The sequence below is a fragment of the Enterobacter sp. R4-368 genome, from assembly GCF_000410515.1.
GTDB lineage: Bacteria > Pseudomonadota > Gammaproteobacteria > Enterobacterales > Enterobacteriaceae > Kosakonia.
This window is the reverse complement of sequence record NC_021500.1, coordinates 2189486-2304828: the sequence shown is the minus strand read 5'-3', so window position 1 is coordinate 2304828 and position 115343 is coordinate 2189486. Positions and strand designations below refer to the sequence as shown.

Genomic DNA, 115343 nt, shown 5'->3' with positions numbered 1-115343 from the left:
CGTGGCATATTTCGGTGCGGTACGCTCGGCTTCTTTCAGCGCGTTGTTATATGCGGCGGTACATTCCGCGCTTTTCCCCGGGTTCGCCGATGAGCAATCATCCGCGTTTTGATACAGGGAAACTGTCTCGTCACTTTTTTCACAACCCGCCAGCATAAAAACGGCGGTAACCGCCAGCGCGACAGGCGTCAGATGGCGCGCGCTCCAGCTTTTGCGGAACGTCGCGTGTTGGATGTTTTTTGTCCGTTTCATTGTAATATTCCTGGACCCCAAAGGCATGAGTAAACGCTCAGGATAGAGGATGAGGGAGGGAAGTTAAAGCAAGGAGGGGAGGCCTTTACGTTGCCTTACGTAAAAACGGGGGCTGGATGCCCCCGTTGTCGAAAAGTACTGCTTAACGTTTCACGCTGGTGCGTGCGGCGGCAGGTTGCGCGTTGCCGTTGAAGTTATCAACGCTGGCTGCCTGCTGCGCATTTTCAGGCGCGACGCTTTCCGGCGAGGTATCGACCGGTTTACCCAGCGTGCTGTTCAGCGCCAGCAGATCCTGCTCGTTCAACGAACCCAGCGCGGCTTTGATGTTCAACTGGTTGATCAGGTAATTGTAACGTGCGCTTGAGAGCTGTTGCTTGGCGTTATACAGCGTGGTGGTCGCGTCCAGCACATCGACGATAGTGCGCGTACCCACGGAGTAACCCGCTTCCATCGCATCCAGAGAGCTCTGGGCAGAAACCACTGCCTGTTTGTAGGCGTTGATGCTGCTGATGGAGGCATTCACGTTGTTAAAGGAGGAGCGCACGGTCTGCACCACGTTGCGGTGCGCGCTTTCCAGTTGCTCGCTTGCGCCAACAAAGTTGTACTGCGCCTGTTTGACCTGCGAACTCACCTGGCCACCCTGATACAGCGGCAGGGAGAAGCTCAGACCCACTTTATTCTGGCCGGCGTCAACATCCGGGTTTTGCGCGCTTTTGGAGCCGCTGTAAGAGGTGTTAGAAACACCTGTTGAGGCGGTTAAATTCAGCGTTGGCAAATGACCATCCTGCGCCTGGCGAATTTGCTCGCGCGCCAGATCCTGGCTCAGACGCGCCTGCAACAGCGTCAGGTTACGGTTTTCCGCTTCCTTCAGCAGCGCATTAACGGCTTGCGGTTTATCGGTCTTGAAGTTGTCGACGTTCAGCGAGGCCAGTTGCGGGTAGTAATTCCCGGTGACCTGACGCAGCGCTTCCACCATGTTGTCGAGGTTGTTGCGCGCGGTCACTTCGTTCGCCAGAACGGTATCGTACTGCGAGCGGGCGTTTTGCACGTCGGTGATGGCGACCAGGCCAACGTTAAAGCGTTGGGTCGTTTGATCCAACTGGCGGTAGATAGACTGTTTCTGTGCTTCGGTGTAGGAAAGCGTATCAATGGCGCTCAATACATTGAAATAGGCGGTGGCCGTATTCAAAATCAACGTTTGCTGATCGGTCTGCCAGGTGACGTCCTGAATACCGGCGGTTTTTTCCTGCAGCGTCAGGGCGCGCCATTTTGACATATCAAAAATGGTTTGCGTTAACTGCAGAGAAGCGCTGGTGACATTCGAATTGACACCTTTGCTGTCACGGTAGCCATTGGAATAGTCATAATCTGCACCCAAACCAAGCTGAGGCAGTAACGGGCTACGCGCTTCGTTAATCTTTTCAAAAGCAGCATCGCGGTCAGCGGCGGATTTACGCAGATCCGGGTTGCTCAAACGCGCCTGCTGATAAACCTGTAACAGGTTTTCTGCCTGGCTCATGGCGCTGAAGCCGGTCAGGCTCAGGCCGATAAGGAGGGGGAGCAATTTCTTCATTTGCATTCCTTGTTGTGAAGCAGTATTAGCGCTGGTCTAAATTAGAAAAAATAATCGCCGATTCTACCAGATAGTGGCACCGCTTCAGCTTGGCGTAACGTGCCATCGGCGTAAATATGCATCAATCTATCACATAGCACTTGAAACGATAGCTATACAGGCTTGAAATCAACTGTTTTGTCATTATTTCAAAAGAGACGCCGCCCATGAGTAAGCCAGTAACATCCGCAGTGACTTTCACAAAAAACGATGTAGAAATTATTGCACGGGAAACACTCTATAGCGGTTTTTTTTCGCTCGATCTATACCGCTTTCGCCACCGTTTATTCAATGGCGAAATGAGCGGTGAAGTCCGCCGTGAAATTTTTGAACGCGGTCATGCCGCAGTCTTGCTACCCTTTGACCCAGTGCGCGACGAAGTTGTGCTGATCGAACAGATCCGCATTGCGGCGTTTGATACCAGCGAAACCCCATGGTTACTCGAAATGGTGGCCGGCATGATTGAAGAGGGCGAAAGCGATGAAGATGTTGTGCGTCGCGAAGCCATCGAAGAGGCCGGTCTGCACGTTGGTCGTGTGAAAAGAATGTTGAGTTATTTGGCAAGCCCTGGCGGCACCAGCGAGCGTTCCGCCGTGTTGGTGGGCGAAGTGGATGCCACGCAGGCCTCGGGTATTCATGGCCTGGTGGATGAAAACGAAGATATTCGTGTTCATGTGGTGAGCCGGGAACAGGCTTACCAGTGGGTAGAAGAGGGGAAAATCGACAACGCAGCGTCTGTCATTGCCCTGCAATGGCTGCAACTGCATCATGAGAGCTTACGAAACGAGTGGAAAAAATGAAGCGTTATACACCTGACTTCCCAGAAATGATGCGCCTGTGCGAAACCAATTTCGCCCAGCTGCGCCGCTTGCTGCCGCGTAATGACGCAGCGGGCGAAACGGTGAGCTATCAGGTGACCAACGCGCAGTACCGGTTAACGATAGTCGAGTCCACCCGCTACACTACGCTTGTGGAAATTGAACAGACCGCGCCATCAATTAGTTACTGGAGCTTGCCGTCAATGACGGTGCGCCTTTATCACGATGCGATGGTGGCTGAAGTGTGTTCGAGTCAGCAGATCTTTCGTTTCAAAGCGCGTTATGATTATCCGAATAAAAAGTTGCATCAACGCGACGAAAAGCATCAAATTAACCAGTTTTTGGCCGATTGGCTGCGTTACTGTTTAGCACATGGAGCAATGGCGATTCCGGTTTGTTAGCGTCGTGAAACCTAAGGACACCATTTGGAAAGCCTGTTAAACCTCTCTCTGGCGGGTGAGCCCAGAGTGAGGGTATTACAAATAACTGATTCTCACCTGTTTGCCGAAAAGCATGAAACGTTGTTAGGGGTGAATACCTGGGAAAGCTATCAGGCGGTACTGGAGGCTATCCGCTCTCAGCAGCGTGAATGCGATCTTATTGTCGCCACCGGCGACCTGGCACAGGACCATACCGCTGCGGCTTATCAGCTTTTCGCTGATGGCATCGCAAGCTTTGACGCGCCTTGTGTTTGGCTGCCGGGTAACCACGATTTCCAGCCCGCCATGTACAGCACGCTGCAGGATGCGGGGATCTCGCCAGCGAAACGCGTTTTTGTCGGCGAGCACTGGCAAATTCTGCTGCTGGACAGCCAGGTGTTTGGCGTACCGCACGGTGAATTGAGCGAGTTCCAGCTTGACTGGCTGGAGAAGAAACTCACCGACAGCCCGCAGCGCCACACTTTATTGCTGCTCCATCATCATCCACTCCCTTCCGGCTGCAGTTGGCTCGATCAACACAGCCTGCGTAACGCGGGTGAACTGGATAACGTGCTACAGCGTTTTCCGCAGGTGCGGTATCTGTTGTGCGGGCATATTCACCAGGAGCTGGATCTCGACTGGAACGGCCGCCGTCTGCTGGCGACGCCATCGACCTGCGTCCAGTTTAAACCGCACTGCGCCAACTTTACGCTTGATACCATCGCGCCCGGCTGGCGCTGGCTGGATCTCTACCCGGACGGAACGTTGCACACAGAAGTTTGCCGTCTGGAAAGCACCCAGTTCAGGCCGGATACCGCTTCAGAAGGTTACTGATGTCCACGCTCCTTTATCTGCACGGGTTTAACAGCTCGCCGCGTTCCGCCAAGGCGACGCTGCTTTCGCAATGGCTGGCGCAGCATCACCCGGAGATCAACGTGATTGTGCCGCAACTGCCACCTTATCCCGCTGCGGCGGCAGAATTGCTGGAATCACTGGTGCTGGCGCAGGGCGGAAAACAGCTCGGTATCGTCGGCTCTTCGCTCGGCGGCTATTACGCCACCTGGCTTTCGCAATGTTTCATGTTGCCTGCGGTGGTGGTGAATCCCGCGGTGCGACCATTTGAATTGCTGGCAGATTATCTTGGCAATAACGAGAACCCCTACACAGGGCAGCAATATGTGCTAGAGTCTCGCCATATTTACGAGCTCAAAGTGATGCAAGTTGACCCGCTCGAAGCGCCGGATTTAATCTGGCTGCTACAACAAACCGGGGACGAAGTGCTGGATTACCGCCAGGCGGTGGCATATTACGATGCCTGCCGTCAGACAGTGGAAGAGGGCGGAAACCATGCCTTTGTGGGCTTTGAGAATCATTTCACACAGATTATCGATTTCCTTGGGCTGCATTGAGCCATCAGGGAAACGATGCGGTCACTATCTACGAACAAACCATGACGCAATCCTACAACGCTGATGCCATAGAGGTACTCACCGGGCTTGAGCCGGTTCGCCGCCGTCCGGGGATGTACACCGATACCACGCGCCCTAACCATCTGGGCCAGGAAGTTATTGATAACAGCGTCGATGAAGCGCTGGCGGGCCACGCTAAGCGCGTGGACGTGATCCTGCACGCCGATCAGTCGCTGGAAGTTATCGATGACGGGCGCGGTATGCCGGTGGATATCCACCCGGAAGAGGGCGTTCCGGCCGTTGAGCTGATCCTCTGTCGTCTGCACGCGGGCGGTAAATTTTCCAATAAAAACTACCAGTTCTCTGGTGGCTTGCACGGCGTCGGCATCTCGGTGGTTAACGCCTTGTCCCGCCGCGTGGAAGTGACCGTCAAGCGTGACGGCCAGGTCTACAGCATCGCGTTTGAAAACGGTGAAAAAGTGCAGGATCTGCAAGTGATCGGCACCTGCGGTAAACGCAATACCGGCACCAGCGTGCATTTCTGGCCGGACGAATCCTTCTTTGATAGCCCGCGTTTTTCCGTGTCCCGTTTGACCCATCTGCTGAAAGCCAAAGCCGTGCTTTGCCCGGGCGTTGAGATCACCTTTAAAGATGAGGTGAACAACGCCGAGCAGCGCTGGTGCTACCAGGATGGCCTGAACGATTATCTGTGCGAAGCGGTAAATGGCCTGCCGACGCTGCCGGAGAAACCGTTTATCGGCAATTTCTCTGCTGAAACGGAAGCGGTGGATTGGGCGCTGCTGTGGCTGCCGGAAGGCGGCGAGCTGCTGACGGAAAGCTACGTCAACCTGATCCCCACCATGCAGGGCGGCACGCACGTTAACGGTCTGCGTCAGGGATTGCTGGACGCGATGCGCGAGTTTTGCGAATACCGCAATATTCTGCCGCGTGGCGTGAAGTTGTCGGCGGAAGATATCTGGGATCGCTGCGCTTATGTGCTGTCAGTGAAGATGCAGGATCCGCAATTCGCCGGGCAGACCAAAGAGCGATTATCTTCCCGTCAGTGCGCCGCGTTTGTTTCTGGCGTGGTGAAAGACGCATTCAGCCTGTGGTTGAACCAGAATATTCAAACGGCGGAACTGCTGGCGGAGATGGCGATCTCCAGCGCCCAGCGTCGTATGCGCGCCGCCAAAAAAGTGGTGCGTAAAAAGCTGACCAGCGGCCCGGCGTTGCCTGGCAAGCTGGCGGATTGCACCGCGCAGGATCTGAACCGCACCGAACTGTTCCTCGTGGAAGGTGACTCGGCGGGCGGCTCCGCCAAACAGGCGCGCGATCGTGAATACCAGGCGATCATGCCGCTGAAAGGTAAAATCCTGAACACCTGGGAAGTCTCTTCGGATGAAGTGTTGGCCTCGCAGGAGGTGCACGACATTTCGGTGGCGATCGGCATCGATCCAGACAGCGACGATCTGAGCCAGTTGCGTTACGGCAAGATCTGTATTCTCGCGGATGCGGACTCCGATGGTCTGCACATCGCTACTTTGCTGTGCGCATTGTTCGTGAAGCACTTCCGCTCCGTGGTGAAAAACGGCCACGTCTACGTGGCGCTGCCGCCGTTGTACCGTATCGACCTTGGCAAAGAGGTTTATTACGCGCTCACGGAAGAAGAAAAAACCGGTGTGCTGGAGCAGTTAAAACGCAAAAAGGGCAAACCGAACGTGCAGCGCTTTAAAGGGCTGGGCGAAATGAACCCGATGCAGTTGCGCGAAACTACGCTTGATCCGAATACCCGTCGCCTGGTGCAATTGGTCATTAACGACGAAGACGAGCAGCAGACCAACGCGATGATGGATATGTTGCTGGCGAAGAAGCGTTCAGAAGATCGCCGCAACTGGCTGCAGGAAAAAGGCGATATGGCGGACATTGAAGCCTGATCCCGTCTGGAAGGCTTGCCCGGCTCGCGAATGCGCGGGTCGGGTAAGTCAGTTAAGTTTGCAACGCAGCCACTTTCACCATCAGTTCAGTTTGGGATAGTTGCTCTTCTCGTCGCGATAGATATTCACCAACGCATGACCGCCGTCCGGGCTGGCGTGGCGCAACCCATCTGGCAGTGCAGTTTTCAACTGCGACAGTTTCATTAACGCTTGCTGAATACGTTGAGGCAAGAAGTCGTTGAACTGATTTACCGCTTCGTTAACCCCCCTCGTTACGCCGACAGTCAGCCCGATTTTTCCGGTATTGCAGCGGCGTTTCGCCAATGCCTTTCTTAAACGCGCTGATAAAGTAAGTCACATCGGAAAACCCCACTTCGCTGGCGATATGATGAATGGCCAGCGCGCTATGTAGTAGCAAGTCGCACGCTTTGCGCAAGCGCAAGGTGTTCAGATACTGGTGGATAGGTTCGCCGGTCTCAAAATGGAAACGGCGCGAGACATAGCTGCGGGATTTTCCTAACTCCTGCGCCAGCTGCGCAAGACTGAATTTCTGCCGGTAATTCTCCTCCAGCCAGAACATCACCAGCGTGGCAATGCCGTTGCGTTCATCCGGCAATTTCTGCTTATCTTCTGGCAACATACTCAACAGATTAAGCAACAAACAGGCGACCTGTTCGCCATTCAGACTGTGGTTTTCGGCAAGCCTGGCGTAGCTGCTAAACAGGTGGTCGATATGCGGGTAAATAGCCGCGACATCCATCACCACCGCCGCGCCACCGCGTAAAGCGAGATGCTGCAAACGCTGGTGATTGTGTGGGAACGCGCGCAGGTTTTGCAGCACGGCATGGTGATCAACGTGAATAATGGTGCGCCGATAAATGGCCTGCGCTTGCTCATCCACCATCACTTTATGGATGGTGAAAGGCGGAAAGAAAAAGAGCCGCCCAGGGCGCATGGTGTACTGGCGGTTATCAACCATCACCACGCCAAAACCCTCTTCAACGTACAGCACCTCCAGACACTGGTGCCAGTGGTGATAACGCACGGTATTGGCGAACAGGCGGCTAAACGACACCACCGCATCGTTTAACGTGATCAATTCAAGACGTTCGTTCTGCAATGGTGTCGTCATAGTGCAACCCATCTCAATTTTTAACCCGCAGGGTCCATTTATAAACCACCGTTTTAAATTTTTTCAACAGCGGGTTCAGGCAAAGCGTGCCGATGTGACAAAGCTAACATTTCCGGCAGTTGTTCATTCACTATCCTTCAGCCACACCATGAAGGAGAGAACGCTATGCAGGCGGCGGAAGTGAAAACATCAAATCCATTGTCATCCCGCGACGATGTGGTCGGCGCGCTGAAGCAGATGCTGGCGGCGCTGGATAAACAGTTTCCTGAAGGAGCGTCGCATTTCTCGCTGGGAGCCACCAGCGCGCATTACAGCGATGCGATTGCTGAAATGGAAGGGCTGTCCCGTGCGTTGTGGGGGCTGTTTCCGTTAATGGCCAGCGGCGACGCAGAACCGTTCAGCCACAAATATCTGGCAGCGATCAAACGCGGTGTCGATCCACACAGCGCGGGCTACTGGGGCGCAACGGAACCCTACGATCAGCGGCTGGTGGAGATGGCGGCTTATGGTCTGGGGCTGGCGCTGTTGGGCGGTAAATTCACAACGTTGATGAGCGAAGCTGATGTCCGCAATCTGCACCAGTGGCTGAACCAAATCACCGACGCGCAGATGCCCGACAGCAACTGGAATTTTTTCGCCATCATGGTGCAGCTCGGTTTTAAACGCGCCGGATTACCCTGGGATGCCGCAGCCATCGAACGTCGCTTTCGCATGATGGATGCTTACTACCTGGGTGACGGTTGGTATTCCGATGGCCCGGGTCGACCAAAAGATTACTACATCTCGATGGCATTCCATTTTTACGGGCTGATTTACGCCACGCTGAACGCGGAAGACGATGCAGCGCGCGCGGCGACACTCCGCGAGCGGGCAACGCTTTTTGCTGAAGATTTTATCTATATGTCAGCGGCGGGGGGCGAATCCGTGCCTTTTGGCCGCAGCCTGACGTACCGTTTCGCAATGGTCGCTTTCTGGAGCGCGGTTGCCTTTTCCGGGCTGGCGGTGTTTTCTCCTGGCGTGGTGAAAGGGATTATCCTGCGCCATTTGCGCTGGTGGTTACAGCAGCCGATTTTCGATCGCGACGGTATTTTAACGCTCGGTTTCGCCTACCCGAACCTGGCGATGTGTGAAGACTACAATTCGCCGGGCTCACCATACTGGGCGCTGAAAGTTTTCCTGATTCTGGCGCTGCCGCAATCAGACGATTTCTGGCAAGCACCAGAACTGCCGCTACCTGCGCTAAACACGCAGCGCACGATGGCGCCTGCCGGACAGATTATTGTCCACAGCGATCGCTCGCGGCATGTCTGGATGCTCACTGCCGGCCAACTGGAGCTGAACAATTACGTCAATACCGAGGCGAAATACACTAAGTTTGCCTACTCAAGCCGTTTTGGTTTCACCATTGAACGCGGGCGCTACGGAATTAAACACGCCGCTTGCGACTCAATGCTTTTGCTCAGCGACGGGGATAACTATTTTCGTGGTCGCCGCGAGTGTGACGACGTCGTTGTGACAGAACAGGCGATTTTCTCGCGCTGGTCGCCATGGTCAGACGTGCATATCGCAAGCTGGCTTATACCGTGCGGCGACTGGCATCTGCGCGTGCATCGCATTGATTCCGCCCGTCATTTACAAAGCGTGGAGGGTGGATTTGCGGTGCTGAAAGCGCCGCATCGCAACGAGCAGGGCGGTAGCCTGGTGTGCGCGGAAAATGGTGTCAGCGGCATCTTCGAATTACTTCCCACCGCGCCGCGTGAAGCCGACAGCGTAGTCACACCGCCCAACAGTAGCATTATGTTTTCTCCTTGCGCGTCAATCCCGCTGCTGCGTGGAAATATTGCGCCGGGCAGGCAGTGGCTGGCCTGTGCAGTTCAGGCGGCTATTACCGAGCAGGCTTTTGATTTTGTCTTACCGCAGTTGAATATCGAAGAACAGGCGCTGGTGATTAAAAAGCCGGGGCAGAAAAATAATATTGTTATTGCCTTTTAATTCCTGGCTACGGCCGGGCTATAAACTCTGAACCCTACATGCTTTCGTCGAGGATAGTATGGAAAAGATCGCGATAAATAATAAAGCCGAATATTACAAAATCAGTAGCTTTATCTTTCTCTATTTTTTTACCTGGTCGGCAAGTATCGGCTTACTGGCTATCTGGCTAGGGCAAAAAGCCAATCTTAGCGGCACGTTTATTGGTACGGTATTTGCCATTAACGGGATCTTTTCCGTTATTTTAAAACCGATTTACGGTTACATTCTGGATAAAATCGGCATGAGCAAATATTTGCTCTATTTTGTAGTGCTGATGTCGGCATTAATGGCACCCTTTTTTATCTACGTTTACCAGCCGTTATTAATTTCAAATACCCTGCTGGGCATTATTGTTGGCGCTATCTATTTAAGTTTTGCCTGGTATGCGGGCGTCGCCGCCTGTGAATCTTATACCGACCGCTACAGCCGCTTAAACGGTATGGAGTTTGGTCAAATCAGGATGTGGGGCTCGCTCGGTTGGGCGGTGGCATCCTCGTTCTCCGGCCTGCTGTTTAACCTCTCACCGGCGTATAACTTCATCATGGGATCGGTCGCGTCGCTTATCATGCTGGCGGTGCTGCTGAGCCTGAAAGTCAACGTTAACGCCGCCAACGCCAGCGAGGTGCTGACCAAAGAGAAAATCGCCCCGGCGGATGTCTACGCTCTGCTGCGTAACCGCAAATTCTGGGCATTCTGTCTCTATGTCGCCGGTGTGGCGTGGATGATGTTTATCGCCGAGCAGCAGTTCTCCCGCTATTTCGTCACCTTCTTTGATGATGTTCATCAGGGCAACGCCGTGTTTGGTTATCTGGGTACGGTGCAATCCGGCATGGAATTCGTCATGTATATGGTGATCCCGCTGTTTGTGAATTTCATCGGCGCGAAACGCGGATTATTGATTGTCGGGCTGGTGGTGGGTGCGCGGTTGATTATTTCCGGACTGTGCGAATCGCATCTGCTTATTTCAGTATTAAAACCGTTATACGGTCTTGAGATTTGTCTGCTGCTGGTGTCAGTCTTTAAATATATTGCTGAGCATTTCGATAAACGCGTTAATGCCACCATGTATTTATTAGGCTACCAGGCAATGTTATATGTCGGTAATGTCGTGGTCTCTTCCCCAGCCGGTATTTTGTATGACCGCATCGGTTTTGAAAATACCTATATTATTATGGGCTGCGTGGCACTGACCTTCACATTAATTTCGCTGTTTACGTTATCGGCCTGCCAAAGTAAATGGCGTCAGCATCGCGCACTGGATATCGCGGGAAATAACTAGCGCGTTAACGGCTATTTTAAATTACGCACCAAAAAGGAACCGAAATATGTTAAGTAAAATCGTTGAGGAAACGTTACGCGATTATCCCGGCGCACCTGTGGATGCGCAGGTCTTTAAAGATGAACTTGATTCGGCGCGTAGCCATACCCTTGAACTGATTCGCCGTCATTTAACGGAATTCGGTGAACGCTTTCCCGCCGAAACCTGCGTGCAGGGTTATTACCCGTTAACCGACAATGTTGAGTGGACTACCAGTTTCTGGACCGGGCAGCTTTGGCTGGCGTGGGAAATGAGTGGTGATGAGCAGTTCCGCGCGCTGGCAGAGCGCCATGTGCGCTCGTTCGGCCTGCGCATTGCCGGGCGCAGCGACACCAACACCCACGATCTCGGTTTCTTATATACGCTTTCGTGCGTGGCAAGCTGGCGGCTGACCGGCAATCGAGATGCGCGCGGTTTCGCCCTGCTGGCGGCAGAAGCGCTGCTGGAACGCTTCCACCACAAAGCGCAGATCATCCAGGCGTGGGGCGATCTGCGCGATCCCGAACAAGCCGGACGGATGATCATCGACTGCAATATGAACCTGCCGTTGCTCTACTGGGCAACTGAACAGACCGGGGATCGGCGCTTTGCCGATGCGGCGCAAGCCCATGTGCGGCAGGCGGCGAAATACCTGATTCGCGAAGATGCCTCCACGTTTCATACGTACTATATGGATATCAACACCGGTGCGCCGCGTTACGGCAATACGCAGCAGGGCTACGCGGATGATTCCTGCTGGTCGCGCGGGCAGGCGTGGGGGATTTACGGTTTTCTGCTGAGCTTTATCTACACCGGCGATCAAACGATGGTAGCGCTGTCGAAACGGCTGGCGAACTACTTTCTAAACCGTTTACCGGAAGATGCGGTGTGCCACTGGGATCTGGCGCTGGTCGGCACCGACGCGCTGCGCGATTCGTCATCGGCGGCGATTGCTGTCTGCGGGCTACTGGAGCTGGTTAAGCATCTGCCCGTTACCGATCCGGACAGAGAACGCTACCAGCAATGGGCAATGCGCATAATGTCATCGCTTAATAAGCACTATCTGGCGGGGAAAAACGAACCGACTAACGGGCTGCTGAAACATTCCGTATATCATCTGGCGAGCAATAAGGGCGTTGATGAGTGTAGTAGCTGGGGGGATTACTTCTATGTGGAAGCGCTGATGCGTTTTTCGCAGAGCTGGAAACTCTACTGGTAAAAGCAGTGTCCCTCTCTTTAAACGGAGAGGGACAAACGCTTAGAGACCCGCTTCCAGGATGCGGATATGCGTCTCAAGCACGTCGCCTTTTACCGCTTCGCTCCACGCTTTCATATGCGGTGTTTGCAGGTGCGCTTCAAGATGCGCCACGCTTTCCCACTGTTCCACCATCATGATCGAGTCCGGCGCGGTCGCCTGGAAACTCACATTTGCGACGTGATCGACCAACGGCGCGTAGCCGTGGCAACCCGCTTCCTGCAACACGACCGGCACAATCTTCGCGAACTCATCGAGTACCGCCTGGCGGTGATGCTGTCCTGGACGGGTACGGATTTCTGCAATTACTGTCAACATGATTAACCTACTCCCTATAAGTCCAGCTTCACAGTTAAGCAAAAATCTCACCGAGATGCTTGCGATATTCTGCGATATAGCGCGGCACATCCGGCATTTTAATCACGTCGTTAACGATAAAAGTCGGCAGCGCTTCCATGCCAAGGAACTGGTTCGCTTTATGGAATGGCAGATAAACCCCGTCAACCCCGACGCCGTGGAAGAACTGCTCTTTATCCGTAAATGCTTCCATTGGCGCGTTCCAGGTCAGCGACAGCATATAGGTTTTGCCCTGAATCAAACCGCCGGAACCGTATTTTTTCGAAGCGTCAGAACGCGTGCGACCGTCGCTGGCATACAGCGAACCGTGGCCTTCAGTAAACACATCGTCCATATATTTCTTAACGGTCCACGGCGCGCCCATCCACCAGCCTGGCATTTGCCAGATAATGGTGTCGGCCCACAGGAAGTTTTCCACTTCCGCTTTGATGTCGTAATCGCCGTCGGTACGTACGGTTTTAACATCATGCCCGGCGTCGCGCAGAAAACTTTCCGCGACCTCGGTCAGGGTGTCATTGAGTTGACCGTTAGAGTGCGCGAATTTCTTCGCACCGTTGATAATTAAGATATTGCTCATTAGTAATCCTTGGTTAAATGCGTTTGACCACGATTTTAACCGTATCAACGGTGCGGAAAAATTGGCAAAACGTGCAAAGACTTTTGCTTGAGCCGCAATAAACGCCGCTACCAGCTCACGTGCGCGATAAAACCGCCTTGCGGATGATTGCCAAACGTGACGCGCAGGTGATGCAGGCGGGCAATGCGTTGCACAATTGATAACCCCAGCCCACTGCCGGTTTGCGTTTGTCCCGGCGGGCGATAAAAACGCTCGCCAATGCGCGCCAGCGCTTCATCGTCAATACCGGGGCCATTATCGCTAACGCTAAAGGCGGTGTCGTCCAGCGTTACATCGACCACGCTGCCTGGCGGGCTGTAGCGAAGAGCATTATCCAGCAGATTACGCACCAGCAGGCTAAGCAAAAGCGGTTGCGCCTGGCGGCTGACAGCAGGGGCATTGAGATGCAGGCGTATATCGATACCTGCTTGCTGCGCTGTCGGGTAAATCTCCATTACCGCCGACTGCAGTAGCTCCGCCAGAGAAACCGTTTGCAGATCGTCGAGATCATCAAGCGAGTCGAGCCGCGAAAGGGTGAGTAATTGATCCACCAGACGCGTGGCGCGATCGATACCCACGTGCAACTGGGCAAGGGCTTTTTGCTGTGCGGCGGGATCGTCATCGGAAAGCTGTGCGACCTCGGTTTGCACTTTCAGCGCCGCCAGCGGGCTGCGTAACTCATGCGCGGCATCAGACGTAAAGCGGCGTTCACGCTGCATCATTCTGTGCGTGCGGTCAAAGAGTTGGTTCAGCGCATCCACCAACGGGCGCACTTCATTGGGAACGCCCTCGTTACTGAGCGGATCGGCACGATCCGGCGCCCGTGAGCGCAGCGCCTGCGCCAGTTTTTTCAGCGGCCGCAATTCCAGGCTCAGCAATACGATTAACAGCACCAGCATCAGAGGCAGGGCGATAAGCCACGGAGTAAGCTGCGAGGTGATGATCTCTAGCGCCATCTCGTGGCGATAATCCCACTCCTGGCCGACCACCACACGGAATTTCCCGTTCGGCGCAGTAAGCCACAGAAAACGCCATTGATCGTCGTCATCACGTAGCTGTCCGTTCTCAAACCCTTCCCTTCGGTAGTTATAGGGGATCGCTTTGCCGTTTTCGCCATCGTTCAGCAGCATGTTGCCGTCAGTCGAGTAGATAGCGAAAGCCAGCGCGTCATCATCCAGATGGCCGTGTTTGATCTTCTTTTTACCGAGCGACGGCGCGGCGTTTTTCAGCGGCTCAAACTCCATCACGCTCAGCCGTTTGGCAAATAGCGTTTGCTGGGTATCAAACAGTTTGTCGAGTTTATCGCGGGTTTGTTGCCAGGCAACGAGACTGGCGCTGAGCCAGGCGACCATCGAGAGCAGTAAAAAGAGCATCGTCAGGCGCAGGCGTAAACTCAGCGGGCGGGTCAGTTTCATGCGTCTCCCAGGGTATAACCGATGCCATGAACGGTGCGGATAAACGCCGTACCGAGCTTGCGGCGTAAATGGTGTACATGCACTTCCACCGCGTTGCTGGTGACCTCGTCGTCCCAGGTATAGAGTTTCTCTTCGATTAATTTACGCGGCAGCACGCGCCCGGCATTACGCAGCAGCAGTTCCAGCAGGGCGAACTCTTTCGGTTTTAGCGCCAGCGTTTCGCCGTCAAGCGTGGCGACCAGATTACCGGGATCGAGCGTGACGTTGCCATGGCGCAGCACGCTGTGCGTCTGCCCGTGGCGGCGGCGAATAAGCACTTCGAGCCTTGCCGCCACTTCAACCAGCGCGAACGGTTTGCACAGATAATCATCTGCGCCCAGCCGCAGTCCTTCAACGCGCTGGTCGATGGCATCGCGTGCGGTGAGGATTAACACTGGTTCCACGCGCTTTTGCTCGCGCCAGTCGCGCAGAATATCCAGCCCGTCGATGCCGGGCAGCGTTAAGTCGAGGATCACTGCATCATAAGGCGCGCTAAACAGGGCGGCCTTGCCTTGTTTGCCATCGGTAAACCAGTCGACGCTGAAGCCTTTTTTGCCCAGCCCGGCTTTTAAACCGTCACCGATGAGCGTGTCATCTTCCACCAGTAAAATGCGCATTTTGCCTCCTTTCACTCCGTGTTATTGGCAGTAAAACCGCTGCTGGTCGACAATGTACAGCGGAAAATAATCTTTTTTCCCGTTAAGAAGTCGTTAAGGAGTGACGGGTTAAATGGACGTTAACCATCGTAAGGGAGATAAAACATGAAAAAGATTGCTGCACTTGTCGCTGTTCTCACACTCTGTTCCGCACCCGTTTTCGCGGCGAATACGGGCGGTTTCACCGGGCCGGGCGCAACCTCGCAGAGCGGCGGTTTTACCGGGCCGAACGGCAGCAAAGCCACTGTTGAAAGCGCGAAATCACTGCGCGACGACGCCTGGGTGACGCTGCGCGGTAATATTGTCGAGCGCATCTCTGATGATACCTACCTGTTTAAAGATTCGACTGGCACCATCAATATCGATATCAACCACAAGCGCTGGAACGGCGTGACCGTTGGGCCACAAGATACGGTAGAGATCCAGGGCGAAGTCGATAAAGACTGGAATTCGGTAGAAATAGATGTCAAAGAGATCCGCAAAGTCACTCAGTAAGCGCTAAACGCGCGTGAAAAAATCGCTCATCGCTATGACTCCTCGCCGCAGATAAGGTAGTATCTGCGGCAATATTGCCGCCGCACAGGCGGGCGCATACGTTGAGGAATCACGATTAATGAGCGATATGGCAGAGCGCCTTGCGCTGCATGAATTTACGGAAAACGCATACCTGAACTACTCCATGTACGTCATCATGGATCGTGCGTTGCCGTTTATCGGTGATGGCCTGAAACCCGTTCAGCGTCGCATCGTTTACGCAATGTCAGAACTGGGGCTGAACGCCAGCGCGAAGTTCAAAAAATCCGCCCGTACCGTGGGTGACGTGCTGGGTAAATACCATCCGCACGGCGACAGCGCCTGCTATGAAGCGATGGTGCTGATGGCGCAGCCGTTCTCCTACCGTTACCCGCTGGTCGATGGCCAGGGCAACTGGGGGGCGCCGGACGATCCGAAGTCCTTCGCGGCGATGCGTTACACCGAATCCCGTCTCTCCAAATACGCCGAGCTGCTGCTGAGCGAACTGGGACAAGGCACCGTTGACTGGGTGCCGAACTTCGACGGCACGATGCAGGAGCCGAAAATGCTGCCTGCCCGCCTGCCGAATATCCTGCTCAACGGTACCACCGGTATTGCCGTGGGGATGGCGACGGATATTCCGCCGCATAACCTGCGTGAAGTAGCCAACGCGGCGATTACCCTGATCGAACAACCGAAAACCACGCTCGATGAGCTGCTGGATATCGTGCAGGGCCCGGACTACCCAACCGAAGCGGAAATCATCACCTCCCGCGCTGAGATTCGCAAAATCTACCAGAACGGTCGCGGTTCGGTGCGTATGCGCGCGGTGTGGAAAAAAGAGGATGGCGCAGTGGTCATTACTGCGCTGCCGCACCAGGTTTCCGGCGCGCGCGTACTGGAGCAGATCGCCAGCCAGATGCGCAATAAAAAGCTGCCGATGGTCGACGATCTGCGTGACGAATCGGATCATGAAAACCCGACGCGTCTGGTGATTGTGCCGCGCTCCAACCGCGTGGATATGGAACAGGTGATGAACCACCTGTTCGCCACCACCGATCTGGAAAAAAGCTACCGCATCAACCTGAACATGATCGGCCTGGATGGCCGCCCGGCGGTGAAAAACCTGCTGGAGATCCTCACCGAGTGGCTGGCGTTTCGCCGTGATACCGTGCGCCGCCGCCTGAATCACCGGCTGGATAAAGTGCTCAAGCGCCTGCATATCCTCGAAGGTTTGCTGGTGGCGTTTCTCAATATCGACGAAGTGATCGAAATCATCCGTACGGAAGATGAGCCGAAACCGGCGCTGATGTCGCGCTTTGGTCTCAGCGAAACGCAGGCGGAAGCGATCCTTGAGTTAAAACTGCGCCACCTCGCCAAACTGGAAGAGATGAAGATCCGCGGCGAGCAGGACGATCTTGCAAAAGAGCGCGATCAATTGCAGGCGATCCTGGCCTCTGAGCGCAAGATGAACAACCTGCTGAAAAAAGAGCTGCAAGCCGATGCCGACGCATTTGGCGACGATCGTCGTTCACCGCTGCACGAGCGCGAAGAAGCGAAAGCGATGAACGAGCACGATATGCAACCGTCTGAACCGGTGACCATTGTGCTGTCGCAAATGGGCTGGGTGCGCAGCGCCAAAGGCCACGACATTGACGCGCAGGGGCTGAGCTACAAAGCGGGCGATAGCTGGAAGTCTTCTGTGAAAGGCAAGAGCAACCAGCCGGTGGTGTTTATTGATACCACCGGGCGCAGCTACGCCATCGACCCGATTACGCTGCCTTCCGCACGCGGCCAGGGCGAGCCGTTAACCGGTAAGCTGACGCTGCCGCCGGGGGCGACCGTTGAGCATATGATGATGAGCAACGAGGACCAAAAACTGCTGATGGCGTCCGATGCGGGTTATGGCTTCGTTTGTACCTTCAACGACTTAGTGGCGCGTAACCGTGCCGGTAAGACGCTGATCAGCCTGCCGGAAAACGCCAAAGTGATGCCGCCGCTGGAGATCGAGAACGACAGCGACATGCTGCTGGCGATTACTGCGGCGGGCCGCATGTTGATGTTCCCGGTCAACGAGCTGCCGCAGTTGTCGAAAGGTAAAGGCAACAAGATTATCGGTATCCCTTCCGCTGATGCGGCGACAGGGGCAGATAATCTTGCGCATCTCTATTTGCTGCCGCCACAAAGCACGCTGACCATCCACGTGGGCAAACGTAAAATCAAACTGCGTCCGGAAGAGCTGCAAAAAGTGCAGGGCGAGCGCGGACGTCGCGGTACGCTGATGCGCGGCCTGCAAAAAATTGATCGCGTCGAGATTGACGCGCCTTCCCGCCCGGGTGCGGGCGACAGCGAAGAGTAATCTTCGCCGCCAGGCTCCCCACCTTCCCGGTGGGGAGATCTTTCTGAGAAAATTTCCCGTAAAAGCGTTGTTAATTCGTGCATTGCGATTAACAATACGTTTTTTTAAAGGCCGCACACCCTACTGCGGCCTTTAAAAAAATAGCCCAGGCCCGTTGCGGGTCGACGGCGACACAGCCAGTTTCAGCGTGATGGCGCTGGCGTGTATATAATGCTCAAAGGTATGGGCTTCAGAGGTTTGTTATGCTATTCATTTTTCGCGTCATTATTGTCGTCATCTACTCCATTCTGGTGTGCGTATTCGGCTCTCTCTATTGTTTATTCAGTCCGCGTAATCCTAAACACGTTGCTACCTTCGGCCATATGTTCGGTCGCCTTGCGCCGGTCTTTGGTCTGAAAGTCGAAACCCGTCTGCCGGCAGGCGCGGAAAAGTTTGGCAACGCTATCTATATTGCTAACCACCAGAGCAACTACGATATGGTGACCGCCTCCAGTATTGTGCTGCCGCCAACGGTCACTGTCGGTAAGAAAAGCCTGCTCTGGGTGCCGTTCTTCGGGCAGCTTTACTGGCTGACTGGCAACCTGCTCATCGATCGCGATAACCGCGCAAAAGCGCACGGCACCATTGCCGAAGTGGTGAAACAGATCCAGAAACGCAATATTTCCATCTGGATGTTCCCGGAAGGCACCCGCAGCCGCGGTCGCGGTTTACTGCCGTTTAAAACCGGCGCGTTTCATGCGGCGATTGCCGCCGGTGTTCCAATCATTCCGGTGTGTGTTTCCAACAACGCAAACAAAGTTAACCTTAACCGCCTGCGCAACGGGCTGGTGATTGTCGAGATGCTGCCGCCGGTTGATGTTTCGCAATTTGGTAAAGATCAGGTACGCCAGCTGGCGACGCACTGTCGCGAACTGATGGCGGCAAAAATTGCAGAGCTCGATAAAGAAGTTGCAGAACGCGAAGCAACCGGCCGGGTTTAACCTGTTTTATTTCGCAACACCGGAGGAGCGAAAACCTCCGGCGCATTGAGTCAGTTTTACACGGAGCAAATATGTCACTCAGTCGGCGTCAGTTTCTTCAGGCATCCGGGGTTGCGCTTTGTGCAGGCGCGGTGCCGCTGAGGGCAAATGCTGCCGGGCCGCAACCGCCGTTACCCATTCCTCCGCTGCTGGAATCCCGGCGCGGTCAGCCGCTGTTTATGACCTTACAACGCGCGCACTGGTCTTTTGCCACCGGCACGCGGGCGCAGGTTTCCGGCATTAACGGGCGTTATCTCGGGCCGACGATCCGCGTCTGGAACGGCGATGACGTTAAGCTGATTTATAGCAACCGGCTGGCGGAAAACGTGGCAATGACCGTGAGCGGTTTGCAGGTGCCAGGCCCGCTTATCGGCGGCGCGGCGCGTATGATGACCGCCAATAACGACTGGGCGCCGGTACTGCCGATCCGCCAGAGCGCGGGGACGCTGTGGTATCACGCCAATACGCCGAACCGTACCGCGCTGCAGGTGTATAACGGCCTGGCCGGAATGTGGCTGGTCGAAGATGAGATCAGCAAATCACTACCGATTCCTAAGCACTACGGCGTGGATGATTTCCCGGTCATTATTCAGGACAAACGGCTGGATAATTTCGGCACGCCGGAATACAGCGAGCCGGGCAGCGGTGGATTTGTCGGTGATACGCTGATGGTCAACGGTGCGCAAAGCCCGTATGTCGAAGTCTCTCGCGGCTGGGTGCGTCTGCGTCTGTTAAATGCCTCAAACTCCCGCCGTTATCAATTGCAAATGAGCGATGGTCGAGCACTGCATGTGATCGCCGGCGATCAGGGTTTTTTACCCGCGCCTGTTTCGGTTAAACAGCTTTCGCTGGCACCGGGTGAGCGGCGCGAAGTGCTGGTGGATATGACCAATGGCGATGAAGTGTCGATCACCTGCGGTGAAGCGGCGAGCATTATGGACCGCCTGCGCGGCTTCTTTGAGCCGTCGAGCATTTTGATCTCCACGCTGGTATTGACGCTGCGACCGACCGGCCTGCTGCCGCTGGTCACCGACACGCTGCCGATGCGCCTGTTGCCGTCCGACATTCAGGCCGGTACGCCAACCCGCAACCGCGACATTACCCTGGGCAGCGATCCGGGCATTAACGGCCAGCTGTGGGATACGCAGCGTATCGATATTACCGCCCAGCAGGGCACCTGGGAGCGCTGGACGGTGCGTGCGGAGATGCCGCAGTCGTTCCATATTGAAGGCGTCATGTTCCTGGTGCGTAACGTGAATGGCGCGATGCCTTTCCCGGAAGATCGGGGCTGGAAAGATACGGTCTGGATTGATGGGCAGGTTGAGTTGCTGGTGTGGTTTGGTCAGCCTTCGTGGCCGCACTTCCCGTTCCAGTATCACAGCCAGACGCTGGAAATGGCCGATCGCGGTTCGATGGGGCAACTGCTGGTGAACCCCGCGCCATAACTGAGCAGGCCTGGTGGCTGCGCGCTTATCAGGCCTTGACAAAATCCTCCTTCATTTCATGCAAGTTTACGGCGTATAATCGCCGCCCTTTGATGATTTTTTTACCACCTTTGGAAGCAAGATGAGCGCAATATCCCTGATCCAACCGGATCGTGACCTTTTCTCATGGCCCCAGTACTGGGCGGCCTGCTTCGGCCCCGCGCCGTTTTTGCCAATGTCGCGCGAAGAGATGGATCAACTTGGCTGGGATAGCTGCGACATCATTCTGGTGACGGGGGATGCTTACGTCGACCACCCGAGTTTCGGCATGGCGATTTGCGGCCGTATGCTGGAAGCGCAGGGCTTTCGCGTTGGCATCATCGCCCAGCCGGACTGGAACAGCAAAGACGACTTTATGCGCCTCGGTAAACCGAACCTGTTCTTCGGCGTGACCGCTGGCAACATGGACTCGATGATCAACCGCTACACCGCCGATCGTAAGCTGCGCCATGACGACGCTTACACGCCGGATAACGTCGCCGGTAAACGTCCGGATCGCGCGACGCTGGTTTATACCCAGCGCTGTAAAGAAGCGTGGAAAGATGTGCCGGTGATCCTCGGCGGCATCGAGGCCAGCCTGCGCCGTACCGCGCATTACGATTACTGGTCCGATACCGTGCGTCGATCGGTGCTGATCGATGCCAAAGCTGACATGCTGATGTTTGGTAACGGCGAGCGCCCGCTGGTGGAAGTGGCGCATCGCCTCGCTGCCGGTGAACCGATCGGTGAAATCCGCGACGTGCGTAACACCGCGATCATCGTCAAAGAAGCGCTGCCGGGCTGGAGCGGCGTTGATTCCACGCGCCTTGATACGCCGGGCAAAATCGATCCGATCCCACATCCGTACGGCGACGATCTGCCGTGTGCCGATAACAAACCGGTAGAACCGAAAGGGCAGGAAGCAAAACGTGTTACCGTTCAGCCGCCGCGCCCGAAACCGTGGGAAAAAACCTACGTGCTGCTGCCTTCTTTTGAGAAGGTGAAAGCCGATAAAGTGCTCTACGCGCACGCGTCACGCATTCTGCACCACGAAACGAACCCTGGCTGCGCCCGTGCGCTGATGCAAAAGCACGGCGACCGTTACATCTGGATCAACCCGCCAGCGATTCCGCTCTCAACCGAAGAGATGGACAGCGTTTTTGCGCTGCCTTATAAGCGCGTGCCGCATCCGGCATACGGTAACAGCCGTATCCCGGCTTACGAGATGATCCGCTTCTCGATTAACATCATGCGCGGCTGCTTTGGGGGGTGTTCTTTCTGTTCGATCACCGAGCATGAAGGGCGCATTATCCAGAGCCGTTCCGAAGATTCCATCATCAACGAAATCGAAGCGATTCGCGACACGGTGCCCGGTTTTACCGGCGTTATCTCCGATCTTGGCGGGCCAACCGCCAACATGTATATGCTGCGCTGTAAATCACCGCGCGCCGAGCAGACGTGCCGTCGTCTCTCCTGCGTTTACCCGGATATCTGCCCGCACATGGACACGAACCACCAGCCGACGATCGATCTCTATCGTCGTGCCCGCGATCTGAAAGGCATCAAGAAGATCCTCATCGCTTCCGGTGTGCGTTACGATCTGGCGGTGGAAGATCCGCGCTATGTGAAAGAGCTGGCGACGCATCACGTTGGTGGTTATCTGAAGATTGCCCCGGAGCATACCGAAGAGGGGCCGCTGTCGAAGATGATGAAACCGGGAATGGGCAGCTACGATCGCTTTAAACAGCTGTTCGACACCTATTCTAAAGAGGCGGGTAAAGAGCAGTATCTGATCCCGTACTTTATCTCTGCGCACCCCGGCACGCGCGATGAAGATATGGTGAACCTGGCGCTGTGGCTCAAGCGTCATCGCTTCCGCTTAGACCAGGTGCAGAACTTCTATCCGTCGCCGCTGGCTAACTCGACGACCATGTATTACACCGGGAAAAACCCGCTGTCGAAGATCGATTACAAGAGCGAAGAAGTGGTGGTGCCGAAAGGGGATAAACAGCGCCGTCTGCATAAAGCGCTGCTGCGTTATCACGATCCGGCCAACTGGCCGCTGCTGCGCCAGGCACTGGAAGCGATGGGTAAAAAGCACCTGATTGGTTCGCGCCGTGAATGCCTGGTGCCGGCGCCTACGCTTGATGAAATGCGCGAAGCGCGTCGCCAGAATCGCCAGTCGCGCCCGGCACTAACCAAGCACACGCCGATTGTGCATCAGCGCAGCAACGGCAAAAACACTGGCGCTGCGCCAGCGAAGAAAAAAGCCTCCCGCGTGCGCTAAGCATATAAAAATCCCGGCGAGATGCCGGGATTTTTATTTTCTTTAAACAAAAAGGCCACAACGACAGCGTTATGGCCTTTTAGAAAAACTTAACCCCCAAACTGATCCGGGTCCGGTCCCAGCCGTTTACCGGCATCCAGTTTGGCGATCTCCGCCAGCTCGTCTTTATCCAGGCGGAAATCCCAGACGTTAAAGTTCTCGGCGATACGTGCAGGTGTAACCGATTTCGGGATCACCACCAGGCCGTTATCAAGATGCCAGCGGATCACCACCTGAGCAGGCGTTTTGCCGTATTTATCCGCCAGATCGCGAATAATTTTCTGATCAAATACCCCTTCGCCGCCCTGCGCCAGCGGGCTCCAGGACTCGGTCTGGATTTTATGCGTCGCGTTCCAGGCATGCAGTTGCCGCTGCTGCATTAACGGGTGCAGTTCGATCTGGTTGATAACCGGGATCACGCTGGTTTCATCAATGATCTTTTGCAGATGGTGGATCTCGAAATTACACACGCCGATACTTTTTACCAGCCCCTGTTTTTGCAGCTCGATCATGCCTTGCCAGGCCTCAACGTAATGATCGATAGCCGGAACAGGCCAGTGCATCAGATACAGATCGACGTAATCCAGTTGCAGCTTTTTCAGGCTGGTTTTCAGCGCTTCGGCGGGATGTTTTTGATCGTCATTCCACAGCTTGGTGGTGATAAACAACTCCTCACGCGGCACCCCTGCATTGGCTAAGGCTTTGCCAACGCCCTCTTCATTCTTATAGGCGGCGGCGGTATCAATGGAGCGATATCCCACCTCCAGCGCCTTTTGGATGGCGGTTATCACTTCCTCGTTGCTCGCTTTCCACACGCCAAGACCCAGTTGCGGCATCAGGTTGCCGTCAGAAAGCTTAATCACGGTTGGATGTGTCATGCATTTCTCCTTTGAATAAGCTTACCGGGACGCGCCCGGTAAGGTGATGTGCATTAAGTGTGGTCGAAAAAACCAAAAACGGAAGGCGGGGCAAGGAGACCTTAACGTGCCGCTTCGTAAATACGACGGCTCACATCCAGCGTGATATCCTGGCGTTCGCCCAGTTTCGTCATGCCGTGCTCTTCCAGTTTCGCCACCAGCGCCGGAATGGAACTGCCGTCCAGACCATAACCGGAAAGGCGGGTCGGAACGCCCATCTGCTCGAAGAAGTTGCGCGTGGCTTCGATAGCTGCGTCAATGCGCTCGTTATCGGAACCTTCTTTGATGTTCCAGACGCGCTCTGCGTATTGCAGCAGTTTTTCGCGTTTGGTATCGCGCTTCTCATTCCACAGCGCAGGCAGAACCACCGCCAGCGTCTGGGCGTGGTCAAGACCATGCATCGCGGTCAGTTCATGACCCAGCATATGCGTAGCCCAATCCTGCGGCACGCCAGCGCCAATCAGGCCGTTCAGCGCTTGTGTCGCCGCCCACATCACGTTGGCACGCACGTCGTAGTTTTCCGGCTCCTGCAGCGCTTTCGGGCCTTCTTCAATCAGCGTCAGCAGAATGCCTTCGGCGAAGCGATCCTGGATTTTGCCATCAACCGGATAAGTGACGTACTGCTCAACGGTATGAACAAAGGCGTCGACCACGCCGTTCGCCACCTGGCGCGGCGGCAGGGTATAGGTGTAGACCGGATCCAGTACCGCGAAGACCGGCTGAACGAACGGGGAGTGGAACGCCTGTTTGTCGCCGGTCGCTTTACGTGACACCACTGCGCCCGCGTTGGACTCGGAGCCGGTTGCCGGCAGCGTCAGCACGGAACCCATCGGGATGGCGGTTTTAATTTCGCCGCCGCGCGTTTGCAGGATATGCCATGGATCAACGCCCTCGGCATAGTGAGCCGCTGCGGCGATAAATTTGGTGCCGTCCAGCACGGAACCACCGCCGACCGCCAGCAGAAAGGTGATGTTTTCGTCTTTAACGACCTGTACCGCTTTCATCAGCGTTTCGTAAGTCGGGTTCGGTTCGATGCCGCTGAATTCGCGCACATCCAGCCCTTGCAGCGCGCTGTAAACCTGGTCGAGCACGCCGTTTTTCTTCACGCTGCCGCCACCGTAGGTGAGCAGCACGCGTGCGCCAGTCGGGATTTGCTCACGCAGATTGGCAATGGCACCTTTGCCGAACAGGATGCGGGTCGGGGTATGCAGATTAAAATTGTTCATTGCTCGTTCCCTTCTTATTGAGGTGAAAAAAAGTGCGGCGGTGTTTTGCCCAATGGCGATTATTGTGGGCGCGGGCACGCGCGCTCTCAATGCACATTCCTGCCGATGTCTTGCCTGTTTCTCCTTGTGGCTGGAGAAAAAGCCCAAAAATTTGCACACTGTACGGGTCGAAATAGTCTACCGGAGTGGCGAGAAATGAAGCGTGAAGAGATTTGCCTGCAGCTCACTGAAAAGATTAAGCGATTGAAAGTGAATGAAAATAGGCTCAATGCACTGCTGCCGGACATCCGCTTGCTGTACGGTACTCAGCCGGGAACCCGTACGCCGGTGATGTATCAGCCGGGCATCGTTTTTCTCTTTTCCGGTCACAAAATTGGTTATATCAATGAAAGGGTCTTTCGTTATGACACCAATGAATATTTACTGCTGACCGTACCGTTACCGTTTGAGTGTGAAACCTTCGCCACGCCGGAAGTGCCGCTGGCGGGGATCCGTTTGAATGTCGATATCCTGCAACTGCAGGAACTGTTGATGGATATTGGCGAAGATGAACATTTTCGCCCGGATGTGGCGGCAAGCGGCATTAACTCGGCAGTGCTTTCAGAAGAGATCCTCTGTGCCGCTGAGCGTTTGCTGGATGTGATGGAGCGTCCGCTGGATGCGCGTATCCTTGGCAAACAGATTATCCGCGAAATGCTCTACCACGTGCTAACCGGGCCGCGCGGCGGGGCGCTGCTGGCGTTAGTTAGCCGCCAGACCCATTTCAGCCTGATAAGTCGTGTGCTCAAACGCATTGAAAGTCAGTACACGGAAAACCTCAGCGTTGACCAACTGGCGGCGGAAGCCAATATGAGCGTCTCGGCGTTTCACCATAACTTTAAATCGGTGACCAGCACGTCGCCGCTGCAATACCTGAAAACCTACCGCCTGCACAAAGCGCGCATGTTAATGGTGCATGATGGTATGAAAGCCGGGGCGGCGGCCATGCGCGTTGGCTATGAAAGCCCGTCGCAATTCAGCCGTGAGTTTAAGCGTTATTTTGGCCTGACGCCGGGAGAAGATGTGGCGAGAATTCGCATGATGCAGGGAATGTAAAACGTCCCCTCTTCATGCCGAAGAGGGGAACACGTTACGCGTTGCAGTACTTTTTCTTCAGCACTACCGTGACGGCGCCAACCAGGCCGACCACCAGCAGGAATACCGGCAGCAGCATCAGGAATGTCATGACCTGATCTTCATGGCGCTTCACAAATGGGATCATGCTGATGGCGTAGCCCAGCGAGGTCACCGCGCCGACCCACAGCAGCCCGCTCAGCCAGTTAAATAACTGGAAACGGCGGTTAGAGAGGCCGGAGATGCCCGCCATCGTCGGCAGCAGAGTGCGGATAAAGGCCAGGAAACGCCCCGCCAGCAGTGCCAGCAGACCGTGACGGTCAAACATATAGGTCGCCCGCTCGTGATATTTCACCGGTAACTGCGATAGCCAGCTTTTCACCACGCGCGTATTACCAAGCCATTTGCCCTGGATATAGCTCAGCCAACAGCCGAGACTGGCGGCGGAAGTGAGGATGGCTAACGTCGCGACGAAATCCATGCAGCCGCGCGCAATCAGCGCACCAGCCAGCAGCAGCAAACTGTCACCGGGTAAAAACGAAGCAGGAAGCAGGCCGTTTTCTAAAAAGAGGGTGGCAAACATTACTAAATAAACAACACCCACAACATGTGGATTTGCCAGCGCAGCAAAGTCGTGATGCCAGAGCGCAGCAATAATATCTTGAATAACAGCCATGGACTTTCCCGTGGAACCGCGTAGAGGAGGGTATTGTACTCCAGTTCGCCTGAAACACCTTGATCGGGGGCGCAAGAAACGAGAATTTTCTGAATACTTACGCCCGTAAGCCAGGTTTACACGATGCGCTGGAAGCCCGCCACTAAATCCTCAATCAGATCGTCAACATTCTCTAAACCAATGTGCACTCGGATTAATGTGCCGGTGAAATCCACTTCGCCGTCCGGGCGAATCGCCGCCAGTTGCTCCGGCTGATTGGCGAGTATCAACGACTCGTAACCGCCCCACGAATACGCCATGCTGAACAGCGAGAAGTGGTCGAGGTAGTTCGCTAACTCTTCATTGTTCAGACGTTTATTGAGCACAAACGAAAACAAGCCGCTGCTGCCGCTAAAATCCCGCTTCCAGTACTCGTGGCCTTTACTGCCGGGAAGCGCCGGGTGATTCACGCGCGCCACCTGCGGATGTGCCGCCAGCCATTCGGCAATTTTCAGGCTGCTTTCGTGGTGCTGACGCAGACGAACGCCCAGCGTACGCAGGCCACGGCTGGTCATATACGCCGTGTCGGCATCCACCATTTGCCCCATCAAATAGGCGTTTTCGCGCAGTTGTTCCCAACAACGGGCATTGGACACCGCCGTACCAATCATGCCGTCGGAGTGGCCAATCAGGTATTTGGTCGCTGCCTGAATGGAGATATCAATATCGAATTCCAGCGCCCTGAACAGCACGCCCGCCGCCCAGGTATTGTCGATCATAATGATGGCGTCTGGCGCAACGCTTCGCACCGCCTGCACAATCGCCGGAACATCGTGGACTTCCATGGTGATTGAGCCGGGAGATTCCAGGAACACCACTTTGGTGTTCGGCTGAATCAGCCGCACGATGCTGGAGCCGATCATCGGGTCGAACCAACTGGTGGTGACACCCAGTTTGGTGAGAATTTTGGTGCAAAAATCCTGGCTGGGTTCATAAGCGGTGTTGGTCATCAACACATGATCGCCTTGTTCAACAAACGCCAGAATGGTGTTTGCCACCGCCGCCGCGCCGCAGGGGAAAAGCGCGCAGCCCGCGCCGCCTTCCAGTTCGCACATCGCGTCTTGCAGCGAAAAGTGCGTGAGCGTGCCGCGACGCCCGTAAAACAGCTCGCCGTTGGCACGGTTACGCGTCGCGTGTTTTTTGGCTTCAACGGTGTCGAATACCAGTGAAGAGGCGCGCTGGATGACGCTATTCACCGACCCTTGCGTGTATTTTTTGCTGCGCCCTGCGTTAACCAGAGCGGTATCAAGATGCTTTGCTGTCATTCTCGCTCAACCTGTTTTTATACGTCTGGATGTCCAGACTACCATGATTGTTGGCGGATGCCTCGCAGTGTTATGCCGGTGAGTGAATTTTTTCCAGAAAATGTTCAATGGTGTCTGTTTACTGCTTAAGCGCAAAGAAAATGACTTTTAATTCAGGCACTCTGCAAATACTAATGAGAACTACTATCAATTCGACGACTTTTTGATATCATGGCGCACAGATTTTGTGATTTGCGTCTCGGAGATACACTGTGGGTAATAATTTGATGCAGACGGATCTATCCGTGTGGGGCATGTACCAGCATGCCGACATCGTTGTGAAGGTGGTGATGATCGGCCTGATTCTGGCGTCTGTCGTCACGTGGGCGCTTTTCTTCAGCAAAAGCGTCGAGATGATTTCGCACAAGCGCCGCCTCAAGCGTGAGCAGCAGCAGTTGGCTGAAGCCCGCTCTCTGGATCAGGCGAGTGAAATTGCTTCCGCTTTCCACGCCCGCAGCCTGAGCACAATGTTAATCAACGAAGCCCAGAACGAACTGGAGTTATCCGCCGGCAGCGAAGATAACGAAGGCATTAAAGAGCGCACCGGTTTTCGTCTGGAACGTCGCGTTGCCGCCACCGGTCGCCATATGGGGCGCGGGAATGGCTATCTGGCAACGATTGGCGCGATCTCGCCGTTTATTGGTCTGTTTGGTACCGTCTGGGGCATCATGAACAGCTTCATCGGCATTGCGCAGACGCAAACCACCAACCTGGCGGTTGTCGCGCCGGGCATCGCGGAAGCGCTGCTGGCAACGGCTATCGGCCTGGTTGCAGCTATCCCGGCGGTGGTGATTTACAACATTTTCGCCCGTATGATCGGCAGTTATAAAGCGATCCTTGGCGATGTTGCCGCGCAGGTTCTGCTGCTGCAAAGCCGCGATCTGGATCTGGCCGCCAGCAACGCCCAGCCGGTTCGCACCGCGCAAAAATTACGAGTAGGTTGATTCGTCATGGCAATGCGTCTTAATGAAAACCTGGACGATAACGGCGAAATGCACGAAATCAACGTCACGCCGTTTATCGACGTGATGTTAGTGCTGCTGATTATCTTTATGGTGGCCGCGCCGCTTGCCACGGTTGATGTAAAAGTTAACCTGCCGGCATCGACCAGCCAGCCGCAACCGCGCCCGGAAAAACCTGTTTACCTGTCGGTAAAAGCAGATAACACCATGTTTATTGGTAACGATCAGGTTACCGATGAAACGATGGTTAACGCGCTGAATACGCTAACCAAAGGTAAAAAAGACACCACCATCTTCTTCCGCGCGGATAAAACTGTGGATTACGAAACAATGATGAAGGTGATGGATACGCTGCATCAGGCGGGATATCTGAAGATCGGTCTGGTGGGCGAGGAAGTCGCGAAAGCGAAGTAATGCCTAACACAACAAAAAAGCTGGCGGATGCCAGCTTTTTTTATGCCTGTTATCCAAGGTGCTCGCCGCCCGTCACGCCATGCACTTCGGCGGTAACGTAGCTTGATTCCTGGCTCGCCAGATAGACATAAATCGGTGCCAGTTCCGCAGGCTGGCCGGCACGCTTCATTGGCGTTTGCTGGCCAAACTGCGGCAGTTTCTCCTGCGGCTGACCCCCGGCAATTTGCAGCGCTGTCCAGATTGGCCCCGGGGCTACGATGTTAACCCGAATCCCTTTTTCCGCGACCTGCTTCGCCAGTCCCCGGCTGTAATTGAGGATTGCCGCCTTGGTTGAGGCGTAATCCAGCAAATGCGTGCTCGGTTGATACGCCTGAATAGACGAGGTGGTGATGATGCTCCCGCCCGGTGGCAGCAGCGGTACGGCTTCCTGGGTGATCCAGAACAGCGCAAAAACGTTAACGGTGTAGGTTTGGGTAAATTGCTCCGTTGTCAGGTTGGCAATCTCTTCCACGGCAGTCTGTTTGCCTGCCACCAGCGCCAGGATATCCAGCCCGCCAAGCTGCTCTTTTGCCTTGTGCGGCAAAGAGCGGGCAAAAGACTCATCGGTCAGGTCACCGGGAATTAACACCGCTTTGCGCCCGGCGGCTTCGATTTGCGCCTTCACCTGCTGCGCGTCTTCCTCTTCCGCAGGCAAATAGTTGATGGCGACATCTGCGCCTTCGCGCGCATAGGCAATAGCCGCCGCGCGACCAATGCCCGAATCGCCGCCGGTCACCAGCGCTTTGCGATCTTTTAGCCGCCCGCTACCAACGTAGCTGTTCTCGCCGCAGTCGGGAACGGGATCCATCTTCGACTGTACGCCTGGCGTTGGTTGCCGCTGTTTCGGGTATTCGCCAGTGTAATACTGCGTGGTGGGATCCTGCATTTTCGTCTGGTTATTCGCCATTACGTACCCTCCATATCGGTTGTTGAGTACTTAAGGGTAGAAGCCTGAGCTGAAAATGCAGACTAATTCAGGATTATCTTGAGGCAAAGGTGTACAAGCGAGGGAAAGGTAAAGGGCTATTTTGTGTTGGCGGATCGCTTTGCCGCCGCTTCTTCTTCCAGTGCCACGGTCGTTACATTCGAGGTGCGGAATTCGCCATCGCTTAGTTTGCGACTCAGGCGTAACGTCGCGGTTTCGCGGCTCAGAATGTACTGATAGTTCGCCTCCAGGCGACCCATGATTTTGTCCCGCAACTCCGGTTTTTGCGCGATGATGGCGTCGATCACCGCACCATAAATCTCTTCTTTCACCTGCAGCGGATAAATTTCGCGACGGTTCTGCCATTTCAGGCGCACCAGCGCCGCAGGAATAGAAACCAGTTCACGCGCGATTCGCTGAATAGTCTCGTTTTTACTTAATATCAGGGCTTCTTTATTTTGCTTTAAGATAAATTCATCGCTTTTTTTCTCTTCCAAAGCTAAATAAACGTTATTATTATCGACCTCGTTCACGTTATTCATCCCCGAACTTATAAAACATTGGCGTATCTTTTTCTCGGGTAATGAGGTTAAGCCAAATCTCATTACCTGCTTCATTTATTTGCTGAGTTTTATCCGCAATTATTTGGCTTAATGTTTGGGCATCTATCTCGCCTTCCGCTTGTAAATCATTAAGTAAACGCGCGAAGGTCTCGATTTTTACCACACGCAATAGCCGCTCTTTTATATGGCGGTCGCGTTCTTCCAGCAGCATATTTCTCGACTGCCCGGTACGGTTGGCATTCGCTAATATATCGTTAGCATGTTCAGCGAGTGTTCTTTTACCCTGAGTTAAATTAGGCTCTTTTCCTTCTTCTCCAGGCTTGGTTTCAACGGCAGAAATGTGAAATCGTGCCGGGACAAGATTCTCGGGAAGCATTTCCAATGTCCTTTAATATCAACAGGGAAGAGGGTGTTCAGGCGTGAGGTTCGTTGACAATATCATGGCGCACTTTTAAAATCAAAAAAAAGGAGCCTGCTCATGAACAGTATTTTTTATTCTGTTATTGCTTTATTGCTGCTGACGGGCGGCGTTCTTTTATTGATGCGTGAGTACAATAAAAAAGCTCCCCTTAGTGAAATTGACAATCCGCCTTTACCACCGCAACCGTTGTCAAAAGAGGAGGGGGAAGATCATTTCTCCGCGTTAATGAATGCGATTACTCCAGTGTGGTACTGGCGCGTTAATCATGAATATATAGATTTTCTTCATGCGACAATTAAGCGCATGAATATGGCGGAATTAAATAGTACGCCTGGGTTATTTGAAGCGCAGCGTCGCTGCAGCGATCTCAATTCAGCGGTGTATAAGTATTACGACAATATAAAAAAGCGCTGCGTAAATGGTGAAAAAGTACCGCATTCGGATCTGGATGTGCTCAACCTGCGCCAGTGTTTTCGTGAATTCAGTATGGAAGCGTATCCCGCGCTGGTCGTGCTGGTATGGCCAGAGAACCAACGTCCCTGGGTCAATCCCGAAGAGGTGTAGCGCCGTGTTGCTTTTGTGTTGCAAATTGTTTGCCTGGCTGGGATATACTGAACGCCGGTTTAGCAATCTGAAGAGACTTTACGCAACATGGAACGCTTTCTGGAAAACGCAATGTACGCTTCGCGCTGGTTGCTCGCCCCGGTTTACTTCGGCCTCTCCCTCGCCCTGCTTGCGCTGACGGTAAAATTCTTCCAGGAGATTTTTCACGTCCTGCCCAATATCTTCAATCTGGCGGAAGCGGATTTGATCCTGACACTGCTGTCGCTGGTGGATATGACGCTGGTGGGTGGTTTGCTGGTGATGGTGATGTTTTCCGGCTATGAAAATTTCGTTTCGCAGCTCGATATCGCCGAGCATAAAGAGAAGTTGAACTGGCTTGGCAAAATGGACGCCACATCGCTGAAAAACAAAGTGGCGGCGTCGATTGTTGCCATTTCGTCGATTCATCTGCTGCGCGTGTTTATGGATGCTAAAAATGTCCCGGATAACAAACTGATGTGGTATGTGATTATCCACCTGACGTTTGTACTTTCCGCTTTTGTGATGGGCTACCTGGACCGATTAACCCGCCACCAACACTGAGTTCATTGCCGGGCCGCGTTCTGCCGCCCGGCATTACCGTTTTACTTATCTGAAGAAGCCTGCCACAGATTCAGCTCGCCATCAGCAACGTGCTTGTCGATTTGCGCTAACTCTTCGCGACTAAAACTCAGATTGTTCAACGCCAGAACGTTCTCTTCCAGCTGTTCCGGACGGCTTGCGCCAATCAGCACCGACGTGACCCGCGCATCTTTTAACAGCCAGCTCAGCGCCATTTGCGCCATCGACTGACCACGGCGCTGCGCCATGTCATTGAGTAAGCGCAAGCTGTTGAGGTTGCTCTCTGTCAGCATTTTCTCCGTCAGACCACGCACTTTTTTGCCTTCACGCTGCATACGTGACCCTTCCGGAATGCCGTTCAGGTATTTGCCGGTCAGCAGCCCTTGTGCCAGCGGGGTAAAGGCGATGCAACCCACGCCATTATCTTCCAGCGTATCCAGCAGGCCGGTTTTATCCACCCAGCGGTTCAGCAGGTTGTAAGAGGGCTGATGGATAAGCAGCGGGATTTTCCACTCGCGCAGCAGGGCTGCCATTTGTTGTGTACGTTCAGCGGAATAGGAAGAGATGCCGACATACAGCGCTTTACCGCTCTGTACCGCCTGCGCCAGCGCAGATGCCGTCTCTTCCATGGGCGTTTTTTCATCAACCCGATGCGAATAAAAGATATCGACGTACTCAACGCCCATCCGCTTCAGGCTCTGGTCGAGGCTGGCGAGCAGATACTTACGTGAACCGCCGGAACCGTACGGACCTGGCCACATATCGTAACCGGCTTTGGTGGAGATGATGATTTCGTCGCGGTATGCGGCAAAATCCTCACGCAGCAAGCGGCCAAAATTTTCCTCCGCGCTGCCGGCTGGCGGCCCGTAGTTATTGGCTAAATCAAAGTGGGTAATGCCGAGGGAAAATGCTTTTCGCAGTAAGGCGCGCTGTGAGTCCAGGGCGTGCCCGTGACCAAAACAGTGCCACAAACCGAGCGAAAGCGCGGGCAGTTGCAGGCCGCTTTTGCCGCAATATCGGTACTGCATCTGTTCGTAGCGATTCGGGTTGGCGAAGCCAGGCATGATGTCTCCTTTCTTTTTAATCTTATCGATGAAAATTCGAAACAATGTTTCTATCTTACGTCTGTTTTCTGTACATCAAAAGGTGAGGTTGTGTCTGGATGTTTTTTGAGCGAAAAGCGGAGCGCTATGCTTTGCTTAGAGAGGCATACAAAGACGGAGATAAACGATGACGCGGTTAACGGCGAAAGATTTTCCGCAGGAGTTGCTCGATTACTACGACTACTACGCACACGGCAAGATCAATAAGCGAGAGTTTTTACAGCTGGCGGGCAAATATGCGGTGGGTGGCATGACGGCGCTGGCGCTGTTCAACCTGTTGAAACCGAACTACGCGCTGGCAACGCAGGTGGAATTTACCGATCCGGACATTCATCCTGAATACATTACTTATCCGTCGCCAAACGGGCATGGCGATGTGCGTGGCTACCTGGTCAAACCGACAAAAACGCAGGGCAACGTGCCGGCAGTGGTGGTGGTACATGAAAATCGCGGGCTGAACCCGTATATCGAAGATGTGGCTCGCCGCGTCGCCAAAGCAGGCTACATTGCGCTGGCTCCGGACGGTTTAAGTTCTGTGGGCGGCTATCCCGGTAACGATGATGAAGGTCGCGCATTGCAGCAGAAAGTTGACCCGACAAAGCTGATGAATGATTTTTTTGCCGCCATTGAGTTTATGCAAAAGCATCCGCAGGCGACGGGCAAAGTGGGGATCACCGGTTTTTGCTATGGCGGCGGCGTGTCAAACGCAGCGGCGGTGGCTTACCCCGAACTGGCGTGCGCGGTGCCTTTTTATGGCCGACAGCCTCCAGCGGCGGATGTGGCGAAAATCAACGCGCCGCTATTGCTGCATTACGCGGCGCTGGACAAGAACATCAACGACGGCTGGCCTGCTTATGAGCAGGCGTTAAAGGCCCATCGAAAAGTTTATGAAGCGTGGGTTTATCCCGGCGTTAACCACGGTTTTCACAACGATTCGACGCCCCGATACGATAAAGCCGCTGCCGAATTGGCCTGGCAACGCACCCTCGATTGGTTCAAAAGGTATCTCACCTAGCGGCTACTGCACTGGCAGGGATGCCGGAAAACATAAAAAAGATGAATATGTCGTATTGGGTTTATTTATCAGTGTTAGTTAACGGCATAAGCCATGCTTACCAGGTTTTTACGTCGTAAATGCAGAAGAACCGATAATTAACGCAATGCCTTTGCTTTTCTGGCTTTTGCTGGCAGGCAAAATCGCGTCTTTAATTTACGTTAGGCTCCCGTTCTTTCTGCGAAAATTCCTGGGAAAGCGGCTAAAAAATCGGCGCGACATAAATCGTTGCGGGCTATTCATAATATTTATCAATGTATACAAAAATAACCTTCTGTGGAGGTTTTGTCCCAACGGCTAACGCAGGGCATGGCAAAGTGCGTAAGGTGCCGTACCTTTACAGAGCGCGATATGACTGGGTTTTACCCTTTCACCCTGCACCGTTAGCTGCCTGACTATCGGGTTGTGTTGCGTAAAAAAACATCTTTTTTAACATCACTTCACAGGTGTTTAAAGGTTGCTTAACTCTTATTTTTTTGACTTTTCTGGCCAATGATTAGGGATATTTATCGGTGTTTTTCAAACGGCGATAATAACTAATATCGCTCTGTTTAATCGTTTTTTTAATATCGTCATCCGCTGATGAATTTATTTGTTGATTGTGATTTTTAATTTCCTGGCACAGCGTTTTAATAATTGAATGTTTCCGCGTTTGTGATATTTATGGTTCTTTTGATAATAGATTAATCAAAGGGAATACCTTTTATTATTAGCTGGTTATGCGATTTTTTATAAGCGGATTGCAATGCTGTTAACAAAATTCATGCTGAAGTAAAGTTAGCAGAATAAGCGTTTTAGCGGCGACTCAAGCGGCAGAAGAAGGAGAAAAGGTCAACGCTGTTCTCATACAAAAATTTTTAGCCAGACATTTAATATTTTCCGCACCTTGCCGATAAATGGAGATAACTCTCGCCCGCAGGCGAGAAAGCACCATTACCGCAAGGACAATATTATGAATATGCTTCGTAACTTTACTATACGAGCCGTGATGCTGGTGATCCTCGGGATCTTCGGCGTGCTGTGGTCTGGCGTCGGCTTATATAGTGTTTTTTCTCTGTCAAAAGTCGCTGATGGCAATGACGTTGATCGCCAGCTGGTGACGCAAATGACCCTTCTTAGCCAGGGTAATGATCAGTACTTCCGATTTGTTACTCGTCTTAGCCGTGTGATGGAAGCCAAAGCTGCGGGTGGCTCGCCAGATATGGCACCGGTGCAACAGGCGCTGGATACCATGTCGCGTAAATTGACGGAGTTTAAAGCCGTATCGCCAGGCCCGATGGATCCCAAAGTATCTGAACAAGTGATTGCCGCCTGGCAGGCGCTGCTGGATCAAGGGGTAACTCCGCAGATGCAGCTGGCGCAGCAAGGTACGCCAGACGCATACCGCCAGCAGGCTAATAATGTTACGCCGGGTTTGAGCCGCAGCTTTGGTACGGCGACAGAAAGTTTTAATAAAGCGGCCAGCAGCAGCCTCGATGAAACACGCGTGATGGTCGATGCGCGCACCAGCACCACGCGCGTCGCGATTATTACTGCGATGGTGATTGGCTTGCTGATCCTGCTGTTCACCGACCGCTATCTGGTCGCCATGCTGGTGAAACCGCTGAACCGTATTCGCGCGCACTTCCGTTTGATGGCGCAGGGCGATCTCAGCCAGCCGCTGGAAGATATGGGGCGCAACTGCGTGGGGCAGGTGATCCCGCTGCTGTTAGCAATGCAGGATAGCCTGCGCGAAGCGGTGAGCAGCATCCGCCACGGCAGCGAGAATATCTGGCGTGGCGCGTCCGAGATCTCTACCGGTAATAACGATCTCTCTTCCCGCACGGAAGAGCAGGCCGCCGCACTGGAACAAACCGCTGCCAGCATGGAAGAGCTGACCTCAACGGTAAAACTGAACGCGGATAACGCCAACCAGGCAAGCGAACTGGCAGAAGTGGCGTCGACCACCGCCAGCAAAGGCGGCGCGCTGGTAAAAGAAGTGATCAGCACGATGGATGGCATCTCCGACAGCTCGAAGAAAATCGCCGAAATCACCAACGTGATTAACAGCATCGCCTTCCAGACCAACATTCTTGCGCTTAACGCCGCCGTGGAAGCCGCGCGTGCGGGTGAGCAAGGTCGTGGTTTCGCAGTGGTTGCGGGTGAGGTGCGTAACCTCGCCAGCCGCAGTGCCGGCGCAGCGAAAGAGATCGAAACGCTGATCGCGGATTCCGTTTCCCGCGTGGAGAAAGGCGCGAAACTGGTCAATGACACCGGCACCACCATGGAAAGCATTCTGCGTTCTGTGAGAGAGGTGACCACCATTATGAAAGAGATCGCTTCTGCGACGGATGAACAGAGCAAAGGCATCTCTCAGGTGGGCGTGGCGATTACCCAGATGGACAGCGTAACGCAGCAGAACGCCGCGCTGGTGGAAGAGATTTCAGCCGCCGCCGCCGCGCTGGAGCGCCAGACCGAAGAGTTGCAGCGTTCCGTTCAGCAGTTCCGCCTTTCCAGTGACGAGCAGCAGAAACCTGCGGCCACCGCGCTGGTAAAACCGGATTTATCACGCGGAGGATCGCGTAAAGCATCAACCTCTTCGGATGAGTGGGTCGCGTTTTAATCAGCGCTATCGCCGCCACGGAAGATCGTTATATAATTTTTTATATAGCGTTTGTGGGGGTGATAACGATGGACAACCATTTTGGTAAAGGCTTGATGGCCGGGCTGAATGCGGCGCAGGCGGACAGCGCCAGTAACGTGGCGCATTTCTGCCCGGACTATAAGCGTGGTTTTGTACTCGGGTTTTCGCATCGTATGTTTGAAAAAACCGGCGACCGTCAACTCAGCGCGTGGGAAGCAGGCATTCTTACGCGTCGCTACGGGCTGGATAAGGACATGGTGATGGATTTCTTTCGCGAGAGTCACTCCAGCACTGTGATCCGATTTTTTATGGCGGGTTACCGTCTCGAAATCTAAAAATAAGCTTTGCTCAAAATGTAGTTCTCTTTTGTGAAGGTCACTTTTGTCGAGGGTGACTTTCATTTTTTTTGCCGTTTTGTGCCCCTAAGCCCCTCATTTTTCTGTGACTACTGCAACACTCTCCGCCTTTTTGCATAATACCCTTGTTTTTTATGTGATTATTTGTCGGGGCGATCGCAGCATTCATCTGCCCAATGGGTGGAGAATAATCCTAGTCCAGGCTAAGGGATAACAATAAATGGCAGGAGAGAACCAACAATTTGCGTCTCATGGCGTGAGCCGTCGTGATTTTATGAAACTGTGTGCTGCACTGGCGGCGACCATGGGGTTAAGCGGTAAAGCCGCTGCCGAAATGGCCGAAGCCGTCAGTCACCCTCAGCGTCCACCCGTTATCTGGATTGGCGCGCAGGAGTGCACAGGCTGTACTGAATCACTGCTTCGCGCGACGCACCCCACCGTAGAAAACCTTGTGCTGGAAACCATTTCGCTGGAATACCACGAAGTGCTTTCTGCCGCGTTTGGTCACCAGGTTGAAGAGAATAAACACCGGGCGCTGGAGCAGTATAAAGGCCAGTACGTGTTGGTGGTCGATGGCTCGATTCCGATGAAAGACGGCGGGGTTTACTGCATGGTCGCCGGCGAACCGATTGTCGATCATATTCGAAAAGCGGCAGAAAACGCGGCGGCGATTATCGCTATTGGCTCCTGCGCCGCCTGGGGCGGCGTGGCGGCGGCGGGCGTTAACCCGACCGGTGCAGTCAGCCTGCAAGAGGTGCTACCTGGCAAAACGGTAATCAACATTCCCGGCTGTCCGCCGAACCCACAAAACTTCCTTGCCACGGTGGCGCATATCATCACCTTCGGCAAACCTCCGGCGCTTGACGCCAAAAACCGTCCCCGTTTTGCCTACGGACGCTTAATTCACGAGCACTGCGAACGTCGACCGCATTTTGACGCCGGGCGCTTTGCGAAAGCGTACGGCGATCAGGGGCATCGCGAAGGCTGGTGCTTGTACCACTTAGGTTGCAAAGGCCCGGAAACCTGGGGCAACTGCTCAACGTTGCAGTTTTGCGATGTGGGCGGTGTCTGGCCCGTTGCCATTGGTCACCCGTGCTACGGCTGTAACGAAGAAGGGGTTGGCTTTCACAAAGGCATCTCCCAGCTTGCGCATGTGGATAACCCTACGCCGCGCGCCGCGAAACCAGACGTCAACCTGAAAGAGGGCGGCACCGTGTCGGCAAGCGCAGTCGGTTTGCTGGGTGGCGTCGTCGGCCTGGTGGCGGGTGTCGGTGTGATGACCGTGCGTGAACTGGGCCGCCAGCAGAAGAAAAACGACACGGATTCACAGGGAGACTAGCCGTGAACAGACGTGATTTTCTCAAAGTGGCGTCCGGCGGGGCGCTGCTGGTGGGGGGATCGTCCGCGAGTTTTGCCGCCGCGCAAAACCGCCCGCCGATCCCCGGCGCGCTGGGGATGTTGTACGACTCCACGCTCTGTGTCGGTTGTCAGGCCTGTGTGACGCGTTGCCAGGAAATTAACACGCCGCAGCGTAACCCACAGGGCGAGCAAACCTGGTCGAATAACGACAAACTTTCGCCTTATACCAATAACATTATTCAGGTCTGGCACAGCGGCAGCGGGGAGAACAAAGACCAGCTGCGCGACGGTTATGCCTATATCAAAAAGCAGTGCATGCACTGCGTGGATGCCAACTGTGTTTCCGTCTGCCCGGTGCAGGCGCTGAAAAAGGACGCCAAAACCGGCATCGTTCACTACGACGCCAGCGTCTGTACCGGCTGCCGCTACTGCATGGTCGCCTGTCCGTTCGATGTGCCGAAGTATGACTACAACAACCCCTTCGGCGCGCTGCATAAGTGCGAGCTCTGCAACCAGAAAGACGTGGCGCGGCTGGATAACGGCGAGCTGCCCGGGTGTGTGGAAGTGTGCCCGGCGGGCGCGGTGATTTTCGGCACGCGCGAAGAACTGCTCGCCGAAGCCAAAAAACGTCTCGCGATGAAACCCGGCTCTGAGTACCGCTACCCGCGCCAGACATTGAACACCAACGACACCTACGTGCATAACGTGCCCAGCTACTACCCGCATCTGTACGGCGAGAAAGAGGGCGGCGGCACGCAGGTGCTGGTGCTGACCGGGGTTCCTTATCAGGAACTGGGGTTGCCGGAGCTGGACGACCTGGCAACCGGCGCACGCTCTGAGCATGTTCAACATACGGTCTACAAAGGCATGATGTTGCCGCTCGCCGTGCTGGTTGGGCTGACCGCACTGGTACGCCGCAATACGCGGGACAACCATGACGGAGGCGATCATGAGTCATGATCCACAAGCGATGGGCGGCAAACTGCTGAGTAAACCGGTGCTGCTGTTCGCCCCGCTGATCGTGCTGTGCGCGATCTTTATCCTCAAGCGTTTGATCTTCGGGCTCGGATCGGTCTCGGATCTGAACGGTGGTTATCCGTGGGGGATCTGGATCGCGTTTGATTTGCTGATCGGCACCGGCTTTGCCTGTGGCGGCTGGGCGTTGGCGTGGGCGGTGTATGTCTTTAACCGGGGCGATTATCACCCGCTGGTGCGCCCGGCGCTGTTGTGCAGCCTGTTCGGTTATTCGCTGGGCGGCTTGTCCATCACCATCGATGTCGGACGTTACTGGAATCTGCCTTACTTCTATATTCCCGGCCATTTCAACGTCAATTCAGTGCTGTTTGAAACCGCGGTCTGTATGACGATTTACATCGGCGTGATGGCGCTGGAGTTCGCCCCGGCGCTGCTGGAAAGGCTCGGCTGGAAGGTTTCGCTGCGCCGTCTCAATAAAGTGATGTTTTTCATTATCGCACTTGGCGCGCTGCTGCCGACCATGCACCAGTCGTCGATGGGCTCGTTGATGATTGCCGCCGGATATAAGGTTTACCCGCTGTGGCAGAGCTATGAAATGCTGCCGGTTTTCTCGCTGCTGACCGCGTTTATTATGGGTTTCTCGATTGTCATTTTCGAAGGCTCATTAATGCAGGCCAGCCTGCGCGGCAACGGGCCGGATGAAAAACGCCTGTTTAGCAAACTGATTAACATCCTGAGCGTGCTGTTAGCGCTGTTCCTGGTGCTGCGGTTGGGAGAGATCACGTGGCGTGACAAATGGCATTACGCCTTTGCCGGTGATTTTTACAGCCTGATGTTCTGGCTGGAAATGGCATTGCTGGCCTTGCCGCTGCTGATCCTGCGCGCGCCGCGTTTGCGCCGTGATTCCCGCTTTTTGTTCCTTGGCGCGTTGAGCATGCTGCTCGGCTGTGCGCTGTGGCGGCTCTCTTATTCGCTGTTGGCCTTTAATCCTGGCAACGGCTACCACTACTTCCCGACAGCGGAAGAGTTATTGATTTCCATCGGTTTTGTGGCAATTGAAGTCTGTGCGTACATCTTACTGATACGTCTGTTGCCGATTATTCCTCCGTTAAAAACATCTGCGCGACATGAGGCGAGTAAAGCATGAGTCAACGTATCACCATTGATCCGGTTACCCGTATTGAGGGTCATTTACGCATTGATTGCGAAATTGAAAACGGCGTTGTATCAAAGGCCTGGTCGTCAGGAACCATGTGGCGCGGGATGGAAGAGATTGTCAAAAACCGCGACCCTCGCGACGCATGGATCATCATGCAGCGCATTTGCGGCGTTTGTACAACGATCCATGCCATTGCCTCGGTGCGGGCGGTAGAAAGCGCGCTGGAGGTGAAGGTGCCGCGCAACGCCCAGTACATCCGCAACATCATTCTGGCCGCCCACTCGATTCACGATCATATCGTCCATTTCTATCAGCTTTCGGCGCTCGATTGGGTCGATATCACCAGCGCGCTGAATGCCGATCCGGCGAAAGCCGCCGCGCTGTTACAGGGGCTTTCCGACTGGCCGCTTAACAGTGAAAACGACTTCAAAGCGGTGCAGGAGAAGATCAAAGCGCTGGTCGCCAGCGGCCAACTGGGCATTTTTGCCAACGGCTACTGGGGCCACCCGGCAATGAAGTTGCCGCCGGAAGTAAACCTGATTGCCGTCGCGCACTACCTGCAAGCGCTGGAGTGTCAGCGCGACGCTAACCGCATTGTCGCGCTGCTCGGCGGTAAATCGCCGCACATTCAGAACCTGGCGGTGGGTGGGGTTGCCAACCCGATCAATCTTGATGGCATCGAAGTGCTGAACCTTGAACGCCTGATGTATCTCAAGTCGTTTATCGACAAGCTGGAAGGGTTTATCGAGCAGGTTTATAAAGTCGACACGGCGGTGATTGCGGCGTTTTACCCGGAATGGCTCACGCTCGGTAAAGGCGCGGTGAACTACCTGAGCACGCCGGAATTCCCCACCGATGCCAACAACGGCAGCTTCCTGTTTGCTGGTGGCTACATTGAAAATGCCGATCTTGCGACCTACCGTGAAATCAACACCCACACCGATCCTTTCCTGATTAAAGGCATTCAGGAGAGCGCGAAACATGCCTGGTATAAAGACGAGGCGCCGCAGGAGCCGTGGCAGGGCACCACGCTGCCGCAGTACACCGGCTGGCAGGAAGAGGGCAAATACTCCTGGGTTAAATCGCCCACCTTTTACGGCAAAACGGTCGAAGTGGGGCCGCTCGCCAATATGCTCTGCAAGCTGGCAGCGAAACACCCGGCAACGACGGAGAAATTGCACGATATCACCGCCATTTACCAGAAACTCACCGGTAAAACGGTGGCGGTGGAGCAACTGCACTCCACGCTGGGGCGCATTATCGGCCGTACGGTTCATGCCTGCGAGTTACATCAGGTCTTGCAGCAGCAGTATCAGGCACTGATAGACAATATCGGCAAAGGCGATGTGCAAACTATCGCCCATACGGAAATCCCGACCAGCGGCGAGTTTAAAGGTGTCGGCTTCCTTGAAGCGCCGCGCGGCATGCTCTCCCACTGGATCGTTATCAAAGACGGCAAAATCGATAACTACCAGGCGGTAGTGCCGTCAACCTGGAACGCCGGTCCGCGCAACTTCAACGACGCCGCCGGGCCATACGAGCTGTCACTGGTGGGAACGCCAATTGCCGATCCGCAAAAACCGCTGGAAGTGGTGCGCACCGTTCACTCGTTCGATCCGTGTATGTCGTGCGCGGTACATGTGGTGGATGCCGACGGCAACGATGTTGTCGCGGTGAAGGTGCTGTGATGTCAATTTTAGTATTAGGCGTGGGCAACATTTTGCTCACCGATGAAGCGATAGGCGTGCGGGTGGTGGAAGCGCTTGAGCAGCGTTACCACCTGCCCGCGCATGTCGAGGTGCTGGACGGCGGCACGGCGGGCATGGAGCTGCTTGAGGCGATGGCTAACCGCGAACATCTGATCATCGCCGATGCGGTGGTCAGCCGCAAAAGCGAGCCGGGTACAGTCATTTGCCTGCGCGATGACGACGTGCCAACGCTGTTCAGCAATAAAATTTCGCCGCACCAGTTGGGGCTATCGGATGTGCTGTCGGCGCTGCGTTTCACCGGCGAGTTTCCGAAAAAACTGACGCTGATTGGCGTTATTCCGTCTTCTCTGGAGCCGCATATCGGCATGACACCGGTGGTGACGGCGAGCCTGGACACCGCGCTCCAGGCCGTGCTGGCGGCGCTGCGTGAATCCGGCGTGGAGCCTGTTTTACGGGAGACCGAACATGCAGGATGAGGTGATGGGGTTTGACGTTTCGCCGCACCGCGAAGTGCAGGCGGCTTTTATGGCGATAGCCGAGCAGGAGATGCAGGGTCTGCCATTTGTCCATGCAACCATGCCGGTGTATGTCACGCCGTTCACCCGCTTTGAAGAACAGTGGCTGGGTTGTGTGTTGACGCCGTGGATGCTGAGTCTGCAAATCTACCCCGGCCCGCAGCAGTGCTGGCCTCGCCGCCCGGTGAGCCAGCGGCTGGGGCTGCGATTGCCCTATGGCGAAATGACCTTTACCGTCGGCGAATTACCCGCATTGGGGCAATACCTGAGCTGCTCGCTGATGTCGCCGCTCGATCGGGGATTGTCTGTTGATGCTGGCATCGCGCTTGCCGATAACTGCCTGAAAATGGCGCTTTCGTTGCCGGTCACCGATGCCGCGCTAAGCCGTCGCGCGTTACTGCAAGGGCTACGGGACAAAGCGCATGCATGAGTTATCCCTGTGCCAGAACGCGGTGGAGATCATTGAACAGCAGGCACGGCAAAACGGCGCGCAGCGCGTGACGGGCGTATGGCTGGAAGTGGGGGCGCTGGCTTGTGTGGAAGAGAGCGCGTTGCGGTTTGGTTTTGATATCGCCTGCCGCGAAACGCTGGCGCAGGGTTGCACATTGCATATCCTCCATAAACCGGCGCAGGCCTGGTGCTGGAATTGCAGCCAGACAGTGGAAGCCGAGCGGCACGATGAATGCCCGCTCTGCCACTGCCCGACGCTGCATATTGAGCGCAGCGACGGCGTGCAGATCAAAAGTATCGAAGTGGAGTAAAGCAACGATGTGTATAGGCGTACCGGGGCAGGTGGTGGCCGTTGGCGACGATTTTCATCAACTGGCGCAGGTGGATGTGTGCGGCGTGCGCCGCGACGTCAATATCGCGCTGGTGTGCGAGGATTCACCGCGTGAATTGCTGGGACAATGGGTGCTGGTGCATGTCGGTTTCGCGATGAGCGTGATTGATGAACACGAAGCGCTGGCAACACTGGAAGCGTTGCGCAACATGGAGATCGAAGCGTTTGCCCCTCAGCGCTGAAGCGCGTCGATGTTCGCGTCGGTCACCATCTGCGTGACCTGCGCCAGATTGCCGATCTTCGCTTCGCTGGCGCGATAGAATTTACTCTTATCAATCAACAGCAATGATTGCTGCGCCCGGCGTAACAGCTGGGCTTTGAACGCCGCATTGTGGCGGGTGGAATCCCACATATCGCCGCGCGCATCCACGCCTTCGCAGGAGAAGATAAACAGATCAATCTCCAGCGATTTCAGAAGGCTTGCGAGAGCCGGGTTCACATAGCAGCGCTCCGTGCGCGCCAGACGGCCACCCGAGCAGATAAGTTCAATCTGTTCGCGGCGCGCCATCTCCTGACACACCGGCAGACTGTTAGTCAGCACCGTCAACGGGATATCCGGTAACTGCCGCGCCAGATGAAAACAGGTAGAGCTGGCATCCAGCGCCAGCGTCATCCCGGCTTCTATCCAGTTCAGTGCGTGGCGGGCGATGTCGGCTTTATCCGCGTAATGGCTTTTTAGCCGGGCGCGAAACGGCTCCCCGTCATCATGCGACGCTGCGTGCAATGTGCGCGCCAGACCGTGGCGACGCACAATTTTCCCCGCCGTTTGCAGCGCGTTGAGATCGCGGCGAATGGTTTCAATACTGACATTCAGCTGCGCCGCCAGCGCCTGGGTTGTGATGCTGTGCTGGCTGGTGAGAAGCTGCAGAATCGCTTGCTGGCGCGCGTGCTTCATGGCGTTTCCTCATGCCGTGGCGAGAGCGAAATCAGTATTTTGCCGATAGCCGCGCCGTTTTTACCGGTGTGCTTAATGTGATACATCGCGCGATCGGCACGCATCAGCGCATTAACGAAATCATCCCCGGCTTGCACTTCATCAATGCCTATCGATGCGCCTACCGACGCCTCGCCATTATCCAGCTCGAAGGGGCTGAGAATGGCACGCAAACAGCTATGCGCTGTACTGTTAATCAGCAGGCTGTTGAGCGCAAAGGGCAGCAACAGAACAAATTCATCGCCGCCAAGCCGCCCGATGACGGTTCCCTCCGGGCAGGCAGTACGCAGGCGCTGGCTGAGCTGGATCAGCAACTCATCGCCGCTGCGGTGACCAAACGTATCGTTTACCGCTTTGAAATCATCGAGATCGATAAATGCCACACACAGCGGCCCGGCAAGATTGAGTTCAGCGAAGTGTTGCAACAGCGCGTGGCGGTTCGCGAGGCCGGTCAGCGGATCGTGGTTTGCAAGCAGAGCCAGTTGCTCTTCGTACTGCTTCTCTTTGGTCATATCAATGTGCGTGCCGGTCACTTTCAGCGGCGCGCCGCTGGCGTCCCGGTCGGTGACGCGACCGCGATCGAGCACCCAGGTCACGGTGCCATTTTTATGCTGCATGCGGTGCAACGCTTCGTAAAACGGGGTTTTGCCGTGCAAATGGTCATAAAACGCATCCAGCACCCGTTGCCGGTCATCTTCATGCAGGTGTTCGCGCCAGACATCAAAATGGGCGCTCAGTGCTTTGGGTTGATAGCCAAGCATTGCTCCCCAGCGGCGGTTAAAGATGATGAGCTTGCCGCTTGGCACATCCAGTTGCCACAAACAGAGTCCGGTGCCGTCGAGCGCGGCGCTGAGTTTATTGCGCGCATCGCGCGCGATCCGCACCAGCCGGGCGTTGTGCTTCTTCAGATTCTGGATCTGCTGTTTTAGCGCGTTTTCAGACATTTGGCGGGCTACGGGTAAATAAAAGGCATTCTTACTAGTTATTTCTGTTATGTAAATATGGTGTGAAAAAAAGAGCAGAAGGTGTGGAGAAAGGCGGGAGAAACCGGGCGGAATGCCGCCCGGTGGGCAAGATCAGGCGTTGCGTTTATCTTCAGTTTGCGTGTCGAAATCGCTGGCGTCGTGGCGCTCGTGCAGTTGCTCACTCGGCTCGCCGAAGGTGCGGTTAACCATACGCCCACGTTTCACCGCCGGGCGCTCTGCAATCGCTTTCGCCCAGCGCTGGACGTTTTGGTAGCTGCCCGCGTCGAGGAATTCCGCCGCGTTATAGACATTGCCCAGCACCACGTTGCCGTACCACGGCCAGATGGCCATATCGGCGATGGTGTACTCATCCCCGGCTACAAATGTGTGCTGTGCCAGTTGCTTATCCAGCACGTCCAGTTGGCGTTTGGCTTCCATGGTAAAGCGGTTGATCGCGTACTCGATCTTCACCGGCGCATAGTTATAGAAGTGGCCAAAACCGCCGCCGAGGAAAGGTGCGGAACCTTGCAGCCAGAACAGCCAGTTCAGCGTTTCAGTGCGTTTTGCCGGATCTTTTGGCAGGAAGTGCCCGAATTTTTCCGCCAGATAGAGCAGGATCGCGCCGGATTCGAACACCCGCGTCGGCGGTGTGGTGCTGTGGTCGCGCAGCGCCGGGATTTTGGAGTTCGGGTTAACCTCGACAAAACCGCTGGAGAACTGATCGCCTTCACCGATGCGAATCAACCACGCGTCGTACTCTGCGGCACTGACGCCTTTCGCCAGTAACTCTTCCAGCATGATGGTCACTTTCTGGCCGTTCGGCGTACCGAGCGAATAGAGCTGTAACGGGTGTTTGCCGACCGGCAATGTTTTGTCATGCGTTGGGCCGGAAACCGGGCGGTTGATATTGGCAAACGCGCCGCCGCCGGATTTATCCCACGTCCAGACTTTGGGGGGCTGATAGTTGTCTGACATTTTGGCCTGCCTTTTCGTTGATGTGTTGAAGAAGTTAAGCGCCTGCAAAGCAGTGTAGCAGTCGCCTCAGGCGAGAATACGCTGCGCCCAGACGTTGATATCGTCGCCGCTACCGAGGTCGGCCTGCACCAGCCCGTTAACCATAAAGGTTGGCGAAACATGAATGCCATTCTGGCGCGCGTATTTGCTGTGCCATTTGATCTCGGTTTGCAGTTCCGGGCGGGCAAAAGCCTCTGCCAGCTTCACCCCGCTGTACTGTTCGATGCGTTCAATAATTTGCTGGGGCGTGGCGTGCATATTCGGGCCGCTGCAGTGGTCGGTAAATTCAAACTCTTCGCGATGATCGGCAACCGCTTGCAACACTTTACGCGCGGCGTTTTTGCCGTCCGCAAGCGTCGATGCCGCGAGGATGCAGCGGATAATCACACCGGAAAACAGGTGCCACGGCTGTGATTGCAGGCGGATTTTTACCGTGACGTTATCCTCGCCGACCTGTTGAAGCAGCGCGTCCAGTTTGTTAAACGCGCGTACAGAAAAAGGGCAAGTAGGTTCGATAAATACCTCGAACGTGCGTGGGCCGTGACCCCAACTGAGCGGGGCGGCATGTAGCGGTTGTTGGCTCATTTTTCACTCCTGATATTTTATATTTTTTCGCGTTTCAAAGAGTAGCAGCATGCCGCAGGCAGGGGAAAGTCGCTTTGCCGCCGATGCGGTTAAGCAGTAAAACGGTCGCGTTATTTTGCCGATGCGGGCGTTAAAACGTTGCGCGCTGACATGGACATTCGTTTGTTAAAATTTAGTGATAAAAATGGGCGGCGCTTCCGCTTTTAATTATATGCCCTGACTTAACGTATATTTTTTAATATCCAACTGATTTAAGTAAAATTATTGTTTTATTAAATATCGCGTGCTTATTTAATTTTTGTATGTAAATCATCCAGCTTCAGCGCTATTTGTTATTAATCTGTTTCTTTTGCCTGTCGATAATCGTTATGAGGATCTTTTTTTCGGCTCAGGCAGAGTCATTTGGCGGAATATCTGGTCATTGATAGCGGAGATAATGATGCAGGAGATTCAGGCGATTCAGGCAAGCCCGCACCTTGCCACAACAAAAGAAAACACAAACCATAAATCGGCGGCTCATACGGATAACGGCGCGGCAAATAGCGCTTCGCATGATGAGAGCACCAAAGTGACGCTCTCCAGCCGCGCAGAAAAGCACAAACACAGCAACGAGATAAAAGCCGAGCAGCAGGTTCAGGAAAAGAAAAAGGTGGAAAATCATGAAATTGATTATTCACTGGCGATGACCGGTATTCCGCAATTCGGCGGACGACTGGTGACCATCGTTAAATATCCGGACGGCAGAACGGAAATGGTTGATGCGTTTTCGGGTAAAAAAGTAACGCAACAAGAGTTAGCCACCGCGCAGTTACAGAAAGAGAAACGCGTGGCTGAACAACACGAACAGGACGCGAAAGCGGCCGTGCAGCACGAGCAGATATCGGCGGGCGAATCTGAACCGACGGATATGCAATAAAAATCTCCCGTAAAATCTGTCTTATTTCAGGGGCATTAACGTTAGCGGTAGTAATCCGGTATCTATATCTGGATCTTATATTTAGCGGTTGTTGATTCAATATATCTTATATTACGCATTCGCTGACCGGAAAATAGAATAGCCTCAGTCATCTATTTGGCTTAAGGCAAAAACAGCACGATATATTTTCAGCAGAATAATGGCTGAGGATATCGGCTTGTTTGCGTTTTATTGGGCATGAATAAAACGCAATGTGCCGCCTGAAATACAGGCGGCACATCTCATCAGAACAGAACGGAATAATTCAGGCCAAACGTACGGCCGCGGCCTTTATAGGTATATAAACCCGCTGCGCCGTAGGTTGGGCTGTATAAACCCGGTGCGCGTTGTCCCCACGCGGTGGTGTAATCTTCGTCCAGCAGGTTTTCAACGCTAAAACTCAACTTACCGACGGGCAGAAGGTAGCTGCCGAGCAGGTCAACGGTGTTGTACCCGTCAATATGTTTCCCATCGGCGTCAGAAAGATCAAAGGTCTGCGTGCTTTGCAGGCGTAACGTCCAGTCGCCTGGCGCCCAGTTGACCCACGCGCTCATTTTCGACGGGCTGGCGCTATCCACGGTCAGTTTCTGCCACTTGCCATCGACGCGGGTTTGCGACTTGATGGCGTTAAAGTTTGCGCCGGTGCTCCACTCGCTGTTGCTAAAGAAGTAATCGACCTGACCTTCCACACCGTAAATACGACGCTGATCATCTTCAATATTGATGGTCATGTCGCTTTTGTTGATGTTGATGGTTTTATCCGAAAGCGAGTAGTACGCGGCGATCTGCGTACGCAGGCTATCGCCGGTGAAGCGCCAGCCCAGCTCGTAGGCATTCACTTTAATGCCGTCCAGCTTCGAATCGTTCACGTTGACGCTGTTAACCAGACGGTAGTGGCCGTTTTCCAGCTTGTAGGTGCCGGAACCGTAATATTTCGCCAGGTCCGGGATTTCAAAGCCTTGCGAGAAGTTAAACCACACCTGCTGGCGTTCGCTCAGATGACCGAGGATGCCGGCGTTGAACAGCAGATTGTTGTAATCCGTTTTGCCGCCTGGCACCGCGTCTGCCGAGGTCGCCTTGCCGGTGGCGATGGCTTGCTGCTGCGCGTAGCCCACAAAGTCGTCGACTCTGTTTTCCGTGTACTGGTAGCGCACGCCACCGCTCAGGGTGATGGCCGCAATGTCATAGCTGCTTTGCAGGAACGGCGCGAGGTTCGTGATGCTGTAGCCGGGATAGCGCCCGACGTTATAAGCGTTATCCAGTTTCATCCCACCGCTGGCGGCGGCGTTGCTGAGATTGAAAAATTGTTGGTTGGCATCGAAGGTTTCATGTTCGGCGTCCACGCCCCAGGTCAATGTCAGATCTTCCAGCGGTTTGCTGTTGAGAGTGAGTTTGCCGCCGTAGAAATCGGTTTTTTGCTGCGATGCGCCAATGCTGGTCACCGAGCCGCCGGAAAGCGTCGGGAAGGGATAATAGGTCAGGCTTTCGTCACGGTAGTAAATCTGCGCCAGTAAATCCTGGCCCCAGAAATCGCTGTTGGCGTATTGCAGGTTAATTAAGTGGCGTTCGGTGCCGGGGATGCGGTCGGAATCAAGATTGCTTTTGTTGTAAGCGTTGCCGGAGCCGCGCACCGCCGAGAAGTTTTCGCCAAGGAAAAGGCCGTGCTTACCGTCAGACTGGCTTTTGTAATACTGCGTGGTGAGCTGTAACTGCTGATGATCGTCGATATTCAGCGTGCCGGTACCCATTACATCCAGGCGGTCTGAGTACTGCAAACCGGTTTGCGTGTTATCAATGATCACTTCATTGCCTTTGCCGTCGTACCAGCCGCCATAGCGCTGGTACGCCACCGAGAGGCGACCCGACGCGTTATCGTTACCGCCGCTGACCGCAGCCGCGATGTTCTCGTCGTGATCGTTATGGCTGTTAAAACCGCTTTTCGTGCCGGTCTGGAACTCAACCTCGGTTTCTGGCTGGCCTTTCTTGGTGACGATATTGATTAAACCACCGGTACTGCCGCCGCCGTACAGCGATGTTGCGCCGGAAATCACTTCGATGCGCGCAATGTTAAACGGATCGATAGCATCGAGCTGGCGGCTGTCGCTGCGGGACGAGTTCAGACGTACACCGTCGACCATCACCATCATTGAACGGCCGCGCAAATTCATACCGTAATTGGTGCGTCCCTGGCTGCTGACGTCCATCCCGGGAATTAGCTGCGCCAGCACCTCTTTTAACTCTTTTCCGCCCTGAACCTGCTGCTCAATCTCAGCCTGTTCAATGACCCAGGTGGTTTGCGCCATATCCGTAACGCTGTGGTTTGCGCGGCTGGCGGCAACCACCAGTGTCTCTTCTTTTTGACCTTCCGCCGAGGCGTGAGCGGAAAACATCATCAATAAACAAGGATTTAATGCCCAAAGATAACGAGATTTCATTGTTATGGTGATCCTGATTTAACAGAAGTACGGCGGCGCTGATCCTCCCGGCCGCAAGCAATATCGCTATTTGTTGATAGCGATTATCAAGATGATATGAATTATCGTTACCAAGTAAACGCTTTATGTAAAAAAATGTTGGAATAACCCGGTGATTTCCATGATATTTTTAGGGTTTTTGAACGTGAATCTGAACAGACAAAGGGCGGGGAGGGCACCGGGTTCGATAACGATACCGCCCGGTATAATAAGGTTGCTGGTATTTATTGCTTGATGCGTTTACGGCAAGTGAAAAGGTATTTTACCGTGGGTTAGCGCTTCGTTTTGTTATGCTTTTCTTTAAAATCCGCAATCGCCTGATTGATGTTATCTGTTTCGATGGCGTCCACTTTTTCGCCTTCGAAAAAGATTTCATAGTGGCCTGAAACATATTTAAAGGTAAATATCTTACCCTGATAACGCACGCGCTTTTCTTTTACAGACAATCCCCTGCTGCGCATAGCCACTTTTGCCATTGTATCTATCTTTTTATTTTTCATAATAATTTGTCTTACCTGTGCAGGTTGTTTTGCGATGTTTGGTATTAAACCCACTCAATCTGATGTTAATTTGTTATTCATGGAAAAGATAGCCACGGTTGTCTGATTCGCTGGATTGATAATATGTGAAACATTTAACCTGATGTTAAGGTTGTCTTAATCTTCTGCGTATCCTGCAATTGTGAATTAGTGGATTAATTCATTTTTTAATTTTTGATGATATTTAATTTCAAACTCATTCTTCTGATAATAGTTTTGATTCTCATTTCATTTCCGCTACGATTAAAATCCACCCCGGCTCGTATGTGCTGACTGTTACACATAATTTAAAAGGAATGATGATGAAGAACCGCTTTTTGCCGCTCTGTTCACTTGCACTGGTCATCTCTTCAGTTTTTGCTGCTCCCGCGGCGCTCGCCGCCGATAACGACGACGGTATCGTGGTCTATAACGCGCAGCACGAAAACCTGACCAAATCCTGGGTCGACGAATTCACCAAAGAAACCGGCATCAAAGTCACGTTGCGTAACGGCGGCGACACGGAGCTGGGCAATCAACTGGTGCAGGAAGGCAACGTTTCGCCAGCGGATGTGTTTCTGACGGAAAACTCCCCGGCGATGACGCTGGTCGACAACGCCGGGCTTTTTGCGCCGCTCAATGCGGATACGCTGAAACAAGTTCCGGCGCAGTTCCGTCCGGCGCATGGTCGCTGGATTGGTATTGCCGCGCGCAGCACCGTTTTTGTCTATAACCCGGCGAAACTCTCCGCCTCGCAATTACCTGCGTCGATCATGGATTTAGCCAAACCGGAATGGAAAGGCCGCTGGGCGGCGTCGCCTTCAGGCGCTGATTTCCAGGCCATTGTCAGCGCGATGCTGACCCTGAAAGGTGAAAAAGCCACGCTCGACTGGCTGAAAGCGATGAAAACCAACTTTATGCCTTACAAAGGCAACAGCACGGTGATGAAAGCGGTCAATGCCGGACAAATCGACGGCGGCGTGATTTATCACTACTACTACTTTGTCGATCAGGCGAAAACCGGCGAGAACAGCAAAAACACTCAGCTTCACTACTTTAAACATCAGGATCCTGGCGCGTTCGTCAGCATCTCTGGCGGCGGCGTTTTAGCGTCCAGCAAACACCAGGAACAGGCGCAGGCGTTTATCAAATGGATAACCGGCAAGCAGGGCCAGGAGATGCTGCGTACCAACAATGCGTTTGAATACGCAGTAGGGGAAGGCGCGGCATCTAACGAAAAACTGGTTCCGCTGGCGCAATTAGACGCACCGAAAGTGGAACCCTCTGCGCTTAACAGCAAAAAAGTCAGCGAGTTAATGACCGAAGCCGGTCTTTTGTAATCACGCAGGAAAGAGTGCCTGATGTCCAGTTTAAGTCTCCCGGCGGCTAGCAATGCGGCCAGCCATGCCGCCCGGCACCGCCCTTCGCGGGTGCTGGTGGTATTTGCCCTTTTTGTCGCGGCACTGGCCTTACTGCCCGTTGGTTTTGTCATCGGTGTCGGTATTGATACCGGCTGGGCGACGGTGCAGGCGCTCATTTTTCGCCCGCGTGTGGGTGAATTGCTCGTCAACACCTTCTGGCTCATTGCACTTGCTGTACCCGCCAGCGTCGCGCTTGGCACGTCGCTGGCGTGGCTCACTGAACGAACGTCGCTGCCCGGCCGGCGCATATGGGCCGTGCTGGCGGTTGCGCCACTGGCGATCCCAGCGTTTGTACAAAGCTATGCCTGGGTGAGCGTTTTGCCAGGGTTTAATGGATTACCCGCGGCGGTGTTTATCGCCGTGCTGGCCTATTTTCCGTTTATTTATATGCCGGTCGCGGCGGTGTTGCGCCGCCTCGATCCCAGCCTTGAGGATGTTGCGGCATCGCTTGGCACCCCGCCGTGGCGGATCTTTTTTCGCGTGATCTTGCCCCAGCTCCGGCTGGCGCTTTGTGGCGGTGCGCTGCTGGTCGCGCTGCACTTGCTGGCGGAATATGGCCTGTTTGTGATGATCCGCTTCGATACCTTCACCACCGCGATTTACGATCAGTTTCAGTCAACGTTCAGCGGCCCGGCTGCAAATATGCTCGCCGGTGTGCTGGCGCTCTGCTGCCTGGCGTTGCTGCTACTGGAGACGGCGGCGCGCGGCAAAGCGCGCTATGCGCGGGTGGGCTCTGGGTCAGCGCGCAAGCAACAACGCCGCGCGCTTGGGCGCTGGGGCTGCGGGCTGGGGTTATTGCTGGCGGCGTGCACGGTGGCGCTGTCGTTCGGTACGCCGATTGCTGTGCTCGGCCGCTGGTTGTGGCTCGGCGGGTTTGATAACTGGCACCGCGCGGATCTCTGGCTTTCACTGCGCCAGACTCTTTTTCTGGCCGTTTGCGGGGCGCTGATCACCACCGCGTTCGCCATTCCGACGGCGTGGCTCTCGGTGCGCCATCCGCGCCGCGTATTTCGCTTTCTCGAAGGCTGTAATTACATCACCAGCGCATTGCCCGGCATTGTGGTGGCGCTGGCGCTGGTTACCGTGACCATTCATTACGCGCGCCCAATTTACCAGACCGAAGTAACGCTGTTTCTCGCCTGGCTGTTGATGTTTATGCCCAGAGCGTTAATCAACTTACGCGCCGGGATTGCGCAAGCGCCGGTCGAGCTGGAACAGGTGGCGCAAAGCCTTGGCACCTCGCCTGGCAGAGCGCTGGTGAGTGTTACGCTGCGGCTGGCTGCACCGGGTGCTTCCACCGCGGCGGCATTAGTCTTTCTGGGTGTGAGCACGGAACTGACCGCCACGCTGCTGCTTTCCCCGCTTGGTACGCGCACGCTGGCGACAGGGTTCTGGGCGCTGACCAGCGAGATCGACTACGTGGCGGCGGCACCTTATGCGTTGCTGATGATTTTGATCTCCTTGCCGTTGACCGGCCTGCTGTATAAGCAATCACAAAAACTTTCGGGTCTTTAAGATGTTAGAACTGGCAACAATTTCGAAAAGCTTTGCCGCTGCGCGCGTGCTGGATGACGTCAATCTGGTGATTCCTGCGGGTAGCCGCACGGCGATTGTCGGCCCGTCCGGGTCGGGGAAAACCACGCTGTTGCGTTTGATCGCCGGGTTTGAAATGCCGGACAGCGGGCGTATCGAGTTGCAGGGAAAAACCTTGTTTGGCGATGGCCAGTTTGTCCCGGCTCACCAACGCAACATTGGCTTTGTGCCGCAAGAAGGCGCGCTGTTTCCGCACCTTCGCGTCGGCGAAAACATTGCCTGGGGGCTTAAAGGTTCGCGCCACGAGAAGCAACGCCGTGTCGATGAGTTAATGGCGATGGTGTCGCTGGACAGCAAGCTGGCGGCGCGCTGGCCGCATGAGATCTCCGGTGGTCAGCAGCAACGTGTGGCGCTGGCCAGAGCGCTGGCGCAGAAACCGGCGCTGATGTTGCTCGACGAACCGTTTTCGGCGCTGGACACTGGCCTGCGCGCCGCCACGCGTAAAGCCACGGCGGATTTGCTGACTGAAGCCGGTGTTGCATCCATTCTGGTTACTCACGATCAGAAAGAAGCACTCTCCTTCGCCAGCCAGATTGTGGTGATCCGCCACGGCCGCTTTGCGCAGGTGGGATCGCCGTTCGCGGTCTATTCGCAACCGGTTGATGAGGAGACGGCGCTGTTTTTGGGTGATGCGCTGATTCTATCTGCTGATGTGGCACAAGGGCGTGCGCACTGTCTGCTTGGCGATGTGGCGGTGGATAACCCGGCGCTTTCTGGCGCTCATCGCATTATGTTGCGCCCGGAACAGGTGAGTGTGGTGCCGTGCGATGAGCATCAAACCTACCCGCAGGCACAAATTATCGATATGGATTTTGCCGGATACCTTTCGTCATTGACGCTGCTGTTTTCGCAAACCGGCGAACGCCTGACATTACAAGCCATCACCCGCCCGGACTGGCGACCTGGCATGAAAGTGAATCTGCAGGTTAACGGTAGCGCCCGCGTATTCCCCCGCTGAATGTGATGCCCGGTTAACGCCGGGTTTGTTTATCAATTGTCATATTCTTGAGACCGATCTCAAAACGATGTTTTCACATGTGTAAAACTTCGTTTCGTTTTGTATAGCCATAAAAATAAAAGCCTTTGTTGACCCGTAATGCCTGATGGCGTTCACTCTTGGCCACATTTTCCAGAAACAGAAACGCGCGATTACACCGGTGCAGCCTGCCGGGAGAACCTGTTTCAGGAGAATGATCCATGCAATACCCTCTGGGACTTAGTGTGCTGTTTTGTTGCCTGCCAGCAATGGCGAATGCGGCAACGATACTTGAAGGCGCGGTTTTCGCCGACGCGCCGCTGGCGGGCGCTCCGGTAACGGTGACCGACAGTTCAGGCAAGCGCCTTACCACCAAAACGCGCAGCGATGGACGCTATTCGCTGGCGGTTGATGCCCTCACACCACCGTTAACCCTTTCCACCACCCAGAGCACGGGCGGCGCTGAGTCGTGTTTGCGAAGCGATGAACCGCGGGCGCGCTGCATGGCCTCGCTACGGATTACGCTGCAAAAAGAGCGTCGTAATACCGCTAATATCACCCCCTTTACCGACAGGCTGGTCTCCGAAGTGGCCGGTCAGTTGGGCTATATCGGCCCACAGCAGTGGGTTGAACGCGGTGATAACAGCAAGCTGAATGCCGGTTTGCTGGCCGGGCCGCTGGCTAACTTTCGGCATGGCATGGCCGACGCGTTGCGTTTATCTGGCCTGAATGCGCAAACCGCCGATCCGGTGCAGACGCCCATTCGCACCGGCAACGGTATGGCGCGGATTTTGTCGGTGATTAACCACAATCGCAACTATGACAACAACAGCGGCGAGGCGGGCGCGGCAGTGCTGACCGACAGCGCCTTTCGTCCGATTGTCGGTTTACAGAACAGCGGGCCGTGGGAACCGTTAGATTTGCCGCGTGCGCTACGCGACCGGCAGGCTATCAGTAGCGCGAAAACGCGTATTTTGCTGGTCAGTGACTCCACCGCCGCTACCTATGAAGTCGCCCGTTTACCGCGCATGGGCTGGGGGCAAGTTTTCCAGCACGTGTTTCGCGCCGACAGCGGCGTTGTGGTGCTTAACGGTGCGCGTTCCGGGCGCTCCAGCCGCGATTTCTACAACGAAGGCTGGTACCAGCAAATGGCGCGTGATTTGCGCCCTGGCGACTATGTCTTTATCGCCCATGGTCATAACGATCAAAATTGCGATGGCGATAAAGCGGTGCGCGGCGCGGCCGACGTGAAAAACCTCTGCACCTATCCCAATGATGCCAGCGGCAATCCGCAGTTTCCACCGGGGGAACCATTGTTGTCGTTCCAGCACTCGCTGGAGCGCTATATCACGCTGGCGCGTGCAGCGGGCGCGACGCCGGTGCTGTTGACACCAACCACGCGGGTAAAAAACCGCGCCGGGAAAACGGCTTTTCAGCAGGGTGCCGACGATGTGGTGGTCAGCAGTCATTACACGGTGAAAAAGCCGGGTTACCGCTTTGCCGGAAACTACATCGACACCATCAAACAGACCGCCCAACGCAACCACGTGCCGCTTATTGATCTGGAAAAAGCGACCATCGATTTCGCCAATGCTCACGCCAGCGACTGGATGGATTACTGGCTGGCTGTGGATGTGAACGACCCGCGCTACCCCTGGTATAAAACGCAAACTTCCGGAATTCGCAGCAATCCTGATACCACCCATTTCCAGCAACAAGGTGCAGAAGCTGTCGCATCGATGGTAGCTGATCTAATCCGGACCACACCTGAATTGACCTCGCTTGCTGACAAACTAAAACCCTAAGGAGAGACCGATGAAAACACTGCACTGTTCACTGCACTATTCCGCGCTGTTGCTGGCGTGTATCAGCGTTTCCGCTCAGGCGAGCGAGTGGAACGCCATTGTCTCCACCGCGCCGCAAGCCGGTGAGTTCGCCACCATCAGCCAGGCGCTGGCCGCCGCGCCTGACAGCGGTACGCCGTGGCGGATCCTGGTCAAAGAGGGGCGCTGGAATGAACGGCTGGTGATTGAAAAACCGGTCACGCTGGTGGGGCAATCCAGAGAGCAAACGCAGATTGAGGCAAATACGCCCGCCGGTGCATTAGGCAGTGACGGACAGAAGCTCGGCACCGGGCGCACCAGCACGGTGGAAGTGCGTGCCTCTGGCGTAACCATTGAGAACCTGACCATTCGCAATAGCTTTGATTTCCCGGCCAATGCCGCGCTGGCGGATGGTGATGCGAAGAAGCTGAAAGACACGCAGGCGGTGGCGCTGATGGTGTCGGAAAATGTCGATAAAGCGCGTTTCCGCCATGTCCGGCTCGAAGGTTACCAGGACACCTTTTACAGCAAGAGCGGAAGCCGCAGTTATTTCACCGATTGCGAAGTGAGCGGGCACGTTGACTTTATCTTTGGCCCCGGCATTGCGGTGTTTGACCGCTGCGAGATTATCGCCCGTAACCGCAATGATATTGCCCCGCCGTATGGCTATATCACCGCGCCCGCGACGCAGGCGGATGAGAAGTTTGGCTTGTTGATCATCAACAGCAAGATCAGCAAAGAAGCGGGCGTTCCGGCGAAAAGTTTCGCGCTGGGTCGCCCGTGGCATCCGACAACACAATTCAGCGACGGGCGCTATGCCGATCCGAACGCCATTGGCCTGGCGGCATTTATCAACTGCGAAATCGACGACCATATTTACGGCTGGGATAAAATGTCCGGCAAAGATAAAGCCGGGGAGAAGATCTGGTTTTATCCGGAAGACAGCCGTTTTTATGAGTTTGATAACCGTGGTCCGGGCGCCGGGCAGGGCGGTACGAAATACCAGTTAAGCAAGGCGGACGCCGCGCAATATAATCTGGCGGCGATTTTCAGCGGCTGGGATAACGCGCTGCTGGAGTAAAGGATTATGCCCCCGTGAGCGGGGGCAATTTATGAAGATCAGTTGCCGTATTTCACGTTAAACCCGAGCGTATCGCCAACGGTCGTGTATTCACGGAAATTGAAAATCAGCGGTTTCCATTTGCCTGAATTAACAATGCCATTTTCATTTAACAGCGCGTTTTCAACCCATAAGTTCACGATATCCAGTTCAGCCAACATAAAACGGCCTTTATCGCTGGTGGAAACTAAGCGGCATTCCGCCTGGATTGGGCACTCGGCAACGCGCGGCGGCGCGACATCGACAGAGGCTTCTGTGTGTAACCCGGCTTTGGCGAATTTATCGTGGCAGATTTCAACGCCCCACTTGGTCTGGTTTTCCGACAGGCTATCGCCGCCGGTAAGTTTGCCGATTTGTTCCACTTTTTCCCAAAGCGTGTGATCGGGAATATTGATCACGGCGTCTGAACCGGCCAATAAATTATTGTAGGTTTTACCGCCTTTGCTGATGCCAATAATCAGTTTCTCGCCCAGAGAAATAGAGGAGGATGCCGCTGAAATATTTGTGTTGCCATCTTTATCTTGCGTAGTGACTAAAAAAACGGGAAAGCCATAATAAAAAGAATTGAGTTTGGATTTGCTTTTCATTGCGCGTTGATTCCTGCTTATAAATAATTATCTGTCATTTTTCCCCCGTCATGGTGTATTTATCAATAACCCTTTCTGAGTAATAAAATTCAGCGGAAATAACCCCTAAAAAAAGTAGTCCACAAATTATAAAACAGGTATATCATATGCAACAAATGCTTTTCCCCCTCCCGGCAAACCTGCTTTGCTGAGACACAAAGAGGATGAAACATGCAACGAATTGCGATACCCGCGAACTATGTCCACACCCGTTCGACGCCGTTCTGGACCAAAGAAACCGCCCCGGCGTCCATCTGGAAACGCCATCTCGATGCCGGAACACGCCAGGGCGTCTACCCGCGTTTGAGTGTGCTGCAAGGGACGATCCGCTATTACGGTTACGCCGATGAAACCAGCCCACAACCGGTAGAGACATTAACGATTAATGCCGGTGAATTTGGCGTTTTCCCGCCGGAAAAATGGCACAACATTGAAGCATTAAGCGACGATACGATATTTAGCGTCGATTTCTATGTTGACCCGAAAATTTTGATTGAAGGCTGAGGTAATTCTGATGACGACTGAAAACAAAGGTTATTCTTTAGCAGTTTCTAACCGTGCTAACAATGAGACGCAGGAAAAGGTCTATCTCAAGCCAATGTCGTTATATGTTCCTGATGTTGCTGTACAGGCGGTTGCGGAACTGATTGCGGGTCTTACTGACGATAAAGAAAGTTCCAGTGAAATTATCCTGACGGTGACTAACAATAATAACGGGGTTTCAGTGGATAAAGAGTTTTCCTCGCTTAATGAGCTGAAAGATCCGCTTAATGCCGCAGACGCGGTGAAAGAGTTGATTAATATCGTTCGCGGCTATGAATCGGACGAAGAAACTAACGTGTGCGGCTGGTAATCGAAGCGGCCTCAGGAGGTATTATGGCGCATCAAATTCCTGTTCATTTCCGTCATACCCGCTCAACGCCTTTCTGGACGAAAGAGACGGTTCCACAGGCGCTGCTCACCCATCACAACACCAAAAAAGGGGTCTATGGTCGTTTGTCGGTGATGCAGGGGGCCGTGAAATATTTTGGTTTTGCCAGTGAGCATGACACCACGCCGGAAGTGGAAGTGGTGATTGAAGCCGGGCATTTTGGCATTAGCCCGCCGCAATACTGGCACCATATTGAACTGTTAACCGATGACACCTACTTCAATATCGATTTCTTTGCCGACCCCAACGAAGCGCTGGAAGGGAAGGGGATTGGCCAGGTTGTGAATACCCATCGCAGCTAAACAATTCACGCCCGCTTTGCGGCGGGCGTTTTTAAAAGTTCTCAATAAACCGTTTTACAGCAGGCGATCGCTCGAACTTGCGCCACGCCAGCGCCACATCCGTTTTTAATGTCTGTTCCGCCATCCGGTGAAATGTCACTTGCGGGTGGCTGAAACAGGCCATGGATTGCGGAACGATGGCGAAACCGAAACCCGCGGCCACCATGCTCAGCGAAGAGGAGAACTGCGACGCTTGTTGCTGATTTTCCATATCAATACCCGCGCGCAGACAGGCGTTGTACACCAGTTCATACAGACCCGGTGCGACCTGCTGAGGGAAGATAATGCACGGTGTTTGCTGCAATTCGTTAAGCGAGATATCTGCTTTCGCGGCAAGCGGATGCGAGCGGTGTAACGCCAGCACCATCGGTTCTTCATCGATCAATTTCAGGTTGAACATTTTGCTGTTTTCGCACGGCAGGCGCACAAAGGCGACATCAATCAGCCCCTCTTCCAGCTCCTGCATCAGCGTCGCCATATTGTCCTCTTTTTGATACAGCGCCACCTGCGGATAGCTTTGATGAAACTGGCGAAGCGCGGAAAAAATCTGCGTGTGAAACGCGTTGGAGCTGGTCACGCCAAGGTATAATTTTCCATTAATTCCCCGCGCAATTCCTTTCGCTTTTTCCATTGCCGCATCGCTCAACGCGATGATTTGGCAGGCATCTTCATAAAACGCTTCACCCGCTTCGGTGAGCTCAACGCCGCGAGTTTGCCGGTAAAAAAGCGGTGTACCCACTTCCTGCTCAAGACGACGAATTTGCTGACTTAATGGCGGTTGCGACATGCCCAGCATTTCTGCGGCACGGGTGAAATGTTGCGTCTGCGCAACGGCAACAAAATAGCGTAGATAACGGAGTTCCATATTAAAAACATCTCAAACCCTGATGCTTTGTATATTGGAATCTATCGCTGAATCGCGTCAATAATTAATCAGCTTTTCTAAACGACTGCTCAGCGAGGTAAAGGATAATGAGTCATCTAACCGGTTGTTCTTGCGAGGAAAGTCTACGGGAAACATTTCGTGCCTTTTCAGAAACTCGCCCAGAATGTGTGATATATCAAACATCGCTAATGAGTGCGCTATTAAGCGGTGTTTACGAAGGAAATACCACGATTGAGGATTTACTTAATCACGGTGATTTTGGTCTTGGCACTTTTAACGAGCTGGATGGCGAATTAATTGCGTTCAATAGTGAGGTTTACCAGTTGCGTGCTGATGGCAGTGCCCGTGAGGCTAGCCCACAGCAAAAAACGCCGTTCGCGGTAATGACCTGGTTTAAACCGCAGCATCGCGTTGAGCTCGACAAACCAGCCAGCCGCCAGCAACTGCACGACATCATCGATAAAGCGATCCCCTCCGATAACATTTTCTGCGCGCTGCGTATTGATGGCCATTTTCGCCATGCACACACTCGCACCGTTCCGCGCCAGACGCAGCCTTATCGCGCCATGACCGATGTGCTTGATGATCAACCGGTGTTCCGTTTTAACGGGCGCGATGGCGTGCTGGTCGGGTTCCGCACACCCCAGCATATGCAGGGCATTAATGTGGCCGGCTATCACGAGCACTTTATTACGGACGATCGTCACGGCGGCGGACACCTGCTGGATTACCAGCTTGAAAGCGGCACGCTGACATTTGGAGAAATCCACCATTTGATGATCGACCTGCCTGCAGACGCGGCGTTTCTTCGCGCGAATTTACACCCGGATAATCTGGATGCTGCCATCCGTTCGGTTGAGAGCTGAGAGCCATTTAAAGGAGTAAATGATGAACAAAGAAAACCGTAAACATCAATGGTCGCACGGTGCGGATATGGTGGTGGCACAACTGGAAGCGCAGGGAGTGAAACATGTGTTTGGCATTCCTGGTGCCAAAATTGACAAAGTGTTTGATTCGCTTCTTGATTCAACCATTCAAACTATTCCGGTGCGCCACGAAGCGAACGCGGCATTTATGGCGGCGGCGGTCGGGCGTATCACCGGTAAAGCTGGCGTCGCGCTGGTCACTTCCGGCCCCGGCTGTTCCAATTTGATTACCGGTATGGCGACCGCCAACAGCGAAGGCGACCCGGTGGTGGCGCTGGGCGGCGCGGTGAAACGCGCGGATAAAGCCAAGCTGGTGCACCAGAGCATGGACACGGTGGCGATGTTTAACCCCGTCACTAAATATGCGGTAGAGATAACCTCCTCCGACGCGATTGCCGAAGTGGTCTCCAATGCATTTCGCGCCGCCGAGCAGGGGCGGCCGGGCAGCGCGTTTGTCAGTCTGCCGCAAGATATTGCCGACCAACCGGCGAGCGGCACTATCTTACCCGCCAGCGGTGTGCCGCAGTTAGGTGCCGCGCCGGATGCGGCGATTGACGAGGTGGCGAAACTTATCGCGCAGGCGCAAAACCCGGTGTTTTTGCTCGGGTTGATGGCAAGCCGTGAAGAGAATATTTCGGCGCTGCATCAGTTGCTGGAAAAAAGCCATATTCCGGTTACCAGCACGTATCAGGCGGCAGGCGCGGTTAATCAGCAACATTTCACCCGCTTTGCCGGACGTGTGGGGTTATTTAATAACCAGGCCGGGGATCGGCTGCTGCACCTGGCGGATCTGATTATCTGTATTGGTTACAGCCCGGTGGAATATGAGCCATCAATGTGGAACACCGGTGACGCGAAACTGGTTCATATCGATGTGCTTCCTGCTTATGAAGAACGCAATTACGTGCCGGATTGCGAACTGGTTGGCGACATTGCCAGCACGCTCGACAAACTGGCCGCGAAAATCGAAAAACCGCTGATCCTCACGCCGCGCGCCTCAGAGATCCTGATTGAGCGCCGCAACCAGCGGGAACTGCTCAGCCGTAAGGGCGCACAGCTCTGCCAGTTCGCTATTCACCCGCTGCGTATTGTGCGGGCGATGCAGGATATCGTGAATAACGATGTCACGCTGACCGTCGATATGGGCAGTTTCCATATCTGGATTGCGCGCTATCTCTATAGCTTCCGCGCCCGTCAGGTGATGATTTCCAACGGTCAGCAAACCATGGGCGTTGCGCTGCCATGGGCGATTGGCGCCTGGCTGGTCAACCCGGGCCGCAAAGTGGTGTCGGTTTCCGGCGATGGTGGCTTTTTACAATCGAGCATGGAGCTGGAAACCGCTGTGCGCCTCGGGGCGAATGTGCTCCATATCATCTGGGTCGATAACGCCTACAACATGGTGGCCATTCAGGAAGAGAAAAAATACCAGCGCCTTTCTGGCGTTAATTTTGGCCCGGTCGATTTTAAAGCCTATGCCGAAGCGTTTGGCGCCAAAGGGTTCGCTGTCGAAAGTACGGCAGAACTGGAACCCACATTGCGTGCGGCAATGGATACGGATGGCCCGGCGGTGGTCGCCATCCCGGTTGATTACAGCGATAACCCGCTGCTGATGGGCCAGCTCAATCTTAGCCAGATTCTTTGAAAACCAAGGAGATATGATGAAAAAAGTTGCATTTGTGACCGGAGCGGGTCAGGGAATTGGTAAAGCCATTGCGTTGCGTCTGGCGAAAGATGGCTTTGCCGTCGCTGTTGCCGATTACAACGCCGCAACGGCAAAAGCGGTGGCTGACGAAATTAATAGCAGCAATGGCAGCGCGATTGCGGTGACGGTGGATGTCTCTGACCGCGACAAAGTGTTTGCGGCGGTAGAGGAGGCCAGAACCAAACTGAACGGGTTTGACGTGATTGTGAATAACGCCGGTGTTGCGCCTTCGACACCGATTGAGTCCATCACGCCAGAAGTGGTGGATAAGGTTTATAACATCAACGTAAAAGGCGTGATTTGGGGTATCCAGGCAGCGGTAAAAGCCTTCAAAGCGGAAAAACACGGCGGCAAAATTATCAACGCCTGTTCACAAGCCGGGCATGTCGGCAACCCGGAACTGGCCGTGTACAGTTCCAGCAAGTTCGCCGTACGGGGGCTCACGCAAACCGCCGCGCGGGATCTCGCGCCGCTTGGCATTACTGTCAATGGCTACTGCCCGGGCATCGTGAAAACACCGATGTGGGCGGAGATTGACCGCCAGGTCTCGGAAGCGGCCGGTAAACCGTTGGGGTATGGCACGGAGGAGTTTGCCAAACGCATTACGCTTGGGCGTCTTTCGGAACCAGAAGACGTTGCCGCCTGCGTCTCGTACCTCGCCGGGCCAGATTCCGACTATATGACCGGTCAATCTTTGCTGATCGATGGCGGTATGGTCTTTAACTAAGTTTTATGGCTCGGACACAGCCTTGCCCTTGCGACAACGCAGGGGCTTTTTTGTTGATGAAAGCCATTCTCATCTCCACACTGTTGTGATAAGTTGCATAACAAATGCACGTTATGATGAGGAGAGTCCGATGGCCGACAGTGATAAAGCAGGGCATACCTTTTTGGCGAGCCTCGGGAAAACGCGTTTGCGCCCCGGCGGGGTGGAAGCAACCGAATGGTTGTTTAACCAGGTACCGCTAAATGAGCAGAGCCGGGTGCTGGAAGTCGCCTGCAATATGGGCACCACCTCGATTGAACTGGTACAGCGTTTTGGCTGTATGGTCGACGCCATCGACATGGATAAAAACGCGCTCGCACAGGCCCGGCAAAATGTGATTTCTGCCGGTCTCGACAACTCTATACATCTTAGCGAAGCCAATGCGAATAAGCTGCCGTTCGACGATAACACCTTTGATGTGGTGATTAACGAAGCAATGCTGACCATGTATGTGGACAAAGCGAAAGCAAAACTCATCAGCGAATATTATCGCGTGCTGAAACCCGGCGGCCGTTTATTGACGCACGACATTATGTTTATGCGCAGCGGGCTGGCGACAGATAACCAATCACAACTGGAGCAGGTAGTGAAATCGAATGTCAGCCCGCTGACAGAAGCGGCCTGGAAAACATTGTTTATCGACAATGGCTTTGCCGCGGTAGATACGCGCCACGGAGCAATGTCGTTGATGTCGCCCGTTGGGCTGATCCGTGATGAAGGTTTCGCGCGTGCACTGCGCATAGTTTTTAATGGCTTACGGACACGTGATAACCGGATGCGTTTTCTCGGCATGTTCCGCTTTTTCCGCGCAAATCGCCGCCAGTTAAACTACATTGCCTGCTGTTCGCACAAGGCGTAACAGCTCAGCTTTTGCGCGCTGTCCAGCCATGGATCAGCAGCGACTGGAAAAAGCGCTGTGGCGGGGTAAAACCAGCCTGTTCAATCAGTGCTTCCGTGGTTTCTGCGGGCAACAGCAGCAGGCGCTGCGACAGTTGCGCTTTGATTTCCGCCATATCGCGCGGTGCCTGGCTGGCGGTTTCGTGCATGGTTGTCCACACTTCGAGCTGTTCATCAAACGCCGGGCTGTGCATGTCTCCGGCGATTTCCGCCGTGATCACACGTCCATCATGTTTTAACTGGCTAGCCATTTGTGAATAGATGCCATCGCGCTGCGGATGTTGAATAAAGTGAGTCACCAGCAGACAGAGTACCGCATCATAATCGCCGCTGGCGGGAAGCTCATTAAGATAACCTTCATGTAATGTGCAGCGGTCGGCAATGCCCGCCTGGTCGAGCTTTTGCTGGCAGACTGCGAGCATATCCGGCGAGGGATCAATGCCGGTAAAGCGCCATTGTGGATGGTGCTGCGCAAGGCGGATGATTTCGCTGCCGGTGCCGACACCAACACAGAGAATTCGCGCTTGATGCGGCATTTTTTTCAGCAACAGAGAGATAAGCAGGTGCAGATTATTGGCAATTTCGCCCAGCCGCTCGTTGTAAGCATCGTACTGGCGCGAGAATTCGCTGTTAAAAATGTCGTTCGTATTCTGCACCACGTTATCTCCGGGATGGCTGATAATCATGTAACTTAAAATATTACATGAAATGAGATGGCGCAAGCCAAATGCGTTTTTCGGCAAACCAGTGCAAAAATGATCGTTTTGGTTATGGCGCGCTTTGCGTTTAACTGAGCTCGTCAACCTTTGCTGGAGAACGCGCTGATGAAGACATTGCTGCAACAGTGGCTTAATCGCCTTACCCCGACGCTGCCATTACAGACAGAAGAGGGGGAATATGACTCGGGGCGCCATGTTGCGCTGCTGATCCCGTTCGGCCTGCTTTATGGTCTTGATTATCATCCTTCTGTATGGATTTACGATGAAAAATGAGCGCTTTCACCTGGTGATGCGCTATAGCTACTGGAATGAACTGTGCGCTGAAGCGTAAAACCCGTCTGATATCAGACGGGTTTTTTGTTTGCGCTGCGCAGGGTTTTCGTCACTTCACAACTGGCGTTTTATAACTGTTCTTTCGATCCCATTTCTCACTTTTTTAGAATTTACGAAGGCGATTTTTTCTGGCTTATGCCTGAGGTCACATTTTCGACAATTCAACTTGTATGGTAGTAGACATAAATTCCCCAAGGGATATAACGTGAAGACTGCGATGTTTTCCGGTGGCAACAGGCGGCCGCTATTAGCGGAGCCGTTCTGGCACAAATAATTCTCTGTGGAGTTTTTATGTCCATGATAAATAAAGAACATTTACAGCCTGAGAGGCTTATAAAGCTGAGCAGTTGCGGGGGGTGGCTATGACCCGTAAAAACAGAAAAGTGACGATTCCTGTCAGCATTGGTTATGGCATGACAGACATAATGGGCGGTGGCGCTTTTACGGTAATTGGTGCCTGGCTGCTATTTTATTACACCACCTTTGTCGGTTTATCACCGATTCAGGCGGCATCCATTGTCGCGATTGCAAGGATTGTTGACGCAATCGTGAGCCTGTTTATGGGCAGTTTTACCGATCATTTTTATAAGAACTTTTTAGGCAAGAAATTCGGCCGCCGCCGTTTCTTTTTGCTTATCGGCGCGCCGCTGATGCTGGTTTATATTTTGTTATGGCTTAATGGCATGAATTTTTGGTTTTATCTTGCCGTTTACCTGGCGTTTGAAATTATTGCTGCCATGGTCTTAATCCCGTGGGAAACATTGCCCTCGGAAATGACCAAAGATTTTAACGATCGCACCAAGCTTTCCACTTGCCGCATGTTTCTTTCTGCGTCCGGCACGTTTCTCGCGACCTTTATTCCCGGTGTGCTAATTGGCTGGCTGGGTGAAAAAAACGCCGATGCTTATTTAATTAACGGTGTGGTCTTTGCTGTGTTGTTTATGGTCTGTGTATTTATTTCCTGGAAAGTAAGCTGGGAGCGCGAAATAACACCAGAAATGATGCAGGAGATGGAGAAAAAACGTCAAACTGGCAATGCGGCGCAAACACTCACCGGCGTGATTAAGTTATTTAAGGATTATGCCTCGACGCTGAAAATTCGTGCGTTCCGCAAGCATCTGGCTATTTATCTTTTCTCTTTCACGGCGAAAGACATTTATAACACGGTGTTTGTCTTTTTCTGTGTCTATTGTTTGCATGTCTCGTCTTCTCTGGCAGGAACCTTGCTGTCGATGAGCATCGTCGGGCTGCCGGTAACGCTTGTCGCGGGCTTCGCCATTATTAAATATGGCCCATCCCGGCTTTATGTTTTTGCCTACAGCATGATGTTGCTGTGCCTGGGCGGTTTCTTCCTGGTGTATCAATTCCCTCCGGAAAACAAAGTGGTGCTGCTGGTTATCCTTGCCGGGTTTTACCAGGTTGGGCGCTGCGTTCTGGAATTCACGCCTTGGAACGTGTTTCCGTTTATTCCGGACATTGACGAAATGGTTACGCGTCAACGCCGCGAAGGGCTATTTGCTGCCGTGATGACGTTTTCACGTAAAACTACGGTAGCAATTGCAACCTTTGCCGTGGGGTTGCTATTGCAGAGCGGCGGTTTTGTGAAAGGCAGTCTGCAACAGCCTCAGGAAGCAATCACTACCATTGTGATGCTGCTGTTTATCGGCACCGCCGGGCTTCTGCTGGTGGCAATGTGGCAAGCGCTGACCTTCCATCTCAATAAGCGCACGCACCGTATTTTTGTCGATGAACTTGACCGCCTGAAAGCTAATGGAAATAAACAGAGTGTGACGCCTGAAGCTCGTAAAGTTGTCGAAGATTTGACAGGTTACCGTTACGACACGCTTTGGACTGATGCAACAGTAGACGGTGAGGTGATATCCACTGCCGGATTAAGTAAAAGTTATATGCCGAAATAAGATTAATTTTTCGCTATATATTGTGCTGATGTCTTTAAAAACGGATTGGCTATTTTTCAAAGTCATTCATTGATGAAGCTATATCGTTTTGAGTCAGCGGAAAATTCTCGGTGCGAGTAATTTAGCGGGTAGAAAAAATAACTTACATAATGTTGCATATCTGTCATGTGAGGGCTGCGGTTTTCGTGTTTAATAGCCGTGGCTACTGTAACTCAGTTCGTTCCTTCAGATCGCGCAGAGTTGCAAATTTTAACCGTTAGGTTAATTCATCTTTTTTAAGGTTTGCTTAGACCTCCCGATTGCGATCCGGAGGTCTTTTTTTGCTTGTTGTGCCGCCTTTTTTTATTTTTCACGGTTGACACAAAATTGTCATAAATTCGCTCTATGCTGCCGTGGCTCTTAATATTATTCAAAAATTTAATCACTATTTCGATTCGGAGAGACTATGGCAATGCTTAATGCGTCAGTTCGCCTGATGGCTGCTGCTCTTGCACTTTCTACGACTACTGTTTTCGCGGCAACGAATGTGACGGGTGCTGGTGGTACTTTCCCGGCGCCTGTGTATGCAAAATGGGCGGCTGAATACCAAAAACAGACAGGATCTCAGGTGAACTACCAGGGGATCGGTTCTTCCGGTGGCATCAAACAGATTATTGCGAAAACCGTGGATTTCGGCGCTTCCGATGCCCCGATGAGTGATGATGATCTGGCGAAAAACGGCCTGTTTCAGTTCCCGACCGTCATTGGCGGCGTGGTGCTGGCGGTTAATATCCCTGGCGTAAAATCCGGCGAACTGACGCTGGACGGTAAAACGCTGGGCGATATCTATCTGGGCAACGTTAAAAAGTGGAACGACCCGGAAATCACCAAACTGAACCCGAAAGTCAAACTGCCGGATACGAATATTAACGTGGTGCGCCGCGCAGATGGTTCCGGCACATCTTTTGTTTTCACCAGCTATTTATCAAAAGTGAATGCTGACTGGGCAAGCAAAGTGGGTAAAGGCTCAACGGTGAACTGGCCGGTTGGCTTAGGCGGCAAAGGTAACGATGGTGTTGCCGCGTTTGTGCAGCGTCTGCCGGGCTCCATTGGCTATGTTGAATACGCCTACGCTAAACAGAACAACCTGACCTGGACAAAGCTGTTTGACGCCGATGGCAAAGTGGTTGAGCCGTCGCAGCAGAGTTTCAGCAACAGTGCCAAAGGGGCAGACTGGAGCAAATCGTTCGCTCAGGATCTCACTTTCCAGAAAGGCAAAGATGCATGGCCGATTTCGTCCACTACCTTTATCCTGGTGTATAAAAAACAGGATGATGCAGCGAAAGGCGCCGAAGTGCTGAAATTCTTCGACTGGTCTTACAAAAATGGCAACACCATCGCCAGCGATCTGGATTACGCGCCGCTGCCGGATTCCGTTACCGCTCAGGTTCGCGCTGCATGGAAAGCCAATGTACAGGACGCTTCTGGTAAACCGCTGTTCTAATCTCACTATCTCTTAAAAATAAACCCGGTACGCTACCGGGTTTTTTTTATTAGCCCGCAGCTATTTTCTTACGTAACGTTGTTTATTTTATTAAGTTAATCGATGAAGAGTTGTATTAAGGAGGTTAATAATATTGACGTTTCTTATATTGGCTTAAAAGACAGTTCTGTATCGATATTTCCATTCTCTTAATGCTTTTAAAAATATTCTAAATGATGCGCGTTGAATGTTTATTTATCACCCGACACGCTAGCTGAATCCTCTGATTTTGAAGTGTCGTGTATTGTTCTGGTTCTCAACCCCTGTTATTTTCTCACGCGGCCTTGTTTTATTCCCCTGCTTGCGGGTACTGTTCTATTCAATCCTGATGCTTTTGCTTTCACAGGCTTTATAGAAATTCAGATTTCTTGCGAGGTGCCAGGTCTCCACTTTTATTCCGAACTGGTGTCCATAATGTTGTTTACCGGTGAGTTTGTTCGAATAAATAAAATACAATCCTGGTTCATGAAACAAGGCCGAGAACGTTTTATTTCATTGGTTCTGAAAGTTAATTAAAGGGAAGCAAAAGCGTGATTAATCCGGAAAAGAAAGTTCAACGCCTTGTGAGAACTCAGTTGGCTCCGTTGACGGTAGCAATGATATTGGCATTACCTGCTGCTGCGCATTCCGCTGGTTTAAATATGAAAAATGGCACGCTATATAATGCGAATGGCGTGCCGGTCGTGGATATTAATAAGCCTAACAGCAATGGCCTGTCACATAATGTCTGGGACAATCTGAATGTCGATAAAAACGGTGTTATTTTTAATAACAGCGGTTCAGCATCCAACACAGTATTGGGCGGCACCATCCAGGGTAACAGCAATCTGACATCCGGGTCGGCAAAAGTTATTCTCAATGAAGTCACATCCAAAAATGCATCGACAATCAACGGCATGATGGAAGTGGCGGGCGATAAAGCCGCGTTGATTATCGCCAACCCCAATGGCATTACGGTTAATGGTGGCGGTACGATCAATACCGATAAACTCACGCTGACCACCGGTACGCCAGATATTCAGAACGACAAACTCGCGGGTTATTCCGTAAACGGCGGTACCATTACTATCAGTAAACTGGATAACGCCAGTCCAACTGAAATTCTGTCACGCAATGTAGTGCTTAGCGGGAAAGTTACCGCTGACGAACTGAATATTGTTGCGGGTAATAACTACGTTAATACAGACGGCCAGGTGACCGGCACTGTCACTGCGTCAGGTTCACGTAACAGCTATAGCGTTGACGTTGCGCAAGTTGGCGGCATGTACGCGAACAAAATTAATCTTATCAGTACTGAAAGCGGTGTCGGTGTGCGTAATCAGGGGGTTATTGCCGGTGGTACTGGCGGCATCAGCATTGATGCCAATGGCCAGCTACTGAACAGTGATGCGCAGATTCAATCGATCGGTTCAACAAAGATTAATACCAACGGCAAGTTGGATAACACTACGGGCGTTATTACTTCTGCTGGTGCTATTTATCTCGATACCAATAAGAACGCAATTGTTAATGCCCGTTCAGGTACGATTTCCACTACGGCAGATATCTACGTTAATAGCGGCGCATTTGATAACACCAACGGCAAAATTGCCGCCAGCGGTATGCTGGCTGTCGATACCAATAACAATACCTTTACCAATGCCGGTAAAGGGAACAATGTCGGCATTGAAGCGGGGATTGTCACCTTAAAAACTGGTACGTTAAATAACAGTAACGGCCAGATACATGGTGGCTATCTGGGGCTGGATACCGGAGCGATTAACAACAATAGCGGTATTCTGGAAACATCAGGCGACATGGATATTGCCAGCCTTGGCAACATCGATAACAACAAAGGCTTAATCCGCTCTGCTGGTGGCCATATCAAAATCGCTGCTGGTGGCGCGGTTAACAACAGTAGCACCAAAACAGCGGATACCGTCAGTTCCGACTCCTTAGGCATCGCGGGCGATACCAGTGTGGAGATCAATGCTAATAGCATCAATAACAGCGGTGGTCAGATCGCATCAAATGGCGATGTTTCGCTAAACAGCAAGGGGCTGGTCAATAACGATTCCGGCAATCTTCTTTCCAATAGCAAAGTGATTGTGAAGGGCGACTCCTATCGTAATGACTACGGTGGCATCGGCGGCAAGAAAGGTGTGGAGGTCTCGGTCAACGGTAACCTGAGCAACTATGTTGGCGTTGTGAGTGCGGAAGAAGGTGATATCTCACTGAGTGCGAACGCGGTAGATACTCACGGCGGTTTCATGTTGGGGCAAAATATCGCCATCGACGCGAAAGCCGGAGTAAACGCCACCCGATCGCTGGTATTAGCCAATAAAAAACTGACCATCAACGCGGGCGGGAATGTTGATAACCGCGATGGTAATAGCTTTGGCAATGACTTTGGCGTCTATTTCGGCATGCCGCAACAGATCGGTGGCTTGATCGGTAAAGGCGGCGTTGAGATTTCCGGGCAGAATATTTACAACAACAACAGCCGCATCATTGCAGAAAATGGGGCAATGAGCCTGCAGGCGAAAGGGAACATTGATAACACGCGTGCGCTGATGGTCAGCGGGGCTGATACCGCCATTAAAACTGGCGGGGCTTTCTACAATAACTACGCAACGATTTACAGTGGAGGCAACCTCACACTCGATACCGTTTCCCTGGAAAACTACAGCAACGGTACGCTTATCGATAATAACGCCACAGGTTTTATCACCTCAGATAAAGATATTACGCTGAATGTGGACAACAATTTCACTAACTACGGCTGGATCAGTGGTAAAGGCGCAGTGGCGCTGAATGTTGTGAAAGGGGCGTTTTATAACCGCAATACCATTGCCGCTGATAAGTCACTTGCGATCAGTGCCCTGAACGGTATTGAGAACGTTAAAGATATCTCCGCAGGTGGCAGCCTGACGCTGGATTCGCAGCGTCATGTGACAAATAACAACAACAGCAATATGGTCGGTAACGGGATAACGATTAACGCGGTAAACGATATTAATAACCGCGGTAATATTGTTAGCGATGGCGATATTAGCGTTGTGACCAAAGGTAATGTGTATAACTATCTCTATATGCTGGGTGGTGGTGATATCTCTATTACCGCAAACAACGTCACCAACAATAATTCCCTTATTGAGGCAGGAGGTGATCTGACAATTACCTCTAATAGTAATGTAGGTAATAACCGCGGTACGCTGCGTTCCCTGACGGGTGATGTAAATGTGACGGCAAAAGGAACGGTTGATAACTATAGCGGTAAGATTATCTCTGCTGGCGATGTCGGAATTAGCGGGAACTGGTTACGTAATGATTATGGACAGATTGCTGGCGGTACAGATATTGACCTTATCATGGCGGGCAATTTCGATAACTACCGGGGTTCGGTAACCTCGTTGGTGGGTGATATCAAGCTGGTTGCTAACTCGGTGGATAATAACAACGGGTTAATCGCAGGTGAAAACATCTCCATTGATTCCCGATCAAGTGTCTATAACAACACGGCGCTGATTGCGGCAAATAAGTCACTCACCATCAATGCTGCCGGCAGTATCGAAAACCGTGATGGTAATAACTTTGGCCGTAGCAACAGTGAGTATTTCGGCGTAGCGAGTGATGTGGGCGGTATGGTTGGTAAAGCTGGAATTTCGCTTTCCGGGCAGAACATCTACAACAACAACAGCAGCATGATTGCCGAAAATGGTCCGTTGAGTCTGTTGTCCAGAGGAACGTTTGATAATACCCGAGCGATGCTGATGAGTGGCGCCAATGCCCTGATTAAGGTCGCCGGTACTTTCTACAATAACTATGCGATGACCTACAGTGCAGGCAATCTCGATATCAGCGCCGCTTCGCTGCAAAACTACAGCAACGGTAAGCTGGAAGATGGAACAGCGACAGGCGTTATCGCTTCGGATAAGAACCTGAACCTGAGCGTGGATAACAGCACTACCAACTATGGCTGGATCAGCGGTAAAGGCGATGTGAATTTCAGCGTGCTGAAAGGTGTGCTGTATAACCGCAACACCATCGCCGCTGATCACGCGCTGGCGATTAATGCCCTGAACGGTATCGAGAACTTCAAAGATATCCTGGCGGGAACCAGCCTTACCCTCACTACCCAACGGCATGTTACCAACAACAGCAACAGTAATATGCTTGGGCAAAGCATTGGGATTAATGCGGTAAACGATATTAATAACCGAGGCAATATTGTCAGCGATTATGCATTAACCGTGAAAACAGACGGTAACGTGTATAACTATCTCAATATGCTGAGTTATGGCACCGCGAAAGTGACCGCAAATAAAGTCACCAACAGCGGTAAGGACGCGGTTCTGGGCGGTTTTTACGGCCTTGATCTCGAATCGAATACGCTCACCAATACCGGCACCATTGTGGGTCTGTAAGTCGCAACAAAAGGCAGCGGCAATCGCTGCTGCCTTTCCTGATTTGATACCCGCCCACTGCCTTACGCGATCAGCGTCATCACATGATTTTCCGCGATAAGATACAGACCAGTAAACTGGCATCCTTGTCTGCGCTCAGGCGTCAGCGGCTGCGTTAGCTCAAGGGTAATGCTATGTACCGAAGTATCGATACGACAGATTCGCGCCGCTTCAAAACCGAAAAAACATTTCACCTCAGGATAGAGCGCCTTAAACAGACTCTCTTTGGCGGAAAATAGTATCAGCAACGCCGTTTCATACGCTAAGCCACAGGCGGCAAGTAATCGCCGCTCCTCAGGGCTGGTGAACATCTCCGCCGTCTCCCTCATGGTCTTTGCGTCGAACATTTCAATATCAATGCCTGGCGTTAATCCTGCGTTACGCGGCGCAATAATCGCAATAGCGTGACCACTGGTATGAGAAAGGCTGCCGCACCAGCCCGCAGGCCAGACGGGCTCCCGGCCAGAAGACGTACCCACATGGCCATCACAGCCGGCGTTTTGTAATAATTGTCCGGCGGCATAGCGAGCCGCAAGGTACTCCGCGCGCCGTTTTACTACCGCTTTATCAAGCACCGAAGGAAAAGGGATGCCATATTCGCTAAAAAGGGCATCCCGGTAAGAGGCCGCGTCGAATGTGACCTTACAGTAAGCTATTGCAGGGAATTGCGTGATGCACCCAGTTTCTGACTGCATCACGAAAGCAGAAGAGGAATGACGTAGTTGTGGGGTAAACATATTTATCTATCATTAAGTTAACGAGTAAGTACATCGGTAAACGTGTTGTCAGCAAACGCAATCAGTGTACCGCAGGTGGTGTCGTCGTCACCTATTTCTTTCTTAACAGGAATGCGATGGTGGAGAATCATCTTGAGGAAATCGCACTATTACCATTCATCAACATCAAGGCTTTCTTTTATATTGTGGTTTATCTATCCATTACATGAATAATTGTGCGGAATAATAAAATAAACTCTTCTCGGAATTTTTCGTTGCAGTGATAAACGCAAATGTGAAACGGTTTTTTGTCAAATTAAAAATAATAACATCTTTATTATCAAGCGTATGGTGTTGTATATATCAATGAGGTGCTGTCAAGGTGATATATTTTCTTGCCATAAAGACGCAAAAGGTATTTATTATTAACTGCAAGGGTTATTACTCGCTACAGATCGTTTAATCTCAAGGGAATAACGCCATGAGTGAGCGGATGGGACTGATTTATGGTGTATTTTATATGATGTCAATCTTACGTAATGATTTCCCCCGGTATTATTACGTACTTTTTTAAAATGGCTATATCTGGTGTTAAGAGTGGACGGTTGCACTAATTGATAGGATTGTCGTTAAGACACATTCAGTTTTACCTCATACGGTTCACGGCGTTGACGACAAAGCATCCAGGGGGACAGTGGATAATTAGCCGTTCATTTAAGGATAAAACATTCATCAGGAATATTATTTGATGGTGCCCTGTTTTGCGGAAATAAGTGTGCTGTCAATTAATTACGACGATTTGGCTTTCATTAATTAGGTTGGAATATATGGACATATCTCCCAATAATAGATTTTTAGACAGTGCATGGGTGGCGGAAGAGTGTACAGCGTTTCCAGCGTCGCCATTTCCATTGAGTTCAGATCAGCAAGCGATTTGGTTCGCTCAGACGCTGAATCCTGAATTAACAAATTACAATATAGGGAGCGTGATGATCATTGATGGCAATATCGTTCCCGATATCATAGTTAAAGCGTTTGATTCCGTCATTAAGCGGCATGATGCATTTCGTCTGCGTATGGTTGCCGGTACGTCGCCAGCACAATATTTTGACTCTTCCGCTTTGCCATTAATGGAATTTAAGGATTTTTCGACAACGGATAATCCAATAAATGAAGCTGAACAGTATGTGAATTTAAACTTTACGCAGCCATTTAATTTGGCTGAAAGGTTATGGCGCAGCGCATTAATCTTTGCCGGCAATAACCGCTGGTATTGGCAACTGTGCTGTCACCATATTATTGCCGATGGAACGAGCCTGAGCCTGCTTAATGCAGAGTTGAGCGAAAATTATAGTCGTCTAATTCGCGGGGAGCATTTATCTGAAAGCGCATCGTTATCCTATGCCGATTTTGTGGCCAGTGACGCGGCTTATCTGGGTGCGAAGCAGTGCATCAAAGACCAGGGTTTTTGGCTTGAGCGATATACGGCATTGCCGCCGCAATTATTCCAGCCTTTGGTGACGGCGCGGACTCCGGCATCATATCTGCCTGAGCCTGTAAGCTGGATGCTTGAGGAAAGCCTTTTTCAGCGCATTGAACAGGCGGCTTCTTTATATGGGGTGTCCGTATTGCATTTCATGTATGCCCTTTTTGCCTGTTATTTTAAAAGAGTAAAAAACATTGATGATGTTGTTTTTGGTATCCCACTCCATAATCGAAAAAATGCCCGACAAAAAGCGGCGGTGGGAATGTATGCCTCTGTTATCCCTGTTCGCATTAGATTAACGGATAAGGATTCCTTTTCTGATGTAATGCAAAAAGCAGCCGATGAATTACGTATTTGCTATAAACACCAGCGGCTGCCGATTACGGAAATTAACCGGAGAATAAAAAAACAGCAACATACCGACAGGGCGAATGTATTTGATATGTCGTTATCCTATGAACCTTACGACGTTAACATTCATCTGGAAGGGGCGATAATACAAACCATCAAACCTCATCACCGGGCGCAATATCCTTTAGCGATAACCATTAATCAGTACGCCATCACCAGCAATAATAAACAGAGCCAATCGGTCTGCGTTGAGTTTAATTATTCCCTCGACTATTTCACACCTGCCGATATTCAGGTTATGCAATCTCGCCTTGCTGTATTACTGGAAGGCGCGTTGCAGAATGTTGATACGCCAGTGTCTCACCTACCGGTTTTATCGCCACATGAGCGCCAGCAACTGCTGCAGCCTGCTCATGCTATAGAAAGTGGCGCTTCTAACCTATTAGTCCACGAAATGTTTGAAGCACAAGTCCGTCACTCGCCACAGGCTATCGCTGCCGTTTTCGAGGGGAGCTCATTAACCTATGACGCTCTGAACCGCAGGGCAAACAGGCTGGCCCATCAGCTCATCAGACTGGGTGTTCATCCAAATGACCGCGTGGCTATTTGTCTGGAGCGTGGCCTCGACATGGTGATCGGCATCCTCGGTATCCTCAAGGCGGGCGGAGCCTATGTTCCTTTGGATCCGGTCTATCCGGGCGAACGGCTGAATTACATGCTGGAAGATTCCGCCCCCGCCGCACTGATCACCCATTCTGCTCTTGCGCAGACGCTGAATAGCGCTACTCCTGCCGTATTAATGGATGCGCCGTTACCAGCCGTTGCTGACGAAGATGATGAGAGCAATCCTGTGCCATTATCTCTCGGCCTGGCGGCGCACCATCTGGCCTACGTTATTTATACTTCCGGTTCCACAGGTCAGCCCAAAGGCGTGATGGTTGAACACCGCAATATCACCCGCCTTTTAACTGTCTGCCAGCCTGTTTTTAGCTTTAGTAGTAAAGATACCTGGTCGCTATGCCACTCTTTCTCTTTTGATTTTTCCGTTTGGGAGTTATTCGGCGCGTTATGCTCAGGCGGGCGGTTGATTGTGGTATCAACCGCATGCGCTCGCTCACCCCAGACGCTTTATGCACTGCTATGCCGTGAACAGGTTACGGTACTCAATCAAACCCCCAGCGCATTCCGCCAGTTAATTGCTGCCCAGGACTCAACTCCACATACCCTGCGTTGCATTATCTTTGGCGGCGAAGCGCTTGAAATGCGTTCTCTGGTGCCGTGGATTAACAACGCCTTAAACCGTAATACGCGGCTTATCAATATGTATGGCATCACGGAAATCACCGTGCATGCCACCTGGTATGAAATAGCGCCTTCAGATATTACCTCGCATGGTGCCAGTTTGATTGGCGGCCCGCTCTCCGATTTGCGGATCTACATTCTGGACAGTCACCGTCAACTGGTGCCGTTTGGCGTGACGGGCGAACTCTATATTGCAGGTAACGGCGTGGCGCGTGGTTACCTCAACCGGCCGGAGCTGACGGCAGAACGTTTTCTGCCGGATCCCTTCACCCCCGGCCAGCGGATGTACAGAACCGGCGATCTCGGGCGCTGGCTGCCGGACGGCAATATTGAGTTTCTCGGGCGCAACGATTTCCAGGTCAAACTGCGCGGGTTCCGCATTGAACCGGGGGAAATCAGCGCCTGCCTGACAGAATGCGACGGCGTGCGCGACGCGGTGGTGATGGTGCGGGAAGACACGCCGGGCGATAAGCGGCTGGTCGCCTACCTGCTGGCAGAACCCGGCCACACGCCGGAGCCAGCCCGGCTGCGTCAGCAGCTGGCGCAGTCGCTGGCGGAGCACATGCTGCCCGCCGCGTTTGTCACGCTGGAGAGCTTCCCGCTTACCCCGAACGGCAAGCTGGACAGGCAGGCGCTGCCCGCCCCGGATCGCACGGCGGTGGTCACCCGCGGGGATGAGCCCCCGGCCGGTGAAGTGGAAACCGCGCTGGCCGCCATCTGGTGCGAACTGCTGGGGCTGTCGCAGGTCGGGCGGCAGGACAACTTTTTCGAGCTCGGCGGCCATTCGCTGATGGTGGTGAGCCTGCTGGAGCGGCTGCGCGGCCAGGGGATGGCGCTGGATATCCGCGGGGCGTTCTCCGCCCCGGTGCTGGCTGAGATGGCACAGCGCATCACCCTCCGGGAAGCAGAAGCGCCGGTTCCGCCGCCACGTATCCCGGCGCACTGCCGGGCCATCACGCCCGGTATGCTGCCGCTGGTCAGCCTGACGCAGGCGGAGACTGATGCGGTGGTGGAGACGGTGGACGGCGGCGCGGCGAACGTGCAGGACATCTACCCGCTGTCACCGCTGCAGGAGGGCATTCTGTTCCACCATCTGCTGCAGGCGCAGGGGGATGCCTACCTGCTCAGCAGCCTGCTGGCTTTTGACTCCCGCGTGCTGCTGGAGGCGTTTCTGGCAGCGCTGCAGCAGGTGATAGACCGCCACGACATCCTGCGCAGCGCGGTGTGCTGGCAGGGCGTGTCCCGTCCGGTGCAGGTGGTCTGGCGTCAGGCCGTTCTGCCGGTGACGGCGTTTGTGCCGCAGACCGGCCAGGATATCGCCGGACAGCTGCGGGCACAGGCCAGCCCGCACAGTCAGCGCATGGATATCAGCCGCGCCCCGCTGTTCAGCGCCCGGACGGCGTACGACCCGGCACAGCAGCGGTGGCTGCTGGCGCTTAACTTCCATCATCTGGTCTGCGACCACATCTCGATGGCGCTGGTCTGCGATGAAATCACGCAGATTCTGGACGGGAACGCCGCCGCGCTGGCGGTGCCGGTGCCCTACCGCAACTTTATCGCCCGCACGCTGCGGGTGCCGCAGAGTGAGCATGAGGCGTGGTTCCGCGCCCGGCTGGCGGATACTGACACCCCGACCGCACCGTATGACATTGCCGACACGCGGGAAAGCGGCGGGGTGTGCGGGGAAGCGCGGCAGACGCTGGATACCGCGCTGGCGGGGCATATCCGCGCGCAGGCGCGGCGGCTGGGCGTCAGCCCCGGCGTGCTGTTCCACACGGCGCTGGCGCGCCTGCTGGCGCAGCTGTGCGGCCGGGATGACGTGGTGTTCGGCACCGTGCTGATGGGCCGTCTGCAGGCCGGGGACAGCGGCGAATCCGGTCCCGGCATGTTCATCAACACGCTGCCGCTGCGGGTGTCGCTGGCCGGCCAGGGCGTGCAGGAAGCGGTGCTGACCACGCGGGATGCGCTGGCGGCGCTGTGTGAGCATGAACAGGCGCCGCTGGCGCTGGCGCTGCGCTGCAGCGGGGTGCCGCAGCCGCTGCCGCTGTTCAGCACGCTGCTGAATTACCGCCACAGCCCGGCGCGCAGCAATCTTGTGCGTGAAGGCATCCGGCTGCTGGAAGCGGAAGAGCGGACCAGCTACCCGCTGGCGTTCTCGGTGGATGACACCGGGGAGGGGTTCATCCTGACGGCGCAGACGGTGGCCGGCATCGACCCGCAGCGCCAGCTCGGCTACCTGCTGACCACGCTGGCGGCGCTGAGTGCGGCGCTGGCGCATGAGCCGCAGCGCCCGGTGCTGAGCCTGCCCGTGCTGCCCGAAGGGGAGCGCAACCAGGTGCTGGTGGCGTTTAACGCCACGCGGGCGGCGGTCCCGGCGGAGGGGCTGGTTCACCGGCTGTTTGAGGCGCAGGTGGTGCGCACACCGGAGGCGGTGGCGGTGGTCTGCGACGATATCACGCTCAGCTACGCTGCGCTGAACCGCCGGGCCAACCGGCTGGCGCACCGGCTGATGGCGCTGGGTGTGCGCCCGGACGACCGGGTGGCGGTGTGTCTGCCCCGCAGCGCGGATGTGCTGGTGGCGATACTGGGCATTCTGAAAGCGGGGGGCGCGTATGTGCCGCTGGACCCGGCCTACCCGGCGGGGCGGCTGGGCTATATGCTGGCGGATGCGTCCCCGGTGGCGCTGGTGACGCAGCGGGCGCTGGTGCAGACGCTGAATACCGCGCTGCCGGTGGTGCTGACGGATGCAGAGCCGGAGGACGGTGTGGCGGAACACAACCCGGAGCCGCAGGGGCTGACGGCGGAGCATCTGGCGTATGTGATTTACACCTCCGGCTCGACCGGGAAACCCAAGGGGGTGATGATCGAGCACCGCAACGTCAGCCAGTTTATCCTCAATAATCAGGCCACCGATATCAGCGCGCAGGACTGTATTGCGCACTGCGCCAATATTGCCTTTGACGCCTCGGTCTGGGAAATCTGGTCTGCGCTGCTGAATGGCGCGCGATTGTGCATTATCACACCGTCGACACTACAGGAACCGCACCAGCTGCGCGACGTGCTGCTGCGGGAAAAGGTCAGCGTGATGTGGCTCACCGTCGGGCTGTTTAACGAATACCTTGAGGTACTGAAACCCGTATTCGGGCAACTGCGTTATTTGATGACTGGCGGGGATGTGCTTGATCCGGTGAAAATCAGCCGCCTGCAGCAGTGGGCGCAGCAGCCGGAGCGGCTGATAAACGGCTACGGTCCGACAGAAACCACCACCTTTGTCACCACCTATACCATTGATTCAGCGGTAAGCCGCAACCGGTCAATTCCCATTGGCAAGCCTATCGCCAACACACAGATCTATATTCTGGACAAGCACGGACAGCCAGTACCGCTGGGGATCTGCGGTGAGCTTTATATCGCTGGCAACAGCGTGGCACGGGGTTACCTCAACCGCCCGGAACTGACGGCAGAGCGTTTCCTGCCGGACCCGTTCACGCCCGGTCAGCGGATGTACAGAACCGGCGACCTCGGGCGCTGGCTGCCGGACGGCAATATTGAGTTCCTCGGGCGCAATGATTTCCAGGTCAAACTGCGTGGATTCCGCATCGAGCCGGGGGAAATCGAGGCCTGCCTGATGGCATGCGACGGTGTGCGCGACGCGGTGGTGATGGCGCGGGAAGAGTTGCCGGGTGATAAGCGGCTGGTCGCCTATCTGCTGGCAGAACCCGGCCACACGCCGGAGCCTGCACGACTGCGTCAGCAGCTGGCGCAGTCGCTGGCGGAATATATGCTGCCCGCTGCGTTTGTCACGCTGGAGAGTTTTCCGCTCACGCCGAACGGCAAGCTGGATCGTCAGGCGCTGCCCGCACCGGATCGCACAGCAGCGGTCACCCGCGGGGATGACGCACCCGTTGGCGAAGTGGAAAACACGCTGGCGGCTATCTGGTGTGAGCTGCTGGGGCTGTCGCAGGTCGGGCGGCACGACAACTTTTTCGAACTCGGCGGTCATTCGCTGATGGCGGTACAGCTGATCAGTCGGATCCAGAGTGAGTTTTTCATTGAGGTATCCATTTCCACGCTCTTTCTGTCACCCACCTTACAGGATCAAGCCGAAGCTATTTTTTCTGCACAACTAGAGGCCATCGCAGGGGATGAAATAGCCGCCATACAACACGAACTTGACGAGATGTTACCGGAAGCGTTAGCGAAGATGATAAGTGAAGGACACAACGAATGACGAAAGATACAAGGGATGTAGACGCGCTAAAACGTGCCGTTCTGGAACAAAAAATGAAAGCGCTGTTGCGGGCGCGTAAAGCGGCTCAGCCTCACCAGGCAAGCGTAATTCCACTGGCCGATCGGCGGGCACCGCTACCGCTCTCCTTCGCCCAGCAGCGTTTATGGTTTTTAAGCCAGCTGGATCCTGCCGCCAGCCTGGCATACCACATTCCGGCAACCTTACATCTCAAAGGGTTGCTTAATCATCAGGCGCTTGATGATGCCTTTAATCAGCTTATTGCCCGGCAAGAGAGTTTACGCACACGTTTTGTGATGGTGGATGGCAAGCCCTGGCAGCATATTGATCCCCCTGATACGGATTTTGCTTTAACGCGCCACGACTTGCGTAATCTGAGTGAAACGGCGCGTTGCCAGCGGATTGCCGCGCTGCATGAAGCGGATCGGAAAACCCCGTTTGATTTGAGCCATGACCGCCTTATTCGCGGGGCGTTGTTACAACTCGGCGATGAAGAACACATTCTGCTGCTCACCCAGCACCACATTATTTCTGATGGCTGGTCGATTGGCGTATTAGTTCGCGAACTGAGCCATCTCTATCAGGCGGCCTGCGGCCAGCATGCTTATCCTCTGCACGCCTTGCCCGTTCAGTATGCTGACTACGCAAGCTGGCAGCAGCGCCATTTTCAGGAAGGGGGCCTGGCGAAAGAACTCGATTTCTGGAAACAGTATCTACAAGGTGCGCCAGCGTTACTGGCACTTCCCACCGATCGCCCACGACCAAATGTACAAAGCTTTACGGGGAATAACGTTCCACTGCGCCTTAGTGAGCCTCTGGTGGCTTCGCTTAAGGCATTGAGCCAGCGTCACGGCGCCACGCTTTTTATGACGCTGCTCGCCGGTTGGTCGATTGTGCTGAGCCGGCTAAGTGGCCAGCATGACCTGGTGATTGGCAGCCCGGTAGCCAACCGTTCTCACCAACAGCTGGAGGGATTAATTGGCTTTTTTGTTAACACGCTCGCTTTGCGCGTTAATCTCGCCGGTTGCCCGACAGTCAGCGATTTACTGGCGCATGTTCGCCAACAAACGCTTGCGGCTTATGAACATCAAACACTGCCCTTTGATAAGGTTGTCGAAGCCATTCAACCTGCGCGCAGTTTGAGCCACAGCCCGCTCTTTCAGGTAATGTTAGCGCTCAATAATACGCCTGCTGAGCAGCCAGCGCTGGCAGGTGTGAGTCTCTCGTTAATCGAGCAACAGCACCATTCTGCCCATTTCGATCTGACGCTTGCACTTGAAGAAACAGCCGGTGCGCTGACAGGCGATCTGGAATACGCCTCTGACTTGTTCGATCACGCAACGGCAGAACGTCTCGTTGGCTACTTTGTTAAGGTGCTGACGGAGATGGCTAACGATGAGAACCGCTCTCCGCATGCGCTGCCCATGCTCTCATCAGCCGAGTATCAGCAACTGATCGTCAGTTTTAACACTACTCAGGCAGCTTTACCGCACGAGCATCTGCTGCACAGCCTGTTTGAAGCTCAGGTGCAGCGCACCCCGGATGCGGTGGCGGTGGTCTGCGACGATATCTCGCTCAGTTACGATGCGCTGAACCGCCGGGCCAACCGGCTGGCGCACCGGCTGATGGCGCAGGGGGTGCGCCCGGATGATCGGGTGGCGGTGTGCCTGGCGCGCAGCGTCGATGCAATAGTGGCGATGCTGGGCATTCTGAAAGCGGGCGGTGCGTATGTGCCGATGGATCCAACGTATCCGGTGGGGCGGCTGAACTATATGCTGGCGGATGCGGCACCGGTGGCGCTGGTGGCGCAGCATGCGCTGGCGCAGACGCTGGACACCGCGCTGCCAGTGGTGTTGACGGATGCGGCAGCGGAGCAGGACAGTGCGGCAGAATACAACCCGGATCCGCAGGCGTTGGGGCTGACACCGGAGCACCTGGCGTATGTGATTTACACCTCCGGCTCGACCGGGAAACCCAAAGGGGTGATGGTCGAGCACCGCAACGTCAGCCAGTTTATCCTCAATAACCAGGCCGCCGGGATCAGCGCACAGGACTGCCTTTCACACAGCGCCAATATTGCCTTTGACGCCTCGGTCTGGGAGATCTGGTCTGCGCTGCTGAACGGTGCGCGGCTGTGTATTATCACGCCGTCGACACTGCAGGATCCACACCAGTTGCGCGACGTGCTGCTGCGGGAAAACGTCAGCATATTGTGGATTACCGTCGGGCTGTTTAACGAATACCTCGAGGTGCTGAAACCGGTGTTCGGGCAGTTGCGTTATCTGCTGACCGGCGGGGACGTGCTTGATCCGGTGAAAATCAGCCGCCTGCAGCAGTCGGAACAGCAGCCAAAGCGGTTGATAAGCTGTTATGGTCCGACCGAAGCCACGACGTTTATCACCACCTATGCCATCCCCGGCGCAGTGAACCGCAATCGCTCAATTCCCATCGGCAAGCCTATCGCCAACACGCAGATTTATCTGCTGGATGAGTACGGCCAGCCGGTACCGCTGGGGATCTGCGGTGAGATCTATATCGCCGGTGACAGCGTGGCGCGTGGTTACCTGAACCGGCCTGAGCTGACGGCAGAACGTTTTCTGCCGGATCCCTTCACCCCCGGCCAGCGGATGTACAGAACCGGCGATCTCGGGCGCTGGCTGCCGGACGGCAACATTGAGTTTCTCGGACGCAACGATTTCCAGGTCAAACTGCGCGGGTTCCGCATCGAGCCGGGGGAAATCAGCGCCTGCCTGACGGCATGCGACGGCGTGCGCGACGCGGTGGTGATGGCGCGGGAAGACACGCCAGGCGATAAGCGGCTGGTTGCCTACCTGCTGGCAGAACCCGGCCACACGCCGGAGCCAGCCCGGCTGCGTCAGCAGCTGGCGCAGTCGCTGGCAGAGCACATGCTGCCCGCCGCGTTTGTCACGCTGGAGAGCTTCCCGCTCACGCCCACTGGCAAGCTGGACAGGCAGGCGCTGCCCGCCCCGGATCGCACGGCGGTGGTCACCCGCGGGGATGAACCTCCGGCCGGTGAGGTGGAAACCGCGCTGGCCGCCATCTGGTGCGAACTGCTGGGGCTGTCGCAGGTCGGGCGGCAGGACAACTTTTTCGAGCTCGGCGGCCATTCGCTGATGGTGGTGAGCCTGCTGGAGCGGCTGCGCGGCCAGGGGATGGCGCTGGATATCCGCGGGGCGTTCTCCGCCCCGGTGCTGGCTGAGATGGCACAGCGCATCACCCTCCGGGAAGCAGAAGCGCCGGTTCCGCCGCCACGTATCCCGGCGCACTGCCGGGCCATCACGCCCGGTATGCTGCCGCTGGTCAGCCTGACGCAGGCGGAGACTGATGCGGTGGTGGAGACGGTGGACGGCGGCGCGGCGAACGTGCAGGACATCTACCCGCTGTCACCGCTGCAGGAGGGCATTCTGTTCCACCATCTGCTGCAGGCGCAGGGGGATGCCTACCTGCTCAGCAGCCTGCTGGCTTTTGACTCCCGCGTGCTGCTGGAGGCGTTTCTGGCAGCGCTGCAGCAGGTGATAGACCGCCACGACATCCTGCGCAGCGCGGTGTGCTGGCAGGGCGTGTCCCGTCCGGTGCAGGTGGTCTGGCGTCAGGCCGTTCTGCCGGTGACAGCGTTTGTGCCGCAGACCGGCCAGGATATCGCCGGACAGCTGCGGGCACAGGCCAGCCCGCACAGTCAGCGCATGGATATCAGCCGCGCCCCGCTGTTCAGCGCCCGGACGGCGTACGACCCGGCACAGCAGCGGTGGCTGCTGGCGCTTAACTTCCATCATCTGGTCTGCGACCACATCTCGATGGCGCTGGTCTGCGATGAAATCACGCAGATTCTGGACGGGAACGCCGCCGCGCTGGCGGTGCCGGTGCCCTACCGCAACTTTATCGCCCGCACGCTGCGGGTGCCGCAGAGTGAGCATGAGGCGTGGTTCCGCGCCCGGCTGGCGGATACTGACACCCCGACCGCACCGTATGACATTGCCGACACGCGGGAAAGCGGCGGGGTGTGCGGGGAAGCGCGGCAGACGCTGGATACCGCGCTGGCGGGGCATATCCGCGCGCAGGCGCGGCGGCTGGGCGTCAGCCCCGGCGTGCTGTTCCACACGGCGCTGGCGCGCCTGCTGGCGCAGCTGTGCGGACGGGATGACGTGGTGTTCGGCACCGTGCTGATGGGCCGTCTGCAGGCCGGGGACAGCGGCGAATCCGGTCCCGGCATGTTCATCAACACGCTGCCGCTGCGGGTGTCGCTGGCCGGTCAGGGAGTGCAGGAAGCGGTGCTGTCCACGCGGGATGCGCTGGCGGCGCTGTGTGAGCATGAACAGGCGCCGCTGGCGCTGGCGCTGCGCTGCAGCGGGGTGCCGCAGCCGCTGCCGCTGTTCAGCACGCTGCTGAATTACCGCCACAGCCCGGCGCGCAGCAATCTTGTGCGCGAGGGTATCCGGCTGCTGGAAGCGGAAGAGCGGACCAGCTACCCGCTGGCGTTCTCGGTGGATGACACCGGGGAGGGGTTCATCCTGACGGCGCAGACGGTGGCCGGCATCGACCCGCAGCGCCAGCTCGGCTACCTGCTGACCACGCTGGCGGCGCTGAGCGCGGCGCTGGCGCATGAGCCGCAGCGCCCGGTGCTGAGCCTGCCCGTGCTGCCCGAAGGGGAGCGCAACCAGGTGCTGGTGGCGTTTAACGCCACGCGGGCGGCGGTGCCGGCGGAGGGGCTGGTTCACCGGCTGTTTGAGGCGCAGGTGGTGCGCACGCCGGAGGCGGTGGCGGTGGTCTGCGACGATATCACGCTCAGCTACGCTGCGCTGAACCGGCGGGCCAACCGGCTGGCGCACCGGCTGATGGCGCTGGGTGTGCGCCCGGATGACCGGGTGGCAGTGTGTCTGCCCCGCAGCGCGGATGTGCTGGTGGCGATACTGGGCATTCTGAAAGCGGGGGGCGCATATGTGCCGCTGGACCCGGCCTACCCGGCGGGGCGGCTGGGCTATATGCTGGCGGATGCGTCCCCGGTGGCGCTGGTGACGCAGCGGGCGCTGGTGCAGACGCTGAATACCGCGCTGCCGGTGGTGCTGACGGATGCGGCGCCGGAGGACAGTGCGGCGGAGCACAACCCGGAGCCGCAGGGGCTGACGGCGGAGCATCTGGCGTATGTGATTTACACCTCCGGCTCGACCGGGAAACCCAAGGGGGTGATGGTTGAGCACCGCAATGTTGTCAGCATGCAAAGCGCCATACAGGCGAGGCTGGGTATACAACATCCTTCGCGCGTGAGTATGAATGCCAGCATTGTGTTTGATGCCTCGGTGCAGAGCTGGGTGCACTTACTGTTGGGGCATACGATGGTCATCGTTCCGGAGGCGGTTCGTAAAGAGGGTGGCGCGCTGTTAGCATTCTTGCGCCGTCAACGCGTTGATGTGATCGATTGCACGCCCCTTCAGTTGCAGGGGCTGATTGCCGCAGGGTTACAGAAAGCGTATGAGGGCTATCCCTGTACTGTCATTATCGGTGGCGATGCGATCCCGTTATCAGCCTGGTCGGCCATGCAAAACATTGAGCAGATCCGTTTTGTTAACGCCTACGGGCCGACGGAGTGTACCGTCAATGCCAGTATGTGCGTGGTTGATAAAACGCTGGCGACGCCGGGCATTGGCAAACCGCTCGACAACACGCAGATCTATTTCCTCGATGATCACGGTCAGCCAGTACCGCTGGGGATCTGCGGCGAGCTTTATATCGCTGGCAACGGCGTGGCACGGGGTTACCTCAACCGCCCGGAACTGACGGCAGAGCGTTTCCTGCCGGACCCGTTCACGCCTGGTCAGCGGATGTACAGAACCGGCGACCTCGGTCGCTGGCTGCCGGACGGCAATATTGAGTTCCTCGGGCGTAATGATTTCCAGGTCAAACTGCGCGGATTCCGCATCGAGCCGGGGGAAATCGAGGCCTGCCTGACGGCATGCGACGGTGTGTGCGACGCGGTGGTGATGGCGCGGGAAGAGTTGCCGGGTGATAAGCGGCTGGTCGCCTATCTGCTGGCAGAACCCGGCCACACGCCGGAGCCTGCACGACTGCGTCAGCAGCTGGCGCAGTCGCTGGCGGAATATATGCTGCCCGCCGCGTATGTCACGCTGGAGAGCTTTCCGCTTACGCCGAACGGCAAGCTGGATCGTCAGGCGCTGCCCGCACCGGATCGCGCTGCGCTGGTCACCCGCGGGGATGAACCCCCGGCTGGTGAGGTGGAAAACATGCTTGCGGCTATCTGGTGTGAGCTGCTGGGGCTGTCGCAGGTCGGGCGGCATGACAACTTTTTTGAACTCGGTGGTCACTCTTTACTGGCGGTTCAGCTGTTAAACCGCATGGCAAAAACTGGGCTGGCTATCTCACTGGCGACACTCTTTGCCAGGCCATCCCTGGCGCAGCTTGCTGGCTTTATTCAGGACAGGGAAAAATCACTCGCATCACCTTTTGCCGATAATCCTGTTGTGCTGCGGGGGGAAGGTACACAGCCGCCGCTTTTTCTGGTGCATGAGCCTTCCGGCGATCCGCTGGTCTATTCGCCTCTGGCTACGATGTTGCGGGTCGATCGCCCCGTGTATGCACTTTCGGCACTTGGTCTGCATAACGCAGAGAATCCGCCGGCATCGCTGGAAGCGCTGGCCGCCTGCCATATTGAAGCCATCCGTCGCGTACAGGCGCATGGACCTTACCACCTTGCGGGCTGGTCTTTAGGCGGTGTTATCAGTTATGAAATTGCGCTGCAGTTGCAACGAAGCGGGGAAGAGATCGCCTTTATCGGCATGATTGACAGCTATCATCCGGCTGCGCATCAGAAGCGTGATGTCAGCGCGAGCAGCGAGCCGGCAGTACGTGACGAAATGATCGTCAATTTCTTATCCATGCATGTGCCGGAGAGCGAAAGGTCGATACTGGCACAGCTGCAAAGTCCCCTTGATATGCAAGCCGTTTTTGATCTTTGCAGCGAACATAACTGGTTGCCGAAGGATATTAGCTATGAGGATCTGCTGTTACGCCTGGAAACGGTGTTGTACATCAGGCCGCTGGGGCTGCGGTATCAGCCGATTCCTGCGGATCTCACCATCAACCTTTACACGGCAAATCTGGAGGAAAGCGACGACATCTGGCGCGGCTGGCACGGCACAGTAAGCAGCGATTCGTCGCTGCATGTTATTGGTGGGACGCATTTATCGATTATGCAACCGCCGTTGCTGGCGCAACTGGCGAAGACAATGTCGGCAGACCTGCTCCCCCGATCTTCCTACCAGCCGGTGGTTGTTATGCAGGAGGGGGCCGATTGCGAAACGCCACTATTTTGCATCCCGGGTGCCGGTGCATCCGCATTCAGTTTTCTTGACGTGGTGGGACTTTTGCCTGCAACACTTCCTGTTTATGCGCTGCAGGCACGCGGGCTCACCGATGTGAAAACCATGCCGCATCTGACAATTGAAGAGACGGCACGTGATTACATCAGCGCAATGCGTGAACGTCAGCCTTCCGGGCCATATCACCTTATTGGGCACTCCTTTGGCGGCTGGATAGCCTTTGAAATTGCGCTGCAATTACAGGCGCAAGGGGAGACGGTTGCCGATCTGATTATCATTGACAGCCGCTCTCCCGGGGCTAAACCGCCGGTCAGCCACCTCGGGGCAGTGATGAAATTAATCAGCATTTATAATTTGATGCTGAACCGGGAGCTGCCCATTACGGAGGACGCGCTATTGGGAATGGCGCCACAGCAGCGGCTTATCTGTTTGCATCAACTTTTGATTGAGGCGGGGGTTTACACCCGCAACACGCCACTTTCGTTGCTGGCTGGTGTTTTCCATGTGTTGTACGCAAACCTCAATACCTCCTATGTTCCCCGCGCGCGTTACCAGGGGAGGTTGCATAGCATTAATGCACAAGAGGCTAATGGTGCAGAGCGGGAACAGCGCGAGGCGGTGTGGCGTGAATACGCGACACAATTCACCGCCATGCTGAGCCCAGGAAATCATATGACTATGTTGACCATGCCGCACGCGGGCGCGCTTGCCGATCATATTACGACCGTGATCAGTCAGCCTTAGCCGGGTCCGTTTCTCATAACAAACCTGAACCACCTCGGATGAGGTGGTTTTTTATTTATGCGTATAAAAACAAAGATCCGCGCTGCCTCCTGCTTCCGGTTGTATTTGCACGCTGGTAAAGTGATTCGCGGAAAAAGGCGAGGGAACAGAGGCAGACAGAGATGAGCGGGCGCATCGACTATCAGATTGAAAAATATAGTTTCACCGCAGTTGATGAAACGCCGCGTCTGGCGCGTCAGTGGGCAGATGTCATGGATGAGTGCCGCCAGACGCAGGCCGGGGCGCAGGAACGTTTACGCATTGCACTGTTGAATGTGGATTACGCTACCAGCCTGGAGTTACCTTTTCGTTTGTTGCTGGTTCGTGCACCGCAGCTTATTGACAGCCTGCGCGACGAGCTGCAAATCAGCCGTAAACCCGCCGTTATCAGCGGCAGCCGCTGGGGATGTACTTACAGTCTGAAAAGCGATTTAAGCGCTATCCCGGATGCCTTTAGCTACCGCTTTTCCAATCGTATTCGTCGCCTTGATCCCACTAACGTTACGGCTGCGCCGTACCAGCAAATCGCCAAAGAGGTTAAAGCCCCGCGCGAACGTCTGAAGTTGGCGCTGGAGAGGGGTCTCCAGGTCACGGCGCTTGATGCGTTATTCTGGTTTGGCATTCAGCGGCTGGCCGCCGATGTGGCGAGACTCAGAAAGAAAGGGATGAGGATCAGCACCGCAGAAACGGATGTATTCGATAGCCTGACGGGCACAACGCGGCGGGTACCGTATTATCAACTTGAACAGCGTTAAAGAAACTTTAGCGATGAATTAAAATACATTCAGGAATGCTTTCCGAAAATATTGCGCGGCTTTATTACCAGCAATAATATTATCTGGAAAGTGCTGTGCGATAATTAGCTCATCAATTAATAACTCCGAATATTAATAATTAAGTAAATTTCTTTATTTATTCCTAATCTTTAAAATTCGATGTGAAAAAATGAAACGTTTTGGTTTATTGTTGCCGTGTTATGCGCAGGGATAGTTACGCGCAAATATCACAAAGCAATAAACAGAGAGGGAACGATGAGCGATAGCTTCCAGCGGGAGATACCGAAAGCACGTATCAACCTGAAACTCGACCTGCATACGGGCGGAGCACAGAAAAAAACAGAATTACCGTTGAAATTACTGGTGACGGGTGATTTTAGTAATGGGCAGGAAACGGCGTCTTTAAGCGAACGCGTTAAAGTCAACGTTAATAAAAATAACTTTAATAGTGTTCTTTCTGATTATTCCCCAAAAGTTAACCTTGTTGTTGAAAATACCCTGGCGGGTAATGGTAGCGAAGAGAATATCAGCTTGACGTTCCGCGATATGAAAGATTTCACGCCAGAAGAGGTTGCCCGCCAAATTCCCCAGCTCAAAGCTATGTTGGCAATGCGCAATCTGCTTCGCGATCTGAAAGCGAACTTACTCGATAATCAGACTTTCCGAAAGGAATTAGAAAAAATTCTTCTTAACCCCTCTCTCAGCGCAGAACTGCGTGATGAGCTCTCCTCTCTTGCGCCCAAACAGCCATAAATGCTGGCGAAGTTTTAACAGATGAATAAGGAATGTTGATGTCTGTACAAAATGAAAGTGTCGCCACAGGCGAAAGCGTGGTTTTACAAGGCACGCAAGCGGGAGGTGTCTATGCCTCTTTATTTGAAAAAATCAATCTGAACCCGGTAACAACGCTAAGCGCGCTGGATATCTGGCAGGATGCGCAGGCGATGTCGGATGCAACAGCCGATGAGCGTCTGACCGCAGGGATGCAGGTGTTCCTGGAATGCCTGACAAAATCCGGTTCGAAAGTTGAAAAACTTGACCGCAATTTGATTGATCACCATATCGCACAGCTGGATTACCAGATTAGCCGTCAACTGGATGCGGTGATGCACCATGAGGCGTTTCAGGCAGTAGAAAGTCTGTGGTGTGGGCTGAAATCTCTGGTGGATAAAACCGATTTTCGCCAGAACGTCAAAATCGAACTGCTCGATCTCTCCAAAGACGATCTGCGCCAGGATTTTGAAGATAGCCCCGAAATTATTCAGAGTGGTTTATACAAACACACTTATATCGATGAATATGACACGCCGGGTGGCGAGCCCATTGCCGCGCTGATTTCTGCTTACGAGTTTGATGCTTCTGCGCAGGATGTCGCTTTGCTGCGCAATATTTCGAAAGTGTCTGCCGCTGCCCACATGCCGTTTATCGGCTCTGCGGGGCCGAAATTTTTCCTCAAGGACGCGATGGCGGACGTGGCGGCGATAAAAGATATCGGCAACTACTTTGACCGCGCTGAGTACATCAAGTGGAAATCCTTTCGCGAGACGGACGACTCCCGCTATATCGGTCTGGTGATGCCGCGTGTGCTTGGCCGCCTGCCATATGGCCCTGACACCGTGCCGGTACGCAGTTTCAATTATGTGGAACAAGTGAAAGGGCCGGATCACGATAAATACCTGTGGACCAACGCCTCGTTCGCCTTTGCCGCCAATATGGTACGCAGCTTTATCAATAACGGTTGGTGTGTACAAATTCGTGGCCCGCAGGCGGGCGGTGCAGTTCAGGATCTGCCTATTCACCTTTACGACCTCGGCACGGGCAATCAGGTAAAAATCCCCTCTGAAGTGATGATCCCGGAAACGCGTGAGTTCGAGTTCGCAAATCTCGGCTTTATTCCACTGTCGTATTACAAAAACCGTGATTACGCCTGCTTCTTCTCCGCTAACTCCACGCAGAAACCGGCGCTGTACGATACCGCTGACGCAACCGCCAATAGCCGTATCAATGCGCGCCTGCCGTATATCTTCCTGCTCTCGCGTATTGCGCATTATCTGAAGCTTATTCAGCGTGAAAACATCGGTACGACCAAAGATCGCCGTTTACTGGAACTGGAGCTGAACACCTGGGTGCGCAGTCTGGTCACCGAAATGACCGATCCGGGCGACGAGCTGCAGGCTTCCCATCCGCTGCGTGATGCCAAAGTCGTGGTGGAAGATATTGACGATAACCCGGGGTTCTTCCGCGTCAAACTCTATGCCATCCCGCATTTCCAGGTCGAAGGCATGGACGTCAACCTGTCACTGGTTTCCCAGATGCCGAAGGCCAAGTCATAAGGCGAAGGAATACCAGGGATGAAGATCTATCGTCCGTTATGGAATGAAGGGGCCTTGCTGGCCCCTCAGCAGTTCCAGCAGCAGTCCGGGTGGGAATCTTTTTCCCGTGCCGGATTATCCCGGCTTTACAGCCCCTTTCCGTGGGGGGTTGAGCGAGTCGAGTTCAATGACGCCCTTCTCGCGTCTGGTCGGGTGCAGGTGCAGACCCTGCGTCTGTGGCTGCCGGATGGCACACTGGTTGACACACAAAACAGTGATTTACCGCCTGAGCCGAGAGAAGTGGCGCTGCCGGACTCCGGTCAGGTGGAGAGTGTGACCGTGCTGATTGCGCTGCCAGTGATGCAACCCGGCATTGTTAATGTCCAGATGGAAACAGTGTCTGCCGAACGTCCGCTGCGCTATCGCGAAGAGTGGGTGGCCGTTCAGGATCTATTCGGTCAGGAAGAAGAGCCAATGGCCGTGGCCCGTTTCAATCTCGCGTTCCGCTTTGATCACGAAAGTAACGATGCCTGGCAGACCTGTGCCGTAGCTCGTCTGTTGCGTGATGGGCAGGGTGGCTGGCGTCAGGATCCGGACTTTGTGCCACCGATGGCAATGTTCTCTGCAAGCAGCCTGTTACGTGAACGTCTGGTGCTGCTGAACCGCCAGTTGCGTTCCCGACGCCAGCGTCTGATGGCGATGCGTCGCGAGAGCAATGACCGCATGGCAGACTTTGCGGTTGCCGATGTCTCGCTGTTCTGGTTGCTGAATGCGCTAAATACGCATGCCCGTGTTTTGACTGAGTTCGAACGCTTCCCGGCTCGTCACCCTGAACAGGTATGGGCAGAGCTGGCGCGACTTGCCGGCAGCCTGCTGACGTTTTCGCTGGATCGCGATCTGGATGCGATCCCGGGCTATGACCATCACGCTCCGGAAAACACCTTCCCGCCGTTATTTGAACTTATCAGTGAGCTACTGGAAGCCAGTCTGCCGTCGCGCGTGGTTGCCGTGAATATGACCCGCCTGGACGAGCAAACCTGGAAAGCGGTGTTGCACGATATCCGTCTGCGCGAAGAAGCCGATTTTTACCTGTCTGTCCGTTCAAATTTGCCGGCCTGGCAGGTAGCCGAGAAATTTACCGAAATGGCCATGGCCGGTACCCCGGATGATGTGGGCCAGATTACCAGTGTGGCAATGGAAGGCATTGGTCTTATCCCGCTTACCCGTGTTCCTGCAGCACTGCCGGTGCGCCTGGAAAATCAGTACTTCGTGCTGGATATGGAGAGCCGTGCGGCGCAGGAGATGCTGGAGCAGGGCGTGTGCTTGTTCTACGTACCGTCACTGTTGGGCGAGCTTGAACTTGAACTGTTTGCGGTGCTGCGCTCATGAGAAAGGATATCGATATCGACGACCTGATGGCGGACTCCTGGCTCACCGTGTCTCAACTGCGTCACGCCGCCAGAGCGCCGGATGGCAAGGCGCTCTATAAAAACTGTTGTGCCCAGGTGGAGAGTGTACGCGAAGCGCTGGAGCACGCTGGTTACGACAGCGAGAGCATCGCACATATTACCTATGCGCAGTGTGCCCTGCTGGATGAAGCGGTGATGAACCGTAAATCTGTGCCTGCTGGAACAGAGGCGGATTCGTCGGACTCTGAATCTGCAACAGTGGCACCGCAGAAGGCTGACATGGACGAAGGCATCAAAGCCTGGCGCGCAGCGCCGTTGCAGGCCCGTTACTTTGGCTCGCTGCGTGCGGGTGGTGCTTTATATGACCGCATTGCGGAAGTGCTGCGTCAGCCGTCACCGGTTCCTGCGGTGCTGACTTGCTACCAGCGTGTTCTTGCGTTGGGGTTCCAGGGGCAGTTTGCCTTCTCTGGTGCCGGACAGACCCAGCGAGAAGAGGTGATTGCCGCTCTTAATGAGCGCGTACCACCGCTGGAGACTAGCGTTGATCTGGTCGTACAGAAAACCGGTAAGCGCCGCTACAACATTCTGCGCTCCGTATGGTTCTGGATAATCCTGGCGGCACTTGTCACTGCACTGGTCTGGGCTGGCGGTCACCTGTGGTTGAAGGATCTTCTGCGCCAGCAATTACCGGAGTTGCGCTGATGCGAAAATCTGCACTGTCACGGGCTGCGTTTCCGGTGCTGATTTGTCTGGCCGCCGCGCTCTGGGTGATTTGGGGTTTTCTGAATTTCTCTGTGCCGGTCAACGGTGTGCTGACGCTGACAGGGAGCATGGTGGCGCTGTTGCTGATGCGTCGCCGATACAGTCGCCAGCAGCCTGTCGGGCAGCACGTTGATGAGGGTGTTTCTCCGCCAGCCGGTTTCACCGGTCCGGTTTTACTGGTATGCGGCGATATCGACGACGAACTGTTTGTCGAGGATGTATGCCGCACCACAGCGCAGGGCTGCTATCTGAAAGTGGGGGCAACGGATCAGCTAAGCACATTTGCTGAGCGTTTACTCGCGCGTGAACCCCGTATGGCCGGGCAACTGGTGGTGATGTTTCGCTGCCTGCCAGATTTGCACAAAGATGAAGGGCGACTGCGTGTTTCTCTGAAGGAACTGCGTCAGCAGATAAAGCAGCTGAAAAATCTTTCCGGCTATTTGCCACCTGTCGTGCTGGTTGGTGAGTTTTCCGGACCGGAAACACCGTGGATCGTGATTCGCGGTAAAACGCCGCTGGTCTGCCCGACGGATGAACCAGTGCAGACGCTGGAGGCGTGGCGGACTCTGCCTGAAAACGTGACCCGTCTGCCGTATCTGTCGCATGCCATTAGCTTGCTGCAACAGGTGGTGATGGATGAACTGACGAAAGCGGACAGGCTGTGTCCGGTTGTCACGCCGTTTGCGGTGGTTGTGCGCAGTGGGGCTGTCCGTACTGAGGCCGGTGCCATCTGGCCGCAGTGGTTGTTTCGCCATTCCAGGCTCTTACCCCCGGCTTCCAGCTCAACGTATCCGGCGCTGTGGCATTTTGCCGATCCGGTTTTGCCGTTACTTGCACCTTATGCCATGCCTCTTCAGGACGGGAAAACCGGGCGTCGTGTGGTGATGTTCCTGCTGTTTTGCATGGTCAGCGCGCTTGGTCTGTCCGTGCTACATAACCAGTCCCTTATCGGGCGGATCGCTGCCGATCTGCAGCGCTGGTACGCCATTCCGATGACGCACTACGCACCGAAAGCCCAGTCACTACAGGCCCTGCAACAGGATGCCTTGCTGCTGGAACGCTGGCAGCGCCAGGGCGAGCCGCAGCGTTACGGTCTGGGACTCTATCCGGGCGAGCGTTTGTGGCTCAGCGTTCAGCAGGCCATTGATACGTGGGTTCCACCACCGCCACCGCCAAAGTCAAAAGCGGTGCCGAAGATTATCCGCCTCGACAGCATGTCGCTATTCGACTCGGGTATGTCCGACCTTAGGCCAGGCTCTACCAAACTGCTGGTCAACTCCCTGGTAGGCATCAAAGCCAAACCCGGCTGGCTGATTGTCGTGTCCGGGCATACCGATAACACCGGCAATCCTGGGCTTAACCAGACGCTCTCCATGAAGCGCGCCGAAGCGGTACGTGACTGGATGCGCGACACCGGTGATGTGCCGGAAAGCTGTTTTGCGGTGCAGGGCTACGGTCAACGTCGCCCCATTGCAACTAATGACACCACGGAAGGCCGTGCGCTCAACCGCCGTGTCGAAATCAGTCTGGTACCGCAGGTCGATGCCTGCCAGCTACCGGGCAAACCCTCAGCGTCATCACAGGATGATGACGTTTCTCAACACTAAATGGAGTAAATCCAATGGCAATTCCCGTTTACCTTTGGCTGAAAGATGACGGCGGCGCGGACATTAAAGGGTCTGTGGATGTCCAGGATCGCGAAGGCAGCATCGAAGTCGTTGCACAGCAGCACAACCTGTACATCCCGACGGACAACAACACCGGCAAGCTGACCGGTACCCGTATCCACACCCCGTTCCTGTTTACGAAGGAAATCGATTCTTCCAGCCCGTATCTGTACAAGGCGGTGACGACCGGCCAGACCCTGAAGTCTGCTGAATTCAAGTGGTACAAAATCAACGACGCGGGTCAGGAAGTGGAGTACTTCAACACCACTCTGGAAAACGTGAAAGTGGTGAAAGTGAATCCGGTGATGCACGACATCAAAGATCCTTCTTACGAGAAGCACAACCACCTCGAACAGATCGAACTGCGCTACGAAAAAATCACCTGGACCTACAAAGACGGCAACATCATTCATTCCGATTCCTGGAACGAACGCGCCACCGCGTAAGTAGCAAGCGGACAGTCCCCCCTGTCCGCTTTCTCTTTTTTGCTGAATATCTGCCGCCCCGGGTTTTCAGCAAAGAACCACACAATCTGCCTGCCTGACCTGATGCGCTTTGGGTTCCCTGTCAAAAGGGAAAGCGATGGGCGGTAGCGTACCCGGCACAACCTAAGAGAGAAAAAAATGGAAAACTCAGCCGCCCTGTTACGTCGCCTTAATCCTTACTGCGCCTGTGCGCTGGAAGGGGCGGCCTCCCTGTGCCAGACCCGCGCCCATGCGGAAATTCTGCCGGAACACTGGCTGCTGAAACTGCTGGAGCAGGGCGAAGGTGACCTGACGGTGCTGGCGCGTCGCTACGAGTGGGATATGGACAGTATGTGGCAGGCGCTGCTGGACTGGCTGGACAGGCTTCCGCGATCGGTACGCAGCCGGCCACAGCTGGCGAGCTCTCTCAACACGCTGCTGAAACAGGCATGGATGATAGCGTCATTGCAGGACGAAGAAAAAATCCGCAGCCTGCATCTGCTGATTGCGCTGGTTGAAAGCCCGACGCTGATTCATTGTGATGGTCTGTGGCCCCTGCTGACGCTGGGCCAGAGCCAGCTGGAGCGCCTTCGCCCGCTGCTGGATGCGCAGTCTGACGAACGCCCGGACGTGCAGCAGGAAGCAGAACTGACCCAGAGCTACAGTGGCGATATTGAAATGGTCGGCCGCCCTGTGGGGGCAGAGGTAAAAGAGGGCGAACTGAGTGCGGCGCTGCAGAACGCGCTGGATAAATTCACCCTTGATGTCACCGCCAAAGCGAAAGCGGGCAAAATCGACCCGGTGTTTGGTCGTGACACTGAAATCCGCCAGATGGTGGATATCCTCTCCCGACGTCGTAAAAACAACCCGATTCTGGTCGGCGAGCCCGGAGTCGGAAAAACCGCACTGGTTGAAGGCCTCGCGCTGCGCATTGCCGAAGGCAACGTGCCTGAATCGCTCAAACCTGTCGTTCTGCGCACCCTCGATCTTGGGTTGTTACAGGCGGGCGCAGGTGTGAAGGGAGAATTCGAACAGCGCCTGAAAAACGTTATCGACGCCGTACAGCAGTCGCCGGTGCCGATTCTGCTGTTTATCGACGAAGCGCACACCATCATTGGCGCGGGCAACCAGGCAGGTGGCGCGGATGCGGCGAATCTGCTGAAACCGGCGCTGGCACGTGGCGAATTACGAACAATTGCCGCGACCACCTGGTCTGAATACAAACAATACTTCGAGCGTGACGCCGCGCTGGAACGCCGCTTTCAGATGGTGAAAGTGGATGAGCCCGACGACGACACCGCCTGCCTGATGCTGCGTGGCCTGAAATCCCGCTACGCCGGGCACCATAACGTGCATATCACGGACGATGCGGTGCGCGCCGCTGTGACGCTTTCCCGCCGTTATCTGACAGGCCGTCAGCTGCCGGACAAAGCCGTTGATCTCCTCGATACCGCCAGCGCCCGCGTGCGCATGAGCCTCGACACCGTGCCGGAACGGCTGACCCGTCTTCGCTCGCAAATTACAGCGCTGGACATGGAGAAGCAGGCGCTGCTGGAAGATACCGCAGTCGGTAATCAGAGCCCCGGTGAACGCCTGGCGGCGCTTGAGCAGGAAGACGTGCGGCTGAGGGCTGAACTCGACGAACTGGAGATCCGGTACGGTCAGGAGCTGGAACTCACCGAACAACTGCTGGCGAGCCGCCAGGATATCTCCCGCCAGAGTGAAATCTGCACGCTGCAGCAGGAGCTGAGCGGCATCCAGCACAACAATCCGCTGCTCTCCGTGGATGTGGATGTACGTACCGTCGCTAACGTCATTGCCGACTGGACGGGGGTGCCGTTGTCATCTCTGATGAAAGACGAGCAGACCGAACTGCTGAGCCTGGAAAATGAAATCAGCAAACGTGTGGTCGGGCAGGATGTCGCGCTTACCGCCATCGCGCAACGCCTGCGGGCGGCGAAAACAGGCCTCACTTCCGGGAACGGTCCGCAGGGCGTGTTCCTGTTGGTTGGCCCGAGCGGCGTGGGTAAAACCGAAACGGCACTGGCGCTCGCCGATGTGCTCTACGGCGGCGAAAAGTCGCTGATTACCATCAACCTGTCCGAATACCAGGAGCCGCACACGGTTTCCCAGTTGAAAGGATCGCCTCCGGGCTACGTCGGTTACGGTCAGGGCGGTATCCTGACCGAAGCGGTGCGCAAGCGGCCGTACAGCGTGGTGCTGCTGGATGAAGTGGAGAAAGCCCACCGTGACGTGATGAACCTGTTCTATCAGGTTTTCGACCGCGGGTTTATGCGCGACGGCGAAGGCCGCGAAATCGACTTTCGCAACACCGTTATTCTGATGACCTCGAACCTCGGCAGCGACCACCTGATGCAACGGCTTGATGAACAGCCGGAAGCCAGCGAAGGCGATCTGCACGAGCTGTTGCGCCCGATCCTGCGTGACCATTTCCAGCCTGCGCTGCTCGCCCGCTTCCAGACGGTGATTTACCGTCCGCTGGCGCATGCTGCTATGCGCACCATCGTGGAAATGAAACTCACCCAGGTGAGCAAACGTCTGTATCGCCATTACGGTCTGATCACTAACATTGACGAGGCGCTGTATGACGCCCTGACCGCCGCCTGTCTGCTGCCGGATACGGGCGCGCGCAACGTCGATAGCTTACTCAACCAGCAAATTCTGCCGGTTCTGAGCCAGCAGTTGCTTACCCATATGGCCGCGAGGCAGAAACCGAAAATGCTGACGTTTGGCTGGAGTGAGGACGAGGGCATTGAACTGGTGTTTGGTGTCAGGTAAGCGATAAGCATCTACAAAACTCAATGAGTATCTAAAAAAGGGAATTAAAAAATGTTTAAAAAAATGGCGTTATTAACCGTTGTTGCAGCGTTTTCTAATGCAGCTAATGCCGGATTATTTGATTCAAACGATTTTAAATGTGGCAGAGATGATGCAGTAAAAGCGCTTGCCGGATATATCAAGGATGAGGCATCGGGTATGTTGCAGAGCAGTTTTATCACAAAAAGTCGGTTTAATTACGATAAGCCAGTTTCCGTTTACCAGAATATGTTGAATAGCATGAAAGTCGAACTTACAAATGTCTCAACATCAGGTTCAGGGAGTGATGGTCTGGATTGCAGTGCGACGATTTCAATTAAAATTCCACAAGATACGCTGGATGTTGTAAGCAAGGCTCCTCATTATTTGCAATATGTCACGGGTGATAATGGAAAGGTAAACAACAGCGGCGTTACTTGGAACGGTGCTACCTATGTGGCCAAACTTGCTGATAATAATAAAGATATTCTTTTTAGTAATTTTAACTGGACTGACGTTTCTGCGGCTATGTTCAATATGAGCGTACTGGCAGTAAATAAAGACCAGATTATTAGTACGCTTTCGCAGAGTTCGTTGAAGTTAGCACAGTCTGCCTATGCAAGCGCCGATCGTGAACTGAATGCTGTATGGAAAGAATTACCTGACTCAGTACGAAATTCAATGAAGAAAGAACAGATTGCATGGGTTAATAACAAAGTGGCGAAATGCGGAAAAATTCCAGATGGCAAAGCGGAAACAATTCCTATGCAGCAGCGGGTGAATATTTATCAGTGCCAGACCAAAATGACTAATGAAAGAATTACCTATTTAACTGGCGATAATGAGTAAAGATTTTAATTCACGTCATTTATTTACGTAGATATTGCCTACAGAGAAAGTGCGGGAGAGAGGAGTAAAAGAATGAGTGATTCCGTAATTACCCCGGCGAAGGAAAAAATCGACACATTACTGGGTATGTCTCGCTATAAGCTGGTCGTTCACGACTGCCCGCACTTTCTGGATGTCTTCAATTTTAAGGCAGAAGAAAAACTCAGCGAACCGTGGCACTACACCGTTAAAGTGACCTGTACTGAAAGCGATATCGCCAGCGACAGCATGCTGCTTAAACCGGCATCCTTCACGCTCCAGGTTCCACTGTATAACGGTATGCCAGCCACGCCATTGCGTACTGTCTATGGCGTCGTGCAGACATTCCAGCGTCTTTCGACGTCTGCCGATGAAACCTGGTATACGCTGAAAATTGTGCCGCGCATCGCGCTGTTGCAGTACACAAAGCGCAGCGAGATTTACCTTAATCAGTCCGTTGTTGAAGTCGTGGAGAAGATCCTGCGTTTCCACGGGCTGGAAGGGGCTGATTTTGAGTTCCGTCTGACGCAGGATTATCCGGCACGTGAACTGATCACCCAGTGGCGTGAAACCGACCTCGAATTTGTGCAGCGTTTACTGGCCGAAGTCGGCATCTTCTGGCGCTTTGAAATGGATGCCCGCCTCGAACAGGATGTGGTGGTTTTCCAGGACAGCCCGGAGCAGTATCAGTTTGGTGTAACGCTGCCGCTCATCCCTCCATCACGAACCAACGATAACGGGCAGCTCTGCGTATGGGATATTAAAACCGGCCATCAGGTGGTGTCAGAAAGCGTAGCCAACCGTGATTACAACTACCGCGAGGCGCTGACGCCACAGGACAGTTCTGCGTCTGTCAGTACCACGGATGGCATCACCACGGGTGAGGTGTATCACTACGCAGAGCCTTTTCTGAGCAAAGGCGATATCGAAACCCCGGAGAGTGGGGCGTACTATGCCCGTTTGCGTCATGAACGTATTCTGAATGCGCAGCAGAAAGTCACTGGTAAAACAACCAGCCCGGTGCTGGTGCCGGGCGAAGTACTTGAACCGCAGGGGGCGCTTCCTGCCAACCTGAAAGGCGGCATTGTTATCACCGGTGTGCAAAGCCGTGGTTCGCGTAAGCAAAGTTTTAAGATGACCTTTACCGGCATCCCTTACAGCGAGGCCGTGTGTTATCGCCCGCAGCTTCATCGTCGCCCGGTGATTGCCGGTACATTGCCTGCTCGTGTGGAGAGCACCGAGAAAGGCGATACCTATGCCTGGCTGGACAATCAGGGCCGCTATCGCACGAAACTGAATTTCGATCGCAGCGACAGCGAACAGGGTTATGCCTATCTGTGGCTGCGTATGGCGAAACCGTATGCCGGAGACAATTACGGTTTCCACGCGCCGTTGCTCGACGGCACCGAAGTTTCGGTGATGTTCGATGCGGGGGACCCTGACCGTCCGTATATTGCCCATGCCCAGCACGATTCTGAACACCCGGATCACGTCACTAACGATAACCACACGCGAAACGTTCTGCGAACGCCTGCGAACAATAAACTCCGCATGGAAGATAAGCGCCAGCAAGAGCACATCAAGCTTGCGACGGAGTTCGGCAAAACCCAGCTCAATATCGGCCATCTGGTTGATGCCCAACGCGAAAAGCGCGGTGCGGGTTTTGAGCTACGCACCGATGAGTTTGGTGCCGTGCGTGCTGCCCGTGGGATTTACCTGACAGCGGATGCGCAGGCCAAAGGCCAGGGGCAAGTGCTGGAGATGAATCCGGCGGTCAGCCAGATTATTCAGGCCAACAGCGAGATGCAGGCGCTGAACGGCGCTGCTGAACAGGCGAAAGCCCTGACATGTGATATTCAAACGCAGAACAATTTGCTCCAGAAGCGCCTGAAAGATTTGCAGTCTGCCGTGGTACTGGCTTCTGCTCCGCAAGGAATTGCCCTTACCTCTGGTGAGCATCTGCAACTGACCAGCACGAAAAATACCATGCTTACCGCAGGGCAGCATGTCGATATCGGAGCAATGAAAAATGTCACGGTGAGTGCTGAACAATCTTTGGGGCTATTTGCCCATAAAGGTGGGGCGAAGGTCATTGCGAATCAGGGCAACGTAGAAATACGCGCCCAGTACAGCACACTCGAGATGAGCGCTGACCAGCAGTTCACGATCACCAGCAGTAAAGATGAAATCACCATCAGCACTCCGAAAACCCTGACGCTGAACGGTGGTGGTTCCTACCTGAAACTAAGCGAAAGCGGAATTGAGCATGGAACAAAGGGGGACTTTATTACCAGGGCTTCGAATTATCTTGTCCCTGGAACAGGGAAGACCATTCCCGCTGAAACCCCAGATTTTAAAAAAACCGATATTAGTGTTACCGGGAAAAATTCAGCCAAATGGGCCAGTGAATAACAGGGAGGAAAGCGATGGCTTTAATACCAAAAATCACCTTCCCGATACCTGCCAATGGAAAAGGTAAGGCATTCGGAGATGCGGAAGAACTGTTAAGTCTCCTGGGCTCTGAGAGCTCAGGTCTTTATCTGGTCGGCAGTCAGGGTATGTGGCATGGTGGCATTCATATTACTGATGCCAGCGCCCCGTGGTGCGCGTTGACCGGTAGCAATCCTTCGGAACTGAACTATGTAAACAAGCCTTATGACGGTGCACAGGCGGTCAGATGTATGGCTGACGGTGAAATTGTGGCATATCGCGTCTGTGAGGATTACGACTTTATTGCGTGGCGTGGAGATAAACTTTACTTCTCAACCTCATTTGTACTGGTCAAACACTACATCCAGCCAGGGGAAAATGCATCCGGCGGACTGACGTTCCATACGCTTTATATGAATCTGGCTCCTGTCGCTGCTTACGGCCAGGCTGATATCAATCTCCGGGAGACAGCGAAAGGTCAGTCATATTACACCACCCCGGAGCAGGTAAATAAGGGGACGGCAAAGGGCTCGTTACCTGCAGGTACTCAGGTGGAGTTGAGTGACAAGCTAATGACTTCTGCACATCCAGGCCATTATCGCCGCCAGTTCTGTGAGGTGAGGGTCATGAATGATACTGGCTCACTGTCTGCTGGTGATAAAGTCTGGACGGTATCCGACAGGGGCTGGCTGAAACCACTTTCCGGTAAGGCTACACAGCCTTCTTGGTGGAAAAAATGTTCACCCGCCTATCATGCAGGAACCGGCAATGAGCAGAGTTATAAAACCAGTGCGGTTCTGAAAGCTTATTTCAGCACTGAGGATGTAAGTGCAGGAGCTGATCGGAGTACGCTGCCAAAAGATTTTCCTGTCACGGTTGATCCGGGCATCACCTCATTTACCCGACAAACTGATAATCGTATTTTCAGCCTTGTCACCCTGGAGAGGGATAATGGGAGATTAAAAAAAGGGGACCGGGTCTGGGTCGTTTCGGATAATAGCAATCTGATCGCAAAGGGTACACAGTCACAGGGGCAGGGAAAATACGGCGAAGTTGTGGCCCCTGAAACGCCTGTGGCTATTAGTGCCGGAGACTGCATAGGCCATCTTGGTTTTTACGAGTTGCCGGAAGAAAACGGCAAACGTTCACGTTACCAGGTGCATATTGAATGTCTGAGTCCGGACAATAAGCTACCGACCTTTCTGACCAACCCCGATAAAACTGGGGAAGATGATCCTGCGTACCTGAACTATGCAGAAGGGGCTGCATTATTTATGCCGGATGCGTCGGGTAAAATGATGAGCACTGGGCGAAAAAGCCGTGCACCCGGAGTACTGACTCGTTCAAAAGTGCCGGGTGTGGATGCTGATGGAAAGGTGCTGACGGATAATACCAGTGCAGCGTATTACCAGATAAGGCCAGAAGGCGGCTGGATGGCCGCGAGTGATGTGAAAAAAGTGGCACAGTTCGACCTGGCTTCACTGGGATTTGTCACGCTGGATAAGGCACCAGAAAGCTTCGACCTGATAGATGGCATTCATCATCCTGACAACGTTGTAAAAGGGGTCCTTAAACAACTTTATCAAGCCGCGCAGAATGAAACAGACAGTAGCCGGGCGATGAACCAGTATAATTACAATCGTCTTCTCAAGCAGATCGACTCCAGTAATGACGGCATCTATTCTGAGCAAGAGTATTTGCAGGCAGTGCATAACCCGTCTTACCGCGATCATCTCCACCGCATTATCGTCAGGCACCCCAGTGAATGGTATTACGGAAAGGACGATACCTACTGGAAAAGGTATCTGGATACACTGAATACGGATCCGTCTCTGGCGGTATGGAAAGCCTATACAGAAAGCTTTCTCGAGAAGATGAATTGGATGAAGCAGGTCTCCGGGATGGTAGCTGATCCGTGGCATATGCATCCGGTGGAATTTTTATTCGCAATATCTCAAAATAAGAATAAGGAAGTCATTTTTCCTCTTAAAATAAAACCTAAAAATGATATCGAAGGTATTTGGAAACGATATTATTGGGCCGCGTCATTAAGTGACAGTAATGCGTCACAGGCGATTTTTGGGCGAAGTCGTTCGAATGGTACCAGGAAGCATGCTGCCCGAGATTTATATACAGGTCCATCTACAGAAATTGTTGCCGTAAGCAATGGCTTAATCAGAAATATTTCTCACTACTATTATGGAACTTGGCAGATTACCGTTGAACATACGACTGAGAATGGCCAGCATTTTTTCATTAGATATGGTGAAGTTGATCCTCGTAGTATCCTTGTTCATGCTGGCCAACATGTAATGCAAGGTACAGTACTCGCTAAAACAGGTTTAATGATTAATCCATCAACAGGCCAACATCCGAATATTATCCCAGGCCAAGTAGTCTATATGCTTCATTTTGAATACTATCCGGGAAGCGGAGAATTGCCACCGCCTAATAATACACCAAATCCGCCATTTCTACGTCGTGATGACCTACGAGATCCTATTGGTATATTAATGGAGGGGTATAAAAACACATTTGAAGAAGTGCATGCAGAAAATGGTCAAAGAATTTCTATCAAAAATTTAACATTATCAAATGAAGGGAAAGCCTTCATCAAAGGATGGGAGTCCTTTGAGCTTAAAGCATATAATGATTCGGAAGGGTTTTGTACTATCGGATATGGGCATTTGATCGCCAGGGAAAAATGTGAAGATATTATATTACCAGGTGAATTTAAAAACGGAATAACGATTTCTAGAGCAGATGAATTATTCGATGTGAGAGTCTCTGGCTATGTTGCTGAACTCAAAAATACGATTGATGTTGATCTGTTCCAGCACGAATTTGATGCCTTAGTGAGTCTGCTTTTTAACATGGGTAGTATGCGAAAGGCACCATTGCTAAATTCAAAACTCAATCAAGCAGATTATGAAGGGGCTTCGGCCGAATTTCTTGATATCACAAATGGTGGCCTTAGCGGTCTTGTCACAAGGCGGCGGTCAGAGCAAAATTTATTTTTGCACAATATTTATGATTCATCGCATTAATTTTATGAGGGTAAATATGTGTAATCGAATTTATTTAGTCTATTTGTTATTGATATCATTGCTATCAGGTATTGCGCACTCAGATGATGATATAAAAGAAACTCGTTGGGTGTTTGATAAAATATCAGAGCGTGATCTTTTTGGTAAGCACAATACTTACACCGTCAATCATCTTAATATGATTTACAATAAATCCATTTTGAATATTGGAAATAAGAGGTTAATAATAACCAATGATTTCCTAGAAAATAAAAATATATGTTCCATGGAATATGTTAAGTTGAAGAAAAGCACTCTTTCATACTTCATGTCGGCTAAGACCGTAAATATGTATAGCGTGTTGTTCAAATATGAAAACATTCAATTCCCAGAAGATGTTTATGAAATTACATCATTGTTTCCTGGTAAAGAGTGTCCAGTTCCTTATGATGCAATTGTAAAAGTTGGGAGTAATTTGTTTGTTACCGATCAGGATTATGTTGTTTTTTATAAACAGAGCAATGTCATTGCATCTCAAGATAATGCTTTGTATTTAAATAATAATTGGGGTAAATATTGTCATAATAGAAATGTTGAAAGCCAATTTGATGGTACATCTGAGTATGTTTGTATATTTGACAATATGGGCATAAACGAGTCTTATCAGGAAGTTATTTCATTTGATGAGAACGCATCTGGTAAACTAAGTAAAATTTTACCTAACGATAACAATAGCTATAAAGCTAATGGTTCTTCTGTTGATTATAAATGGATTGATAACGACAGATTAAAGATATTGGTTGTGATGGATTCCGAAACCACTAGTTACTATTTTAATAAGAATAACACAGGGACAAATTTACATGTGTTAGTTGAGGCGCAGTATTAACATGTCCATGGCTGTTGTTTTGTATCAGTATTATTAATTTTATGATGATTGATTCGGTAATTTAGATTGGTTATTGTGATGATTGTTTTTTGTTAAGTGGTTTAATTTACTAATTATTTTTAACTCTAAATATACTTAAGCAATAAATTTTAATTTAAAATGTAGGGATAATAATCTTGATAGTACGAAATAGTACGAGTTGACGACTAAAAAATTATAATGTCGATTATATCAATATAAGAGTTATGCATTCAATTACAGGATAAATCAGTGGGTTCATAGTTCTTATTTGTTAAGTGAAACCACAGATGTAATTTAGGAATATATATCTATGTTAGCAATCGTTCGTATTGGTGATAAAACCACGCATGGTGGCGCTGTGTTAACAGGATCCTGCACGATGAAGTTTGGCGGCATTGGCGTGGCACGTAAAGGCGATAAGGTTTCATGCCCAAAAGAGGGTCATGGGCCTACGACAATTGTTGAGGGAAATCCAGACTATCTTGATCAGGGAGTTCCTGTTGCGTTCCATGGCCATAAATGTGGATGTGGTTGTACGCTGATCAGTTCATTTTCGGCGGGGAAGGTAGCATAACTATGCCGGTGTTTCTCGATGAAGTCCCTGCGGCAATCCCCAAAGTTCATCGCCCTGATACACGTAAATGGTCAGGGTTATTGATATTTCTGTTGATTGTAGGTTGTGTGCTGTCTTTTTTATTTTGGACTGGTGCGAAAGAGGGACTTGTTTTCTGGTTTACTGCGCTTGGCCTTCCTCTTTGTTTATGGGGAATGTTTTTTGGCCTGCGCCGTATCGCATATAAAACAGACCAGGTTTGGGCTGAGTCCTGGAATGCTAATCGCAAGGTGCTCTGGAATGAAGAAATTTTACGTGGGCAGCGTTTTGCATGGCTTATTGCTTCAGGTGTAACAACGCAGTCTGGAAGCAGAACAGACAAAATACTTTCTGCAATACAATCTTCTTATCCGATCATTCAAGTACAAAAAACAAGAGGTGGAAACTATGTCCGCCATTCAAAATTGCCTGGATTTGAAGAATGTCAATCGGCCGAATTCTGCGAAGCCATTAAAACACTTATTATGCAAATTAAGCCTGTACTCGCAAAAATCCCATCGGACATTACTTGTTGGCTGATAGCTGATTTTGATACGCCGGAGCTCCCTGATGCACTGCCAATTGCTTTAGAGCTTATCTCGTCAGAGACCGGACGTTCTTTCATTTTATTAAAGAATAATGGATTTGAAGCACTCGACAGTTGGCTTGATAATACTTGGCGTAAACCATCATTACTTTTATCTATTAGCGCAGAGATACGTCAAGCCCCCAGAGAAGGTGAGGGTGAAGCAATAACATTAATATTAATGTTAAACAGAAAGCACTCGGATATTCCTGATGCCGTGCAATTACACCGACCTGAAAGATACAAAAATGATTCTCTGACGAAAACACTCTCACGGGCACTGATCTGGAGTCAATTATTACCAGAAGAGGTTAAGGGTAGTTGTATTACGGGATTGAATTTCTCACAAGATGTTGAGTGGTATTCTGCGTGTGCGGAAAATAACTTATCTCTCGATATGACGGAAGATCACAAAAACATAGATGATTTCATCGGTTATGGAGGTGTTAGCGCCCCCTGGCTTGCCGTGGCCATATCCTCACTTGTCGCTCGCTCGGGAGCGGCGCAAGTAATAGCCGTAGGAACGGATACAAATGACATCTGGATTGCCGGTGTTACACCCGGAGATGATACAGGGACACGACAGGGCACATTGTGAAAGTAAAAACACTTATCGGGAGCATCGTACTCACCCTTATTTTTTTCATCGCCATTTTTGTGTACCTGTTTATGGCTTGGCCAGAAAAAATGTCGAGCTGGACTGGCATCGGCCCGCTTGATGATACCCAATTGCTTATATGGAGTCTGGTTTCAATTCTCATCATTGGCCTCATCGGTTGGGTGACCGAACGACTGTTTGAGCGCGCAGGAAAAACGGGGGTCAGGGCGGCTTTCGAGGAAAATAAAAGAGAGTCTACCGGACATCAGACTTCACTCGTTCTCCATGATCAAGGTGAGAAGGGCTTTTTCGATAGTGTAGAACTCACCGATCACCTCCGTCTGCGCTACGGCCGCCGCTGGAAATCTAAAGTCCGCCTGCTGCTGGTTCAGGGTACCGATGACCATATTGAAAAAGTGGTTCCGGGGCTCAAGCGTGACCACTGGCAGGAAAATGACGGCACTGTTCTGATCCATGCCGGGCTGGCAAAAGCTGAGCAGGAGCCAGAATTTGTTGACGCGCTGAATAAGGTGCGCCCTCAGCAGCCGATAGACGGCATTGTGCATGTAATGGACTGCGCGCAACTTCCGGATGCCGCTGCGCTGGATTCGCTCGTTCGCAGCCGTCAGAAAGGTGATGTGTTGATTGGCTGGCAGGCTCCGGTCTGGCTGTGGTTTATCCGTGAGGAGGCGTGGAGTCAGGAAGGCGAGGGTGTGCCGGCGACCGGCACATTCTTCGGGCCGGGGGCTGCACCAGAAGCCGCTATTGAGTCACTGACGACACTTTCTTCTCGTTTGCGCCGTGTGGGTATACAGGTGTTGCTGCGTAATACCCGCCACGACTGGCTTCTGCAGTTATCCGTTCAGCTGCGCGGACGTCTTAAGCAACAGTTAACCCCCTTGCTGACCAGCCTGATGACCGGCCCGGCACCTTACCGCCTGCGCGGGGTCATGTTCAGCCCTGTGCTGCCAGCAACCTCCACGTTGCCGCACGCGCGTCTGAGCCACCCGGCCTGGCAGGCGCTGGAAGAGGATTGTCTGCATGTTCAGGCCCGCAAAATCGGTTTCCACTGGCGGCGTGTTCTCCCTCTGATGTTGCTGGCAGTGGTTCTGCTGTGGGGGGCAGGAACACTGCTTTCCCTGACCGTGAACCGTGCCCAGATTTATCAGGCCCAGGAAACCGCGCGCGTTGCCGCCGATACAAAGCAACCGTTGACGGAACGCCTGCGTAATCAGCTCATTCTGCAGCAGGCCATTGCCCGTTTGCAGGACAGGCAAGCCCACGGCGCGCCCTGGTATACCCGCTTTGGTCTGAATCAGGACCGTGAAACACTGAATTCCCTCTGGCCACTGTATGCCCGCAACAACCAGGCGCTGATGCGCGATGCGCTGGCTGATGAGCTCCGCCGTCAACTGACCGCGTTTGTGCGACTCCCCCCAGCCAGTGATGCACGTACAACCGCTGCCCAAAAGACCTATAACCTTCTCAAGGGCTATCTGATGCTGGCACGTCCGGATAAAGCGGATGCGCCGTGGTTTGCTGCAAACATGCTGAAAACCTGGCCGACACGCACTGGCGTTAGCGACAGCGTCTGGCAGACGCTGGCCCCCAAACTGCTCGGGTTCTATGCCCAGAACCTGCCCGCGCACCCGGAGTGGAAAATTAAGCCGGATGCAGACCTGGTTGGCACCGTACGTCAGATTCTGCTCAAACAAATTGGGCAGCGTAATGCGGAGTCTGGTCTGTATCAGGAGATGCTGCAGCGCATCGCCCGCAACTGGCCGGACTTAACACTGGCAGATATGACAGGTGATACCGACGCATCGACCCTATTTTCTACCGCCGAAGTTGTGCCGGGCATGTTTACCCGCCAGGCATGGGAAGAGCAGGTCGAGGGTGCTATTGATGAAGTGGTGAAAACCCGCCGCGCGGAAATCGACTGGGTGCTGACCGATAAGACTCATCAGGCCGGGAGCGATATCTCGCCGGAAGCGCTGGAGCAGCGCCTGACTGAGCGCTACTTTACCGATTTCGGTAATGCCTGGCTGAACATGGCCAACAGCATTCAGTGGCATGAGGCCGAATCGCTGTCCGAAGCGATTGCCCAGCTTAACCTGCTGGCGGATGTGCGTCAGTCACCGCTGGTGGCGCTGATGAACACGCTGGCCTGGCAGGGACAGACCGGTGCCGAAGGCGAGCGGCTTGCCGATTCACTGGTTGACTCGGCGAAAAAGCTGGTCGCGAGTAAAAAGAATGCGCAACAGTTTATCGAACAGGCTCAGGGGCCCAAAGGGCCGCTGGATGGCGTGTTTGAACCACTGAACGGCCTGATGGCAGGGAAAGACGGCACGGGCGCTAACGGTAATCTCAGTTTCCAGTCGTGGCTGGCGCGAGTGACGCAGGTGCGCCTCAAACTGCAGCAGGTTACCAGCGCACCTGATCCGCAAGCGATGGCGCAGATGCTGGCGCAGACGGTCTTTCAGGGCAAGGCCATCGATCTGACGGATACCCGTGATTACGGCGGTCTGGTGGCGGCAAGCCTTGGGCAGGAGTGGAACGGTTTTGCTCAGGCGCTGTTTGTGCAGCCGCTGGATTTGGCCTGGCGCCAGGTGCTGGCCCCGGCGGCAGACAGTCTGAATGCCCGCTGGCAGAGCACGATTGTGTCGCAGTGGAACACGGCGTTTGCCGGACGTTACCCGTTTAAAGCCACAGGAAGCGATGCCTCACTTCCCTTGCTGGCGCAGTTCGTGCGTGGTGATTCCGGGTATATTGCGGCATTCCTCAAAACCAACCTCGGCGGGATCCTGCATCAGGAAGGCAGCCACTGGGTGGTCGATCCTTCTGCAAGCCAGGGGATGGCCGTCAACCCCGCCTTCCTGACGGCTATCAACCAACTGGCAGATATTTCCGACATTATTTTCGCGCAGGGAGATGCGGGTGTGCATTTTGAACTGATGGCCCGCCCTTCACGTGATGTTGCACGGATGCAATTGACGCTGGACGGTCAGAATCTTGATTACTTCAACCAGATGGAAAGCTGGCAGAGCTTCACCTGGCCGGGAAATACCTGGTATCCGGGTGTGGATCTGAGCTGGAGAAGCGTGAACACGGAAATGCGCCTCTTTGAGCACTATCAGGGAAACTGGGGCTTTATCCGTTTGCTCGATAAAGCGCTGATGACGCCGCTCGACAGCAGTCGTACGCAACTGGTGTGGCGCACGCCGGATGGCAGCCCGCTTAAATTTATCCTGCGCAGCGAACTGGGGGATGGCCCCCTGGCACTACTGAAGCTGCAGGGTTTCCACTTGCCGCAATCTATCTTCGCGGTAAGTGCGGATACCGTGAATAACCCGCTGGCAGCCACGGAGGGAGAATAGATGGCTACTGCAAAAGCGCTGCTGGCGCTGTGTGTTCCCGACGAAGCGCAGCAGTCAGCGCTGCTCGTCCATCAGCAGGCCAGCCTGTCACAATGGGATAACTGGCTCAAGCCATTAACGGGCAGTGACGGGGCGGGGGAAGACCCTGCCTATGACGACGATTTCCAGTTGATGCGCGAGGAAATCAACAAACTTTCTGGCACCGATCCGGAAACGCTTTGCCAGCTGGCTGAAAAAATACTCTGTCACACCGCCCGCGACTTAAGGGTGGTCACCTGGTATATCTTCGCCCGTCTGCAAAAGGAAGGTGAGACCGGCCTGTGTCAGGGGCTGCAACTGCTGGCGGCGATACTGACCCGCTACGGTGAGCACTGTTATCCGCTTCGCCCCAATGCACGCAAATCTGCGCTTGAGTGGCTAAACAGTACAAAGGTGCAGGACGCGCTTTCACTATGGCCGGATGCCAACCGGGAGCAAACCTCGCAGACGGCAGCCGTGATGAGTTTGCTGGATAGCCAACTGGAAAACTGGCCGGAGGGCGAACGCCCCTCTCTCGACGGTTTATCCCGCGCGCTGGAAATCCGTCTGGCAGGCTCCGGCGGGCTGGATGGCTTAATGTCGCAAACTACCAGCACAGACGAAAGTACGCCTGTTTCAACGGTCAGGCAGTCCGCCCCGGACATGGTTGTTACGTCTGAGGGGGAATTTTTAAGCCAGTCAAAAGTGCTCTCCCGCTGGCTGGCCGATCAGCAGGATGGCTGGCTGGCGTCACACCGGCTGATGAAAGTGGTTCGCTGGGATACTGTGGGGCAAATCCCGGCTCTGGATGCCAGTGGTCGTACCCGTCTTTCACCACCCAAACCGGATTATCGCGCGCAGCTGAAGCGCCTGTATCTGCAGCAGAACTGGACGGAACTGGTGGAGCAGGCCAGCACCATGTTCTGCGAAGGGGGGAACCGCTTCTGGCTCGATCTGCAATGGTATCTCTGGCAAGGGCTGACCCGCGCCGGACAACCATGGGATAGCTGGGCGGACTATATCCTTAGCGATCTGAAGCTGCTGCTGGCCCGTTTGCATGGCCTCGAACAGCTCTCCTGGAGTGACGGCACGCCGTTTGCTGATGAAGTAACGCTGATCTGGATTGCTGAGAAGGTGAACGATGATATGCCGGGGTTTGGCAATCAACCCGCCGCGGTTGCCAGCGGCGGGCAACCAGATGACATTCTCGCGCTGGAAGCCGAGGCGATGGAAAAGGGGGACCGCGACGGCCCGGAGGCTGCGCTAGGTTGGCTTCAGCATCGCTCTGGCATGGAATCTCCCCGTAGCCGCTGGTTGTTGCGTCTGCTGATGGCCCGTGTTGCCGAACAGTTCGGACGCAATGAAATGGCACTCCACCTGCTCGGTGAACTCACCAGTAGCGCACCACAGCTGACGCTTAACGACTGGGAGCCTGCGCTGCTGTTTGAGGTGCAGGCGCGCCGCCTGAAGCTGTTACGCCTGAAAGCGGGGCGTAGCGAAAGCGATAAAACCCGCCTCGCCCCTGAAATGGACGAGCTGCTGGCTGGCCTCATTGCTATCGATCCCGCCCGGGCGATGGTGCTGTGCGGCTGAAAAAGCGGCATGTAATTCTCTCTTTTTTTGACTACCACAACTTTCAGGGAAAACGTGCATGGATGATTTAACCCTGCGCTATTACGAAGCAGAGATGCGTTACCTGCGCGAAGCCGGTAAAGAATTTGCC

Annotated in this window: 91 protein-coding genes (2 of these 91 running past the window's edge); 65 read left to right on the top strand and 26 right to left on the bottom strand. The window is 53.9% G+C overall.

What is annotated here, in order from left to right; all coding sequences use genetic code 11:
* Both H650_RS10735 and tolC read right to left on the bottom strand, forming a co-directional pair.
* Positions 1–252, bottom strand: the start of a protein-coding gene (locus tag H650_RS10735; RefSeq protein ID WP_020455288.1) for a DUF1190 family protein. The gene continues 417 nt to the left of window position 1, outside the view; only the first 252 of its 669 coding nucleotides appear in the window; it begins with the start codon at positions 250–252; its stop codon lies off the left edge, out of view.
* 142 nt (positions 253–394) lie between these two features.
* Positions 395–1825 (bottom strand): outer membrane channel protein TolC, encoded by a 1431-nt coding sequence (gene tolC, locus H650_RS10730; RefSeq protein WP_020455287.1) that lies wholly within the window; start codon positions 1823–1825, stop codon positions 395–397.
* Between the two features lie 206 nt (positions 1826–2031).
* Between tolC and nudF the strand changes: the two genes are divergently transcribed.
* From nudF to parE, 5 genes are read left to right on the top strand one after another with little or no spacing between them, the layout of a single operon-like run.
* A complete protein-coding gene (nudF, locus tag H650_RS10725) occupies positions 2032–2664 on the top strand; it encodes an ADP-ribose diphosphatase (protein WP_020455286.1) in 633 nt (210 codons plus the stop codon).
* Entirely contained in the window at positions 2661–3083 is a 423-nt protein-coding gene (locus H650_RS10720; protein ID WP_020455285.1) for a DUF1249 family protein, read from the top strand. The genes nudF and H650_RS10720 overlap by 4 nt, the downstream gene beginning before the upstream one ends.
* Positions 3084–3107: 24 nt before the next feature.
* Positions 3108–3935 carry a 3',5'-cyclic-AMP phosphodiesterase gene (gene cpdA, locus H650_RS10715; protein WP_044489489.1) on the top strand — a complete coding sequence of 276 codons (828 nt, stop codon included), beginning with the start codon at positions 3108–3110 and terminating at the stop codon, positions 3933–3935.
* Entirely contained in the window at positions 3935–4510 is a 576-nt protein-coding gene (yqiA, locus tag H650_RS10710; RefSeq protein ID WP_020455283.1) for an esterase YqiA, read from the top strand. The genes cpdA and yqiA overlap by 1 nt, the downstream gene beginning before the upstream one ends.
* A gap of 41 nt (positions 4511–4551) precedes the next feature.
* Complete coding sequence (parE, locus tag H650_RS10705; RefSeq protein WP_020455282.1) at positions 4552–6444, top strand: DNA topoisomerase IV subunit B; 1893 nt, start codon at positions 4552–4554, stop codon at positions 6442–6444.
* Between the two features lie 81 nt (positions 6445–6525).
* Here the strand turns inward: parE and H650_RS26060 are convergent, their stop codons facing one another.
* A complete protein-coding gene (locus tag H650_RS26060; protein ID WP_020455281.1) occupies positions 6526–6648 on the bottom strand; it encodes a hypothetical protein in 123 nt (40 codons plus the stop codon).
* A 55-nt stretch (positions 6649–6703) separates the two neighbouring features.
* Positions 6704–7576, bottom strand: coding sequence for a helix-turn-helix transcriptional regulator (locus tag H650_RS10700; protein WP_020455280.1), 873 nt, complete (start codon positions 7574–7576; stop codon positions 6704–6706).
* Positions 7577–7741: 165 nt separating this feature from the next.
* On the opposite strand from H650_RS10700, the gene H650_RS10695 reads away from it, so the two are divergent.
* Genes H650_RS10695 through H650_RS10685 form a run of 3 tightly spaced genes read left to right on the top strand, consistent with a single transcriptional unit; the run spans position 7742 to position 12123 of the window.
* The gene (locus H650_RS10695) at positions 7742–9568 is read left to right on the top strand and encodes a DUF2264 domain-containing protein (RefSeq protein ID WP_020455279.1); all 1827 of its coding nucleotides are present in this window, start codon (positions 7742–7744) and stop codon (positions 9566–9568) included.
* Positions 9569–9626: 58 nt separating this feature from the next.
* Complete coding sequence (locus H650_RS10690) at positions 9627–10886, top strand: oligosaccharide MFS transporter (RefSeq protein ID WP_020455278.1); 1260 nt, start codon at positions 9627–9629, stop codon at positions 10884–10886.
* 46 nt (positions 10887–10932) lie between these two features.
* Positions 10933–12123 (top strand): glycoside hydrolase family 88 protein, encoded by a 1191-nt coding sequence (locus tag H650_RS10685; protein WP_020455277.1) that lies wholly within the window; start codon positions 10933–10935, stop codon positions 12121–12123.
* A gap of 39 nt (positions 12124–12162) precedes the next feature.
* On the opposite strand, the gene H650_RS10680 is transcribed toward H650_RS10685, so the two are convergent.
* From H650_RS10680 to qseB, 4 genes are all read right to left on the bottom strand, one after another.
* On the bottom strand, positions 12163–12477 hold the full coding sequence (locus H650_RS10680; RefSeq protein WP_020455276.1) for a putative quinol monooxygenase: 315 nt from the start codon (positions 12475–12477) through the stop codon (positions 12163–12165).
* A 34-nt stretch (positions 12478–12511) separates the two neighbouring features.
* Positions 12512–13093, bottom strand: coding sequence for an NAD(P)H-dependent oxidoreductase (locus H650_RS10675; protein WP_020455275.1), 582 nt, complete (start codon positions 13091–13093; stop codon positions 12512–12514).
* Positions 13094–13200: 107 nt separating this feature from the next.
* Positions 13201–14547 (bottom strand): quorum sensing histidine kinase QseC, encoded by a 1347-nt coding sequence (gene qseC, locus H650_RS10670; protein WP_020455274.1) that lies wholly within the window; start codon positions 14545–14547, stop codon positions 13201–13203.
* Positions 14544–15203 (bottom strand): quorum sensing response regulator transcription factor QseB, encoded by a 660-nt coding sequence (gene qseB, locus H650_RS10665; protein ID WP_020455273.1) that lies wholly within the window; start codon positions 15201–15203, stop codon positions 14544–14546. The genes qseC and qseB overlap by 4 nt, the downstream gene beginning before the upstream one ends.
* Positions 15204–15347: 144 nt before the next feature.
* Here qseB and H650_RS10660 point away from each other — a divergent pair, with 144 nt between their 5' ends.
* The 5 genes from H650_RS10660 (at position 15348) to H650_RS10640 (ending at position 22883) form a co-directional block, all read left to right on the top strand.
* On the top strand, positions 15348–15737 hold the full coding sequence (locus tag H650_RS10660; RefSeq protein ID WP_020455272.1) for a YgiW/YdeI family stress tolerance OB fold protein: 390 nt from the start codon (positions 15348–15350) through the stop codon (positions 15735–15737).
* A 118-nt stretch (positions 15738–15855) separates the two neighbouring features.
* Positions 15856–18114, top strand: a complete 2259-nt coding sequence (gene parC / locus H650_RS10655) for a DNA topoisomerase IV subunit A (RefSeq protein WP_020455271.1) — start codon at positions 15856–15858, stop codon at positions 18112–18114.
* Positions 18115–18356: 242 nt separating this feature from the next.
* A complete protein-coding gene (gene plsC / locus H650_RS10650; RefSeq protein ID WP_020455270.1) occupies positions 18357–19094 on the top strand; it encodes a 1-acylglycerol-3-phosphate O-acyltransferase in 738 nt (245 codons plus the stop codon).
* A 71-nt stretch (positions 19095–19165) separates the two neighbouring features.
* On the top strand, positions 19166–20578 hold the full coding sequence (gene ftsP / locus H650_RS10645; protein ID WP_020455269.1) for a cell division protein FtsP: 1413 nt from the start codon (positions 19166–19168) through the stop codon (positions 20576–20578).
* Between the two features lie 121 nt (positions 20579–20699).
* Positions 20700–22883 (top strand): YgiQ family radical SAM protein, encoded by a 2184-nt coding sequence (locus H650_RS10640; protein WP_020455268.1) that lies wholly within the window; start codon positions 20700–20702, stop codon positions 22881–22883.
* A gap of 89 nt (positions 22884–22972) precedes the next feature.
* Here the strand turns inward: H650_RS10640 and dkgA are convergent, their stop codons facing one another.
* Positions 22973–23800, bottom strand: coding sequence for a 2,5-didehydrogluconate reductase DkgA (gene dkgA, locus H650_RS10635; protein ID WP_020455267.1), 828 nt, complete (start codon positions 23798–23800; stop codon positions 22973–22975).
* 101 nt (positions 23801–23901) lie between these two features.
* On the bottom strand, positions 23902–25065 hold the full coding sequence (yqhD, locus tag H650_RS10630; RefSeq protein WP_020455266.1) for an alcohol dehydrogenase: 1164 nt from the start codon (positions 25063–25065) through the stop codon (positions 23902–23904).
* Between the two features lie 195 nt (positions 25066–25260).
* Between yqhD and H650_RS10625 the strand changes: the two genes are divergently transcribed.
* A complete protein-coding gene (locus H650_RS10625) occupies positions 25261–26160 on the top strand; it encodes an AraC family transcriptional regulator (RefSeq protein WP_017457477.1) in 900 nt (299 codons plus the stop codon).
* A gap of 34 nt (positions 26161–26194) precedes the next feature.
* Here the strand turns inward: H650_RS10625 and H650_RS10620 are convergent, their stop codons facing one another.
* Positions 26195–26854 (bottom strand): DedA family protein, encoded by a 660-nt coding sequence (locus H650_RS10620; protein WP_020455265.1) that lies wholly within the window; start codon positions 26852–26854, stop codon positions 26195–26197.
* 116 nt (positions 26855–26970) lie between these two features.
* Positions 26971–28158 (bottom strand): cystathionine beta-lyase, encoded by a 1188-nt coding sequence (gene metC / locus H650_RS10615; protein ID WP_020455264.1) that lies wholly within the window; start codon positions 28156–28158, stop codon positions 26971–26973.
* Positions 28159–28409: 251 nt separating this feature from the next.
* Between metC and exbB the strand changes: the two genes are divergently transcribed.
* Together exbB and exbD are read left to right on the top strand one after the other, a co-directional pair.
* Positions 28410–29141: a tol-pal system-associated acyl-CoA thioesterase gene (exbB, locus tag H650_RS10610; RefSeq protein ID WP_044489488.1), complete on the top strand. Its 732-nt coding sequence runs from the start codon at positions 28410–28412 to the stop codon at positions 29139–29141.
* A gap of 6 nt (positions 29142–29147) precedes the next feature.
* Positions 29148–29573 (top strand): TonB system transport protein ExbD, encoded by a 426-nt coding sequence (gene exbD / locus H650_RS10605; RefSeq protein ID WP_020455262.1) that lies wholly within the window; start codon positions 29148–29150, stop codon positions 29571–29573.
* Between the two features lie 49 nt (positions 29574–29622).
* On the opposite strand, the gene H650_RS10600 is transcribed toward exbD, so the two are convergent.
* From H650_RS10600 to H650_RS10590, 3 genes are all read right to left on the bottom strand, one after another.
* Positions 29623–30519: an SDR family oxidoreductase gene (locus H650_RS10600; protein WP_020455261.1), complete on the bottom strand. Its 897-nt coding sequence runs from the start codon at positions 30517–30519 to the stop codon at positions 29623–29625.
* A 116-nt stretch (positions 30520–30635) separates the two neighbouring features.
* Positions 30636–31079, bottom strand: coding sequence for a hypothetical protein (locus H650_RS10595; protein ID WP_020455260.1), 444 nt, complete (start codon positions 31077–31079; stop codon positions 30636–30638).
* Positions 31072–31476, bottom strand: a complete 405-nt coding sequence (locus H650_RS10590) for a hypothetical protein (protein ID WP_020455259.1) — start codon at positions 31474–31476, stop codon at positions 31072–31074. The genes H650_RS10595 and H650_RS10590 overlap by 8 nt, the downstream gene beginning before the upstream one ends.
* Positions 31477–31578: 102 nt before the next feature.
* Between H650_RS10590 and H650_RS10585 the strand changes: the two genes are divergently transcribed.
* Positions 31579–32085 carry an ESA_00282 family adhesion-associated protein gene (locus H650_RS10585; RefSeq protein WP_017457485.1) on the top strand — a complete coding sequence of 169 codons (507 nt, stop codon included), beginning with the start codon at positions 31579–31581 and terminating at the stop codon, positions 32083–32085.
* Between the two features lie 87 nt (positions 32086–32172).
* Positions 32173–32667 (top strand): TIGR00645 family protein, encoded by a 495-nt coding sequence (locus H650_RS10580; protein ID WP_017457486.1) that lies wholly within the window; start codon positions 32173–32175, stop codon positions 32665–32667.
* A gap of 41 nt (positions 32668–32708) precedes the next feature.
* Here H650_RS10580 and H650_RS10575 read toward each other — a convergent pair whose 3' ends face one another.
* Positions 32709–33749, bottom strand: a complete 1041-nt coding sequence (locus tag H650_RS10575) for an aldo/keto reductase (protein ID WP_020455257.1) — start codon at positions 33747–33749, stop codon at positions 32709–32711.
* 166 nt (positions 33750–33915) lie between these two features.
* On the opposite strand from H650_RS10575, the gene yghX reads away from it, so the two are divergent.
* The 11 genes from yghX to hybG all read left to right on the top strand — a co-directional run bounded on the left by yghX (position 33916) and on the right by hybG (position 44561).
* Complete coding sequence (gene yghX, locus H650_RS10570; RefSeq protein ID WP_020455256.1) at positions 33916–34803, top strand: YghX family hydrolase; 888 nt, start codon at positions 33916–33918, stop codon at positions 34801–34803.
* Between the two features lie 991 nt (positions 34804–35794).
* On the top strand, positions 35795–37444 hold the full coding sequence (locus tag H650_RS10565; protein ID WP_020455255.1) for a methyl-accepting chemotaxis protein: 1650 nt from the start codon (positions 35795–35797) through the stop codon (positions 37442–37444).
* A gap of 68 nt (positions 37445–37512) precedes the next feature.
* Positions 37513–37800 carry a DUF2623 family protein gene (locus tag H650_RS10560; protein ID WP_025263833.1) on the top strand — a complete coding sequence of 96 codons (288 nt, stop codon included), beginning with the start codon at positions 37513–37515 and terminating at the stop codon, positions 37798–37800.
* 241 nt (positions 37801–38041) lie between these two features.
* Entirely contained in the window at positions 38042–39160 is a 1119-nt protein-coding gene (gene hybO, locus H650_RS10555; protein WP_020455253.1) for a hydrogenase 2 small subunit, read from the top strand.
* Positions 39161–39162: 2 nt separating this feature from the next.
* The gene (gene hybA / locus H650_RS10550; RefSeq protein WP_020455252.1) at positions 39163–40140 is read left to right on the top strand and encodes a hydrogenase 2 operon protein HybA; all 978 of its coding nucleotides are present in this window, start codon (positions 39163–39165) and stop codon (positions 40138–40140) included.
* Positions 40130–41302 (top strand): Ni/Fe-hydrogenase cytochrome b subunit, encoded by a 1173-nt coding sequence (hybB, locus tag H650_RS10545; RefSeq protein WP_020455251.1) that lies wholly within the window; start codon positions 40130–40132, stop codon positions 41300–41302. Before hybA ends, hybB begins: the two co-directional genes overlap by 11 nt.
* On the top strand, positions 41299–43002 hold the full coding sequence (gene hybC, locus H650_RS10540; protein ID WP_020455250.1) for a hydrogenase 2 large subunit: 1704 nt from the start codon (positions 41299–41301) through the stop codon (positions 43000–43002). Before hybB ends, hybC begins: the two co-directional genes overlap by 4 nt.
* Positions 43002–43499 (top strand): HyaD/HybD family hydrogenase maturation endopeptidase, encoded by a 498-nt coding sequence (locus H650_RS10535; protein ID WP_020455249.1) that lies wholly within the window; start codon positions 43002–43004, stop codon positions 43497–43499. Before hybC ends, H650_RS10535 begins: the two co-directional genes overlap by 1 nt.
* On the top strand, positions 43489–43968 hold the full coding sequence (gene hybE / locus H650_RS10530) for a hydrogenase-2 assembly chaperone (RefSeq protein WP_020455248.1): 480 nt from the start codon (positions 43489–43491) through the stop codon (positions 43966–43968). The genes H650_RS10535 and hybE overlap by 11 nt, the downstream gene beginning before the upstream one ends.
* A complete protein-coding gene (gene hypA / locus H650_RS10525) occupies positions 43961–44299 on the top strand; it encodes a hydrogenase maturation nickel metallochaperone HypA (RefSeq protein WP_020455247.1) in 339 nt (112 codons plus the stop codon). The genes hybE and hypA overlap by 8 nt, the downstream gene beginning before the upstream one ends.
* A 7-nt stretch (positions 44300–44306) precedes the next feature.
* Positions 44307–44561 carry a hydrogenase maturation factor HybG gene (gene hybG, locus H650_RS10520; protein WP_017457498.1) on the top strand — a complete coding sequence of 85 codons (255 nt, stop codon included), beginning with the start codon at positions 44307–44309 and terminating at the stop codon, positions 44559–44561.
* Here hybG and fucR read toward each other — a convergent pair.
* From fucR to H650_RS10500, 4 genes are all read right to left on the bottom strand, one after another.
* Complete coding sequence (gene fucR, locus H650_RS10515) at positions 44552–45274, bottom strand: L-fucose operon activator (protein WP_020455246.1); 723 nt, start codon at positions 45272–45274, stop codon at positions 44552–44554. The two genes, hybG and fucR, sit on opposite strands and share 10 nt — an antisense overlap.
* A complete protein-coding gene (locus H650_RS10510; RefSeq protein WP_020455245.1) occupies positions 45271–46257 on the bottom strand; it encodes a sensor domain-containing diguanylate cyclase in 987 nt (328 codons plus the stop codon). Before H650_RS10510 ends, fucR begins: the two co-directional genes overlap by 4 nt.
* A 132-nt stretch (positions 46258–46389) precedes the next feature.
* The gene (gene yghU / locus H650_RS10505; protein ID WP_020455244.1) at positions 46390–47253 is read right to left on the bottom strand and encodes a glutathione-dependent disulfide-bond oxidoreductase; all 864 of its coding nucleotides are present in this window, start codon (positions 47251–47253) and stop codon (positions 46390–46392) included.
* A 66-nt stretch (positions 47254–47319) separates the two neighbouring features.
* The gene (locus tag H650_RS10500; protein ID WP_020455243.1) at positions 47320–47877 is read right to left on the bottom strand and encodes a DsbA family protein; all 558 of its coding nucleotides are present in this window, start codon (positions 47875–47877) and stop codon (positions 47320–47322) included.
* 436 nt (positions 47878–48313) lie between these two features.
* Here H650_RS10500 and H650_RS10495 point away from each other — a divergent pair, with 436 nt between their 5' ends.
* Positions 48314–48793: a hypothetical protein gene (locus H650_RS10495; protein WP_238328391.1), complete on the top strand. Its 480-nt coding sequence runs from the start codon at positions 48314–48316 to the stop codon at positions 48791–48793.
* Positions 48794–49077: 284 nt separating this feature from the next.
* Here the strand turns inward: H650_RS10495 and H650_RS10490 are convergent, their stop codons facing one another.
* Both H650_RS10490 and H650_RS10485 read right to left on the bottom strand, forming a co-directional pair.
* Positions 49078–51267, bottom strand: a complete 2190-nt coding sequence (locus H650_RS10490; protein WP_020455241.1) for a TonB-dependent siderophore receptor — start codon at positions 51265–51267, stop codon at positions 49078–49080.
* 311 nt (positions 51268–51578) lie between these two features.
* On the bottom strand, positions 51579–51806 hold the full coding sequence (locus tag H650_RS10485; RefSeq protein ID WP_020455240.1) for a hypothetical protein: 228 nt from the start codon (positions 51804–51806) through the stop codon (positions 51579–51581).
* Positions 51807–52147: 341 nt separating this feature from the next.
* On the opposite strand from H650_RS10485, the gene H650_RS10480 reads away from it, so the two are divergent.
* The 5 genes from H650_RS10480 (at position 52148) to H650_RS10460 (ending at position 58718) form a co-directional block, all read left to right on the top strand.
* Positions 52148–53164, top strand: a complete 1017-nt coding sequence (locus H650_RS10480; protein ID WP_020455239.1) for an iron ABC transporter substrate-binding protein — start codon at positions 52148–52150, stop codon at positions 53162–53164.
* 21 nt (positions 53165–53185) lie between these two features.
* Positions 53186–54760 carry an ABC transporter permease gene (locus H650_RS10475; RefSeq protein WP_020455238.1) on the top strand — a complete coding sequence of 525 codons (1575 nt, stop codon included), beginning with the start codon at positions 53186–53188 and terminating at the stop codon, positions 54758–54760.
* A 1-nt stretch (position 54761) separates the two neighbouring features.
* On the top strand, positions 54762–55796 hold the full coding sequence (locus H650_RS10470; protein ID WP_020455237.1) for an ABC transporter ATP-binding protein: 1035 nt from the start codon (positions 54762–54764) through the stop codon (positions 55794–55796).
* 239 nt (positions 55797–56035) lie between these two features.
* Entirely contained in the window at positions 56036–57619 is a 1584-nt protein-coding gene (locus H650_RS10465) for a rhamnogalacturonan acetylesterase (protein WP_020455235.1), read from the top strand.
* A gap of 10 nt (positions 57620–57629) precedes the next feature.
* On the top strand, positions 57630–58718 hold the full coding sequence (locus tag H650_RS10460; RefSeq protein WP_020455234.1) for a pectinesterase family protein: 1089 nt from the start codon (positions 57630–57632) through the stop codon (positions 58716–58718).
* 38 nt (positions 58719–58756) lie between these two features.
* Here H650_RS10460 and H650_RS10455 read toward each other — a convergent pair whose 3' ends face one another.
* Positions 58757–59344 (bottom strand): flavin reductase family protein, encoded by a 588-nt coding sequence (locus tag H650_RS10455; RefSeq protein WP_020455233.1) that lies wholly within the window; start codon positions 59342–59344, stop codon positions 58757–58759.
* Between the two features lie 210 nt (positions 59345–59554).
* Between H650_RS10455 and H650_RS10450 the strand changes: the two genes are divergently transcribed.
* From H650_RS10450 to H650_RS10440, 3 genes are read left to right on the top strand one after another with little or no spacing between them, the layout of a single operon-like run.
* Complete coding sequence (locus H650_RS10450; RefSeq protein ID WP_020455232.1) at positions 59555–59887, top strand: TehB family protein; 333 nt, start codon at positions 59555–59557, stop codon at positions 59885–59887.
* A 10-nt stretch (positions 59888–59897) separates the two neighbouring features.
* Entirely contained in the window at positions 59898–60236 is a 339-nt protein-coding gene (locus H650_RS10445; protein WP_020455231.1) for a DUF1869 domain-containing protein, read from the top strand.
* 23 nt (positions 60237–60259) lie between these two features.
* Complete coding sequence (locus H650_RS10440) at positions 60260–60616, top strand: TehB family protein (RefSeq protein ID WP_020455230.1); 357 nt, start codon at positions 60260–60262, stop codon at positions 60614–60616.
* A 31-nt stretch (positions 60617–60647) separates the two neighbouring features.
* Here the strand turns inward: H650_RS10440 and H650_RS10435 are convergent, their stop codons facing one another.
* Positions 60648–61520, bottom strand: coding sequence for a LysR family transcriptional regulator (locus tag H650_RS10435; protein WP_020455229.1), 873 nt, complete (start codon positions 61518–61520; stop codon positions 60648–60650).
* 107 nt (positions 61521–61627) lie between these two features.
* On the opposite strand from H650_RS10435, the gene budA reads away from it, so the two are divergent.
* The 4 genes from budA to H650_RS10415 all read left to right on the top strand — a co-directional run bounded on the left by budA (position 61628) and on the right by H650_RS10415 (position 65794).
* A complete protein-coding gene (gene budA, locus H650_RS10430) occupies positions 61628–62407 on the top strand; it encodes an acetolactate decarboxylase (RefSeq protein ID WP_044489487.1) in 780 nt (259 codons plus the stop codon).
* Between the two features lie 22 nt (positions 62408–62429).
* On the top strand, positions 62430–64109 hold the full coding sequence (gene alsS, locus H650_RS10425; protein ID WP_020455227.1) for an acetolactate synthase AlsS: 1680 nt from the start codon (positions 62430–62432) through the stop codon (positions 64107–64109).
* A 16-nt stretch (positions 64110–64125) separates the two neighbouring features.
* On the top strand, positions 64126–64896 hold the full coding sequence (locus tag H650_RS10420; RefSeq protein ID WP_020455226.1) for a (S)-acetoin forming diacetyl reductase: 771 nt from the start codon (positions 64126–64128) through the stop codon (positions 64894–64896).
* Between the two features lie 130 nt (positions 64897–65026).
* Entirely contained in the window at positions 65027–65794 is a 768-nt protein-coding gene (locus H650_RS10415; protein ID WP_020455225.1) for a class I SAM-dependent methyltransferase, read from the top strand.
* A gap of 4 nt (positions 65795–65798) precedes the next feature.
* On the opposite strand, the gene H650_RS10410 is transcribed toward H650_RS10415, so the two are convergent.
* A complete protein-coding gene (locus H650_RS10410) occupies positions 65799–66491 on the bottom strand; it encodes a class I SAM-dependent methyltransferase (protein ID WP_020455224.1) in 693 nt (230 codons plus the stop codon).
* Between the two features lie 165 nt (positions 66492–66656).
* Here H650_RS10410 and H650_RS25730 point away from each other — a divergent pair, with 165 nt between their 5' ends.
* The 4 genes from H650_RS25730 to H650_RS10395 all read left to right on the top strand — a co-directional run bounded on the left by H650_RS25730 (position 66657) and on the right by H650_RS10395 (position 74731).
* A complete protein-coding gene (locus H650_RS25730) occupies positions 66657–66824 on the top strand; it encodes a hypothetical protein (RefSeq protein WP_020455223.1) in 168 nt (55 codons plus the stop codon).
* A gap of 422 nt (positions 66825–67246) precedes the next feature.
* On the top strand, positions 67247–68803 hold the full coding sequence (locus H650_RS10405) for an MFS transporter (RefSeq protein ID WP_020455222.1): 1557 nt from the start codon (positions 67247–67249) through the stop codon (positions 68801–68803).
* Between the two features lie 451 nt (positions 68804–69254).
* The gene (pstS, locus tag H650_RS10400; RefSeq protein ID WP_370447820.1) at positions 69255–70286 is read left to right on the top strand and encodes a phosphate ABC transporter substrate-binding protein PstS; all 1032 of its coding nucleotides are present in this window, start codon (positions 69255–69257) and stop codon (positions 70284–70286) included.
* Between the two features lie 680 nt (positions 70287–70966).
* Positions 70967–74731 (top strand): two-partner secretion domain-containing protein, encoded by a 3765-nt coding sequence (locus tag H650_RS10395; protein WP_020455220.1) that lies wholly within the window; start codon positions 70967–70969, stop codon positions 74729–74731.
* Positions 74732–74793: 62 nt separating this feature from the next.
* Here H650_RS10395 and H650_RS10390 read toward each other — a convergent pair whose 3' ends face one another.
* Positions 74794–75507 carry a 4'-phosphopantetheinyl transferase family protein gene (locus H650_RS10390; RefSeq protein ID WP_044489485.1) on the bottom strand — a complete coding sequence of 238 codons (714 nt, stop codon included), beginning with the start codon at positions 75505–75507 and terminating at the stop codon, positions 74794–74796.
* Between the two features lie 806 nt (positions 75508–76313).
* On the opposite strand from H650_RS10390, the gene H650_RS10385 reads away from it, so the two are divergent.
* From H650_RS10385 to tssF, 19 genes are all read left to right on the top strand, one after another.
* Positions 76314–82856, top strand: a complete 6543-nt coding sequence (locus tag H650_RS10385; RefSeq protein WP_110093615.1) for a non-ribosomal peptide synthetase — start codon at positions 76314–76316, stop codon at positions 82854–82856.
* Positions 82853–90970: a non-ribosomal peptide synthetase gene (locus H650_RS10380; protein WP_052332811.1), complete on the top strand. Its 8118-nt coding sequence runs from the start codon at positions 82853–82855 to the stop codon at positions 90968–90970. The genes H650_RS10385 and H650_RS10380 overlap by 4 nt, the downstream gene beginning before the upstream one ends.
* A gap of 161 nt (positions 90971–91131) precedes the next feature.
* A complete protein-coding gene (locus H650_RS10375; protein ID WP_020455217.1) occupies positions 91132–91764 on the top strand; it encodes an ECs1377 family protein in 633 nt (210 codons plus the stop codon).
* A 276-nt stretch (positions 91765–92040) separates the two neighbouring features.
* The gene (gene tssB, locus H650_RS10370; protein WP_020455216.1) at positions 92041–92538 is read left to right on the top strand and encodes a type VI secretion system contractile sheath small subunit; all 498 of its coding nucleotides are present in this window, start codon (positions 92041–92043) and stop codon (positions 92536–92538) included.
* 32 nt (positions 92539–92570) lie between these two features.
* A complete protein-coding gene (gene tssC / locus H650_RS10365) occupies positions 92571–94118 on the top strand; it encodes a type VI secretion system contractile sheath large subunit (protein ID WP_044489484.1) in 1548 nt (515 codons plus the stop codon).
* A gap of 18 nt (positions 94119–94136) precedes the next feature.
* Complete coding sequence (tssK, locus tag H650_RS10360; RefSeq protein WP_020455214.1) at positions 94137–95486, top strand: type VI secretion system baseplate subunit TssK; 1350 nt, start codon at positions 94137–94139, stop codon at positions 95484–95486.
* Positions 95483–96208, top strand: coding sequence for a type VI secretion system protein TssL, short form (tssL, locus tag H650_RS10355; protein WP_020455213.1), 726 nt, complete (start codon positions 95483–95485; stop codon positions 96206–96208). Before tssK ends, tssL begins: the two co-directional genes overlap by 4 nt.
* Complete coding sequence (locus H650_RS10350; protein WP_020455212.1) at positions 96208–97875, top strand: OmpA family protein; 1668 nt, start codon at positions 96208–96210, stop codon at positions 97873–97875. The genes tssL and H650_RS10350 overlap by 1 nt, the downstream gene beginning before the upstream one ends.
* 14 nt (positions 97876–97889) lie before the next feature.
* Positions 97890–98381 (top strand): type VI secretion system effector Hcp, encoded by a 492-nt coding sequence (hcp, locus tag H650_RS10345; RefSeq protein ID WP_020455211.1) that lies wholly within the window; start codon positions 97890–97892, stop codon positions 98379–98381.
* Between the two features lie 177 nt (positions 98382–98558).
* Positions 98559–101198: a type VI secretion system ATPase TssH gene (gene tssH, locus H650_RS10340; protein ID WP_020455210.1), complete on the top strand. Its 2640-nt coding sequence runs from the start codon at positions 98559–98561 to the stop codon at positions 101196–101198.
* Between the two features lie 51 nt (positions 101199–101249).
* Positions 101250–102065 (top strand): lysozyme inhibitor LprI family protein, encoded by an 816-nt coding sequence (locus tag H650_RS10335; protein ID WP_020455209.1) that lies wholly within the window; start codon positions 101250–101252, stop codon positions 102063–102065.
* Positions 102066–102137: 72 nt separating this feature from the next.
* Positions 102138–104495, top strand: coding sequence for a type VI secretion system Vgr family protein (locus tag H650_RS10330; RefSeq protein ID WP_020455208.1), 2358 nt, complete (start codon positions 102138–102140; stop codon positions 104493–104495).
* A 14-nt stretch (positions 104496–104509) separates the two neighbouring features.
* Complete coding sequence (locus H650_RS10325; RefSeq protein ID WP_020455207.1) at positions 104510–107560, top strand: glycoside hydrolase family protein; 3051 nt, start codon at positions 104510–104512, stop codon at positions 107558–107560.
* A 16-nt stretch (positions 107561–107576) separates the two neighbouring features.
* Entirely contained in the window at positions 107577–108428 is an 852-nt protein-coding gene (locus H650_RS10320; protein WP_044489483.1) for a hypothetical protein, read from the top strand.
* Between the two features lie 331 nt (positions 108429–108759).
* Positions 108760–109023 (top strand): PAAR domain-containing protein, encoded by a 264-nt coding sequence (locus tag H650_RS24515; protein WP_071925228.1) that lies wholly within the window; start codon positions 108760–108762, stop codon positions 109021–109023.
* Between the two features lie 2 nt (positions 109024–109025).
* Positions 109026–110225 carry a KPHS_23130 family T6SS system protein gene (locus H650_RS10315; protein ID WP_071925227.1) on the top strand — a complete coding sequence of 400 codons (1200 nt, stop codon included), beginning with the start codon at positions 109026–109028 and terminating at the stop codon, positions 110223–110225.
* Between the two features lie 89 nt (positions 110226–110314).
* Positions 110315–113602 carry an ImcF-related family protein gene (locus H650_RS10310; protein WP_353609921.1) on the top strand — a complete coding sequence of 1096 codons (3288 nt, stop codon included), beginning with the start codon at positions 110315–110317 and terminating at the stop codon, positions 113600–113602.
* On the top strand, positions 113603–115213 hold the full coding sequence (tssA, locus tag H650_RS10305; protein WP_020455203.1) for a type VI secretion system protein TssA: 1611 nt from the start codon (positions 113603–113605) through the stop codon (positions 115211–115213).
* A gap of 58 nt (positions 115214–115271) precedes the next feature.
* Positions 115272–115343, top strand: the 5' end (the start) of a protein-coding gene (tssF, locus tag H650_RS10300) for a type VI secretion system baseplate subunit TssF (RefSeq protein ID WP_020455202.1). Its footprint extends 1698 nt past the window's final position; only the first 72 of its 1770 coding nucleotides appear in the window; the start codon lies at positions 115272–115274; the stop codon falls past the right edge of the window.

Coding starts and splice junctions, on each gene's coding strand:
- tolC (WP_020455287.1), bottom strand. CDS start 1,825: ATGAAGAAATTGCTCCCCCTCCTTATCGGCCTGAGCCTGACCGGCTTC.
- nudF (WP_020455286.1), top strand. CDS start 2,032: ATGAGTAAGCCAGTAACATCCGCAGTGACTTTCACAAAAAACGATGTA.
- H650_RS10720 (WP_020455285.1), top strand. CDS start 2,661: ATGAAGCGTTATACACCTGACTTCCCAGAAATGATGCGCCTGTGCGAA.
- yqiA (WP_020455283.1), top strand. CDS start 3,935: ATGTCCACGCTCCTTTATCTGCACGGGTTTAACAGCTCGCCGCGTTCC.
- parE (WP_020455282.1), top strand. CDS start 4,552: ATGACGCAATCCTACAACGCTGATGCCATAGAGGTACTCACCGGGCTT.
- H650_RS26060 (WP_020455281.1), bottom strand. CDS start 6,648: ATGAAACTGTCGCAGTTGAAAACTGCACTGCCAGATGGGTTGCGCCAC.
- H650_RS10700 (WP_020455280.1), bottom strand. CDS start 7,576: ATGACGACACCATTGCAGAACGAACGTCTTGAATTGATCACGTTAAAC.
- H650_RS10695 (WP_020455279.1), top strand. CDS start 7,742: ATGCAGGCGGCGGAAGTGAAAACATCAAATCCATTGTCATCCCGCGAC.
- H650_RS10690 (WP_020455278.1), top strand. CDS start 9,627: ATGGAAAAGATCGCGATAAATAATAAAGCCGAATATTACAAAATCAGT.
- H650_RS10685 (WP_020455277.1), top strand. CDS start 10,933: ATGTTAAGTAAAATCGTTGAGGAAACGTTACGCGATTATCCCGGCGCA.
- H650_RS10680 (WP_020455276.1), bottom strand. CDS start 12,477: ATGTTGACAGTAATTGCAGAAATCCGTACCCGTCCAGGACAGCATCAC.
- H650_RS10675 (WP_020455275.1), bottom strand. CDS start 13,093: ATGAGCAATATCTTAATTATCAACGGTGCGAAGAAATTCGCGCACTCT.
- qseC (WP_020455274.1), bottom strand. CDS start 14,547: ATGAAACTGACCCGCCCGCTGAGTTTACGCCTGCGCCTGACGATGCTC.
- qseB (WP_020455273.1), bottom strand. CDS start 15,203: ATGCGCATTTTACTGGTGGAAGATGACACGCTCATCGGTGACGGTTTA.
- H650_RS10660 (WP_020455272.1), top strand. CDS start 15,348: ATGAAAAAGATTGCTGCACTTGTCGCTGTTCTCACACTCTGTTCCGCA.
- parC (WP_020455271.1), top strand. CDS start 15,856: ATGAGCGATATGGCAGAGCGCCTTGCGCTGCATGAATTTACGGAAAAC.
- plsC (WP_020455270.1), top strand. CDS start 18,357: ATGCTATTCATTTTTCGCGTCATTATTGTCGTCATCTACTCCATTCTG.
- ftsP (WP_020455269.1), top strand. CDS start 19,166: ATGTCACTCAGTCGGCGTCAGTTTCTTCAGGCATCCGGGGTTGCGCTT.
- H650_RS10640 (WP_020455268.1), top strand. CDS start 20,700: ATGAGCGCAATATCCCTGATCCAACCGGATCGTGACCTTTTCTCATGG.
- dkgA (WP_020455267.1), bottom strand. CDS start 23,800: ATGACACATCCAACCGTGATTAAGCTTTCTGACGGCAACCTGATGCCG.
- yqhD (WP_020455266.1), bottom strand. CDS start 25,065: ATGAACAATTTTAATCTGCATACCCCGACCCGCATCCTGTTCGGCAAA.
- H650_RS10625 (WP_017457477.1), top strand. CDS start 25,261: ATGAAGCGTGAAGAGATTTGCCTGCAGCTCACTGAAAAGATTAAGCGA.
- H650_RS10620 (WP_020455265.1), bottom strand. CDS start 26,854: ATGGCTGTTATTCAAGATATTATTGCTGCGCTCTGGCATCACGACTTT.
- metC (WP_020455264.1), bottom strand. CDS start 28,158: ATGACAGCAAAGCATCTTGATACCGCTCTGGTTAACGCAGGGCGCAGC.
- exbD (WP_020455262.1), top strand. CDS start 29,148: ATGGCAATGCGTCTTAATGAAAACCTGGACGATAACGGCGAAATGCAC.
- H650_RS10600 (WP_020455261.1), bottom strand. CDS start 30,519: ATGGCGAATAACCAGACGAAAATGCAGGATCCCACCACGCAGTATTAC.
- H650_RS10595 (WP_020455260.1), bottom strand. CDS start 31,079: ATGAATAACGTGAACGAGGTCGATAATAATAACGTTTATTTAGCTTTG.
- H650_RS10590 (WP_020455259.1), bottom strand. CDS start 31,476: ATGCTTCCCGAGAATCTTGTCCCGGCACGATTTCACATTTCTGCCGTT.
- H650_RS10585 (WP_017457485.1), top strand. CDS start 31,579: ATGAACAGTATTTTTTATTCTGTTATTGCTTTATTGCTGCTGACGGGC.
- H650_RS10580 (WP_017457486.1), top strand. CDS start 32,173: ATGGAACGCTTTCTGGAAAACGCAATGTACGCTTCGCGCTGGTTGCTC.
- H650_RS10575 (WP_020455257.1), bottom strand. CDS start 33,749: ATGCCTGGCTTCGCCAACCCGAATCGCTACGAACAGATGCAGTACCGA.
- yghX (WP_020455256.1), top strand. CDS start 33,916: ATGACGCGGTTAACGGCGAAAGATTTTCCGCAGGAGTTGCTCGATTAC.
- H650_RS10565 (WP_020455255.1), top strand. CDS start 35,795: ATGAATATGCTTCGTAACTTTACTATACGAGCCGTGATGCTGGTGATC.
- H650_RS10560 (WP_025263833.1), top strand. CDS start 37,513: ATGGACAACCATTTTGGTAAAGGCTTGATGGCCGGGCTGAATGCGGCG.
- hybO (WP_020455253.1), top strand. CDS start 38,042: ATGGCAGGAGAGAACCAACAATTTGCGTCTCATGGCGTGAGCCGTCGT.
- hybB (WP_020455251.1), top strand. CDS start 40,130: ATGAGTCATGATCCACAAGCGATGGGCGGCAAACTGCTGAGTAAACCG.
- hybC (WP_020455250.1), top strand. CDS start 41,299: ATGAGTCAACGTATCACCATTGATCCGGTTACCCGTATTGAGGGTCAT.
- H650_RS10535 (WP_020455249.1), top strand. CDS start 43,002: ATGTCAATTTTAGTATTAGGCGTGGGCAACATTTTGCTCACCGATGAA.
- hybE (WP_020455248.1), top strand. CDS start 43,489: ATGCAGGATGAGGTGATGGGGTTTGACGTTTCGCCGCACCGCGAAGTG.
- hypA (WP_020455247.1), top strand. CDS start 43,961: ATGCATGAGTTATCCCTGTGCCAGAACGCGGTGGAGATCATTGAACAG.
- hybG (WP_017457498.1), top strand. CDS start 44,307: ATGTGTATAGGCGTACCGGGGCAGGTGGTGGCCGTTGGCGACGATTTT.
- fucR (WP_020455246.1), bottom strand. CDS start 45,274: ATGAAGCACGCGCGCCAGCAAGCGATTCTGCAGCTTCTCACCAGCCAG.
- H650_RS10510 (WP_020455245.1), bottom strand. CDS start 46,257: ATGTCTGAAAACGCGCTAAAACAGCAGATCCAGAATCTGAAGAAGCAC.
- yghU (WP_020455244.1), bottom strand. CDS start 47,253: ATGTCAGACAACTATCAGCCCCCCAAAGTCTGGACGTGGGATAAATCC.
- H650_RS10500 (WP_020455243.1), bottom strand. CDS start 47,877: ATGAGCCAACAACCGCTACATGCCGCCCCGCTCAGTTGGGGTCACGGC.
- H650_RS10495 (WP_238328391.1), top strand. CDS start 48,314: ATGATGCAGGAGATTCAGGCGATTCAGGCAAGCCCGCACCTTGCCACA.
- H650_RS10490 (WP_020455241.1), bottom strand. CDS start 51,267: ATGAAATCTCGTTATCTTTGGGCATTAAATCCTTGTTTATTGATGATG.
- H650_RS10485 (WP_020455240.1), bottom strand. CDS start 51,806: ATGAAAAATAAAAAGATAGATACAATGGCAAAAGTGGCTATGCGCAGC.
- H650_RS10480 (WP_020455239.1), top strand. CDS start 52,148: ATGAAGAACCGCTTTTTGCCGCTCTGTTCACTTGCACTGGTCATCTCT.
- H650_RS10475 (WP_020455238.1), top strand. CDS start 53,186: ATGTCCAGTTTAAGTCTCCCGGCGGCTAGCAATGCGGCCAGCCATGCC.
- H650_RS10470 (WP_020455237.1), top strand. CDS start 54,762: ATGTTAGAACTGGCAACAATTTCGAAAAGCTTTGCCGCTGCGCGCGTG.
- H650_RS10465 (WP_020455235.1), top strand. CDS start 56,036: ATGCAATACCCTCTGGGACTTAGTGTGCTGTTTTGTTGCCTGCCAGCA.
- H650_RS10460 (WP_020455234.1), top strand. CDS start 57,630: ATGAAAACACTGCACTGTTCACTGCACTATTCCGCGCTGTTGCTGGCG.
- H650_RS10455 (WP_020455233.1), bottom strand. CDS start 59,344: ATGAAAAGCAAATCCAAACTCAATTCTTTTTATTATGGCTTTCCCGTT.
- H650_RS10450 (WP_020455232.1), top strand. CDS start 59,555: ATGCAACGAATTGCGATACCCGCGAACTATGTCCACACCCGTTCGACG.
- H650_RS10445 (WP_020455231.1), top strand. CDS start 59,898: ATGACGACTGAAAACAAAGGTTATTCTTTAGCAGTTTCTAACCGTGCT.
- H650_RS10440 (WP_020455230.1), top strand. CDS start 60,260: ATGGCGCATCAAATTCCTGTTCATTTCCGTCATACCCGCTCAACGCCT.
- H650_RS10435 (WP_020455229.1), bottom strand. CDS start 61,520: ATGGAACTCCGTTATCTACGCTATTTTGTTGCCGTTGCGCAGACGCAA.
- budA (WP_044489487.1), top strand. CDS start 61,628: ATGAGTCATCTAACCGGTTGTTCTTGCGAGGAAAGTCTACGGGAAACA.
- alsS (WP_020455227.1), top strand. CDS start 62,430: ATGAACAAAGAAAACCGTAAACATCAATGGTCGCACGGTGCGGATATG.
- H650_RS10420 (WP_020455226.1), top strand. CDS start 64,126: ATGAAAAAAGTTGCATTTGTGACCGGAGCGGGTCAGGGAATTGGTAAA.
- H650_RS10415 (WP_020455225.1), top strand. CDS start 65,027: ATGGCCGACAGTGATAAAGCAGGGCATACCTTTTTGGCGAGCCTCGGG.
- H650_RS25730 (WP_020455223.1), top strand. CDS start 66,657: ATGAAGACATTGCTGCAACAGTGGCTTAATCGCCTTACCCCGACGCTG.
- H650_RS10405 (WP_020455222.1), top strand. CDS start 67,247: ATGACCCGTAAAAACAGAAAAGTGACGATTCCTGTCAGCATTGGTTAT.
- pstS (WP_370447820.1), top strand. CDS start 69,255: ATGCTTAATGCGTCAGTTCGCCTGATGGCTGCTGCTCTTGCACTTTCT.
- H650_RS10395 (WP_020455220.1), top strand. CDS start 70,967: ATGAAAAATGGCACGCTATATAATGCGAATGGCGTGCCGGTCGTGGAT.
- H650_RS10390 (WP_044489485.1), bottom strand. CDS start 75,507: ATGTTTACCCCACAACTACGTCATTCCTCTTCTGCTTTCGTGATGCAG.
- H650_RS10385 (WP_110093615.1), top strand. CDS start 76,314: ATGGACATATCTCCCAATAATAGATTTTTAGACAGTGCATGGGTGGCG.
- H650_RS10380 (WP_052332811.1), top strand. CDS start 82,853: ATGACGAAAGATACAAGGGATGTAGACGCGCTAAAACGTGCCGTTCTG.
- H650_RS10375 (WP_020455217.1), top strand. CDS start 91,132: ATGAGCGGGCGCATCGACTATCAGATTGAAAAATATAGTTTCACCGCA.
- tssB (WP_020455216.1), top strand. CDS start 92,041: ATGAGCGATAGCTTCCAGCGGGAGATACCGAAAGCACGTATCAACCTG.
- tssC (WP_044489484.1), top strand. CDS start 92,571: ATGTTGATGTCTGTACAAAATGAAAGTGTCGCCACAGGCGAAAGCGTG.
- tssK (WP_020455214.1), top strand. CDS start 94,137: ATGAAGATCTATCGTCCGTTATGGAATGAAGGGGCCTTGCTGGCCCCT.
- tssL (WP_020455213.1), top strand. CDS start 95,483: ATGAGAAAGGATATCGATATCGACGACCTGATGGCGGACTCCTGGCTC.
- H650_RS10350 (WP_020455212.1), top strand. CDS start 96,208: ATGCGAAAATCTGCACTGTCACGGGCTGCGTTTCCGGTGCTGATTTGT.
- hcp (WP_020455211.1), top strand. CDS start 97,890: ATGGCAATTCCCGTTTACCTTTGGCTGAAAGATGACGGCGGCGCGGAC.
- tssH (WP_020455210.1), top strand. CDS start 98,559: ATGGAAAACTCAGCCGCCCTGTTACGTCGCCTTAATCCTTACTGCGCC.
- H650_RS10335 (WP_020455209.1), top strand. CDS start 101,250: ATGTTTAAAAAAATGGCGTTATTAACCGTTGTTGCAGCGTTTTCTAAT.
- H650_RS10330 (WP_020455208.1), top strand. CDS start 102,138: ATGAGTGATTCCGTAATTACCCCGGCGAAGGAAAAAATCGACACATTA.
- H650_RS10325 (WP_020455207.1), top strand. CDS start 104,510: ATGGCTTTAATACCAAAAATCACCTTCCCGATACCTGCCAATGGAAAA.
- H650_RS10320 (WP_044489483.1), top strand. CDS start 107,577: ATGTGTAATCGAATTTATTTAGTCTATTTGTTATTGATATCATTGCTA.
- H650_RS24515 (WP_071925228.1), top strand. CDS start 108,760: ATGTTAGCAATCGTTCGTATTGGTGATAAAACCACGCATGGTGGCGCT.
- H650_RS10315 (WP_071925227.1), top strand. CDS start 109,026: ATGCCGGTGTTTCTCGATGAAGTCCCTGCGGCAATCCCCAAAGTTCAT.
- H650_RS10310 (WP_353609921.1), top strand. CDS start 110,315: ATGTCGAGCTGGACTGGCATCGGCCCGCTTGATGATACCCAATTGCTT.
- tssA (WP_020455203.1), top strand. CDS start 113,603: ATGGCTACTGCAAAAGCGCTGCTGGCGCTGTGTGTTCCCGACGAAGCG.